General features: G+C 71.9%; 100 protein-coding genes and 1 tRNA gene (2 of these 101 cut by a window edge). 39 read left to right on the forward strand and 62 right to left on the reverse strand.

The features are described 5' to 3' along the window. The 7 genes from ispG to ABRP24_RS10060 form a co-directional block, all read right to left on the reverse strand. Window positions 1–927, reverse strand: the 5' portion of a protein-coding gene (gene ispG, locus ABRP24_RS10030; RefSeq protein WP_173034028.1) for a flavodoxin-dependent (E)-4-hydroxy-3-methylbut-2-enyl-diphosphate synthase. Its footprint begins 228 nt before the window's first position; the window shows 927 of its 1155 coding nt (coding positions 1–927); its start codon is at window positions 925–927; its stop codon lies off the left edge, out of view. Between the two features lie 56 nt (window positions 928–983). Further along, window positions 984–1544: a cysteine hydrolase gene (locus tag ABRP24_RS10035; protein WP_349848670.1), complete on the reverse strand. Its 561-nt coding sequence runs from the start codon at window positions 1542–1544 to the stop codon at window positions 984–986. Further along, on the reverse strand, window positions 1541–3019 hold the full coding sequence (locus tag ABRP24_RS10040; protein ID WP_214561459.1) for a cytosine permease: 1479 nt from the start codon (window positions 3017–3019) through the stop codon (window positions 1541–1543). Before ABRP24_RS10040 ends, ABRP24_RS10035 begins: the two co-directional genes overlap by 4 nt. 26 nt (window positions 3020–3045) lie before the next feature. Beyond that, window positions 3046–4380: a site-2 protease family protein gene (locus tag ABRP24_RS10045; RefSeq protein WP_349848672.1), complete on the reverse strand. Its 1335-nt coding sequence runs from the start codon at window positions 4378–4380 to the stop codon at window positions 3046–3048. A gap of 124 nt (window positions 4381–4504) precedes the next feature. Further along, complete coding sequence (gene dxr / locus ABRP24_RS10050; protein ID WP_349848674.1) at window positions 4505–5617, reverse strand: 1-deoxy-D-xylulose-5-phosphate reductoisomerase; 1113 nt, start codon at window positions 5615–5617, stop codon at window positions 4505–4507. Between the two features lie 2 nt (window positions 5618–5619). Next, window positions 5620–6591, reverse strand: coding sequence for an FKBP-type peptidyl-prolyl cis-trans isomerase (locus ABRP24_RS10055; protein ID WP_349848676.1), 972 nt, complete (start codon window positions 6589–6591; stop codon window positions 5620–5622). A gap of 6 nt (window positions 6592–6597) precedes the next feature. Next, the gene (locus tag ABRP24_RS10060; RefSeq protein WP_027465770.1) at window positions 6598–7107 is read right to left on the reverse strand and encodes an OsmC family protein; all 510 of its coding nucleotides are present in this window, start codon (window positions 7105–7107) and stop codon (window positions 6598–6600) included. Between the two features lie 34 nt (window positions 7108–7141). Here ABRP24_RS10060 and ABRP24_RS10065 point away from each other — a divergent pair, with 34 nt between their 5' ends. Further along, window positions 7142–8134, forward strand: a complete 993-nt coding sequence (locus tag ABRP24_RS10065) for an asparaginase (protein ID WP_214561454.1) — start codon at window positions 7142–7144, stop codon at window positions 8132–8134. A 64-nt stretch (window positions 8135–8198) separates the two neighbouring features. Here the strand turns inward: ABRP24_RS10065 and ABRP24_RS10070 are convergent, their stop codons facing one another. The 22 genes from ABRP24_RS10070 to ABRP24_RS10175 form a co-directional block, all read right to left on the reverse strand. Continuing rightward, window positions 8199–8960, reverse strand: a complete 762-nt coding sequence (locus ABRP24_RS10070; RefSeq protein ID WP_349848678.1) for a hypothetical protein — start codon at window positions 8958–8960, stop codon at window positions 8199–8201. A gap of 65 nt (window positions 8961–9025) precedes the next feature. After that, window positions 9026–11059, reverse strand: coding sequence for a zinc-ribbon domain-containing protein (locus tag ABRP24_RS10075; RefSeq protein WP_349848680.1), 2034 nt, complete (start codon window positions 11057–11059; stop codon window positions 9026–9028). After that, complete coding sequence (locus ABRP24_RS10080; RefSeq protein WP_349848682.1) at window positions 11056–13527, reverse strand: transglutaminaseTgpA domain-containing protein; 2472 nt, start codon at window positions 13525–13527, stop codon at window positions 11056–11058. Before ABRP24_RS10080 ends, ABRP24_RS10075 begins: the two co-directional genes overlap by 4 nt. After that, window positions 13524–14837 (reverse strand): DUF58 domain-containing protein, encoded by a 1314-nt coding sequence (locus ABRP24_RS10085; protein ID WP_051596797.1) that lies wholly within the window; start codon window positions 14835–14837, stop codon window positions 13524–13526. Before ABRP24_RS10085 ends, ABRP24_RS10080 begins: the two co-directional genes overlap by 4 nt. A 98-nt stretch (window positions 14838–14935) precedes the next feature. Continuing rightward, entirely contained in the window at window positions 14936–15907 is a 972-nt protein-coding gene (locus tag ABRP24_RS10090; RefSeq protein ID WP_027465773.1) for a MoxR family ATPase, read from the reverse strand. 58 nt (window positions 15908–15965) lie between these two features. Then, a complete protein-coding gene (locus tag ABRP24_RS10095; RefSeq protein ID WP_349848685.1) occupies window positions 15966–21815 on the reverse strand; it encodes an Ig-like domain-containing protein in 5850 nt (1949 codons plus the stop codon). Continuing rightward, window positions 21812–23224, reverse strand: a complete 1413-nt coding sequence (locus tag ABRP24_RS10100; protein ID WP_173034052.1) for a serine/threonine-protein kinase — start codon at window positions 23222–23224, stop codon at window positions 21812–21814. Before ABRP24_RS10100 ends, ABRP24_RS10095 begins: the two co-directional genes overlap by 4 nt. Before the next feature lie 130 nt (window positions 23225–23354). Beyond that, window positions 23355–24176, reverse strand: coding sequence for a PP2C family serine/threonine-protein phosphatase (locus ABRP24_RS10105; protein ID WP_017885739.1), 822 nt, complete (start codon window positions 24174–24176; stop codon window positions 23355–23357). A gap of 3 nt (window positions 24177–24179) precedes the next feature. Then, entirely contained in the window at window positions 24180–24995 is an 816-nt protein-coding gene (locus ABRP24_RS10110; protein WP_349848687.1) for an FHA domain-containing protein, read from the reverse strand. A 25-nt stretch (window positions 24996–25020) separates the two neighbouring features. Then, the gene (locus ABRP24_RS10115) at window positions 25021–25578 is read right to left on the reverse strand and encodes a hypothetical protein (RefSeq protein ID WP_349848689.1); all 558 of its coding nucleotides are present in this window, start codon (window positions 25576–25578) and stop codon (window positions 25021–25023) included. A gap of 107 nt (window positions 25579–25685) precedes the next feature. Then, the gene (locus ABRP24_RS10120; protein WP_331279969.1) at window positions 25686–26456 is read right to left on the reverse strand and encodes a peroxide stress protein YaaA; all 771 of its coding nucleotides are present in this window, start codon (window positions 26454–26456) and stop codon (window positions 25686–25688) included. Continuing rightward, a complete protein-coding gene (locus ABRP24_RS10125; protein ID WP_027465776.1) occupies window positions 26453–26716 on the reverse strand; it encodes a F0F1 ATP synthase subunit epsilon in 264 nt (87 codons plus the stop codon). Before ABRP24_RS10125 ends, ABRP24_RS10120 begins: the two co-directional genes overlap by 4 nt. A 1-nt stretch (window position 26717) precedes the next feature. Continuing rightward, window positions 26718–28172 carry a F0F1 ATP synthase subunit beta gene (gene atpD / locus ABRP24_RS10130; protein WP_017885744.1) on the reverse strand — a complete coding sequence of 485 codons (1455 nt, stop codon included), beginning with the start codon at window positions 28170–28172 and terminating at the stop codon, window positions 26718–26720. A gap of 47 nt (window positions 28173–28219) precedes the next feature. Further along, entirely contained in the window at window positions 28220–29122 is a 903-nt protein-coding gene (locus tag ABRP24_RS10135; RefSeq protein WP_027465777.1) for a F0F1 ATP synthase subunit gamma, read from the reverse strand. Further along, a complete protein-coding gene (gene atpA, locus ABRP24_RS10140) occupies window positions 29123–30751 on the reverse strand; it encodes a F0F1 ATP synthase subunit alpha (RefSeq protein WP_027465778.1) in 1629 nt (542 codons plus the stop codon). A 108-nt stretch (window positions 30752–30859) separates the two neighbouring features. Then, entirely contained in the window at window positions 30860–31654 is a 795-nt protein-coding gene (locus ABRP24_RS10145; RefSeq protein ID WP_027465779.1) for a F0F1 ATP synthase subunit delta, read from the reverse strand. A 2-nt stretch (window positions 31655–31656) separates the two neighbouring features. Beyond that, a complete protein-coding gene (locus tag ABRP24_RS10150; protein ID WP_027465780.1) occupies window positions 31657–32211 on the reverse strand; it encodes a F0F1 ATP synthase subunit B in 555 nt (184 codons plus the stop codon). Between the two features lie 9 nt (window positions 32212–32220). Beyond that, window positions 32221–32457, reverse strand: a complete 237-nt coding sequence (gene atpE, locus ABRP24_RS10155) for an ATP synthase F0 subunit C (RefSeq protein WP_027465781.1) — start codon at window positions 32455–32457, stop codon at window positions 32221–32223. 61 nt (window positions 32458–32518) lie between these two features. Beyond that, entirely contained in the window at window positions 32519–33379 is an 861-nt protein-coding gene (atpB, locus tag ABRP24_RS10160; protein ID WP_027465782.1) for a F0F1 ATP synthase subunit A, read from the reverse strand. 107 nt (window positions 33380–33486) lie between these two features. Further along, entirely contained in the window at window positions 33487–33978 is a 492-nt protein-coding gene (locus ABRP24_RS10165) for a hypothetical protein (RefSeq protein ID WP_035808335.1), read from the reverse strand. Then, a complete protein-coding gene (locus tag ABRP24_RS10170) occupies window positions 33975–35201 on the reverse strand; it encodes an MraY family glycosyltransferase (protein WP_027465783.1) in 1227 nt (408 codons plus the stop codon). The genes ABRP24_RS10165 and ABRP24_RS10170 overlap by 4 nt, the downstream gene beginning before the upstream one ends. Beyond that, complete coding sequence (locus ABRP24_RS10175) at window positions 35198–35872, reverse strand: L-threonylcarbamoyladenylate synthase (RefSeq protein ID WP_349848695.1); 675 nt, start codon at window positions 35870–35872, stop codon at window positions 35198–35200. The genes ABRP24_RS10170 and ABRP24_RS10175 overlap by 4 nt, the downstream gene beginning before the upstream one ends. Before the next feature lie 37 nt (window positions 35873–35909). Here ABRP24_RS10175 and ABRP24_RS10180 point away from each other — a divergent pair, with 37 nt between their 5' ends. Continuing rightward, on the forward strand, window positions 35910–36563 hold the full coding sequence (locus tag ABRP24_RS10180) for an HAD family phosphatase (protein WP_176708906.1): 654 nt from the start codon (window positions 35910–35912) through the stop codon (window positions 36561–36563). Window positions 36564–36884: 321 nt separating this feature from the next. On the opposite strand, the gene prmC is transcribed toward ABRP24_RS10180, so the two are convergent. From prmC to argS, 9 genes are all read right to left on the reverse strand, one after another. Then, window positions 36885–37829: a peptide chain release factor N(5)-glutamine methyltransferase gene (gene prmC / locus ABRP24_RS10185; protein WP_349848697.1), complete on the reverse strand. Its 945-nt coding sequence runs from the start codon at window positions 37827–37829 to the stop codon at window positions 36885–36887. Further along, window positions 37786–38868, reverse strand: a complete 1083-nt coding sequence (prfA, locus tag ABRP24_RS10190; protein WP_349848699.1) for a peptide chain release factor 1 — start codon at window positions 38866–38868, stop codon at window positions 37786–37788. Before prfA ends, prmC begins: the two co-directional genes overlap by 44 nt. A gap of 3 nt (window positions 38869–38871) precedes the next feature. Next, window positions 38872–41193 carry a transcription termination factor Rho gene (rho, locus tag ABRP24_RS10195; protein ID WP_349848701.1) on the reverse strand — a complete coding sequence of 774 codons (2322 nt, stop codon included), beginning with the start codon at window positions 41191–41193 and terminating at the stop codon, window positions 38872–38874. Window positions 41194–41373: 180 nt separating this feature from the next. Then, on the reverse strand, window positions 41374–42357 hold the full coding sequence (gene thrB, locus ABRP24_RS10200) for a homoserine kinase (protein ID WP_051596800.1): 984 nt from the start codon (window positions 42355–42357) through the stop codon (window positions 41374–41376). A gap of 32 nt (window positions 42358–42389) precedes the next feature. After that, entirely contained in the window at window positions 42390–43469 is a 1080-nt protein-coding gene (gene thrC, locus ABRP24_RS10205) for a threonine synthase (RefSeq protein ID WP_027465789.1), read from the reverse strand. 87 nt (window positions 43470–43556) lie between these two features. After that, entirely contained in the window at window positions 43557–44864 is a 1308-nt protein-coding gene (locus tag ABRP24_RS10210; RefSeq protein ID WP_027465790.1) for a homoserine dehydrogenase, read from the reverse strand. Window positions 44865–44929: 65 nt separating this feature from the next. Further along, window positions 44930–46351, reverse strand: coding sequence for a diaminopimelate decarboxylase (lysA, locus tag ABRP24_RS10215; protein ID WP_349848705.1), 1422 nt, complete (start codon window positions 46349–46351; stop codon window positions 44930–44932). Window positions 46352–46409: 58 nt separating this feature from the next. Continuing rightward, window positions 46410–47165, reverse strand: coding sequence for an LmeA family phospholipid-binding protein (locus tag ABRP24_RS10220; protein ID WP_027465792.1), 756 nt, complete (start codon window positions 47163–47165; stop codon window positions 46410–46412). A gap of 240 nt (window positions 47166–47405) precedes the next feature. Beyond that, complete coding sequence (argS, locus tag ABRP24_RS10225; protein ID WP_056068838.1) at window positions 47406–49076, reverse strand: arginine--tRNA ligase; 1671 nt, start codon at window positions 49074–49076, stop codon at window positions 47406–47408. A gap of 59 nt (window positions 49077–49135) precedes the next feature. Between argS and ABRP24_RS10230 the strand changes: the two genes are divergently transcribed. The 5 genes from ABRP24_RS10230 (at window position 49136) to ABRP24_RS10250 (ending at window position 56749) form a co-directional block, all read left to right on the forward strand. Then, window positions 49136–49711, forward strand: a complete 576-nt coding sequence (locus ABRP24_RS10230; RefSeq protein ID WP_027465794.1) for a hypothetical protein — start codon at window positions 49136–49138, stop codon at window positions 49709–49711. Between the two features lie 407 nt (window positions 49712–50118). Beyond that, window positions 50119–50190: transfer RNA gene (locus ABRP24_RS10235), tRNA-Arg, on the forward strand. A 222-nt stretch (window positions 50191–50412) separates the two neighbouring features. After that, the gene (locus ABRP24_RS10240; protein ID WP_349848708.1) at window positions 50413–51474 is read left to right on the forward strand and encodes a Gfo/Idh/MocA family oxidoreductase; all 1062 of its coding nucleotides are present in this window, start codon (window positions 50413–50415) and stop codon (window positions 51472–51474) included. A 44-nt stretch (window positions 51475–51518) separates the two neighbouring features. Then, on the forward strand, window positions 51519–55415 hold the full coding sequence (locus ABRP24_RS10245; protein ID WP_349848710.1) for a Pls/PosA family non-ribosomal peptide synthetase: 3897 nt from the start codon (window positions 51519–51521) through the stop codon (window positions 55413–55415). A 14-nt stretch (window positions 55416–55429) separates the two neighbouring features. Beyond that, entirely contained in the window at window positions 55430–56749 is a 1320-nt protein-coding gene (locus tag ABRP24_RS10250; RefSeq protein ID WP_349848712.1) for a M1 family metallopeptidase, read from the forward strand. 42 nt (window positions 56750–56791) lie between these two features. On the opposite strand, the gene ABRP24_RS10255 is transcribed toward ABRP24_RS10250, so the two are convergent. Continuing rightward, on the reverse strand, window positions 56792–57061 hold the full coding sequence (locus tag ABRP24_RS10255) for a helix-turn-helix domain-containing protein (protein ID WP_214522484.1): 270 nt from the start codon (window positions 57059–57061) through the stop codon (window positions 56792–56794). A gap of 32 nt (window positions 57062–57093) precedes the next feature. Between ABRP24_RS10255 and map the strand changes: the two genes are divergently transcribed. After that, the gene (map, locus tag ABRP24_RS10260; protein WP_027465797.1) at window positions 57094–57861 is read left to right on the forward strand and encodes a type I methionyl aminopeptidase; all 768 of its coding nucleotides are present in this window, start codon (window positions 57094–57096) and stop codon (window positions 57859–57861) included. Here map and ABRP24_RS10265 read toward each other — a convergent pair. Beyond that, window positions 57845–58399, reverse strand: a complete 555-nt coding sequence (locus tag ABRP24_RS10265; RefSeq protein WP_349848715.1) for a 4'-phosphopantetheinyl transferase superfamily protein — start codon at window positions 58397–58399, stop codon at window positions 57845–57847. The genes map and ABRP24_RS10265 overlap by 17 nt on opposite strands. A gap of 72 nt (window positions 58400–58471) precedes the next feature. Then, window positions 58472–58675: a hypothetical protein gene (locus tag ABRP24_RS10270; RefSeq protein WP_017885770.1), complete on the reverse strand. Its 204-nt coding sequence runs from the start codon at window positions 58673–58675 to the stop codon at window positions 58472–58474. A 283-nt stretch (window positions 58676–58958) separates the two neighbouring features. Here ABRP24_RS10270 and ABRP24_RS10275 point away from each other — a divergent pair, with 283 nt between their 5' ends. The 5 genes from ABRP24_RS10275 to ABRP24_RS10295 all read left to right on the forward strand — a co-directional run bounded on the left by ABRP24_RS10275 (window position 58959) and on the right by ABRP24_RS10295 (window position 64400). After that, complete coding sequence (locus ABRP24_RS10275) at window positions 58959–60869, forward strand: TPM domain-containing protein (RefSeq protein ID WP_349848717.1); 1911 nt, start codon at window positions 58959–58961, stop codon at window positions 60867–60869. Between the two features lie 121 nt (window positions 60870–60990). Next, window positions 60991–61716, forward strand: coding sequence for a PspA/IM30 family protein (locus ABRP24_RS10280; RefSeq protein WP_110859024.1), 726 nt, complete (start codon window positions 60991–60993; stop codon window positions 61714–61716). 44 nt (window positions 61717–61760) lie between these two features. Continuing rightward, the gene (locus ABRP24_RS10285; RefSeq protein WP_176708917.1) at window positions 61761–62582 is read left to right on the forward strand and encodes an arginase family protein; all 822 of its coding nucleotides are present in this window, start codon (window positions 61761–61763) and stop codon (window positions 62580–62582) included. Between the two features lie 55 nt (window positions 62583–62637). Next, on the forward strand, window positions 62638–64041 hold the full coding sequence (locus tag ABRP24_RS10290) for an NAD(P)/FAD-dependent oxidoreductase (protein WP_214522481.1): 1404 nt from the start codon (window positions 62638–62640) through the stop codon (window positions 64039–64041). Window positions 64042–64043: 2 nt separating this feature from the next. Next, window positions 64044–64400 carry a Fe-S oxidoreductase gene (locus ABRP24_RS10295; protein ID WP_175330772.1) on the forward strand — a complete coding sequence of 119 codons (357 nt, stop codon included), beginning with the start codon at window positions 64044–64046 and terminating at the stop codon, window positions 64398–64400. A gap of 785 nt (window positions 64401–65185) precedes the next feature. On the opposite strand, the gene ABRP24_RS10300 is transcribed toward ABRP24_RS10295, so the two are convergent. Together ABRP24_RS10300 and ABRP24_RS10305 are read right to left on the reverse strand one after the other, a co-directional pair. Continuing rightward, window positions 65186–66004, reverse strand: coding sequence for an ABC transporter ATP-binding protein (locus ABRP24_RS10300; RefSeq protein WP_111056362.1), 819 nt, complete (start codon window positions 66002–66004; stop codon window positions 65186–65188). After that, on the reverse strand, window positions 66004–66906 hold the full coding sequence (locus ABRP24_RS10305; protein ID WP_349848722.1) for a siderophore-interacting protein: 903 nt from the start codon (window positions 66904–66906) through the stop codon (window positions 66004–66006). Before ABRP24_RS10305 ends, ABRP24_RS10300 begins: the two co-directional genes overlap by 1 nt. A gap of 66 nt (window positions 66907–66972) precedes the next feature. Here ABRP24_RS10305 and ABRP24_RS10310 point away from each other — a divergent pair, with 66 nt between their 5' ends. The 6 genes from ABRP24_RS10310 to ABRP24_RS10335 are packed head-to-tail and all read left to right on the forward strand — an operon-like array spanning window position 66973 to window position 73029. Then, window positions 66973–67983 carry an alpha/beta fold hydrolase gene (locus ABRP24_RS10310; protein WP_181440071.1) on the forward strand — a complete coding sequence of 337 codons (1011 nt, stop codon included), beginning with the start codon at window positions 66973–66975 and terminating at the stop codon, window positions 67981–67983. Then, on the forward strand, window positions 67980–69524 hold the full coding sequence (locus ABRP24_RS10315) for an ABC transporter substrate-binding protein (protein WP_349848725.1): 1545 nt from the start codon (window positions 67980–67982) through the stop codon (window positions 69522–69524). Before ABRP24_RS10310 ends, ABRP24_RS10315 begins: the two co-directional genes overlap by 4 nt. A gap of 46 nt (window positions 69525–69570) precedes the next feature. Next, window positions 69571–70524: an ABC transporter permease gene (locus ABRP24_RS10320; RefSeq protein ID WP_214522794.1), complete on the forward strand. Its 954-nt coding sequence runs from the start codon at window positions 69571–69573 to the stop codon at window positions 70522–70524. Continuing rightward, complete coding sequence (locus ABRP24_RS10325; protein ID WP_214522793.1) at window positions 70521–71438, forward strand: ABC transporter permease; 918 nt, start codon at window positions 70521–70523, stop codon at window positions 71436–71438. The genes ABRP24_RS10320 and ABRP24_RS10325 overlap by 4 nt, the downstream gene beginning before the upstream one ends. Then, window positions 71435–72247, forward strand: coding sequence for an ABC transporter ATP-binding protein (locus ABRP24_RS10330; RefSeq protein ID WP_349848728.1), 813 nt, complete (start codon window positions 71435–71437; stop codon window positions 72245–72247). Before ABRP24_RS10325 ends, ABRP24_RS10330 begins: the two co-directional genes overlap by 4 nt. Continuing rightward, window positions 72244–73029 (forward strand): ABC transporter ATP-binding protein, encoded by a 786-nt coding sequence (locus ABRP24_RS10335; protein WP_301601111.1) that lies wholly within the window; start codon window positions 72244–72246, stop codon window positions 73027–73029. Before ABRP24_RS10330 ends, ABRP24_RS10335 begins: the two co-directional genes overlap by 4 nt. 225 nt (window positions 73030–73254) lie before the next feature. On the opposite strand, the gene ABRP24_RS10340 is transcribed toward ABRP24_RS10335, so the two are convergent. Continuing rightward, window positions 73255–74700, reverse strand: a complete 1446-nt coding sequence (locus tag ABRP24_RS10340) for an amidase (RefSeq protein ID WP_349848730.1) — start codon at window positions 74698–74700, stop codon at window positions 73255–73257. A gap of 40 nt (window positions 74701–74740) precedes the next feature. Here ABRP24_RS10340 and ABRP24_RS10345 point away from each other — a divergent pair, with 40 nt between their 5' ends. Further along, window positions 74741–75040 (forward strand): hypothetical protein, encoded by a 300-nt coding sequence (locus ABRP24_RS10345; RefSeq protein ID WP_027465808.1) that lies wholly within the window; start codon window positions 74741–74743, stop codon window positions 75038–75040. Window positions 75041–75076: 36 nt separating this feature from the next. On the opposite strand, the gene ABRP24_RS10350 is transcribed toward ABRP24_RS10345, so the two are convergent. Beyond that, window positions 75077–75493: an HIT domain-containing protein gene (locus ABRP24_RS10350; protein WP_349848732.1), complete on the reverse strand. Its 417-nt coding sequence runs from the start codon at window positions 75491–75493 to the stop codon at window positions 75077–75079. Between the two features lie 52 nt (window positions 75494–75545). Here ABRP24_RS10350 and ABRP24_RS10355 point away from each other — a divergent pair, with 52 nt between their 5' ends. Together ABRP24_RS10355 and ABRP24_RS10360 are read left to right on the forward strand one after the other, a co-directional pair. Next, on the forward strand, window positions 75546–77219 hold the full coding sequence (locus ABRP24_RS10355) for an ABC-F family ATP-binding cassette domain-containing protein (protein ID WP_349848734.1): 1674 nt from the start codon (window positions 75546–75548) through the stop codon (window positions 77217–77219). A 24-nt stretch (window positions 77220–77243) separates the two neighbouring features. Further along, window positions 77244–78155: a L,D-transpeptidase gene (locus ABRP24_RS10360; protein ID WP_349848736.1), complete on the forward strand. Its 912-nt coding sequence runs from the start codon at window positions 77244–77246 to the stop codon at window positions 78153–78155. A 7-nt stretch (window positions 78156–78162) separates the two neighbouring features. Here ABRP24_RS10360 and ABRP24_RS10365 read toward each other — a convergent pair whose 3' ends face one another. The 3 genes from ABRP24_RS10365 to ABRP24_RS10375 are packed head-to-tail and all read right to left on the reverse strand — an operon-like array spanning window position 78163 to window position 81627. Further along, on the reverse strand, window positions 78163–79482 hold the full coding sequence (locus ABRP24_RS10365; protein ID WP_371836750.1) for a cytochrome P450: 1320 nt from the start codon (window positions 79480–79482) through the stop codon (window positions 78163–78165). A gap of 19 nt (window positions 79483–79501) precedes the next feature. Beyond that, window positions 79502–80074: a gluconokinase gene (locus tag ABRP24_RS10370; protein WP_138803627.1), complete on the reverse strand. Its 573-nt coding sequence runs from the start codon at window positions 80072–80074 to the stop codon at window positions 79502–79504. Next, window positions 80071–81627, reverse strand: coding sequence for an SLC13 family permease (locus tag ABRP24_RS10375; protein WP_349848740.1), 1557 nt, complete (start codon window positions 81625–81627; stop codon window positions 80071–80073). The genes ABRP24_RS10370 and ABRP24_RS10375 overlap by 4 nt, the downstream gene beginning before the upstream one ends. A gap of 207 nt (window positions 81628–81834) precedes the next feature. Between ABRP24_RS10375 and ABRP24_RS10380 the strand changes: the two genes are divergently transcribed. Then, window positions 81835–82533, forward strand: a complete 699-nt coding sequence (locus tag ABRP24_RS10380; protein WP_071244817.1) for a FadR/GntR family transcriptional regulator — start codon at window positions 81835–81837, stop codon at window positions 82531–82533. 124 nt (window positions 82534–82657) lie between these two features. On the opposite strand, the gene ABRP24_RS10385 is transcribed toward ABRP24_RS10380, so the two are convergent. The 5 genes from ABRP24_RS10385 to ABRP24_RS10405 form a co-directional block, all read right to left on the reverse strand. Then, the gene (locus ABRP24_RS10385; RefSeq protein ID WP_027465815.1) at window positions 82658–83263 is read right to left on the reverse strand and encodes a GNAT family N-acetyltransferase; all 606 of its coding nucleotides are present in this window, start codon (window positions 83261–83263) and stop codon (window positions 82658–82660) included. A gap of 9 nt (window positions 83264–83272) precedes the next feature. Further along, on the reverse strand, window positions 83273–83956 hold the full coding sequence (locus ABRP24_RS10390) for a uracil-DNA glycosylase (RefSeq protein ID WP_349848743.1): 684 nt from the start codon (window positions 83954–83956) through the stop codon (window positions 83273–83275). A 5-nt stretch (window positions 83957–83961) separates the two neighbouring features. Beyond that, entirely contained in the window at window positions 83962–84681 is a 720-nt protein-coding gene (locus ABRP24_RS10395; protein WP_111056349.1) for a Type 1 glutamine amidotransferase-like domain-containing protein, read from the reverse strand. Then, window positions 84678–85205 (reverse strand): phosphoribosyltransferase, encoded by a 528-nt coding sequence (locus ABRP24_RS10400; protein WP_051596753.1) that lies wholly within the window; start codon window positions 85203–85205, stop codon window positions 84678–84680. Before ABRP24_RS10400 ends, ABRP24_RS10395 begins: the two co-directional genes overlap by 4 nt. Before the next feature lie 116 nt (window positions 85206–85321). Further along, window positions 85322–86095 (reverse strand): SDR family oxidoreductase, encoded by a 774-nt coding sequence (locus ABRP24_RS10405; protein ID WP_027465819.1) that lies wholly within the window; start codon window positions 86093–86095, stop codon window positions 85322–85324. 122 nt (window positions 86096–86217) lie between these two features. Between ABRP24_RS10405 and ABRP24_RS10410 the strand changes: the two genes are divergently transcribed. From ABRP24_RS10410 to ABRP24_RS10435, 6 genes are all read left to right on the forward strand, one after another. Next, window positions 86218–87306, forward strand: coding sequence for an acyltransferase family protein (locus ABRP24_RS10410; protein WP_349848746.1), 1089 nt, complete (start codon window positions 86218–86220; stop codon window positions 87304–87306). Between the two features lie 280 nt (window positions 87307–87586). After that, window positions 87587–88918 carry a bifunctional o-acetylhomoserine/o-acetylserine sulfhydrylase gene (locus ABRP24_RS10415; protein WP_027465821.1) on the forward strand — a complete coding sequence of 444 codons (1332 nt, stop codon included), beginning with the start codon at window positions 87587–87589 and terminating at the stop codon, window positions 88916–88918. A 244-nt stretch (window positions 88919–89162) separates the two neighbouring features. Continuing rightward, the gene (locus tag ABRP24_RS10420; RefSeq protein ID WP_138803632.1) at window positions 89163–90365 is read left to right on the forward strand and encodes a homoserine O-acetyltransferase; all 1203 of its coding nucleotides are present in this window, start codon (window positions 89163–89165) and stop codon (window positions 90363–90365) included. A 133-nt stretch (window positions 90366–90498) separates the two neighbouring features. Next, window positions 90499–91656 (forward strand): ATP-binding protein, encoded by a 1158-nt coding sequence (locus ABRP24_RS10425; protein ID WP_027465823.1) that lies wholly within the window; start codon window positions 90499–90501, stop codon window positions 91654–91656. Further along, window positions 91653–92975 carry a hypothetical protein gene (locus ABRP24_RS10430; protein WP_051596754.1) on the forward strand — a complete coding sequence of 441 codons (1323 nt, stop codon included), beginning with the start codon at window positions 91653–91655 and terminating at the stop codon, window positions 92973–92975. The genes ABRP24_RS10425 and ABRP24_RS10430 overlap by 4 nt, the downstream gene beginning before the upstream one ends. Window positions 92976–93062: 87 nt before the next feature. Continuing rightward, complete coding sequence (locus ABRP24_RS10435) at window positions 93063–93734, forward strand: response regulator transcription factor (protein WP_017888182.1); 672 nt, start codon at window positions 93063–93065, stop codon at window positions 93732–93734. Window positions 93735–93902: 168 nt separating this feature from the next. Here the strand turns inward: ABRP24_RS10435 and ABRP24_RS10440 are convergent, their stop codons facing one another. From ABRP24_RS10440 to ABRP24_RS10455, 4 genes are all read right to left on the reverse strand, one after another. Continuing rightward, entirely contained in the window at window positions 93903–95168 is a 1266-nt protein-coding gene (locus ABRP24_RS10440) for an MFS transporter (RefSeq protein WP_214560959.1), read from the reverse strand. Window positions 95169–95292: 124 nt separating this feature from the next. Beyond that, window positions 95293–95472, reverse strand: coding sequence for a hypothetical protein (locus ABRP24_RS10445; RefSeq protein WP_111056343.1), 180 nt, complete (start codon window positions 95470–95472; stop codon window positions 95293–95295). Window positions 95473–95586: 114 nt separating this feature from the next. Beyond that, window positions 95587–95895: a thiamine-binding protein gene (locus ABRP24_RS10450; protein ID WP_301581296.1), complete on the reverse strand. Its 309-nt coding sequence runs from the start codon at window positions 95893–95895 to the stop codon at window positions 95587–95589. Next, complete coding sequence (locus ABRP24_RS10455; protein WP_349848750.1) at window positions 95892–97205, reverse strand: hypothetical protein; 1314 nt, start codon at window positions 97203–97205, stop codon at window positions 95892–95894. Before ABRP24_RS10455 ends, ABRP24_RS10450 begins: the two co-directional genes overlap by 4 nt. 83 nt (window positions 97206–97288) lie before the next feature. Here ABRP24_RS10455 and ABRP24_RS10460 point away from each other — a divergent pair, with 83 nt between their 5' ends. Then, window positions 97289–97999, forward strand: coding sequence for a YceI family protein (locus ABRP24_RS10460; RefSeq protein WP_232750214.1), 711 nt, complete (start codon window positions 97289–97291; stop codon window positions 97997–97999). Window positions 98000–98359: 360 nt separating this feature from the next. On the opposite strand, the gene ABRP24_RS10465 is transcribed toward ABRP24_RS10460, so the two are convergent. Next, on the reverse strand, window positions 98360–99220 hold the full coding sequence (locus ABRP24_RS10465) for an ADP/ATP-dependent (S)-NAD(P)H-hydrate dehydratase (RefSeq protein ID WP_349848753.1): 861 nt from the start codon (window positions 99218–99220) through the stop codon (window positions 98360–98362). Window positions 99221–99244: 24 nt separating this feature from the next. On the opposite strand from ABRP24_RS10465, the gene ABRP24_RS10470 reads away from it, so the two are divergent. The 4 genes from ABRP24_RS10470 (at window position 99245) to ABRP24_RS10485 (ending at window position 103619) form a co-directional block, all read left to right on the forward strand. Beyond that, window positions 99245–99877 carry an HAD family phosphatase gene (locus ABRP24_RS10470; RefSeq protein ID WP_027465829.1) on the forward strand — a complete coding sequence of 211 codons (633 nt, stop codon included), beginning with the start codon at window positions 99245–99247 and terminating at the stop codon, window positions 99875–99877. 9 nt (window positions 99878–99886) lie between these two features. Further along, complete coding sequence (locus tag ABRP24_RS10475) at window positions 99887–100969, forward strand: NADH:flavin oxidoreductase/NADH oxidase (RefSeq protein WP_027465830.1); 1083 nt, start codon at window positions 99887–99889, stop codon at window positions 100967–100969. A 156-nt stretch (window positions 100970–101125) separates the two neighbouring features. Then, a complete protein-coding gene (locus ABRP24_RS10480) occupies window positions 101126–102526 on the forward strand; it encodes a hemolysin family protein (protein ID WP_111087819.1) in 1401 nt (466 codons plus the stop codon). 55 nt (window positions 102527–102581) lie between these two features. Further along, the gene (locus ABRP24_RS10485) at window positions 102582–103619 is read left to right on the forward strand and encodes a hemolysin family protein (RefSeq protein ID WP_027465832.1); all 1038 of its coding nucleotides are present in this window, start codon (window positions 102582–102584) and stop codon (window positions 103617–103619) included. A gap of 96 nt (window positions 103620–103715) precedes the next feature. Here the strand turns inward: ABRP24_RS10485 and ABRP24_RS10490 are convergent, their stop codons facing one another. Next, window positions 103716–105155: a GuaB1 family IMP dehydrogenase-related protein gene (locus ABRP24_RS10490; protein ID WP_349848756.1), complete on the reverse strand. Its 1440-nt coding sequence runs from the start codon at window positions 105153–105155 to the stop codon at window positions 103716–103718. Window positions 105156–105332: 177 nt separating this feature from the next. On the opposite strand from ABRP24_RS10490, the gene ABRP24_RS10495 reads away from it, so the two are divergent. Next, complete coding sequence (locus ABRP24_RS10495; RefSeq protein ID WP_027465834.1) at window positions 105333–109094, forward strand: multifunctional oxoglutarate decarboxylase/oxoglutarate dehydrogenase thiamine pyrophosphate-binding subunit/dihydrolipoyllysine-residue succinyltransferase subunit; 3762 nt, start codon at window positions 105333–105335, stop codon at window positions 109092–109094. Window positions 109095–109172: 78 nt separating this feature from the next. On the opposite strand, the gene ABRP24_RS10500 is transcribed toward ABRP24_RS10495, so the two are convergent. After that, window positions 109173–109613, reverse strand: a complete 441-nt coding sequence (locus ABRP24_RS10500; RefSeq protein ID WP_027465835.1) for a GNAT family N-acetyltransferase — start codon at window positions 109611–109613, stop codon at window positions 109173–109175. Window positions 109614–109727: 114 nt separating this feature from the next. Here ABRP24_RS10500 and ABRP24_RS10505 point away from each other — a divergent pair, with 114 nt between their 5' ends. Both ABRP24_RS10505 and ABRP24_RS10510 read left to right on the forward strand, forming a co-directional pair. Continuing rightward, complete coding sequence (locus ABRP24_RS10505; RefSeq protein ID WP_349848759.1) at window positions 109728–110309, forward strand: hypothetical protein; 582 nt, start codon at window positions 109728–109730, stop codon at window positions 110307–110309. 50 nt (window positions 110310–110359) lie between these two features. Further along, window positions 110360–111793 (forward strand): LamG-like jellyroll fold domain-containing protein, encoded by a 1434-nt coding sequence (locus ABRP24_RS10510; RefSeq protein ID WP_349848761.1) that lies wholly within the window; start codon window positions 110360–110362, stop codon window positions 111791–111793. Between the two features lie 28 nt (window positions 111794–111821). On the opposite strand, the gene ABRP24_RS10515 is transcribed toward ABRP24_RS10510, so the two are convergent. Together ABRP24_RS10515 and ABRP24_RS10520 are read right to left on the reverse strand one after the other, a co-directional pair. Continuing rightward, window positions 111822–112064, reverse strand: coding sequence for a zf-HC2 domain-containing protein (locus ABRP24_RS10515; protein ID WP_027465838.1), 243 nt, complete (start codon window positions 112062–112064; stop codon window positions 111822–111824). Then, window positions 112061–112912, reverse strand: a complete 852-nt coding sequence (locus ABRP24_RS10520; RefSeq protein WP_110864006.1) for a sigma-70 family RNA polymerase sigma factor — start codon at window positions 112910–112912, stop codon at window positions 112061–112063. The genes ABRP24_RS10515 and ABRP24_RS10520 overlap by 4 nt, the downstream gene beginning before the upstream one ends. A gap of 81 nt (window positions 112913–112993) precedes the next feature. Here ABRP24_RS10520 and aroA point away from each other — a divergent pair, with 81 nt between their 5' ends. Beyond that, window positions 112994–114379 (forward strand): 3-phosphoshikimate 1-carboxyvinyltransferase, encoded by a 1386-nt coding sequence (gene aroA / locus ABRP24_RS10525; protein WP_349848763.1) that lies wholly within the window; start codon window positions 112994–112996, stop codon window positions 114377–114379. 3 nt (window positions 114380–114382) lie between these two features. Then, a protein-coding gene (rsgA, locus tag ABRP24_RS10530) for a ribosome small subunit-dependent GTPase A (protein WP_232750222.1) crosses the window boundary here: on the forward strand, window positions 114383–115343 show its 5' portion. It continues 86 nt past the right edge of the window; the window shows 961 of its 1047 coding nt (coding positions 1–961); it begins with the start codon at window positions 114383–114385; its stop codon lies off the right edge, out of view.

Consider the following 115343-nt stretch of genomic DNA (forward strand, 5'->3'; position numbering starts at 1 on the left):
GCGGAGCGGGACGGTCATGCCCTCGAGCCCCTTCGTGACGTCGTTCGCGAGCTGGTAGACGTCGACCTGCGCGCGACCGCAGCTCGGGCAGGAGACGATCTCGAGCTTGCGCTCGCGCAGGTTGAGCGACTGCAGGATCTGCAGGCCGACCTTGACCTCTTGCGCGGGCGGGGCGGAGAGCGACACGCGGATGGTGTCGCCGATGCCCTCGGCCAGCAGGATGCCGAACGCGGTGGCGCTCTTGATCGTGCCCTGGAACTCCGGGCCGGCCTCGGTCACGCCGAGGTGCAGCGGCCAGTCACCGGCGGCGGCGAGCTGCCGGTAGGCCTTGACCATCACGATCGGGTCGTTGTGCTTGACCGAGATCTTGAAGTCGTGGAAGTCGTGCTCCTCGAACAGGGAGGCTTCCCACACGGCGGACTCGACGAGCGCCTCGGGGGTGGCCTTGCCGTACTTCTGCAGCAGGCTCGGCTCGAGCGACCCCGCGTTCACGCCGATGCGGAGCGAGACGCCGGCGTCCTTGGCGGCCTTGGCGATCGCGCCGACCTGGTCGTCGAACTTGCGGATGTTGCCCGGGTTGACGCGGACGGCTGCACAGCCGGCGTCGATCGCCTGGAAGACGTACTTCGGCTGGAAGTGGATGTCGGCGATCACGGGGATCTGCGACTTCTTCGCGATGATCGCCAGCGCGTCGGCGTCGTCCTGCGTGGGCACGGCGACCCGGACGATGTCGCAGCCCGACGCCGTGAGCTCGGCGATCTGCTGCAGCGTCGCGTTGATGTTGGTGGTCTGCGTCGTGGTCATCGACTGCACGGACACCGGGGCGTCGCCGCCCACGAGCACCTTGCCGACCCGGATCTGCCGCGACTTGCGACGCGGAGCGAGGGTTTCGGGGGACTTGGGCATACCGAGGTTGACTGCGGGCACGTGAGCACTCTACGCGCTCGGTCTGACCGTGCCGGGTCCGGTCCCCGTGCGTCCGTTCAGAGCTCCCTGACCGAGTCCACGACCGTGATGAGCGGGGCGTAGAGCCGCATCACCGCGAGCGCACGGTCGTGGTCCTCGTCGGTCCCGCCGGCGCAGGCATCCGCCACGACGGTCACCGTCGCACCGGCGTCGGCCGCCGCCAGCGCGGTCGACAGCACGCAGCAGTCGGACGAGACCCCCGTGAGCACCAGGTGCGGGTGGTCGCCGACGACGGCCTGGAGGCTCGTCCCCCACTTGCCGAAGGTCGGTTCCGTCACGACGGGGTCGTTCCGGTCCGCTGCCGCCGACGCGAACGGCTCGGTGAGCGCGTACAGCGGGTCGGCGTCCGGGACCAGTGCGAAGGGCCAGTCCCGGTAGTACGGCACCCACGCACCCTCGGGCTGCGCCGGAGCCACGAAGCGGGTGAAGACCGTGCGGCCGGTGAACCGCGGCAGGAGCCGCTCGATGCCGGCGCCGGCGTGGTCGTACCGCGGTGCGGCCCACGGGTTCTCGCCGGTGAAGACCTGCTGCATGTCGATCACGACGAGCCAGGCGTCGTCGGGGATCTCCGCGCTCATCGCAGGTCGTCCGGGGTGGCGAGTGCTTCCTGACGGCGGATCGACCCGCGCGCGAACAGCAGCGTGCCGAGGAACCCGACGACCAGGGCGACGAGGACACCGAGGTTCGCGTACGCCCAGGGCCCCTCGCGGCCACCGAGGCCGAACGGGCCGAGCAGATAGCCCTGCCAGTTGAGCCAGGCCGGGACGCCGTAGGTGTTCGTCACCAGGCCCCACCCGAGCACGGTACCGAGCACGACGAGCGCGATGGGCAGCCACCGGACGTCGCCGTAGCGCCCGCGGCGGTCGTCGAGCTCGGCTTCGGCGTAGGCGCGTCGACGGAGCAGGACGTCGGCGACGAATATCCCGGCCCACGCGGCGATCGGGACACCGAGGGTCACGAGGAAGGCCTGGAACGGCGAGATGAAGTCCTGCGCGAAGAAGGCGACGTAGACGGCACCGGCGACCATGATCACGCCGTCGACGCCCGCGGCGGCCGGACGCGAGATCTTCACACCGACGCTCAGCAGTGCGAGGCCCGACGAGTAGATGTCGAGGACGGCTCCCCCGACGAGCCCGAGGATCGCCACGATCGCGAACGGGATGAGGAACCAGACCGGCAGCACCGTCGTGAGCGCGCCGATCGGGTCGGCTCCGATCGCGTCGTTCAGGTCCGGTGACGACCCCGCCAGCATCACGCCGATCACCACGAGGACCGCCGGTGCGAGGGCACCGCCGAACGTCGTCCAGCCGACGACGCCGCCCGTCGAGGCGTTCCGTGGCAGGTACCGCGAGTAGTCAGCGGCGGCGTTCACCCAGCCGAGTCCGAACCCGGTCATCACGAGGACGAGCGCCCCGATGACGTTCTGCCCGCTGCCGGACGGCAGGGCACCGAGCGCTGCGAAGTCGATCGTCGGCGCGGCGAGCACGATGTAGACGACGGTCAACACGGCGGTGACGACGGTGATCACGGTCTGCAGGCGCATGATGACGTCGAACCCGGCGATGCCGGCTCCGACGATCAGTGCGGCGACCACGACGAGCGCGACGATCTTCGTCAGCACCCCGCCGTCCCAGCCGAGCTCGGTGAACACCGTCGAGGTCGCCAGGACCGCCAGCGCGGCGAGCGACGTCTCCCACCCGACGGTGAGGACCCAGCTGAGGAACGACGGCACCCGGTTGCCGCGGACCCCGAAGGCCGCGCGGCTGAGCACCATCGTCGGCGCGGACCCGCGTTTGCCGGCGATCGCGACGACGCCGCACAGCAGGAACGAGAACACCACCCCGATCACCGAGACGATCGTCGCCTGGGCCAGCGAGATGCCGAAGCCGAGGACGAAGGAGCCGTAGCTCAGGCCGAGGACGGAGATGTTGGCGGCGAACCACGGCCAGAACAGCCCCCTCGGCGTGCCCTTCCGGTCGGACTCGGCGATGACGTCGAGCCCCTGGCGTTCGACGGCGCGAACCTCGGGCGGGTTCGTGGCGGCTGTGCTCATGCGCTGAGCGTAGTGGCTCGGCAGGCCTACCCGAAGAGGTTCACCGGACGAACGATGTCGGCGTAGATGAGCAGGGCGCTCATGCCCGCCAGCAGAACCACGACCACCATCGTCAGCGGCATCGTCTTCGCCAGGTCGATGGGCCCCGGGTCCGCCTTGCCGACGAGCTTGAACGACCGTCGCTTGATCGCCTCCCAGAGCGCACCGGCGATGTGTCCGCCGTCGAGCGGCAGCAGCGGCACCATGTTCAGCACGAACAGGCCGATGTTGAGCGAGGCCAGCAGCCCGAGGATCGTGTACGCCTTGTCGACCACGGGGACACCGCTCATCGACGAGACCTCGCCGATCGCACGGCCGACGCCCACCACCGACACGGGGCTGTCCTGCGACCGCTCCTGGGCGCCGAACGCGGCGTTCCACACCGCGACCAGGCGCTGCGGCAGGTCGATGATCAGGTGCGCCGACGCCGCGATCTGGGTGCCGGTCGCGGGCAGCACCTCGGCCGGGGACTGCCGCACCAGGGACTGCCCGATGCTGACGCCGACCACGCCGACACGCTGGGTCTTCGTGGTGCCGTCGTCGTTCTTGACGACATTGCCCTCGGCGTCGTAGACGTCGCGGGTGGCGGTCGTCGGGGTGATCTCGAGGGTCTTCCGGGCACCGTCGCGCTCGACCACCACGGTGACCTGCTCACCGGCGGACTCCTGGAAGACCTCGGAGACGCGGGTGATCGTGGGGTCCTGCTCGCCGTTCACCGAGAGCACGACGTCGCCGGACTCGATGCCCGCCTGCTTCGCCGGGGACACGGCGTCGCCGGGCGAGCACTCGGTCGTCCGGCTGTTCGGCAGCACGCACCCGACGCTCGACGTGAAGGTCGTGGTCGGCGCCCCGAACCCGCACAGCAGGACACCGAACAGCACGATGCCGATCACCAGGTTCATGGCCGGACCCGCGACCATCACGATGATCCGCTTCCACGGCGTCAGGCGGTAGAAGGCACGGGAGTCGTCGCCACCGGAGTCCGCGATCTGCTCGGCGCTGGCCTGGCGGGCGTCCTGCACGAACGCGCCGTACATGCCGGTGTTCGTGATGGCGCTCGCCCGGCCCGAGGCGCGCGGCTTGAGCATGCCGACCATCGAGATGTACCCACCGAGCAGGATCGGACGGATCCCGTACTCGGTCTCACCCCGCTTGAACGACCACATCGCCTTGCCGAAGCCCAGCGAGTACTGCGTCACCTTGACGTTGAAGAGCTTCGCGAAGGACAGGTGTCCCAGCTCGTGGAGTCCGATCGAGACCAGCAGGCCGATGATGAAGACGACCACGCCGAGGACGAAGAGCAGGACGGATTCGACGGTCACCGGGAAAGAGTACGGGACTGATTCCATGACGGAGCCGAGCGCCGTCTGAGAGGTGATGTGGGCCTCCCCTCCGTCGCCGTCCGCGGTCTGCCGCCGCCGCGTCGGACGGGAGGCGCGACTCGCGTCAGCGGGTCAGCGCGCGGTCCGCAGCGGTGCGGGCCCACTGCTCCGCCGCGAGCACGCCGTCGAGTGACGGCTCCCCCGCGGTGTGCTCCTCGACGATGCGCTCGACCGTGTCGACGATGTCCAGGAAACCGATCGCGCCGGCGTGGAACGCGGCGACGGCCTGCTCGTTCGCGGCGTTGAACACGGCCGGGAACGTCCCACCCAGCTCGCCCACCCGCTTCGCGAGGGCGACGGCGCCGAAGGCGTCCTGGTCGAGAGGCTCGAACGTCCACGTGCTCGCGGTCGTCCAGTCGAGCGGCACGCCGACGCCGGGCACCCGGTCCGGCCAGGCCAGGCCGAGTGCGATCGGCAGCCGCATGTCCGGCGGCGACGCCTGGGCGATGGTGGAACCGTCGACGAACTCGACCATCGAGTGCACGATCGACTGCGCGTGCACGGTGACGTCGATGCGGTCGTACGGCACGTCGAAGAGCAGGTGGGCCTCGATGACCTCGAGCCCCTTGTTCACCAGGGTGGCGGAGTTCGTCGTGACGACGAGCCCCATGTCCCAGGTGGGGTGCGCCAGTGCCTGGGCAGAGGTGACGTCGTGGAGCTGCTCGCGGGTGCGCCCGCGGAACGGGCCCCCGCTCGCGGTGAGGACGAGCCGCTGCACCTCGGTGTCGACGCCGGAGCGGAGCGCCTGCGCGATCGCGGAGTGCTCGCTGTCGACGGGGACGATCTGCCCGGGTGCCGCGGCCTGCTGCACGAGGGAGCCGCCGACGATCAGGCTCTCCTTGTTCGCCAGGGCGAGGGTGGCACCGCTCTCGAGTGCGGCCAGCGTCGGACCGAGCCCGACCGAACCGGTGATGCCGTTGAGCACGACGTCGGCCTCGACACTCCGGACGAGCCGTTCCGAGTCGGCCGCGCCGAACGCGGTGTCGCGCACGCCGAAACGGGCGGCCTGCTCGGCGACGAGGTCGCGGTTGCTGCCCGCGGTGAGGCCGACGACCTCGAACCGGTCGGGGTTGCGGGCGACGACGTCGAGCGCCTGGGTGCCGATCGAACCGGTGCTGCCGAGGACGACGATGCGTCTGCGGGCCGGACCGGTGCTGCCGAGGCCGCCGTCCGTCACGATCAGCCCTTGGCGAGGATGTCGACCACGAAGACGAGCGTGGCGTTCTTCGGGATGCCCGAGCCCTCCTGCGGGTTGGCGCCGTAGGCGTCCTCCGGCGTGGCGACGATCAGGACCTGCGAGCCGACCTTCTGCCCGACGAGCCCGGTGACGAAGCCCTTGATGAGCGCGCTCTCCGACACGGTGAAGGTGGTGGGGACGCCCTTCGACCACGAGGAGTCGAACTCCTTGCCCGTGTCGTAGACGACGCCCTTGTACTGCACGAGTGCGGTGTCGCCGTCGGCGATCGCGGAGCCGTCGCCCTGCTTGAGCACCTCGACCGTGGTCTTCGTGGGCGCCTTCACGCCGTCGGGGATCGTGATCTCCGGCTCGCCGCTCGACTTGTCCTTGACCGTGGGCAGGGCCGGGTCTTGGTCCTTCGGGGTGCCGTTCGCCTTGGTGGGGGTCTGCGCGACGACGTCGGCGACGACCACGATCTCGCCGCCGGTGTTGAACCCGAGTGCCGAGGACTGTCCGACCGCGGCGATCCGGTCGCCCACCTTCGAGCAGGCGAGGAGTGCGCCGAAGCCCGACCCACCGACGGACAGGACCTGCGGGTTGCCCTCGTCGAAGCCGACGGTGCCGAGCTTCTTGGCGTCCGACGTCTTGTACACGCTGTAGGACACCTGCGCGTAGTCGCCCTCGTCGAGCGCCGCGCCCTTGCCCTTCACGAGCCGGGTGGCCTGCGGCGTCTTCGCGGACAGGCCAGAGGCGAACTTGACGGTCGGGGCCTTCGTCCCACCGAACGACCCGGTCGCCTGGACGGCGTCGGAGGCCTTGCCCGGGTCGGGGCAGGAGGTGATCGCCGAGGCCGTGGCGCTGGCCGACGGGGTCGGCGAGGCCGAGGACCCGTTCGAACCGGAGCCGGAGCAGGCGGCGAGTCCCAGCACGACGGCGGGGACGATGGCGATCGGGAGCAGGCGGAGACGCTTCACGAGGACCTAGTCTGCCCCACCAGTCGAAGAGTCCCCTGCCAATGACGCAGGTCGGACGACCAGCTGCGGCTCGTGGTGCACCGGGAACGCCACGGAGCGTGCGATGAAGCAGAGCTGGTTGGCGGTGACGTGTGCGGCTTCGGCGTCCGCGACGCGGTCGGCCTCGAGGATCGTGACGACCGGGTGCAGGGTCGCCTCGGTCAGTTCACCCGAACCGTCACGGTTCAGGCGGAGCGACGCGGTCGCGGTGTCCTGGTAGTCCACGACGGTGAAGCCCTTCGTGACCGCGACGTGCAGGTAACTGAGCATGTGGCACTGGGCCAGCGCCGCGACCACCATCTCCTCGGGGTTCCAGCGGTCACGGTCCCCGCGGAACGTCGGGTCGGCAGAGCCGGGGACGTCCGGCTTGCCCGTCGCCGAGACCACGTGTTCGCGGCCGTAGTCGCGGTACCCGGACGTGCCGGTCCCGCGGTCGCCGGTCCAGCTGACGGAGACCTCGTAGGAGTGGTCGTGCACGGGTGCGCCCCTTCGCCTTGGCTAGCATGGCGGCATGACGGTGAGCCCCGAAGTCCGCAGTGATCGCCATCCTCTCACCGCCGACGGTTCCGTCGAGCTGGCGGTGCTCGAACGCTCAGGGTTCGACGAGAGCCGACACGTCGGTGCCGGCGTCGTCGTCGACGCGACCGGCACGGTGATCGACTCCGTGGGTGACGTGACGGCGAGCATCTACCCGCGTTCCACCATGAAGCCGTTCCAGGCCCTGGCGGTCCGACGCGCCGGCGCGCTGTTCTCCGACGAGGAGCTCGTCCTCACCACCGCGAGCCATGCCGGGACCGCGGCGCACCAGGCGCTCGCCCTGCACATGCTCGAGTCCTTCGACCACGTCGAGGCCGACCTCGGTTGCCCGCCGGACATGCCGTTCGACCGCGGCACCGCCCGCACGATGGACGGACCCCGCCGACTGGCGATGAACTGCTCCGGCAAGCACGCCGGCATGCTCGCGGCCTGCCGGGTGAACGGGTGGGACGAGGCCACGTACCTCGACATCGAGCACCCGCTGCAGCAGCGGGTGCGTTCCGTGGTCGAGGAGTACACGCACGAGACCGTCGACCTGGTCGGCACGGACGGCTGCGGCGCCCCCGTGTTCCCGCTGACCCTGACGGGGTTGGCACGCGGGTTCGCCGGTGTCGTGGCACGGGCCGACGACGACTCCGCCGCGCTGACCGACGCGGTCCTTGCGCACCCGTGGGCGATCGACGGTGTCGGGCGTGCGAACACGGTCACCATCGAGCGGCTGCAGGTGCTGGCGAAGCTCGGTGCCGAGGGCGTCATGGTCATGGGGTTGCCCGGCGGCGCGGCGGTGGCGGTGAAGGTGCTCGACGGCTCGCAGCGGGCCGGCACCCTGGCGGCCCTTGCCCTGCTCGAGCGGAACGGGCTCGTCGCGTCCGACGGCGTGGCCGAGGTGCTCGAGGCGACCGGTGAGCGGGTGCTCGGCGGTGGCGTCCCCGTCGGTGCGGTGCGCGTCGGTGCCGGGCTGCGCTGATCCGTCGCGGGTGCTGATCCTCGGTCTGCGCTGATCCTCGGTCCGCGCTGCTCCTCGGCGCTGGTCATCGGTCCGCGCTGTCGGGGTCGGGGGCGAGGACCGGCAGCGCCGGGGACACACGGACGACCCCGTCGCCGTCGAGTCGACGGACGGAGCAGCCGTACCGCGAGACCTCGACGGTGACGTCCCGGTGTCGGGGCGCTGCTCCGAGTCCGGGCACGAGCACCACCGTGCCGAGAGGTCGGCCGTCGGTGCCCATCCACACCGCGACCGACGTCCCCGACGGGAGGGGCTCCACTGACGGCGCGCTCGAGGTGGTCAGGGCCGGATCGTCGCTGCCGGAGCCCGCGGCGTCGAGGAGTCCTGGCGCGACGGCCCACCGCAGGTCGTCGTCGGCGTGGACGGCAGCGGCGCGGAGCTGCTCGGCGAGCCCGCGGAACACCGCGACGGCGAGTGCTCCGGCCCCGACGACCACGATGTGGGAGCCGGCATCGACGCGGAGCAGGTTGCCGCCCGACCCGTGCCCGAGGACGAGTGCCGGGGTGCCGTCATCGTCCGCAGAGGTCGTGCCCGTCGCCTGCGCCGTCGAGCCGAGGGGATCGGCCGCGGCGGGCTGGTCCGGCGCACGCGGCGCAACGACCGGGGCCGGACGGGTTCCGGGATCCGGCGGCGCCGATCGGTGCAGCACGACGTCGACCAGGGCGCAGCACGCACCCGCGCCGAGCAGGACGCTCTGCCCGGCACCACTGATCGGCGCGAGGACACCGGCCACGACGAGCGCGACCGCTGCCCCCACGATCACACAGCGGGCGGTGAAGCGGGACATGTCCCCATCGCACCAGGTGCGAACGGCCCAGCGCTGGTCCGCGACGGGATCTGTGGAGAAGTCGCCTACTGCACGAGGAAGAACTGCTCACCGATGTCGACGCGCGCACCACGCTCGACGCGGTACCGCCGACCGGGCTCGCAGCGGCGGATCGATCCGTCGATGTGCCGGACCACCGTGCCGTTGCCGGAGAACCGGTCGGAGACCCACAGGTCGTCGCCGTCGCGGCCGAGCTCGAGGTGGGTCTTCGACACGGATTTGCCCGGATCGTGCACGGTCAGCAGGTCGTCGTACCGCTCCCCCGGCTGCGGTCGCGGCAGGCGGCCGAGCAGGCCCGTGCCGTGCACCCCGAGCCGTTCACCCGTGCTGAAGTGCAGGACGAACGGCGCCCGGGTCGGGGTCTTCGCGACGATGCGGGTCTCGTCGACGTCGTCGTCGGGGTCGTCGGACTCATCGGCTCCGGCGTTCGACTCGGACGGGCTCGCCGGCGGGAGCGGCAGCGCGGGTCCGGTCGCTCCCGAGATCGGGGGCAGCGGCGCAGCCAGTGGCGCACCGGGCGCGGTGGCGGACGGCGCGGAGGACGGGACGGTCGCGGAACCGGGCACCGGCGGGAGCGGGACGCGCGGTACGGCGGACGCCTCGGGCTCGCTGACCGGGGCAGCGTGCGCCCTCCGGGCGCGACGGCCCGAACCGGCCTGCTCGACCCCGGCGCGGACCGGCTCGTCGTCCACCGGGATCTCGTCGTGCGGCTCATCGCCCTGCTCGTCGTGCGCAGCGAGTTCGTCGGCGCTGTTCTCGTCGGACTCGTCCGAGCCCGCGGGGTCGGACGAGCCCGCGGGGTCGGACGAGCCCCCGGCCGGCTCGCCCACATCGTCGGCCGTTCCGGACGTCTCGGTGCCGTCAGGCCCCTGGGTGCCGTCAGACCCCTGGGCGCTGTCAGATCCCTGGGTCTCGTCGGAGCCTTCTGCTGCCCAGTCGGGTCGGGTCATCGGCAAGGGCATGACCGGGCCGGTGAAGGCCGCGGTGACCGCCGGGCGGACGGCTCCGCACTCGCCGCAGAAGATGTCGTCGGGCTCGAGCCGGTTGCCGCAGACGTGGCAGATGGTCGTCTCGTGCATGCCGGGGGTGACGAGCGGGGCCGGACGCGGCGGCCGTCGGTCGATGAGCGGCTCGACCACGGCGGTGTCCCCGGGCTGCGGGGGCGACACGACGGCGGGCTGGTCGTCGGCGGCACTCGTCTCCGACGCCGCCACGATCACCTCGTCGCGCTCCGGCTCGGAGCCGGCCTGGGCATCCTGTTCGCCCTGTGGGTCCGGTCCGTCCTGTGTGTCCTGTCCGTCCTGTGGGTCCGACGCAGGAGCCGCGGTGCCCTGCTCGGCGGCCGGGTCGGCAGGTGCTCCTGGCACCGGCGGAACGACCGGCTCGGACGGCGTCTCGGCAGCCGGGGTACCACGGCCCACCCACCAGGACGGACCGGCGGGTGCCGCTGGGGGTGCGGTGGCGGCCGGCGGTGCCCACACGGGCAGAGCGGGCTCCGCGGTGTGCGGGGGTGCGACGGGCTGCTGCGCCGTCTGCTCAGGACCGGGCGTCGCGGCATCGCGCACCGGGGCGGAGGATGTCGCCGCGCGACCCGGAGCCGGGGCGATGCGGGTGCGCTCGGGGTCGTCGGCGTCAAGGGGCTCGGACGGGTAGGCGTCGGGGTCGAGAGCCGGCTCCGGATCCGACTGGCCCGGCGCGCCCGACCAGTCCCCGAGTCCGGATCCGGCGCCGTGCACGTGGGAGGGCGCCTGGCGCGGCGCGAAGTCGTCGGGACGCTGCACCGGCACGGGTGCCGGCGGTTCGGTTCCACGGCGGTCGGCACCGGTGAGCCAGGCGCGGGTGGCGGGGTCGAGCGTGGCTTCGGGCAACCAGGCGTCGGAGGCCGGGTCGGACCGTCGGCCGTGGGCGTCGGGCTGCTGCAACGGTGGCGGCGGTGCCTGTTCGACGGGGGTCGGCGCGACCGGGCGACGGCTCGCCGCGGCGGTGACCGCGCGTCCGCACTCACCGCAGAAGATCGCCCCGTCCGGGAGCATCGATCCGCAGTGTTCGCATCTGATCACGTGGTGCCTCTGTCCTCACTCGGCCGTCCACGACGCTCGTCCGGCCTCTGGACATCGTAGTCGCCGTGCCCCGACGCAGCCTGGCCGTCGGTTCCACGACGGGACCGCGCCGTCGGACGACGCCCGGCTCCCCGCAGCGACCGGAGCGACACGGCGGTGCGGAACCGCTCCCGCCGGGTCCGCCCGGTCCGGAGCGAACCGATCGCGTCGTCCGTCGCCGCCCACATGCGATCGGCGGTGGACTGGTCGGCATCGCTCGGGCCGAACACCGCACGGTCGGCCAGCGCCGCGAGTCCGGTCCCGCCGTCGCCCGGTGCACCGACGACGGCTTCACGCCGGGTGGCGGATCGCCGTACGTCGTGCCCACGGTCGAGCAGCGCGTCGCGGTACTCGTCCCAGGCGCCGACGATGCGACCCCGGTGCGTGGTGGCGTTCCGCCGTCGTCGCCGTCGCAGTCGCTTCAGCAGCACGATCACGGCGAACGGCAGCAGGACGAGTGCGACGACGCCGAGGGTCCCGAGGGCCCAGGGCAGCACCGCGAGCAGGATCCGGAGCCAGAGCGGCTGCACCGGCGGCGTGTTCCGGTCACTCTCCGGAGGCGTCTGCTGGTCCTGGTCCTGCTGGTCCACCGGGGGCGGCGGCACGACCGTCTCCGGACGGGTCACCGGCTGCGGGGTCTGCTGCTGCTCGTCCGGGATCTCGCGCACCTCGGGGTTGGGGTTGAGCATCACCCACCCCCACTGCGCGGTGTCCACCTCGATGCGGGCCGTGACGTCGGACCCGCGGAAGGTCGTCGTCCCGCCACGCGCTGCGGTGTCGTCGCTGCCCGAGTCGCCCCCGGCCGTGAAGCCCATCACGACCCGCGCGGGGAACCCGATCTGGTCGGCCATCAGCGCGGCCGCCGCGGCGTACTGTTCCTGGTCCCCGATCATCAGGGGCGCGGTGAGGAGCTCCTGGACACGGTCGGCGCCGTGACCGGACCGGCTCATCCGGTCGTCACCGACACCGTGACTGACGTACCCCTTCCGCTGCAGTGCCTGCACCGCGGCGAGGAGCTTCGCACCGGGTGCCGAGACGTCCTTCGTCGTCGACTCCACGGTGTCGCGCACGGCGTCGGGGACGTCCCGTGCGGTGGGGACCGCTGCGCTCCCCGGCCGCGCGGTGGCCAGCTGCCGTTCCGTCGGCTGGTCGGGCAGCACCGCCGTCAGGTCGTAGGACGTGCCGTCCCCCACTCCGCCGACCACGGCGCCGGTGCGGGTCGATCCGTTGTAGAAGAACGCGCCGCGCTCGTCGTCGGCGTCCTGCCCGGTGAACTCCACGCGCTCCAAGTCGCCGACCGTCGGCAGCCACACACCGCGGTACCCGTCGACCGTCACACCGACGTCGACCGTGGTGCCCCGGACGCCACGGACGTCGACCGAGGTCGGCACGCGTTCGAAGGTGCCCGAGCCCGCCGAGCCGTCGGCGCCGCCGACCCGGTAGACCACGCCGTCGTAGGTGTCCAGCGTCGCGATGCGGACGAACCCACCCTCGGGCAGGCCGGTCACCCGGAGCTGGGTCGCGTCCGAGGCGGTGGATTCCTCGTAGGCGCGGAACCCGCTGAGCGGACTGACGTAGTCGCGGGGATCGAACGGCTTCACGACGTCGGTGCGAGCGACGGTGCGGTCACCGGAGGGCGGTGCGACCAGGCCGAGCCCGGTCGCGACGACCGCCGCGGCCACGATGGTGCCGGTGCCCACGAGCGCGGGTCGGACGATGGACCGTGCGACCGGCACACGGGAACCGATGGTGGTCGCCACGGCGACCGCGCGACGCGCGTGCCGGACCGTCAGCGCCCAGACGAGGGCGAGGCCGACCAGGACGACCGCCGTCAGGATCGACGTGTCGAGCCGGCTCGGCCCGACGACCACGCCCACCGCGAAGAGCACCAGTGCCGGGATGCTCGCGAGTTCCTGCCTGGAGGCGCGGGTCGCCACGCTCACGGCGGTCACCGTCGCCACGAGCAGCGTCACGAAGTAGGGCACGAGGAGCGCTTCGTAGGAACCCACCGGAAGGCTGATGGTCACCAGCTGCTTCCAGCCGAGGGCGACGCCGGCGAAGAGGTCGAGGAGTCCGTGTCCGGTGGGCAGCAGGCCGTTCGCCTGGCTCGGCACGGCGGCTGGGACGCCGGTCAGCGTGAACGCGGCGACGGTCGCGATCGCCACGACGGCCATCGGGAGCCGGAGCAGGGTGCCGAGGAGCGCGACGACCGTCCCGATCACGATCGCCGTGACCGCGGCGGTGATCATCGCGCCGTCCCGGTACACCGGCCACCAGGACGTGCTCGCGACGGCCAGCAACAGCCAGACCGCGAGCGTGCCGCCGGCGAGGCGGAACGGGACGAGCCGGCGGGCATCGCGACGGTCGGACCGTCGAGTCGAGCGTCTCGCCCGGTCCGGGGCCGGGGTCGTCACGGGTGCGGCGCTCATGCTGCCGACGCCGATCGGTGCAGGGCATGCCGGAGGTCGTCCAGGTAGCCGATGGTCATCACCGTCAGACCCGCGACACGCAGGAACCGCGGCTGGGCCTCGGGCTCGCAGATCACCGCGACGACCTCCACCCCGACGGGGAACCGCGTGGCGGCGAGTCGGAGCGCGGGCAGGCCGACGGTCGAACCCACGACGAGGAACGCGACGGAGATGCCGTCGGTGTCGCTCCCCACGATCCGGGAGACCTCGGCGATCGGCAGGCACGCGTCGGCCAGGCCGACCGAGGCGAAGTCGTCGAGCAGGCGCGTCGGCGTGACGGTGGGGAGCGTCCGGACGGCGTACACCGCACGCTTCGCGAACTCCGGCGTGCGCTGGGACACCACGACCGAGACCTCGCGGCCGTCACGGATCGCCCGCGCGCCGAGGGAGGCGGCCGCGCTCACCGCGAGTTCGAACTCCTCGTCGTCGGCGAACTCACCGCGGGCGATGCCGAGCGCGACGACGAGGTGCGAGCGACGGGTGTCCTCGAACTGCCGGACCATGAGCGCGCCGGACTTCGCGGTCGACTTCCAGTGGATGGTGCGCGGGTCGTCGCCGGGCATGTACTCGCGGATGGCGTGGAATGCGATGTCCGCGGGCGACAGGTCCGTCGTCGCCTGCCCCTCGAGGTCACGCACCAGCCCGGTACTCGTCGACGGGATCGCGATGGTGCGCGGGTGCACGATGACCTGCTCGCGGGCGGTCCAGACGAGTTCGCGGCGGACGAGTCCCACGGGGTCGGCGCGGACCCCCGTCACGGGCCCGACGTCGAGCACCCCGCGGCGGAGCGTCGGGACGGGGACCTGCCGCTCGAAGGTGCCGTGCGGCCCGATGGCCGGGATGGCGACGTCGACCAGACCGGACCCGACCGGCACCTCGACGGTGGTCGGCACCGACGGCAGGCGCGTGGGGTTCTCCGCCGTGATGATCACACCGGCGTCGTCGCCGACCGCCACACGGTGCTGCGGGAGCCGCATCCGGATCACCAGCCGTGACCGGCCGATCAACGCCACCGCAGCGACCACCGCGAGCACGGCGCCGGCGAAGCCGACGACGACGATCTCCCGCAGACCGAAGCGGTAGCCGGCCACGAACGCGACGAGCGTCAGCGCGGCGACCGTCCACCCGAGCCCGGTGACGACGGACGAGACCTCGCCCCAGAGACGCAGGACGAGCCTCCAGGCCGTTGCCCAGAGCCGGACGATCCCGATGACCGCATCCGCTGCGACGCCCTCGCGGTCACCGACGATCCGCGTCCGGACGTTGGTCATGCCGGTGACCGTCCCCGTGCGCTCGTACGCCGTCGTGCCACGACGCGACCGCGTCGAGGACGGACGGCGCGAGCGCGTGGAGACGGACCGGCGGTCCGTCACGTCGTGACTCGGTCGGCGGGCGGCGGGGTCTCCACCAGGAGCTGCGCGATGACGCTCGGTGCGCTGACGCCGTCGAACTCGGCCTCGGCGTCGAGCACCAGGCGGTGCGCGAGGACCGGGACGGCCAGCGCCTTCACGTCGTCCGGTGTGACGTAGTGGCGACCGCTCAGCGCCGCGAGGACACGTGAAGCGCGGATCAGGCCCATCGCCCCTCGAACGCTGACGCCCAGCCGGACCTCGCTCGCGGAGCGGGTCGCGTCCACCAGGCGGGCGACGTAGTCGGCGATCACGGCGTCGACGTGCACGGTGCGCGCCAGGGCGGCCATCTCGGTGATGGTCGCGGCGGGCACGACGCTCGCCAGCGGGACCGACGCCGACGGAGCCGACGAGGTCTCGAGGATCTTCACCGTCGCCGCGTGGTCGGGGTAGCCGATGGACGTCTTCATGAGGAAGCGGTCGAGCTGTGCCTCGGGCAGGCGGTAGGTGCCGGCCTGCTCGATCGGGTTCTGGGTCGCGATGACCATGAAGGGCGCGGCGAGACGGTGGTTGACGCCGTCGACCGTGATCGCGGACTCCTCCATCGCCTCGAGCAGCGCGGACTGGGTCTTCGGGCTCGCACGGTTGATCTCGTCAGCGAGCACGATGTTCGCGAACACGGGTCCGCGGTGGAAGTCGAACTCCTGCGTCCGCTGGTCGTAGACACTGATCCCGGTGATGTCGCCCGGCAGCAGGTCGGGGGTGAACTGGATGCGGTTCGTGGTGCCCTGCACGCTCTGCGCCATCGCTCGGGCGAGGCTCGTCTTGCCCGTTCCGGGAACGTCCTCGAGGAGCAGGTGCCCCTCACTGAGCATCGCCGTGACCGCGAGGCGGATCACGAACGTCTTCCCGAGGAGCACCTGCTCGACGTTGGTCACGATGCGGCCTGCGACGTCGGCGAACCAGGTGGCCTGCTCCGGGGTCATGCTCATGCGGGATGGTCCTTCGGTCGTGGCGGGAGGGCGGCGTTGGCGGGTCGGGCGGCGGGTGTCAGCCGCCGGGGGCTGGTTCCGGGGCAGGCTGCTCGGGAGCGGGGGCATCGGCAACCGGGAAGGCCTCGGTGGGCTCACCCTCCTGGGACAGCTCGGACCCGTCCGCTGTCCTGACGGTCGCGCGGACCTTCACGGAGCTGGCACCGACCGGAGGGGTCGGAGCGGTCTCCCCGGCGTTCCAGCTGTCGGTGCCGACGAACACGTTGCCGCCCTCGTCGAGGAACCAGTCGGCGGTGAACCGGACCGTGCCACCGCTGGGACCCGAGACCACCAGCGGCTTGCCCTGCTGCGCCGCGGTCACGGCCACACGGGTGTCGAAGGCGGCGGCGGCACCGGTCCAGGACTGGTCGTCCGTCGTGCAGAACGTGCTCCCTGGTCCGCCGCACGCGCGGAGGACCAGCTGCGAGGAGACGTTGCGACCGCCCGTCCCAGGAACACCCGTCCACGTCTGACCCGGCTGCAGCCTGACCGTCTGTCCGCCGGTGTCGAGCTGGTAGTGGTCCACGCTCCGCGACGGTGCCGTCACGGAGACGTTCCAGAGGTTGGTGCTCGTCTGGGTCGTCCCCACGTCCGGCCGGTTCGTCCCCGACGGACGCTCGTAGGTCACGGCGTCGACGTACTCGACGTTGCAGAAGAAGCCGTTGGAGACGGTGACGGCGTACCGCGTCGAGCCGCCACCGACGCCCGAGTCACGGGCCGGACTCGAGCTGCCGATCGAGTTCGAGGACGGGGCCGCGCAGTCCACGTTGCCGGATCGGAACACGGCGTACCGGAGACCGGAACCGCCAGCGGCATCGCCAGCGCTCCAGCTCACGGTCACGGTCGAGCGACCCGACGAATCCGCCTGGTCGCCGGCTACCGCCTGGAGGTTCGTCGGCTTGCCCGGCGTCCCGACCGCGCTTCCGGTGGCGGACGCGGAGTTCCACTGCACGACGGTGCCGTTGCGGTCGGCGGCGTTCCGGGCCGACACGGTGACCGTGTACTGGGCGGCACTCTGGGCGCCGGTGAACGAGGTGCTCGTGGCGGTGCCGGTGTTGCGGGTGTCGGACAACCCCGGACCCTCGATCGTCACGACGTAGTTGTCGACCGCGCTGCCGTTGTTCGGCGCGGACACCTTGCCCCAATTGACGTCGAGCTGGTTCGGCGTCGACCTGCTGGGTGTGACCGTGATGCCCTTCGGCGGTGCCGGCACGAAGTCCGCACTCATCGGACCCGAGCGGGCCGAGGGCTTCGAGTCACCGATCGCGTTGGTCGCCACGACCTGGAACCGGTAGGACTCCTTCGGGTCGAGGCCGGTGACCGTGCACACCGTCGCGGTCCCGCAGTTCTTCGAGACGCCGTTGGTCCCGACGACGCGGTAGCCCGTGATGGGCGAGTTGTTGCTCTGCGGGGTCGCCCAGGTCAGCGTGGCCTGACCACCGTCGTAGGAGCCGGTGCGGGTGGGCGCCCCCGGCGCGTCCGGGACGTCCTGCACCGAGATCGTGACGTCGCCCCAGACGTACCGGTCGGGGTCGTTCGTGGCGTCCGCCACCTGGTACTGCAGGTGCGCGTCGCCGGGCTTCGCGGTTCCGGCGACCGCGACCTGCAGACGCGAGCGATCACCGCTCGGTGTGACGGTGACACCCTTCGGGAGTCCGCCGGACAGACCGCGGATGTTCACGACGCGCAGCCGCTCGCCGGGGAACGGGTTGGTCGGCTGGTCGTTCGTCAGGACGTCGAGGGTGGTGGTCGCCCCGCGCTTCGTCACCGCGCGGTCGGCGCCCGGCTGGACCACCGGCCGGGTGGAGCCGACGACGCCCACGGCGACCGTGCCGGCACGACCGGCGTTGGCGTCGTCCGCGACGCCGATCCCGATCGATGCGGTGGTGTTCTTCTTCGCGGTGTCGGCGACCGCGATGGTGAGCTGCTGCTTCGCGATCGACGCGGTCGTCCCAGCGGCGGGCCGGCCGACGATCGAGTACCGGAGCTCCGGCAGGTCCTTCGGGTACGGGTAGTCGGTGAGCTTCCTCAGGTCGATCTTCCGCGTCTCGCCCGGCTGCATCTCGATCGAGGAACCCGCGAACGCCGGCGGCTGGTTCGACCGGGGCGTGACCGTGATCGGGAGCACGAGGGTGGCGACGCGGCCCTTGCCGCCGTTCGCCGACGAGCCGTCGGTGACCTCGAAGGAGATCGACGCCTTGCCGTAGTAGAGCTTCGACGACGTGAACTGCAGCGTCGACGAGTCCACCACCAGGCTCTGCCCGTTCGCGTGGGTGGCCTTGACCGTGCCGCGGTCGGTGATCTTCGCGGTCTCGCCGTTCGCCGTCACGACGAAGTCCTGCAGCGGGATGCGGACCGTGGCCTCGCTCTTCACCGTGACCGCGCCGGCGCTGCGGTTGATCTGGGGCAGGGCGTCGTCGAAGCCCGGCACGTTGATGAAGCCGTAGGAGACGATGTCCGGGTGGTCGAGCCGGGCGACCGAGAACGGGATCACCTGCGAATCGTCGGTCAACCGGACCGTGATGCGGCCGTCGCCGGTGGGCGTCGCCGTGTCGCCGTAGCCGGGGACGACCCCGACCCGGAGGTCGGCCGCGGTGCCCTCGGCGAAGAAGACGTTGTCGAGCACGTCGACGGTCACGCTCTTCCGGCGGAGGATGTCCTGCAGGTCGAGGGTCGTGTCGTCGACCTCGGGCCGGAGCGGCTGGGCGTCCGGGTCGACGGTCACCGTGAGGAAGGTCGTGCTCGATCCCCCGCTGCTGTTCGCGACGGTGTAGAGCACGGCGTAGTCACCGCGCTTCGCCGACTTCGGGGGCGTGACGCGGATCTGCTGCTTCCGGAGGATCTTCGCCGTGACGTCCTCGGCCGTCGGCTCGGCCTGCGCGACGGTGAGCTGCCCGCCCTCGGGGTCGGAGTCGTTCTGCAGGACACGCACCGTCACCGACCCACCGGGACGGATCGTGACGTGGTCGGCCTCGGCCACGGGCTTCGAGGCCTGCTCGGCGCGGGGTGCGATACCCACGCGCACGGTGCCGGACGCGCGGGCCCCGAGAGCGTCCACGACCGTGTAGGTGAACTCGTCGGTACCCGCCGAGTAGTCGCCGGCCTCGTAGGTCAGGGCGTCCGAGGCGACGTCGGCGACCGATCCCTTGTCGGGGTTGGAGCCCACTCCGACGAGCTGGACGGAGTCGCCGTCCGGGTCGATCCCGTTCAACGGCACGCTGATCCGCACCGACGACCCGGCGACCACGCGCGCGGTGACGGTCTGCGGGACCGGCGGGTTGTTGGTCGCGGCGTCACGCTCGCGCACCGAGATCGACACGGCGGCATCGGCGTACTGGCCGTCGGGGCCGGCCACTCGGTAGACGGCGGTGTAGTTGCCCGGCGTCTTCGGGGCGAGGTAGCGCAGGTGGTCACCGGAGACGAACAGCAGGCCGCCGTTGCCCGGCACGTTCTGCACCAGTTCGGGCTGGAGCGTCAACGGTTCGCCCTCGGGCTGGGTGTCGTTGCCGAGCACGTCGATGTTCGCGACGTCTCCGACGCGCACGGTGGCGGTGTCGGGCTGGGCGACAGGAGGCTGGATGCGGTCGGGCTTGGGGATCTCGACGACGGTGATCGTGCCGGGGGACGACGCCAACCCGTTCGTCTCCGTGTACCCGAACGAGACCGGACCGTCGAGCGGCGCCGTGAGCGTGACGCGGACCTTGTGCTGGTCGAGGATGGTCGCCTGCACCCCGCTGCCCCGTCCGGGTCCGTCGAGCGCCGTCACGAGCAGCACCCCGCCCGCCGGGTCGATGTCGGTCGCGGTGACGTCCGTGTCCTTGGTGGACAGGGTGTTGACGAACACCGTCTTCGGCGTGGTGATCGGCGCCGTCGAGGCGTCCGGTGGCGCGAGGACGGTCACCCGGACGATGCCGCTCGACGTCTTCACGCCGTCGGTCACCGTGTACTCGAGCTGGTGGTCGCCCGCCCGCTCCCCTTGCACCCGGAAGGTCCCGGCGTCGTAGCTCGGGGTGACGGTGAGCCCGGATGCCGACGACACGCTGGTCAGTGTCACGGTGCCGTTGCCACCACGCACGTGGTCGAGTGGCTCGACCGTGAAGGCCTTGCCGGCGTACCCGGACACGGGGAACGGGTCGGCGCGCAACGGGACGGTGCCCTGCTTGGCCACCCGCACCGTCACGGCGCCCCGGCCGTCAGCGCGTCCGTCGCTCACGACCAGCTGCACCGACCGCTCACCGGTGCGGCCGCTGTCGTTCCGGAAGTCGAGCAGGCCGTCCGGTGTGGTGGACACCCGGTCGCCGTTCGACGCGGTGGCCGACTCCAGGTACACCGGGTCGCCGTCCGGGTCGATCCAGTCACCGAGCACGTTCGAGACCACGTGCCCGTTCTGGACGACGTCGGCCGAGGTGTCACGGACCTGCCGCGGCGCCTCGTTCTCGCTGTCGGGGCGCACGCGGATCCGGACCGTCGCGGTGTCCGAACCGCCGTTGCCGTCGGTGATCGTGTAGGGGAACGTCACGGTCCCGGTGGCTCGCGGCGACAGCGTGACCTGCAGACGTTGTCCGTCGCCGACGATCGCGACGTGGCCGACGGACTTCGAGATGGTGCCGACCTCGCTCACGATGATCGGGTCACCGTTCGGGTCGTAGTCGTTCAGCAGGACCGGGAGGCTCGTGGTGCGTCCCGGACGAGCGCCAAGTTCGTCGTCCACCGCCACCGGCGGCTTCTGGTCCTTGTCGACCTCGGGGTCGTCGTCGGAGACCTGCTCCTGCTGCTGCTCGTCGTCCTGCTTGATCAGGTCGGCCCAGTTGTCGATGAGCTGACCACTCCGGTCGATCGCCCAGGATCGGCCGCTCGTCGGGTCGTTGGCGACGACGGTGTCGCCGTTGTGCAGGATCTGCAGTTCGCTCGTACCGCCGGTGCTCGCCAGCCGCTGCAACGCGCTGCCGTCGCACGTGTCGATCGCCTGTCCGCCCGCCCACGCGGCGTATGTGCAGGAGCCGTCGACGTAGGGCCGCGCGGCTCGACCGGACACCTCGAGCGCGGTGCCGTCCACGGTGCCGGAGGCACTGACGCGGACCAGGCCCGCCGTGCCGGCGACCGTGACCTGGGCCGTGGTGTCCGACGACCGCTGGAGGGCCGGCGACGACCCCACCCGGTCGCCGAGCTCGACGGTGCGCCCGTCGACCGACAGGGCACCGCTCGTGCGGTCGAGCACGGCGAGGTGCCCGTCGAACGTGGCGACCTGGAAGTCGTCGCCCCGGTCCATGTCGACCTTCCACCGTTCGGCGACGGTGAGTGTCGTGCCGACGTCGACCAGCGACGCCGTTCCGGTCTTCGCGGAGTAGACCGCGACGTGGCCGTCGGAGGCGTCGAAGACGGTGTCGGCGCCCAGGGTCAGGTCGGCCCTGGCCGACGCGTCGAACTCGGCGAGGTCGCTCGCGGGGGTCGACCAGAGCTCACCCGTGTCCGCGTTGCCGATGACCGCGGTGTCGCCCGCGAAGAAGACCTGCGGCGTCCCGGCAGGCAGCGTGATCGCATCACCCACGGTGGCGTCGGCGACGTCGACCCGGGCGACCGTGCCCTTGGTCTCGTCGACGCTGTAGACGGTGGAGCCGCGCTGCAGCACGGACAGGTCGTCGCTGGCCGTCTCGACCGCGGTGTTGAGCTGCAGGATGCCGGTGTTCGCCCGGCCGACCGCGCCGTACTCGGCCGAGGGCACCCAGACGGTGCCGTCACCGAGGTCGACGCGTTGCGTGTGGTACCCGGTGGAGACGATGGCCGTGGTCGCGACGACGGCGGCGACGAGCAGCGAGGCACCGGTGGTCACGGCTGCGGAGCGGTGCTTCGCGAGGAGGGCGCGGATCACCCGGCGCTCCCGATCGTCGCGCACTTCTGCGCGCTCGCAGCACCCGTCTTGCCGTCGCGGTTCACCGCGACGGCGATGCACTCCTCGTCGCCGCGTTCACCGGAGACGACGAACGTCGTGCCGGTCTGCTGGCTCGAGGACCCGTTGGACGAGATGACGTACGTGTCGCCGCTGCGCAGCCCCGGGTCGGTCCAGCTGAAGGACACGGACTGCGGCGACGGCTCGGCACGGACCTCGGCCACGACCGGGATCGCCCCGGCGCCGAGCCGACCGACGACGACGACCGTGGCGATCGCGAGGGCCGCGACCACGACGACGGCAAGGGACGTCGCCCAGACCAGGGTCGAACGGGTTCGGCGACGGGCACGGGTCACGGACCCGGTGCGGTGCACGGTGCCGACGCTGTGCGAACCGCCGGCCACGACCCCGCCCTGCACCGCGCGGCGGGTCCGACGACGCGCACCGACCCGGGTGGGTGGCTGCAGCTCACGGATCACGGTGCGGTCCCCGTGCGGGGTGGGCGTCGAGATCGCCCAGGCCTCGACCGCGACGTCGGCGGACGTCTGCGGGATGCCGAGCTCGGCCTCGACCTGCTGGAACCCGCGCACGAGTTCCATCACCGTCGCGGGGCGTCCCTGCGGCTTGCGGGACAGCGCCGAGGCGAGCAGACGCTCCAGCGAGGGCGGCACGTCGGTGCGACCGGTCGGCTTCACGCCGCCCTTGTCGATCCGGTGCATCAGGTCGTTGGCACCGTTCTTGCCACCGCGGACCTCGAACGGGCTGCGCCCGGCGAGGAGCGAGTACACCGTCGCAGCGAGTGAGTACACCTCGGACTGGATCGTGCCGCGCGACTCGTCGATCAGGACCTCGGGCGCGGACCACGGGATCGACATGCCGATCGGCTCGTCGGGGTCGGTGCCCCCGATCGTCGCGGCGATGCCGAAGTCGGAGAGCACGGGGTTGCCGTAGGCCGTCAGCAGGATGTTCGAGGGCTTGATGTCGCGGTGCAGCACGCCCTCACGGTGTGCGGTCTCGAGCGCCGAACCGATGCGGATGCCGATCGACAGCACCTCGGACACCGGGATCGGTTCGCGACGGTAGCGCTCGCTGAGGGACGACGAGCAGAGCTCCATGACCAGGTAGGGACGGCCGTCAGCGGCGACGCTGGCCTGGAAGACGGTGAGGATCGACGGGTGCGTGCTGAGCCGGGCCATCAGGTTGGCCTCGGCCTGGAACATCTGCCGGACGCGGTCGTCGACCACCTCGTCCAGCAGCACCTTCACCGCGACCTGTCGTCGGGGCATGTCCTGCTCGTAGAGGAAGACGTCGGCGAAGCCACCGGACCCGAGGACGTGGACGGGACTGAAACCGCCGATCACGGGCGGGTTGGACGGCAGGCGTCTCGCCATGGTCCTCTCCTCCCCCGGCCGAGCGGCCAGCTCTCTCGACGTGGCCATTTCATTGTACGAAGCGTGGGTGACGGACATTCCGCACGCCGATCCCCCACAGCTCGACGCGTTCCCCCAGTTCGGGGGCCAGTCAGTGCCTCGGCAGCGTGTCCTCGAGGTCGCCGTCGTCCGGTGCGGCATCGACCTGCAGCACCACCACGGTGACGTTGTCACGACCGCCGGCCACGACGGCGTCGCCCACCAGACGCTCCGCCAGGTCCTGCGCGCCCGGCTCACGTGCCGCGATGCGCGCGATGCCGGCGTCGCCGAGCTCCTTGGTCAGCCCGTCGGAGCAGACGATGTAGCGGTCACCGGCTCGCAGGGGCAGGGTCCACCAGTCCGGTGCCGGCGGTTCGCCGAAGCCGACCGCACGCGTGATGACGTTGCTGTCCGGGTGCTGCTCGGCGTCCTCGGCACGCAACAGACCGGCGTCCACCATCTCCTGCACCACCGAGTGGTCGACGGTGACGCGGCGGAGCACGCCGTCCTCGATGCGGTAGGTGCGGGAGTCACCGACGTTGAACACGAGCGCTGCGGGCTGCCCGAGCGAGGCCACGAGCGCGATCCCGGTGACGGTGGTGCCCGCGCCGATGGCGTTGCCGCCGGCTGCGCGCTCGATGTCGGCGGTCGCGAGGAGCAGTGCACGCTGGATGCCCTGGCGCGTGGTGAACGGTTCGGCCGTCACCTGTTCGAGCCGACGCACGACCGCGTCGCTGGCGCGGTCGCCCGCGAGGTGCCCGCCCATGCCGTCGGCGACGACGAAGAACGGCGCGCCCACGATGTAGCTGTCCTCGTTGTGGTCACGCCGTCGACCGACGTCGGTCGCGGCTCCCCACGAGAGCGTCAGGGTGGCGCCGTCGGCACCGGGGACGTCGATGGCGTGCGCAGTGGCTGCTCGGCCGAGTTCGGTCACGTGTCAGGATCGCTCTCTGGTGGGTCGGGGCGTGCCGTGTGCTGTCTGATCGGAGGGCCACGGGGGAACCGGAGGCAGCCCCTCTGCCGTCGGTGCGACCCGGAGGTACGGCGAGAGGACCTCGATGGCGTTGCCGTCACCGATCTCGACTACCGTACCCGTCAGCGCCACGATCGACGCACCCGACGCCATGCGGTAGGCGGGCGCACCGGCCGGGCGGACGACGGTGCCGTTCGTGGACCGGAGGTCCTGCACGACGACGGCTTCGCCCTCGGCGTGCATCCGGACGTGGGACGACGACACCTGCCCGTACGCCGACCGCACGGTCACGAGTTCGGGTTGCGGATCACGTGTGACCCGGGGCAGCGACGGCCGGCGGCCGATGACCACCGGGTGGTCGAGCCGGAAGGTGCGGTCGCCGATGCGGATCGAGGGCACGCGTGCCGCGGGTGCGGCGGGTACCGACGGGACGGCCGGGAGGCCCGGGGCAGCACCCACGAACGGGCCCGCTCCGGCGCCGGGTCGCGCCGGCACCCGGACGACGGTGTCCTCCGGATCGACGTCGTCCACCGCTGCCGGTGCCTCGGCGGGTGCACCGACCGGGGGCCGGATGACCGTGTCACCGAGGACCCCGTCGTCGGCCCCGGGGGCGGAGTCCGGACCCGCTCCGGGGAGGACGGGACCTGCGCCGCGGATGACGGTGTCACCGACGGCGTCCGCCGTCCGGTCTCCCGCCGGCGATCGTCGGGGTCGCCGGATCACGGTGTCCTCGATGTCGTCGTCGTACAACCGGAGCCCTCCCAGTGTGGTCTCCCCCACCGTAGACGATCCGGTCGACCCCACGTCATCGACGCTCCCACGACGGCCCGCTGCCCGCGACGACCGAGCGCAGGACGAGCCCCGCGAGCGGGTCGTCGGCGCGCGTCTCGAGGGCGTACCGGGCACGCGTCTCCGCCCGGGCCCAGGACCCCAGCGCCCACGCACACCAGGCACCGAGCGACAGGGCACCGGCGGCACCCGACGATCCGTCGAAGGGGCCGTCCTGCGCCCGCCACACTCGCCACGCGTCGGCGCACCGGTCACCGGCGAGCCGCACGCGGGCACGATCGGGAGCCGGGCCGAAACCGAGGAGCGCCGGTGGTGTCGGGTCGGCGAAGGGGTCGAACACCCGGATCGACCGCGGGTCCGGCGTGCCCTGCGCCGCGATGAACGGCACCAGGGCCATCCGGGGCGCGAGTGCGCCGCACGCGGTCACCACGGCCGTCGCAGCCGCCGTCGACAGGTCCGCACGGCCGGGCGCGACCAGCGCGGCCGCTGCGGCGGGGAGGGTGACCGCCGCGGCGATCTCGCGAGGAAAACGGACTGCGGAGCCGGGGCCGGACTGTGCCGTGAGAGGGATCATGCACGCCATCGAAGCGTGCTGCGGGCCTCCAGGCAGGGGCGCCCCGGCCATCTGTGGACCGGAGCTGCCCCACCCACGCCTGTGGAGGACGAGCCGGCGGAACCCGCTCAGGCGGCGACGGGCTCCAGGCTCTCGGCGACCAGGTCCCAGCCGCCCTCGTTGCGTTCGACCACCACGCCGTTCGCCGCCGCCCAGACGACCAGGTCGTCCATGCTGCCGATGCTCGCGCCGGTGCGGGCGAGCAACGCCACCAGGCGGCCCTTCGCGGTCTTGTTCCAGTGGTTCAGTGCACGACGACGACCGGAGCCGTCAACGCTCACCACCCGTGGTGTGACCGCTCCGGACAAGGGCCCGAGCTGCCGGTACCCCTCGGACCGCAGGTCGAGCACCAGGCCGTCCGCACGGGTCAGCAGCGAACGGGTCGACACCGTGGGCCAGTGCGCGGCCAACCGGATCGAACCGAGCCGCGAGTCGTGCGACAGCCGGTACGCCGGGATCGGGTCACCGGCGCCGATCGGGCCGAACATCGCGGACTGCACGATCACGTGCTCCGCCCACCACGCACGGGTCGCCGCGTCCGCGTCCTGCACGCCCAACGGGTCGTAGAGGACCCCCGTGTACCGCTCGATCGCGGGCATGGTGCCCGAGGTGTCGAGCTCGAGGTTCCGGAGGCGCTCGGCGATGGACTTCGGACCGAGCTTGAGTGCCGTCCTGGCCGAGGACTCCTCGGAACTGACGAAGCGGGCCGCGGTGATCACCGCGGCCCGCTCATCGGCCAGTTCCGGGAACGAGAGTGCACGCAGATCGAGCGTGCGGCTCGTGTCCCCGCCCTCCCGCTTCGTCTCCGAAGGCGGGAGCAGGACGGTCAGTCCGGTCAGGACGCCAGCGCGGCCTGCCGCGCGACGATCGTCACCGTGTCGTGCTCGACCGACAGGAAGCCGTCCTCGGCGTCGACCGCGACGGTCGACCCATCGGCCCGCGTGATGCGGACCTGACCCTGCGCCAGGATCGCGAGCATCGGCTCGTGTCCGGCGAGGATGCCGATCTGGCCCTCTGTCGTCCGTGCGACGACCATGGTGGTGTCGCCCGACCAGACCTCGCGGTCAGCCGAGACAACGCTCACGCTGAGACCCGCCATGTCAGCGGTTCTCCTTCTGGATCTGAGCCCACTTCTCTTCCACGTCGTTGATGCCACCGACGTTGAAGAACGCCTGGGTCGCAACGTGGTCGAACTCGCCGTCGGCGATGGCGCGGAAGGACTCGATGGTGTCCTTGAGCGGCACCGTGGAGCCCTCGACGCCCGTGAACTTCTTCGCCATGTAGGTGTTCTGCGAGAGGAACTGCTGGATACGACGAGCGCGCTCGACCGTGATCTTGTCCTCTTCGGAGAGCTCGTCGACACCGAGGATGGCGATGATCTCCTGCAGTTCCTTGTTCTTCTGGAGGATCTGCTTGACGCGCGTGGCCGTCTCGTAGTGGTCGGCACCCAGGTAGCGCGGGTCCATGATGCGCGACGTCGACGCCAGCGGGTCGATCGCGGGGTACAGACCCTGCGACGCGATCTCACGGGAGAGCTCGGTCGTCGCGTCGAGGTGCGCGAACGTGGTGGCCGGAGCCGGGTCGGTGTAGTCGTCAGCCGGCACGTAGATCGCCTGCAGCGAGGTGATCGAGTGACCACGCGTCGAGGTGATGCGCTCCTGGAGCACACCCATCTCGTCGGCGAGGTTGGGCTGGTAGCCCACGGCGGACGGCATGCGGCCGAGCAGCGTCGAGACCTCGGAGCCGGCCTGCGTGAAGCGGAAGATGTTGTCGATGAAGAGGAGCACGTCCTGCTTCTGGACATCGCGGAAGTACTCCGCCATCGTCAGCGCCGACAGGGCCACGCGGAGACGCGTTCCCGGCGGCTCGTCCATCTGGCCGAACACGAGGGCCGTCTTGTCGAAGACACCCGCCTCTTCCATCTCACCGATGAGGTCGTTGCCCTCACGGGTGCGCTCACCGACACCGGCGAACACCGACACACCGCCGTGGTCCTGCGCAACGCGCTGGATCATCTCCTGGATGAGGACGGTCTTGCCGACGCCCGCACCACCGAAGAGGCCGATCTTGCCACCCTGCACGTACGGGGTGAGGAGGTCGATGGACTTGATGCCGGTCTCGAACATCGAGGTCTTGGACTCGAGCTGGTCGAAGGCCGGGGCCTTGCGGTGGATCGGCCAGCGCTCGGTGATCTCGAGCTTCTCGTCCGTGTTGAGCACGTTGCCGAGGACGTCGAAGACCTTGCCCTTGGTGACGTCGCCGACGGGGACCGAGATCGGAGCGCCCGAGTCACGGACCTCCTGGCCACGGACCAGGCCGTCGGTCGGCTTCAGGGAGATGGCACGGACGAGGTCGTCGCCGAGGTGCTGGGCGACCTCGAGGCCGATCTCCTGCGACGAGTCACCGATGGTGATGGTCGTGAACAGGAGGTTGTACATCTCCGGGATTGCGTCGTGGGGGAACTCGATGTCGACGACGGGGCCCGTGACACGGGCGATCCGGCCGACACCGGGCGCCGACGACGTCTCGACCGCGGTGGTTGCGGTGTCGGTCATGGCTGGTGCCTTCCTGAGGGTGGGTATCTGTCCGCGAACGACGCGGACTACTTCTTCTTCGACGAGAGGGCGTCGGCGCCGCCGACGATCTCGGAGATCTGCTGGGTGATCTCCGCCTGACGCGCGTTGTTCGCGAGTCGGGTGAAGTCACGGATCAGCGAGTCGGCGTTGTCGCTGGCCGCCTTCATCGCCTTCTGACGCGCGGCGTGCTCGGAAGCAGCCGACTGCAGCATGGCGTTGAAGATGCGGCTCTCGATGTAGACCGGGAGCAGCGAGTCGAGCACCGCATCGGCGTCCGGCTCGAACTCGTAGAGCGGCAGGGGCTCGTTGCCCTCGGGCTCGTCGATGCCCTCGACGACCTCGAGGGGCAGCAGGCGAACGACCTGCGGCTCCTGGGTCGCCAGGCTGATGAACCGGTTGAACACGATGTGGATCTCGTCCACGCCGCCGTCAGCGGTGTCCTGGAGGAACTTCGCCACGACGGCGTCGCCGATCTCCTTGGCCGTCGAGAACTCCGGCTGGTCGGTGTTGCCGACCCACTGCTGCTCGGACGGACGCTCACGGAACGCGAAGTACCCGACGGACTTGCGGCCGACCAGGTAGTAGACGACGTCCTTGCCCTCGCTGCGGAGCAGGGAGGCGAGCTCCTCGCCCTGCTTGAGGACGTTCGTGCTGAACGCACCGTTCAGGCCGCGGTCCGAGGTGAAGAGCACGACGGCTGCACGGGTCGACGACTCCGGCTCGGTGGTCAGCACGTGATCGACGTTCGAGAACGTCGCCACGGCCGACACCGCACGCGTGACGGCCCGCGAGTACGGACCGGACGCAGCCATGCGGGCCTGCGCCTTCTGGATCCGCGACGCCGAGATCAGCTCCATGGCGCGGGTGACCTTCTTTGTGGTCTTCGCCGACTTGATCCGCTGGCGGTAGACCCGGACCTGCGCTGCCATCTAGCGACGACCCTTGACGATCTGCTCCTGGTCGACGTCCTCGGCGTCAGCCGCGTCGAACTGCTCGGAGCCGAGGGTCTTGCCGTCGCTCGTCTGGAAGCTCTTCGTGAACTCGTCGATCTGCTTGTCCATCTCGGCGACGGTCTCGTCGCTGAGCTGGTTCGTCTCGCGCAGGGTCGTGAGGACATCGGAGTTGCGACGCAGGTGGTCGAGCAGTTCGGACTCGAAGCGGAGCACGTCCGGCACCGGGACGGTGTCGAGCTTGCCGTTCGTGCCGGCCCAGATCGAGACGACCTGCTCCTCGACCGGGTACGGCGAGTACTGCGGCTGCTTGAGGAGCTCGGTCAGACGCGCACCGCGCTCCAGCTGACGACGCGACGCCTGGTCGAGGTCGGACGCGAACATCGCGAACGCCTCGAGCGAGCGGTACTGCGCCAGCTCGAGCTTCAGCGTGCCGGAGACCTTCTTGATCGACTTCACCTGGGCGTCACCACCGACGCGGGACACCGAGATGCCCACGTCGACGGCCGGACGCTGGTTCGCGTTGAAGAGGTCCGACTGCAGGAAGATCTGGCCGTCGGTGATGGAGATGACGTTCGTCGGGATGTACGCCGAGACGTCGTTCGCCTTGGTCTCGATGATCGGGAGACCCGTCATCGAACCGGCGCCGAGCTCGTCGGACAGCTTCGCGCAACGCTCCAGCAGACGGGAGTGCAGGTAGAAGACGTCACCCGGGTAGGCCTCGCGGCCCGGCGGACGACGCAGGAGGAGCGACACCGCGCGGTAGGCCTCGGCCTGCTTCGACAGGTCATCGAAGATGATGAGGACGTGCTTGCCCTGGTACATCCAGTGCTGGCCGATGGCCGAACCGGTGTACGGGGCGAGGTACTTGAAGCCGGCCGGGTCGGAGGCCGGAGCGGCGACGATGGTGGTGTACTCCATCGCACCGGCGTCCTCGAGCGCACCCTTGACGGAGGCGATCGTGGAGCCCTTCTGACCGATGGCGACGTAGATGCAGCGGACCTGCTTCTCCTCGTCGCCGGACTCCCAGTTGGCCTTCTGGTTGATGATCGTGTCGATCGCGATGGCCGTCTTGCCGGTCTGGCGGTCGCCGATGATCAGCTGACGCTGACCACGGCCAACGGGGATCATCGCGTCGATGGCCTTGATGCCGGTCTGCAGCGGCTGGTGGACCGACTTGCGGGCCATGACGCCGGGAGCCTGGAGCTCGAGGGCGCGACGGCCCTCTGCGGCGATCTCGCCGAGACCGTCGATCGGGGCGCCGAGCGGGTCGACGACGCGACCGAGGAAGGCGTCGCCGACGGGGGCGGAGAGGACCTCACCCGTGCGGGTGACCTCCATGCCCTCCTCGATGCCGCCGAACTCGCCGAGCACGATGGCGCCGATCTCGTCTTCGTCGAGGTTCTGCGCCAGGCCGAGCGTGCCGTCCGCGAAGCGGATGAGCTCGTTCGCCATGACGCCGGGGAGACCCTCGACGTGGGCGATGCCGTCACCGGCGTCGGTGACGTGCCCGACCTCGGCCGTGGAGGCCTTCGTCGGCTCGTAGTTCGAGACGAAGTCCTTCAGGGCATCACGGATCTCATCGGGGCTGATGGTGATGTCTGCCATGGGATTTTCCTTGTGGTTTTCCGGGGCCCTTCGGCTCCGAGAGGGTGACGCTGCCGGACTCGGCAGTTCCCGTTGTGGACTTGGGGAGGAGCGGCTTCGACCGTACGCCTAGCCGGCGAGCTGGAGCCGGAGCTCCGAGAGTCGCGTGGACACGGTGCCGTCGATGACGTCGCCGCCGATCTGCACCCGGACCCCGCCGACGACCGTGGGGTCGACGACCTGGTTGATGCTGATGTCCTTGCCGTACCGCTCGGAGAGACCGCGCGTGACGCGGGCCGACTGGGCGGGGGTCAGTGGCGTCGCCGTGACGACCGTCGCGACGAGCTTGCCGGCCTGCTCGGCCACGATGCGCGAGGCGTCGCGGACGATCTCACCGATGCGGCGGCCGCGGGGCTGCTGCACCAGGGCTGACACGATAGTGATCGTCTGCTCCGAGGCCTTGGCACCGAGGAGCCGCTCGACGAGCGCGCCCTTCTGCTCGGGGCTGCCGAGCTTGGTGCCGAGCGCCAGCTCGAGTCCGGCGTCCGAACGGACGGCGGTCTCGAAGGCGAACAGCTCCGACTCGATCGACGAGTCCGGACCCGCGGTGGCGGCGACGGCGCGGATGCCCGCGTCCTCGATGCCAGCGAGCAGGTCCTGCTGCGAGGACCAGCGCGAGCCGGCCACCGCGGTCAGGACCGCACGCGTCGCGTCCGACTGCCCGGCGAAGACACGGTCGATGAGGACCTTCTTGCCGGCCGCGTCGGCCGTGGGGTCGGACAGCAGCCCGAGCAGCTGCGGCGCACCGGCGATCGCACGCCCGGAGGCGAGGATCTCGGCACCCGCGGCCAGGCCGGCGCTCGGACCGAGGTCCGACAGCACCGCCCTGGTGGACGCGAGTGCTTCTCTGGTAGCGCTGCGCATGCTCAGTGCTCCCCCGTCTTCGTGGCCTGCGAGGCCTCGAGGTCGGCGAGGAAGCGGTCGACCACTGCGGTCGACTTGGCGTCGTCCTTGAGGGACTCACCGATCACACCGGACGCGAGGTCCAGCGCGAGGGTGCCCACTTCGGACCGGAGTGCCTGGACGGCGCTCTGGCGCTCGGCCTCGATCTGCGCCTGGGCGTTGGCCGTGATGCGTGCTGCATCGGCGGCCGCCTGCTCGCGGACCTCGTTGCCGATCGCCGTGGCGTCGGCGCGGGCCTGCTCACGGATGCGCGAAGCCTCGGCGCGTGCATCGGCGAGCTGCTTGTTGTACTCGTCGAGCGCAGCGGCGGCCTGCTCCTGAGCGGCCTCGGCCTTCTTGATGCCGCCCTCGATGGCCTCGGTGCGCTCATCGAGCATCTTCGTGATGCGCGGCGTGACGACACGCCACATCACCACGAAGATGATGACGAAGGCGAGCGCCGACCACACGATGTCGTACACCGGCGGGATCAGCGGATTGTGCGCTTCCTCCGCCGCGATGATGAGTGCGTTCTGCATCGAGGAACCTTAGTTGGTGAAGATGAAGTACGTGGCGATACCGATGAAGGCCAGGGCCTCGGTGAAGGCGATACCGATGTACATGAGGGTCGTCAGGCGGCCCTGGAGCTCGGGCTGGCGAGCGACGGACTCGATCGTCTTACCGACGACGATGCCGACACCGATGGCCGGGCCGATCGCTGCGAGGCCGTAGCCAACCGTCGCGATGTTGCCGTTGATCTCCGCGAGAACGGTCGTTGCGTCCACGTGTTTTCCTTTCGAGGTGCGGGTCCGACGGTCGCCGGTCCCGTAGGGGGTCAGTGAGGAATCAGTGCTCGTCGGCCAGCGCCAGCTGGATGTAGACGGCGGTGAGGAGCATGAAGACGTAGGCCTGCAGCAGCGCGACGAGGACCTCGAAGAAGCTGAACGCGATGCCGAACGCGATGGTCCCGACGCCGAAGGCCTTGAAGCCGAGCGAAGCGTCGAAGAAGAAGAACTGCGTGGCCGAGAAGAACAGCACGAGGAGCAGGTGCCCCACAACCATGTTCATCAGGAGTCGCAGCGTCAGGGTGACGGGACGGAGCACGAAGGTGGAGACGAGCTCGATCGGCGTCACGATGATGTACAGCGGCCACGGCACCCCGGGCGGGAAGAGCGAGTTCTTGAGGAACGTGCCCGGGTGCTTGCGGAGACCGGCGTAGATGAAGGCGAGGTACGCGACGATCGCCAGGATCATCGGCATCGCGATGCGGCTGGTGCCGGCGAGGTTCATGCCCGGGATCAGACCGGTCAGGTTCATGAACAGCACGCCGAAGAAGATCGTCGCCAGGAGCGGCAGGAAGCGCTTGCCGTCCTTCTCTCCGAGGTTGTCGAAGGTGTTGCGACGGACGACGTCGAACGCGTACTCGATGAACGCCTGACCGCGGTTCGGCACGAGCTTCAGTGCACGGGTACCCACGAACGCGAACACCAGCAGAACGGCGACGGCGAAGAAGCGGATGAGGACGACCCGATCGATCTCGAACGGCGTCCCGGCGAAGAAGATCGCATCCGGGAAGAACTCGTTGATCGACGGACCATGGAACTCGGCGGCCTTGCTGCTCCCCGCCGCGACGGTGTCAACCGCAGCGGAGAGGGACAGGGGAAGAGCGTGGGATAGCAGCGCTGTCTCCTGTGTCGGCGCGCGCACATCATGGCACGCGATGGTGGACGTTGTGGAGGCTCGTCCGCCCCGAGCGAAAGGCTCCGGTAGCGGACTTCGAGAAGCCTATCAGGTGCGAGAGGCTTCCCGGCTTCTCAGACGCGGGGGGTCGGGTTCCCAGCGTCCGCGGAGTCGTCGAGGCCGTCGCCCGGCAGCCGGACGCCGATCGGGATGCGGGCCTTCGCGACGGCGACGACGTCGATCACCAGGGAGCCGACGACCCCCGCGATGATCACGATCGCCAGCACCGGGAAGTCGACCCAGTCGCGGTCCTTGAGCAGGACCAGCAGCACGATGAAGACGATGAACTTGAGCAGCCAGGTGCCCATCACGATGCCGAAGAAGGCACCGGAGATCATCTGCCCCTTGGAGACGCGCAGCGCGACGAGGACACTGACGGCGGTGAGCCCGAGGAACACGACGCTCAGCACGGCGCCGAGCAGTCCCCCGACCAGCCCCGGGCCGTCCGCGACGAGGAACCCGATGAGCCCGCCGACCACCGCCAGGGCGACGGCGAGGACCGCGCCCCAGGTGATGATGCGGCGGAACACCGGCCGGACGTGGTCGAGCGCGTTCGGTGCGGTCACGTGATGTCTCCAGGGATCGTGCGGTCGTTGGCGGCCCGGTCGAGCGGGTCGAGGCTGGCATCCACCACGGCGGCGGAACGGTTGGCGGTCTGGGCGGCGATCTCGGTGCGTTTGCGGCCGAGCGGCGCGAACGTCGCGACGGCGCAGACGGTGAAGCCGACGGACACGAAGACGACGACCCAGTACCAGTCCACGAAGAGGAACAGCAGGCACCCGAAGGCGACGGTCGCGGTCCACGCGTAGAAGATCAGCACCGCGTGGAAGTGCGAGTGCCCCATGTCGAGCAGGCGGTGGTGCAGGTGCTTCCGGTCGGCCGAGAACGGCGACTTGCCCGCGCTGAGCCGTCGGGTGACCGCGAGCCCGAAGTCCAGGATCGGCACGATCAGGATCGCGAACGGCAGCAGGATCGGGATGAACGCCGGCAGCAGCGCCTGGCGTGTCTGCACCGCCGCCGGGTCGATGTTGCCCGTGACCGACACTGCGCTCGTGGCCATCAGGAACCCGACGAGCAGCGCGCCGGCGTCGCCCATGAAGAGCTTTGCGGGGTGCCAGTTCAGGATGAGGAAGCCGAAACAGGCCCCGACGAGCACCGCGGTGAGCAGCGACGGGAGGTTGAAGAAGAACTCGGTCTGCACGACCACGCGGTTGATGAAGAACGTGTAGAGGAAGAAGACCCCGCCGGCGATGATCGCGACGCCGGCCACCAGGCCGTCGAGCCCGTCGATGAAGTTCACCGCGTTCATCACGAGCACCACCGCCAGCACGGTGAAGATCAGGCTCATGTACGACGAGCCGACGCCCAGCGTGTTGCCGATGGGCAGCGAGACGATCGCGACGCCCTGCCAGGCCAGGATGCCCGCCGCGATGATCTGCCCGGCGAGCTTCGTCATCCAGTCGAGGTCCCAGATGTCGTCCGCGACACCGAGGACCACGATGATGGTCGCTCCCCCGAGCACCGCGAGCACGCGACCCGGTTCGGAGAACACGAGCCGGAAGTAGTCGGTCCCCGCTATCGACGGGAACAGGAACCAGGCCGCGAGCAGCGAGACGATGACGCCGATGTACATCGCGATGCCGCCGAGCCGCGGCGTCGGGGTGCGGTGCACGTCCCGCTCGCGGACCTGCGGGTACCACTTGTACTTCAGCCCGAGCTTCCAGACGATCAGGCTCATCACGAAGCTCACGACCGCGGCGATGGCCCCGGCGAGCAGGTAGTACTTCATGTGACGAGGTCGGCTCCGACGACCCGGATGATCTCCTCGTCGGGGATCACCCCGTGCCGGACGATGCGGAGCTTCCCGCCGTCCGACAACCCGGTGGCGTCGACGATCGTCGAGCCGGTGCTGGCTTCGAAGCCGCCGTGCACCTCGACGGGTCCGCCGTCCAGGTAGATCGCGACGCTGTCACCGAGCATGCGCTCGGCGGCGTCGACGTCCATCGCGGCCGGGTCGCCCGTGGAGTTCGCGGACGAGACCGCGAGCGGCCCGACCTCCTGCAGCAGCTCGAGGGCGATCCGCGAGTCCGGCATGCGCAGCGCGACGGTGCCGCGTGTCTCGCCGAGGTCCCAGTCGAGCGACGGCTGTGCGTGCAGGATGACGGTCAGCCCGCCCGGCCAGAACTCGGCCACCAGGTCGCGCACCGGCTGCGGGACCTCGCTGGCGAGGGCGTCGAGCGTGGGCGGTCCAGGGATGAGCACGGGCGGCGGCGACTGCCGCGTGCGGCCCTTCGCGTCGAGCAGCCGCTGCACGGCCGTCGCGCTGAAGGCGTCCGCGGCGAGGCCGTAGACGGTGTCGGTGGGGACCACGACGAGCTCTCCGCGTCCGAGGGCGGCACGTGCGAGCCGCATCCCGGTCAGGAGCCCGTCGGAGTCGGTGCAGTCGTATCGGGATGCCATGACTCGACGATGATAGTGCGACACAATGGTGGACATCGTGAACGAGACGCCCGCACCCCCGCTCCTGTTCCTCTTCGACATGGACGACGTCCTGGTCCGGTACGACTGGCAGGTGCGCATGGCCGCACTCTCCGAGTTCACCGGACACGAGTTCCAGGAGCTCCGTCGCCGCTGGTGGGACTGCGGACACGAGATGCGTGCCGAGGCCGGTGGGTTCGCCGACGGCGACGAGTACCTGGCCGCGTTCGAGCGCGCGATGGAGTGCGACGTCCCCGAGGCCGACTGGGCCCGGATCCGCGGATCCGCCATGACCGAGCTGCCGGAACGCATCGAGGCGGTCCGGATCGCGAGCGAGCACGGGCGTGTCGGACTGCTCACGAACAACGGTCCGCTGGCCGGCCGCTGGATCCACGAGTGGGCGCCGTCCCTGCCCGAGGTCTTCGGCGAACACCTGGACACGTCGAGCAACTTCGGTGCCCGGAAGCCCGAGCCCGAGGTCTTCCAGCGTGCGGTCGCGCACCACGGCGTCCCCGCGGAGCGCACGTTCTTCGCCGACGACATGCCCGAGAACGTCGCGGGAGCGCGGAGCATCGGCATCCACGCGGTCCTGGTCGAGCACGACACCGACCTGCGCGAGCACGTCCGCGCGTTCGTCGCGGCACAGCAGCGCGAGGCCTCCCCCGTCGCGTAGCCCGCCACGCCCGTTCCTTCCCATCGCGGTCGCGGTGGAAAGCAGGAACGGGCACACCTGGTCATTCCGGACGACCCGGTACGCCCGATCCCACCAAGTACGCCCGGACCCACCCGGCACACGCACGCACGAGTGAGGGACGGGAGGCCCGCCCCGCGCCCGCCACGCCCGTTCCTTCCCATCGCGGTCGCGCTGGAAAGCAGGAACGGGCACACCTGGTCATTCCGAACGACCCGGTACGCCCGATCCCACCAGGTACGCCCGGATCCACCCGGCACACGCACACACGGACGAGTGACGGGAGGCGCGGCCCGGCTCCGGCTAGCGCGTCGCGGTGGTCGTGCGGTTGCGCCCCGTCAGGTCGACGTGCGTCTCCGGCGTGCGGAACCCCCGGCGCGCCAGGACCTGCCGCACGCCGGCGCCCTGCGGCTCGGCGTGCTCGACGACCAGGACTCCCCCGGGCACCAGCAACCGCCAGGCCGTCTCGGCGAGAGCCCGGACGGCGTCGAGGCCGTCGGGACCGCCGTAGAGGGCCATCGCCGGGTCGTGGTCGCGGACCTCGGGGTCGATCGGGATCGCGTCGTCCGGCACGTACGGCGGGTTCGACACGACGACGGACACGGTGCCGTCGAGTTCCGGCAGCGCGTCGGCGAGATCGCCCTCGACGAGCCGGACGGTCCCACCGTGGGCGTCGACGTTCCGCCGGGTCCAGGGCAGGGCCTCGGCCGACCGCTCGACGGCGTAGACCACGGCGTTCGGCACCTCGGTGTCCATCGCGATCGCGATCGCACCGCTGCCGGAGCCCAGGTCCACGGCGATCGGTTCGGGGACCGCGTTCGCCCGCAGTGCGTCGATGCCGAACTGCACCACGCCCTCGGTCTCCGGACGGGGCACGAACACGCCCGGTCCGACGGCCAGGGTGAGCGCGCGGAAGTACGCCTGCCCGGTGATGTGCTGCAGCGGCTCACGGGTGGCTCGGCGCGCGACGGCGTGCCGGAAGCGCTCGACGTGCTCCGGCGCGATGCCGCCACCGATGAGTGCACGGGCCTGGACGGCACCGCGCGAGGTGTCGGTCGCCCACGCGAGCAGCAGCTCGGCGTCGACCCGGGGCGTCGGGACGCCGACGGCGACGAGCGCCGCGGTCGCCTGCTCGAGCAGGCGATCCGCGGCGTACGTGAGGGGCGTGTCGGCGGTGATCCGGGCCTCCAGGCTGGGTGTGCGGTTACGCGTCCTGGTCGCCGATGGCGGCCAGACGTGCCTCTTCATCCGCCTGGATGGCGGACTGGATGACGGGCTCGAGGGCACCGTTCATCACGCGGTCGAGGTCGTACGCCTTGTACCCGGTGCGGTGGTCCGCGATCCGGTTCTCCGGGAAGTTGTACGTGCGGATGCGCTCCGAACGGTCCATCCCGCGGATCTGGGACTTGCGCGCGTCCGAAGCGATCGCGTCGAGCTCCTCCTGCTGCCGCGCGAGGATGCGTGCGCGGAGCACACGCATGCCGGCCTCGCGGTTCTGCAGCTGCGACTTCTCGTTCTGCATCGCCACCGTGATGCCCGTGGGCAGGTGGGTGATGCGGACTGCGGAGTCCGTCGTGTTGACGGACTGCCCGCCCGGGCCGGAGGACCGGTAGACGTCGATCTTGAGGTCGTTCTGGTTGATCTGGACCTCTTCGGGCTCGTCCACCTCGGGGAACACCAGCACACCGGTGGTCGAGGTGTGGATGCGCCCCTGCGACTCGGTCTGCGGCACCCGCTGGACGCGGTGCACACCGCCCTCGTACTTCAGGTGCGCCCAGACGCCCTGGGACGGATCGGTCGTGTTCGACTTGATCGCGACCTGGACGTCCTTGTAGCCACCCAGGTCGGACTCGGTGCGCTCGAGGAGCTCGACCTTCCAGCCCTTGGTCTCGGCGTAGTGCGAGTACATGCGCAGCAGATCGGCCGCGAACAGCGCCGATTCCTCGCCGCCCTCGCCGCCCTTGATCTCCATGATGACGTCACGGCCGTCGTCAGGGTCGCGCGGGATGAGCAGCCGGCGGAGACGCTCCTGGCGCTCCGACAGCTGCTCCTCGAGCCCGGGGACCTCGTCCGCGAACGCCGCGTCTTCACGCGCGAGTTCCTGGGCGGCGGCGAGGTCGTCCCCCGCCGCCTGCCAGGCCTCGTACGCGGACTTGATCTGGTTGAGCTCGGCGTACCGCCGGTTCACCTTCTTCGCCCGGGCCGCATCGGCGTGGAGCGCGGGGTCCGACAGCTGCAGCGTCAGGTCCTCGTGTTCCGCCAGCAGCCCCGCTACCGACTCGAACACGCGTTACTCCTGGTGACCGTTGTGGTGGGCGCCGGTCGTGGGGACCGACTTCTGCACCTGCACCAGGAACTCGACGTTCGACTGCGTCTCCTTGAGGTTCCGCAGCACGATCTCGAGGGCCTGCTGCGGGTCGAGCCCGGCGAGGGCCCGGCGCAGACGCCAGGTGATCTTGACCTCGTCGGCGGAGAGCAGCTGCTCCTCGCGACGGGTACCGGAGGCGTTCACATCGACGGCGGGGAAGATCCGCTTGTCGGCGAGGTGACGGTTCAGGCGGAGCTCCATGTTGCCGGTGCCCTTGAACTCCTCGAAGATGACCTCGTCCATCTTGGAGCCGGTCTCGACGAGCGCGGTCGCGAGGATGGTCAGCGAGCCGCCGTCCTCGATGTTGCGCGCGGCACCGAAGAAGCGCTTCGGCGGGTACAGCGCCGCCGAGTCGACGCCACCGGAGAGCACGCGGCCCGACGGCGGGGTCGACAGGTTGTACGCACGGCCCAGGCGGGTGATCGAGTCGAGCAGGAGCACGACATCGTGGCCCAGCTCCACCAGGCGCTTCGCACGCTCGATGGCGAGCTCGGCGACGGTGGTGTGGTCCTCGGCGGGACGGTCGAAGGTCGAGGCGATGACCTCGCCCTTCACCGTGCGCTGCATGTCGGTGACCTCTTCGGGCCGCTCGTCGACGAGGACGACCATCAGGTGCGCCTCGGGGTTGTTCTTGGCGACGGCGTTCGCGATGGCCTGCAGCACGACGGTCTTGCCGGCCTTCGGCGGGGACACGATGAGACCGCGCTGGCCCTTGCCGATCGGCGACACGAGGTCGATGATGCGGGTCGACAGCTTGCCCGGCTCCGTCTCGAGACGCAGGCGCTCGTTCGGGTACAGCGGGGTGAGGTCGTTGAAGTCGACGCGGGCCGCGGCCTCGTCGGCGGACTGGCCGTTGATCGACTCGACGGCGACGAGCGCGTTGTACTTCTGGCGGCTCTGCTGCTCGCCGTCACGCGGCTGCTTGATCGAACCGACGACGGCGTCGCCCTTGCGCAGGTGGTACTTCTTCACCTGGCCGAGGGAGACGTAGACGTCGCTCGGGCCCGGCAGGTACCCGGTGGTGCGGACGAACGCGTAGTTGTCGAGGACGTCGAGGATGCCCGCGATCGGGATCAGGACGTCGTCCTCGGTGACCTCGGGCTCGAAGTCGTCGTTCTGGCCGCCACGGCCGCGCTTGCGGTCGCGCTGGCGACGGCTGCGGCCGCTCTCGGCCTCGTCAGCGTGCTGTTGCTGCTGCTGCTTCTGCTGGCCGCTGGTCTGCTGCTTCTGCTGACCGGCGTTCTGCTGCTGCTTCTGGTCGGCCTTGTCGTCCTGCTTGGCCTCGGCCTGCTTCGGCTGGTCGTTCTGCTTCTGGCCGCCGTTCTGCTGGCCGTTCTGCTGCTCGCCGCCGTTCTGCTTCGGCTGGTTCTGCTGGTCGGCGCCGTTCTGCTTCTGCTGGCCGGTGTTCTGGCCGCCGTTCTGGCCGCCGTTCTGCTGGTCGGCGCCGTTCTGCTGCTCGCCGTTCTCGGCGTTCTGCCCACGGCCACGACCGCGACCACGGCTGCGACGACCGCGACGCGAGCCGCCCTCGCCCTGCTCGGAGTTCTGGTCGCCCTGGTCGTTCTGGTCGCCGGACTCGTTCTGGTCCTGGTCGGCCTGGACGGCGGACGTCGGGGCCTGCTGGCCCTGCTGGGCCGCCTGGCTCGGCTGCTCGGCCTCGGCGGGTGTCGACGCCTGCTGGCCCTGCTCGGTGCCACGCTGGTCGGTGCCACGCTGCTCGGCGTTCCGCTGGCCACGGCCACGGCGCTGCGAGCCGGACTGCGCGGCTTCCTGGGCGTCCTTCTCGGCGCGGACCTGGTCGAGCCCGGCGAGGAGGTCCTCGGTGCCGGTCTGGCCGTGGTTGGTGTGCTCGGCGGCCGAGGTCGGCCCGGCGTTCACGGTGCCACCGGACGACGCGCGGCGCGAACGACGGGCACGGCTCGGGGCGGCCGACTCGGCGGGTGCCTCGGAGTCGGCGACGGGTGCCTCGGCAGCGGGCTGCGCGGGGGTCTCGGCGGGCTCCGGCAGGGTCGGCTGCTCGGTGGCGGCCGGCTCGGCGGGGGTCTCGGCGACGACGGCGGCGGCCGGGGCGGCCGGCGTCTCGTCGACGGGACGCTTGTCCTCGATGGAGGCGATCAGGTCGCCCTTGCGGAGCTTGGAGAGCCCGGTGATGCCGAGCGAGGAGGCGATGCGCTGGAGCTCCGGGAGACGGAGGGCACGCAGGTCGCTGGGGATCTCCACCTGGGCGGAGTTGTTGTCGGTCAAGGTCGGTGTTTCCTTTCGAACCGCAGAACGCGGAGAGTTTCCACCGTCCCGGATGCAGGGTGAGCATCGACCGCCGTTCAGACGACGGATCGGGATTCGGTGATCAGAAAGAGATGCACACTCGCGCACCGGACCCTGCGACGTCGCAGGAGCTGTCCTGAGGACGAGCGATCCGTACGGTTACGCGGGTTCGGCTTCGAGCGCCGAGTGCGCTGCCACTGTAGCACCACCGAGATCGACGGCCAGCATGAGCGGCCGCCAGTCGGATTCGGCGTGTCGCTGCACCAGTTCGGCGGCGGTCAGGCGCTGTGCCGGGTCGCTGCCGAGGACGAGCAGGCTCGGCCCGGCACCGGAGACCACCGCGGCGAGGCCGTGCTGCCGGAGCAACCGGATCAGGGCGTCGGTCTCGGGCATGGCGCTGGCGCGGTACGCCTGGTGCAGACGGTCCTCGGTCGCGGCGAGCAGCAGCTCGGGGCTCTGGATGAGCGCGGCGACGAGCAGCGCCGAGCGGGAGACGTTGAACGCGGCGTCGGCGTGCGGGACCTGCTCGGGCTGCAGGGAGCGCGCGAGCTTGGTCGAGAGCGTCGAGGTCGGCACGAACACCACCGGGGCGACACCGCGGTGCACCAGGAGCCGCTTGTAGGCCGGGCCCTCGGCGGTCATCCACGCGATCGTCAGGCCGCCGAAGAGCGCCGGCGCGACGTTGTCCGGGTGGCCCTCCATCTCGGTGGCCAGGGTCAGGAGCGTCGAGGCGTCCAGGTCGACGATGCCCTCGAGCAGACCACGGGCAGCCATCAGCCCGGCGACGATCGCCGCGGCGGAGGAACCGAGACCGCGGCCGTGCGGGATCGCGTTCGTGGCGTGCAGCTCGAGTCCGGGCTGGTCGACACCGGCGTGCTCCAGGCCCCGGCGGACCGCACGGACGACGAGGTTCGTGTCGTCCGTGGCGACCTCGCCGGCACCGACGCCCTCGACGGTGACGGTCGCGCCGGGTTCGCGGCGGACGCGCACCACGACCTCGTCGTAGAGCGAGAGCGCGAGGCCGAGCGAGTCGAAGCCGGGGCCGAGGTTCGCCGACGTGGCCGGCACCCGGACGCGCACCGCCGATCCGGTCGGCAGCGCACGGACCGCCCGTCCGGCCGGTACAGCACTGCGGGCGGTCATGCCCTCACCCGGTCCGGACGAGCGGTCGGAGATCACTGCTCGCTGACCAGACCGAGCACGTCGGCGATCGACTTCGTGTCGACCGGCACGCTCGTCGGGGTGACCTCGCCGCCGTCCGGCGTGCGGAGGGCCCACTGCGGGTCCTTCAGGCCGTGGCCCGTGACCGTGATGACGACCTTCGCGCCCTTCGGCACGACACCGGCGTCGGCACGCTCGAGCAGCCCGGCGACACCGATGGCCGATGCGGGCTCGACGAACACGCCGACCTCGGCCGACAGGATGCGGTGCGCCGCGAGGATGGCCTCGTCGGTGATGGCACCGAAGTAGCCGTCGGTCTCCTGCTGCGCCTCGAGCGCGAACTGCCACGAGGCCGGGTTGCCGATGCGGATCGCCGACGCGATGGTGTCGGGGTGCCGGACGACCTCGCCGTGCACGATCGGGGCGGAACCGGCGGCCTGGAACCCGAACATGCGGGGCAGCTTCGTGCTGCGGCCGGCGGCGACGTCCTCGCGGTAGCCGCGCGAGTACGCGGTGTAGTTGCCCGCGTTGCCGACGGGCAGGAAGTGGAAGTCCGGTGCGTCACCGAGGACGTCGACGACCTCGAACGCGGCGGTCTTCTGCCCCTCGATGCGGTCGTTGTTGACGGAGTTGACGAGGTGCACCGGGTAGTTCGCCGCCAGGTCGCGGGCGATGTCGAGGCAGTCGTCGAAGTTGCCCTGCACCTGCAGCAGCTGGGCGTCGTGGGCGACGGCCTGGCTGAGCTTGCCCATGGCGATCTTGCCCTCGGGCACGAGCACCGCAGCGGTGATGCCGGCGTGCGTGGCGTACGCGGCGGCCGAGGCGCTGGTGTTGCCGGTCGAGGCGCAGATGACGGCCTTCGCGCCGTGCTCGACGGCCTTCGAGATCGCCATCGTCATGCCGCGGTCCTTGAACGAACCCGTCGGGTTCATGCCCTCGAACTTCACGTAGACCTCGGCGCCGGTGCGCTCGGAGAGCCGACGAGCCGGGATGAGCGGCGTGCCGCCCTCTCCGAGCGTGACGATGGGCGTCGCCTCGGTCACGTCGAGTCGGTCGGCGTACTCGCGCAGGACTCCCTGCCACTGGTGGGCCATCAGGCTTCTCTCTCTGTCCGGTGGGGTGGATCTGGTGGTGGTTCGGCTCGGTGAGCCTGCTGGTCGGTCTGGAGGCCCGTGGTCGCGTCAGCGACCGACGACGCGCAGGACGCTGGTGACGTCCAGGACGACGTCCTCGCCACGGAGGGCGACGACGGTGTCCGCCAGGTCGGCCTCACGCGCCAGGTGGGTGCCGATGACGAGCGTCGCGGTCCCCTCGGCTGCGCCGGTGGTGGTCTGCTCGACCGTCTCGACGCTGACGCCGTGCTTCGCGAGCACGCCGGCGACCGTCGACAGCACGCCGGGGGCGTCCGTGACGTGCAGGGTGATCTGGTAGCTCGTGCGGACGGTGCCGATCGGGAACACCGGCAGCTCGGACTGCGTCGACTCGGCGACACCCGGGCCGCCGATGACGTGCCGGCGGGCCGCGGAGACCAGGTCGCCGAGGACCGCCGAGGCCGTCTCGACGCCACCGGCACCCGCGCCGTAGAACATCAGGTCGCCGGCAGCCTCGGCCTCGACGAACACCGCGTTCTTCGCACCGTGCACGCTCGCGAGCGGGTGCGACTCGGGCACGAGGGCCGGGTAGACGCGGGCGCTGACGCCCTCGCGGCCGTCCTCGTCGGTCAAACGCTCGGCGGTCGCCAGGATCTTCACGACGTAGCCGGCCTTGCGGGCGGCGCGGACCTGGTCGATCGTGACGTGGGTGATGCCCTCGCGGTGCACGGCGGCGAGCGGCACCGAGGTGTGGAACGCCAGCGAGGCCAGGATCGCGGCCTTCTGCGCGGCGTCGTAGCCCTCGACGTCGGCGGTCGGGTCGGCCTCGGCGTACCCGAGCTCCGTCGCGGTGGCCAGGGCGTCCTCGAACGTGGAGCCCTTGCGGTCCATCAGGTCGAGGATGAAGTTCGTGGTGCCGTTGACGATGCCCATGATCCGGACGATGCGGTCACCGGCGAGCGAGTCGTGCAGCGGACGGATGATCGGGATCGCCCCGGCCACGGCGGCTTCGTAGTAGAGCTGCGCGCCGACCTGCTCGGCCGCGGCGAAGAGCTCCGGGCCGTGGGTCGCGAGCAGCGCCTTGTTGCCGGTGACGACGTCCGCGCCGGACTGCAGGGCCTGGAGCACGAGGGTGCGCGCCGGCTCGATGCCGCCGATGAGCTCGACGACGATGTCCGCGCCGAGGATGAGCGATGCAGCGTCCGTGGTGAAGAGCTCCGCCGGCAGATCGACGTCGCGCTGCGCGTCCACGTCGCGCACGGCGATCCCGACCAGCTCCAGCCCAGCACCGGCGCGCGAGGCCAGCTCGTCGCCGTGCTCGAGGAGCAGTCGCGCGACCTGGGAACCGACCGAGCCGGCCCCGAGCAGCGCGACACGGACGTTGCGGTATTCGATCATCTGGTAGCGGTTCCTGTCGGTGGGGGTGCGCCCTGCGGGGTGGGCGGACCCGGTCGGGTCGGGGGTCAGCGGCCGGTGCCGTCGGCGGGCGCGGCGGCGACCCCGGTGTCACGGGCGAGGAGGTCGTCGATCGTCTCGCCCCGCACGAGGATACGGGCTGCGCCGTCCGCGACGGCGACGACCGGCGGGCGGCCCACGTGGTTGTAGTTGCTCGACAGCGCCCAGCAGTAGGCACCGGTGGCCGCGACGGCCAGCACGTCGCCGCGCTGCACGTCGCCGGGCAGGTACTCGTCGTCCACCACGACGTCGCCGCTCTCGCAGTGCTTGCCGACGACGCGGCTCAGCACCGGCGGGGCGTCGGAGGTGCGGGCGAGCCGGGCCGTGTAGTCGGCGCCGTACAGGGCGGGACGGATGTTGTCGCTCATCCCGCCGTCGACCGAGACGTACGTGCGGGTCGCGCTGCCGCCGTCGTCGGTCTCGAGCGTGACCGGCTTGACCGTGCCGACGCGGTAGAGCGTCACCCCGGGCGGGCCGATGATGTAGCGGCCCGGCTCGACGGCGATGTCCGGCACCGGGATGCCGCGCTCGGCGCAGGCCTCGCCGATGATCGTGGCCAGTGCGTCGGCGACGTCCTCGGGGGCGAAGGCCGAGTCGGCCTCCGTGTAGTCGATCCCCCAGCCGCCGCCGAGGTTCAGCTCGGGCACCGGACCGGAGGCCACGAGCGTCGCGTGCACGTCCATCAGTCGGCGTGCGGCCTCGCGGAAGCCGGCGTCGTCGAAGATCTGCGAACCGATGTGCGAGTGCAGCCCGACGAAGGCGAGCGAGGGCTCGGCGCGGACGGCTGCCGCGGCCTCGACGGCCTCGGACAGCGGGATGCCGAACTTCTGGTCCTCGCGAGCGGTCGCCAGGTACTCGTGGGTGGACGCGTGCACGCCGGTGTTGATCCGGATGCGGACGCGCTGCACGACCCCGGCGTCGGCGGCGGCACGGGCGACTCGCTGCACCTCTTCGTGGCTGTCGAGCACGATCGTGCCGATGCCGACCTCGACCGCGCGGGTGATCTCGGCGTCGGACTTGTCGTTGCCGTGGAAGCCGAGCCGGCCGGGGTCGATGCCGCCGGCCAGGGCGACCGCGAGCTCACCGGCGGTGCAGACGTCCACGCGCAGGTCGGCCTCGGCCATCCACGCGACGACCTGCGTCGTCAGGAAGGCCTTGCCGGCGTAGTAGACGTGCGCGTGGCTGCCGATGCGCTCGAACGCCTCGGCGAACGCGTTCCGCACGCGGACGGCGCGGGACTGGACGTCACGCTCGTCGACGACGTACAGGGGCGTGCCGAACTGCGCGACCAGGTCCGTCGCGCTGATGCCGCCGATCGCCAGGGTGCCGTCGTCGGTCCGCGTCGCGGACGCGGGCCAGATGCGGTCCACCAGTTCGGAGGCGTCCGTCGGGAACCGCAGCCGCGGCGGTGCAAGGGGGTTCTCGCTCACGGGACCCGATCCTACCGACGCGAGCCGTTTCTCCAGGCCGCGTTACGCACCCGTCCGCTCAGCCGCAGCTGCCGACGGTCCGCAGGCCGTCCTCGTTGAGCGGCAGCGCATCCGCGGTGATCCGGACCGTCGCGTCCGACTTCGACACGTCGAGCGAGCGCACCCGCAGCGCCTCGGGCAGGAACTGCGCGGTGCAGACCTGCACCGGGACACCGGTGACGCCCGGGATCGAGTCGACCTTGAGGCCGAGGTCGGAGTTCGTGATCCGGACGCTCTCCGGGGTGATGGTGATGCCGCGGCCGTCGTCCTGCGCGACGACGGCCCCCTTGGCGGCGTAGGTGATGTCGTAGCCGAGCACCGACGACGACCCCGTGAGTTCGACGCCGCCGTCGACCAGGTTCAGCCGGTCGAACAGCGGGCTGTACTTCGCCAGGTCCTTGACGCTCGACGACGCCAGGGTGACCGTGCCGTCGACGTCGCGGACGTCACCCTTGCCGTCCACCGGGACGTCCTGCGCGGTGACGTCGGCGGCGAGCGGGATGCCGTCGACCGTGAGCTTCGCCGAGGAGATCTCGACGCGGTCGAGGGTGCCGCTGATGAGCTGCGGGATGACGATGCCCTCGGCGTGGGCGTCGACCTCGCCGGTCGTGCCGTCCGGCAGCGACTGCTCGACCTGCTGGGCGATGATCCGGTCGACGACGCCGCGCAGCACGAACTCGGCGATCACGACGAGGGCGGCGAGCACGACGACGACCACGAGCAGGACGACGGGCCAGCGGCGGCGCGTGGTGGGGCGTTCGGTTGCTGCGGGCATGCGTCCTACCCTGCCAGTCCGTCCCGGCAGCCTGCCTGGAGCCCCGGTGCGCGTCCGGCGCAGCGGCTCCGTCGGATGGGCGGTCGCCGTGCACAACCGGCGGATGGGCGGTCGCCGTGCACGACCGGCGGATGGGCGGTCGCCGTGCACAACCAAAGTGAGCCCGAACTGCGCGACTGCGTGGTTCGGGCTCACTTTGGTTGTGCGGACAGCGGCGGCGCCGCTGCCGGCGTCACGCCGCTACATGCGGGACGGCGCCGACACGCCGAGCAGGCCGAGACCGTTCCGGACGACCTGCCCGGTGGCGTCGTTCAGCCACAGGCGCGTGCGGTGCAGGTCGGTCACGGGCTCGTCGCCGAGGGGCGTGACACGGCAGGAGTCGTACCAGCGGTGGTACAGGCCGGCCAGCTGCTCGATGTACCGCGCGATGCGGTGCGGCTCGCGCAGCTCGGCGGCGTGCCGGACCACCCGCGGGTACTCGGCGAGGGCTCCGAGGAGCGCGCTCTCGGACTCGTGGGTCAGCAGCGACGCGTCGAACACGGACCGGTCGACCCCGGCCGCCGCGGCGTTCCGGGCCACCGACTGCGTGCGGGCGTGGGCGTACTGCACGTAGAAGACGGGGTTGTCGTTCGTGCGCTTGGTGAGCAGGTCGAGGTCGATGTCGATCGCGGTGTCGCTGGCGAACCGGACCAGGGCGTACCGGCCGGCGTCGACACCCACGGCGTCGACGAGGTCCTCCATCGTGACGATGGTGCCGTTGCGCTTCGACATGCGCATCGGCTCGCCGTCCTTGAGCAGGTTGACCATCTGCCCGATCAGGATCTCGAGGTTCTTGCCCGGCTCGTCCCCGAACGCGGCGCACATCGCCATCATCCGGCCGACGTAGCCGTGGTGGTCGGCGCCGAGCATGATCAGGTTCCGCTCGAACCCGCGCTCGCGCTTGTCGAGGTAGTACGCCAGGTCGCCGGCGATGTACGCGGGCTCGCCGTCCGACTTGATGACGACGCGGTCGCGGTCGTCGCCGAAGTCGGTCGTGCGGAGCCACTCGGCCCCCTCGGCCTCGTACATCACGCCGGCCGACCGCAGTCGGGCGATGGCACGCTCGACGGCCTTCGACTCGTGCAGGGCGTTCTCGTGGAAGTAGACGTCGAAGTCGACGCCGAAGTCGTGCAGCGACGACTTGATGTCCGCGAACATGAAGTCGACGCCCTCGCGACGGAAGAGCTCCTGCGCCTCGTCGCGCGGCAGGTCGCGGACGTCGATGCCCGGCTCGAGGGTCGCGATGACCCGTGCGGCGATCTCGGCGATGTAGGCGCCGCCGTAGCCGTCCTCGGGCGTCGGCTCACCGAGTGCGCTGGCGACGAGGGAGCGGGCGAACCGGTCGATCTGCGCGCCGTGGTCGTTGAAGTAGTACTCGCGGGTGACGAGTCCGCCCTGCGCCTGGAACACGCGGGCCAGGCTGTCGCCGACTGCGGCCCAGCGGACGCCGCCCATGTGGATCGGGCCGGTGGGGTTGGCGGAGACGAACTCCAGGTTGATCCGGACGCCGTCGTACAGGTCGCCGGTGCCGAAGGACTCGCCACCGTCCACGATGGTGCGCGCGATCTCACCCGCGGCGGCGGCCTCGAGCGTGATGTTGATGAAGCCGGGGCCGGCGACGTCGACCGAGTCCACGCCGTCGAGCTCGGTCAGCTCGCCGGCGATCTCGGTCGCGAGCTCGCGCGGGTTCGTGCCGAGCCGCTTCGCGAGCTGCATGGCGGCGTTCGAGGCCCAGTCGCCGTGGGCGCGGTTCTTCGGACGCTCGAGCACCACGTGGGACTCCTCGATCGTCACGGTCTCGGACGCGCCTCGGCGCTCGACGATCCCGGTCAGGATCGACAGGTACGCGGCGGAGAGTTCGGCAGGAGTCACGAGGACCGATCCTACCGGGACGCCCAGGTCCGCACCGGTCGATGCAGCATCATGTCGGGATGACCCCCCGCAGCCGTGCCCGGGCGCTCACCGTCGCCACGCTCACCACCGCAGCAGCCGTCGTGCTCGCCGGCTGCTCGGGCGGCGGCGACAGCACCCCGTCGGCCACCGCCACCCCGGCGGGCAAGCCGGTGTCCGAGACCTGCGCGGAGCTCCTGCCGACCAGCGCGCTGTCGGTGTACGGGCAGACCTTCGAGCTCGACGACTCCTTCACCCCCGCGAAGGGCTCCCCCGCTGCGACCATCGCGAAGCAGCAGGGTCGCGTGTGCCGGTTCGTCAGCACCGACGCGGACGCCACGGCGATCACGCTCGCGGTCGCCGACCTGCCTGAGAAGTCGCTCACCAACCTGAAGGACGCCCTGTACGAGCGGGGCGGGTCCGTCCCCACCTACCGCGTGGAGGGGTACTTCGCCCTGAGCGGCGACGTCGGCCGCGCGGACGCCTTCGCTGACCCGTACTGGATCACCGCGCAGTCGACGCTGTTCACCGAACCGGGCGGGGCGCAGCCCGTCGTCGACGCGGTGCGGGCAGCGCTGCAGCCGTCCGCGTCGGCCACGGCCACGCCCGCGGGCTGACCCGTGGTGCGGCCGCGCACGGTGCGAGGCCGCCGTCCGGTGCGAGGTTGCGCACGTGGTGCGCGGCTCGCAACGCCGCACGGGACACGGAACCTCGCACCGGATCGCGACGCTCACACGGTGCGGACGGGAGGCCCGTGGCGGGCCCGCACCGCGCCTCCAGCCCGGCGGCGGCCACGCACGGTGCGAGGGCGCCGTCCGGTGCGAGGTTGCGCACGTGGAGCGCTGCTTGCAACGCCGCACGGGACACGGAACCTCGCACGGAAACGCGACCGACGCACGGTGCGGACGGGAGGCCCGTGGCGGGCCCGCACCGCGCCTCCAGGCCGCCCGTCGTGACGTCCACGGCGCGACACGCGCTGTCCAGGACCACCCGCCGGACCTGCTACGGTTGTTGACACCCCTCGGCCCCCATAGCTCAGGGGATAGAGCACTGCCCTCCGGAGGCAGGGGCGGAGGTTCGAATCCTCCTGGGGGCACAGTCACATTTCCGCGCAAGCAGCTGTCTTCGCTTCGCTCAGTCAGCTGCGCGCGATGTCGCCTGCGGCGACCTTTCCCCGTTGAGACTCCTCCGGGTTCGTCGCCGGTCTCGTGGCTGGGTGCCTCGACGGTGAGCAGCAGGACCGACCCCGTGCTCCTCGAGGGTGAGCAGCAGGACGGACCGCGCGGCGAGCAACGGGCCCGCCCGGTAGCGTTCGGGCATGACCATGACGTTCCCGGTGCCCGGAGTCCACGCACTGCGGGGCGGATCCGTGCTCCGGTGGGGTGTGATCGGCCCCGGGGAGATCGCGAACGACTTCACCGCGACGCTGCACGCAAACTCCGACCAGCGCGTGGTCGCCGTGGGGTCCCGCTCCCCCGAGCGTGCCGCGGCCTTCGCCACCCGCCACGGTGTGCCCGGTGTGCACGGGTCGTACGAGGCCCTCGTGGCGGACCCGTCCGTCGACGTGGTCTACGTCGCCTCGCCGCACCCGCAGCACCTCGGGCACGCACTGCTCGCGATCGCCGCCGGCAAGCACGTGCTCGTCGAGAAGCCGATGACGACCTCGGCGGCGGACACGCGCACCCTCGCCGACGCCGCCCGGGCCGCGGGCGTCCTCGCGATGGAGGCGATGTGGACCCGGTACCTGCCGGGCACGACCGTCGTCGCCCGTCTGCTCGCGGACGGGATCCTGGGCGACGTCCGGCTCGCGACGGTCGACGTCGGGTGGCCGCACGACCCGGACCCGGCGGACCGGATGTTCGACCCCGCCGCAGGTGGGGGTGCCCTCCTCGACGCCGGTGTGTACGGGCACTGGTTCGCACGGTTCGCCACCGGCGCCCCGGTGACCAGCAGCACGACGGGGGCGGTCTCGGATCGCGGGGTCGACCTCCAGTCCGTCACCGTGTCGACGGCGGGCGGTGGCGCGCAGGCGGTGGTGGCCACGTCGATGACGGCGTGGACGCCGGGGCTGGCGGTCGTCGCCGGCAGCCGGGCCACGGTTCGGTACACCGACCACTTCGTGTTCCCGGCGTCGTTCGCGGTGCACCACCCGGGCGGGGAGGACCACTGGGCGGAGCCGACCGGGCTGCAGGGGCGACAGGGGCTCGTGTGGCAGGCCGCGGCGCTCGCGCAGTACGTGGCGGACGGCCGCACGGAGTCGCCGCTGCACTCGCTCGACGACTCGATCGGGATCGCCACGGCGCTCGACGCGGCACGTGCGGCGCTCGAGGTGACCGGTGCGGCACCGTCCGTTCCCGAGCAGGACACCTCGACCCTCTAGGATCACGGGCCGGTCGTCCCGCACTCGACCGGGAAGAGGCCTCGATGACCATCGGCACCGGGAACGCGCAGCTCGAACTCGCCCGCGGCGGCGACGCGCCCGCCCCACGGACCCTGTTCGACGTCCTGGCGGCGACCGCGGCGACCCACCCGGACGCGACCGCCCTCGAGGACCCCGCCGGCAGTGTCGACTACGCCGCCCTGCTCGACCTCGTGCGCGCACAGGCCGACGACCTGGCGCGCCGCGGTGTCCGACGGGGTGACCGGGTCGGGGTGCGGATCCCCTCCGGCGGGCGCGACCTGTACCTGTCGATCCTCGCCGTCCTCGCCGCCGGAGCGGCGTACGTGCCGGTCGACGCCGACGACCCCGAGGAGCGCGCCACCCTGGTGTTCGGCGAAGCCGGTGTCGTCGGGGTGATCGGCGCGAGCGGTGTCCTGCGCGACCGTGCCGGCACGGAGCTGCCGGTGACGGACCCTGCGGCGAGCGCCGAGCTCCCGCGCGAGACCGACGACGCGTGGATCATCTTCACGTCCGGGTCGACCGGGGTGCCGAAGGGTGTGGCGGTCACGCACCGCAGTGCTGCGGCGTTCGTGGACGCCGAGGCGCGGATGTTCCTGCAGGCGGCGCCGATCGGTCCGGGTGACCGGGTGCTGGCGGGGCTGAGCGTGGCGTTCGACGCGTCGTGCGAGGAGATGTGGCTGGCGTGGGGGCACGGTGCCGCGTTGGTGCCGGCGCCCCGGTCGTTGGTGCGGACGGGGGTGGACCTGGGGCCGTGGCTCATCGCGCACACGATCACGGTGGTGTCGACGGTACCGACGCTGGCGGCGTTGTGGCCGGACGATGCGCTGGAGCAGGTGCGGCTGGTGATCTTCGGCGGTGAGGCGTGCCCGCCGGAGTTGGCGGCGCGCATCGCGAGTCGTGACCGTGAGGTGTGGAACACGTACGGGCCGACCGAGGCGACGGTGGTGGCGTGCGGGTCCCTGCTCGACGGGAGCCAGCCGATCCGGATCGGGTTGCCGCTGGACGGGTGGGACCTCGCCGTGGTGGACGGCGCCGGACGACGGGTGGAGCCGGGCGGCGTCGGTGAGCTCGTGATCGGCGGGGTCGGGCTGGGGCGCTACCTCGACCCGGCGAAGGACGCGGAGAAGTACGCGCCGTTCCCGGAGCTCGGGTGGGAGCGGGCGTACCGGAGCGGGGACCTGGTGCGGTACGAGCCCGAGGGGCTGGTGTTCCAGGGGCGTGCGGACGACCAGGTGAAGCTCGGTGGCCGGCGGATCGAGCTCGGGGAGATCGATGCGGCGTTGCAGGCCCTGGACGACGTGGCGGGTGGTGCCGCGGTGGTGCAGCGGACCCCGGCGGGCAACCAGGTGCTGGTCGGGTACGTGGCCCCGGTGGCCGGGGCGACGGTGGACGTGGCTGCGGCGAACGCCCGGTTGCGGCAGGAGCTGCCGGCGGCGCTGGTGCCGTTGGTGGCCGTGGTGGAGTCGCTGCCGACGCGGACGTCGGGCAAGGTCGACCGTGCGGCGCTGCCGTGGCCGTTGCCGGGCGCCTCGGACGCGGCGATGCTGCCGGACACGGTGGCGTGGATCGCCGAGCGGTGGTCGGCGATCCTGGGGGTGCCGGTGGCGAGCGTCGACGACGACTTCTTCGCGCACGGCGGTGGGTCGTTGACGGCGGCGCAGCTGGTGTCGGCCATCCGCGAGCGGTTCCCGACGACGACGGTGGCGGACGTGTACGACCACCCGCGGATCGGGGCGTTGGCGGCGGCGCTGGACGAGTCCGGCCCGGTCGAGGCGTCGTCGCGTGACGTCACGCCGGTGCCTCCGGCGACGGGGTTGCTGATGACGCTGCTCGGGCTGCCGGTGCAGGTGCTCCGGGGGTTGCGGGTGCTGACGTGGACGGCCCTGGTGGCTGCGGTGCTGCACGCGACGACGCTGCCGTTCCTGCCGGTGCTGCCCTGGCCGGTGCTGGTGCTGGCGCTCCTGGTGTTCGTGACGCCGATCGGCAAGATGGCGCTGACGGTGGTGCTGGCGCGGCTGCTGCTCGCCGGGGTCCGGCCGGGGTCGTACCCCCGCGGTGGTTCCGTGCACCTGCGGGTGTGGTTGGCCGAGCGCATCGCCGAGGCGGTCGACGGCCCGTCGACGGCGGGTGCCCCGTGGATCAGCTACTACGCCCGGGCACTCGGTGCGCGGATCGGCAGGGACGTCGACCTGCACACGCTGCCCCCGGTGACGGGGATGCTCACGATCGGCAAGCGTGCGTCGATCGAGCCCGAGGTCGACCTGGCCGGGCACTGGCTCGACGGCGACGTGTTCCACCTGGGGCACGTCCGTGTCGACGAGGACGCCGTGGTGCGCAGCCGGACGACGCTGCTGCCGGGGGCGCACGTCGGTGCGGGTGCCGAGATCACGGCGGGTTCCGCCGTCGGCAGCCCGGTGCCCGCGGGCGAACGCTGGGCGGGGGCGCCGGCGGAGCGCACCGGGTCGGCTCGTGACGACCGGGAGGCCCGTCCCGCGACCCGTCGACGCTGGCTGCTCGCGTACGGGGCCGGGTCCCTGGCGGTGGCCGGGTTGCCGGTGGTCGGTGTCGCGGTCGGCCTGCTGGTCGCCCTCGCCCTGGTCGGGCGGGCGTCGACCCTGGGCGACGCGGTGCTCCGTGCGCTGGTGACGGTCCCCCTGGCGACGGTCGTCGCCGGTGCGGTGTACGCGCTGCTGGTGGTGGTCGCGGTGCGGCTGCTCGGCATCGGGCTGCACGAGGGGCGGCACCCGGTGCGCTCCCGGATCGGCTGGCAGGTGTGGTCGACCGAGCGGGTGCTCGACGCGGCGCGCACCCTGCTGTTCCCGCTGTACGCCTCGCTCGTGACGCCGGTGTGGCTGCGGCTGCTCGGTGCCCGGGTCGGTCGGGACACCGAGATCTCGACGGTGCTGCTCATCCCGGCGTTGACGCAGATCGCGTCGGGGGCGTTCCTGGCCGACGACACGATGGTGGCGACGTACGAGCTCGGCGGCGGTCGGGTGCGGATCGGTCGCTCGAAGGTCGGCCGTCGGGCGTTCCTCGGCAACAGCGGGATGACGGGCGCCGGACGCTCGGTGCCGCGCGAGGCCCTGGTGGCGGTGCTGTCCGCGGTGCCGAAGAAGGCCAAGCGCGGGTCGTCGTGGCTCGGGTCGCCCCCGGTGCGGCTGCGGCGTGCGGCGACGGAGTTCGACGAGGCGCGCACGTTCCGTCCGTCCAGGCGGCTCAAGGTCGCCCGCGGCTGCTGGGAACTGCTGCGCCTGGTGGCCCCGATGGTCTCCGCCGCCATCGCGCTCGGCGTGGCCGGAGCCCTGCTGGCGCTGTGGTCGGCCGTCGGGATCGGGTGGACGGTGCTGCTCGCCGGGCCGGTGCTCATCGCCGCCGGTGCGGTCGCCGCCGTGGTGTCGACGATCGCGAAGTGGGCGTTCGTCGGCCGGATCACGGCCCGGGAGCACCCGCTGTGGTCGTCGTTCGTGTGGCGCAACGAGGTGCAGGACACCTTCGTCGAGACCGTCGCGCGCCCCTGGTTCGCCGAGCAAGCCACCGGCACCCCCGCGCTGGCCGTCTGGCTGCGGAGCCTCGGTGCGACGATCGGCCGCGGCACCTGGCTCGAGACGTACTGGCTGCCCGAGGCCGACCTGGTCACCATCGGCTCCGGGGCGTCGGTGGCGCGGGGCACGGTCGTGCAGACGCACCTGTTCCACGACCGCGTGATGCAGCTCGACACCGTCCGGATCGACGCGGGTGCGACCCTCGGGCCGCACAGCGTGGTCCTGCCGGCGGCCGGCATCGGTGCCGGGGCGACCGTCGGGCCGTCCTCGCTCGTGATGCGCGGTGAGCAGGTGCCGACGGGTTCCCGCTGGTCCGGCAACCCGATCGCTCCGTGGACATCGGCAGCACCGTCGGTGACCGCCCCACCGGCGCCATGAGGTTGACTGTCCCCGTGCCCTCCGATCCCGCCGCAGACCCGTACACCCCGCACAGCGGCGACCGACGGTGGAGCGCCGAGCACTACGAGCTCCGTCTCGACTACCGCGTCGCCACGAACCGCCTGGACGGCACCGCCACGATCACCGCGCGTGCCCTCGAGCCGCTCGAGAAGGTCGTGATCGACCTGCACGGGCTCACGGTCGACCGGGTCGACGTCGACGGACGCCGGGCGAAGAAGGTCTCGACCGCGGCGCACAAGGTGACCGTCACCCCGGCCGACCCCATCGCCGCCGACACCGTGTTCAGCGTGCACCTGCGGTACCGCGGCACCCCGCACCCCGTCCGGAGTGCGTGGGGGCAGCTCGGCTGGGAAGAACTGTCCGACGGCGTCATCGTCGCCGCGCAGCCCACGGGAGCGCCGTCGTGGTTCCCGTGCAACGACCGCCCCGACGACAAGGCCACGTACCGGATCGAGATCGCGGCCGAGGCGGCGTACGACGTCCTGGCGAACGGGGAGCTGCTCGCCAAGGAGCGCGACCGCGTCGGCACCCGCTGGACCTACGCCACCACCGAGCCGATGGCGACCTACCTGGCGACCGTCCAGATCGGCCGGTACCGCACCACGAAGCTGCGCACGAGCGGGGTCCCCGTCACGCTGCACCACCCCGCCGACCTCGCCGCCGCCGCGAAGACCGACTTCGGCCAGGTGCCGGAGATGCTCGCGCTGTTCGGTGACCGGTTCGGCCCGTACCCGTTCGTGGCGTACGGCGTCGTGGTGACCGACGATGACCTGGAGATCCCGCTCGAGGCCCACGGCCTGGCGGTGTTCGGCCGGAACCACGTCGACGGCGAGCACGGCACCGACCGCCTCATCGCCCACGAGCTCGCCCACCAGTGGTTCGGCAACTCCGTCACGGTCACCCGGTGGCAGGACATCTGGCTGCACGAGGGGTTCGCCTGCTACGCCGAGTGGCTGTGGTCCGAGGACCGCGGGGACGACACCGCCGACCAGCTGGCCGAGCGGTACCGGCAGGGACTGCTCGAGCAGCCGGAGGACCTGGTGGTCGGTGACCCGGGCGCGAAGGACATGTTCGACGACCGCGTCTACAAGCGCGGCGCCCTCGCCCTGCACGCCGTCCGCCGCACGATCGGCGACGACGCCTTCTTCACCGGGCTGCGGAGCATCACCGAGCGGCACCGGCACGGATCCGTCACCGTGCCCGACGTGCTCCGTGCGTTCGCGGACGCCACCGGCCGCTCCGTCGCGGACGTCCGGGCGGTGACCGGACCCTGGATCGACGAGGCGTCGGTGCCGACGCTGCCCGCTGGCTAGCTCCGCCGCCGCGTCGACCAGCTCGCGACGCCGCCGCGTCGACTAGCCGGCCAGCTCGCCGTCGGCCGGGTCGCAGCTGACCTCGGACCACACCGCGTCGAGCGACAGTCCGACCACGCCCGCGACCGACGCGATCGTCGAGAACGCCGGCGTCGCGATGCGGCCGGTCTCGATCTTCCGGAGCGTCTCCGGCGAGATCCCCGCGGCCAGGGCGGTGTCCACGATCGATCGCGGACCACGGGCACGACGGAGCAGCGCACCGAGGCGACGACCGCGCTCGACCTCGTCGGGGCGGAGTGGGAGACGGACCATGACCACATAGTAATACCGGTATGATCATCCGCGTGATCGAGATCCTGACCCCCGCCGAGGTCGACAAGGGCCGCGCCACCGGAGCCCTCGTCGGCACGATCCTGCAGACCCTGCGCGAACGCACCCGCGTCGGCACGAACCTGCTCGAGATCGACCGGTGGGCGAAGCAGATGATCGAGGCCGCCGGTGCCGACTCCTGCTACGTCGACTACGCGCCCTCGTTCGGCCGTGGTCCGTTCGGCCACCACATCTGCACGGCCGTGAACGACGCCGTGCTGCACGGGCTGCCGCACGACCGGGTGCTGCACGACGGGGACCTGCTCACCCTCGACCTCGCGGTGTCCCTGGACGGCATCGCCGCCGACGCCGCGATCAGCTTCGTCGTCGGCACCCCGCGCCCCGAGGACCTCGCCCTCATCGACGCCACCGAACGCGCGCTGGCCGCGGGCATCGCCGCCGCCGGACCGGGCGCCCGCATCGGTGACCTGTCCCACGCGATCGGCACCGTCCTCGAAGCCGCGGGCTACCCGGTGAACGTGGAGTTCGGCGGACACGGCATCGGCTCGACCATGCACCAGGACCCGCACGTGTCGAACACCGGGCGCCCCGGCCGCGGCTACACGCTGCGGCCCGGACTCCTGCTCGCGCTCGAACCGTGGGTGATGGCGGACACCGACGTCCTGGTCACCGACGCCGACGGGTGGACGCTGCGGAGTGCCACCGGAGCGCGGACCGCCCACACCGAGCACACCATCGCGATCACCGAGGACGGCGCCGAGGTGCTCACGCTCCCCCGCTGACCGTCCCGACGACCTTGACGGACAGGCCACCCGCCGCGACGACGAGCACCACGTCCGGCGCGGGGTACAGCAGGGTGAGCGGTTGTCCGACACCCTCGAAGCGGGCGGTGCCGGCGGCCACGTCGACCTCGACCGCGAGCGGGTCGACCCGCAGCCCGCGACCGTCGCGTTTCAGCACGGCCTCCTTGGCCGCCCACGCGGCGGCGAGGAGCGCCGGGTCCCCGTCGGCTCGACGGAGTTCATCCGGGGTGAAGGCGTCGAGCGGTGCGGCGGCGACCCGCGACACCCGTTCGACGTCGACGCCGAGCGCCGACGGTCCGACCGCGAGGGCGACGAACCCCGGTGCGCGCGCCAGGCTCACGCCGACCACTGTGCCCGCGACGCTCGCCCACGGACGACCGTGGTCGGTCCCCGCGCAGTGCGGGCAGACGCGCCCCGCGCGCACCGCGACCGGCTCGACGCCGGTCGCCGACGCGACGGCGGCGACCAGGGCCTCCCGGTCGTCCGCGCGGTCAGCAGCCGGCGTCCGGAGCGTCACCGTGACGGTCTGGAGGCGCGACCCACCGGCCGGGGCAGCGCCCGTCGGTCGTGTGGTCGCGCCCAGAGCGGATCAGGCGTGCGTCAGCGCGATGAGCGCGACGTTCATGGTGCTGTACTGCCCCTCGGAGCGGGTCGCCTGGCGAACTCGTCCGCGCAGGACCTCGTAACGGCCGTCGTGCTCGCGCACGAAACCGATCACACCCGTCGCCGGAGTCGACACCCGGTGGTAGCCGTCCTCGAGCGGGACGACCTCGGTGCTCGTGGTGCGTTCCATCGTTCTTCCCCTTCCGTTCATCCTCGAACAGTGGCGCCAGCATACCCCGGTACGGGGGACAAGACGTCCACAGGAAGCACGGTCCGGAGCGTTCCCCCAGAGTCTGGCGGTGCCCCTGCGTGGCCTGGATAGACTCCGGGCGACAGCGCCTCGTGGCGCGGTCCGGTGCGGTGCCACTGGGTACCGACCGGCAACGGACGGAGGACGGATGCGAGCGGTCCAGCACGGATCGGGCACGGACGGATCGAGCGGGCGAAGGGGGACAACGCGGCTGTGGAGCCGTGTGACGGCGGCCCTGGTCGCGATGCTCATCGTCCTGGCTCCGGCAGCGACCGCACACGCCACGGCGCCCGTCGACCTGGGCGGCGCATATGTCCTCGACGAGGCCGACGCGCTGACCGCATCTCAGCAGTCGAAGGTCGAGCAGGCCGTGCAGGACCTGTACTCCGAGACCCAGACGCAGCTCTTCGTCGTGTTCGTGCCGTCCTTCACCGACCCCACCGACCACACCGAGTGGGGCCGGGCCGTGATGGAGCAGAACCAGATCGACACCGACGGCATCCTGCTCTCGGTCGCGGTCGACGAGCGCAACTACGACGTCCAGCAGACGAACGAGACCGCGATCTCCTCGTCCGACGTGGAGAACGCCGTCAACGACGCGCTGCTCCCCGAGCTCAAGCAGGGCGACTGGTCGGGCGCCGCCGTGGCCTTCGCCGACGGGCTGACCCAGTCGCAGGCCCCGGTGGACCTCACCTGGCTGTGGATCCTGCTGCTCGTCGTGGTCGTCGGGCTCATCGTCGTGGTCCTGGTCATCCGGACCCGGAACAAGCGCCGCACCGCCGCAGCGACCGAGGCCCAGGAAGCCTCGCTCGCCGACCTCGAACGCACCGCCGGCGGCGCCCTCGTCACCATCGACGACGAACTCCGCACCGCCGAGCAAGAGGTCGGGTTCGCGAGCGCGCAGTTCGGCCCGGACGCCGCCAAGCCCTTCGCCGACGCCGTGCAGGCCGCCCAGCGCGAGGTCCGCAAGGCCTTCACGATCCGGCAGCAGCTCGACGACGAGATCCCCGACACCCCCCAGCAGCGCGCCGAGTGGGCGAACCAGATCATCGTGATCTGCGAACGGGCGCACGCCGCGATCGAGGAGCAGACCGAGGCGTTCGACCAGCTCCGGTCGCTCGAGGACGGCGTCGAGGACGCAGCCGCGTCGCTCGCCCAGGCCGTGGCCGCCGCACCGGCATCGGTCGGGGCCGCCGCCGCCGCACTCGACCGCGTCCGCGCCCGCTACACCGGCCGCACCCTCGCCACCGTGGCGAACAACGTCGACCAGGCCCACCAGGTGCTCGCCTTCGCCACCGAACGCTCGAACGCCGCCACCGCCTCCATCGCCGCCGGCGACAAGGGCGAGGCGGTCGTCGCCGTGCGCGACGCCCAGCACGCGCTCGCCCAGGTGCAGCAGCTCACCGACGGCGCACTCGCCGCCGAGCAGTCCTTCGACGAGGCCACCGCCCGCGCCGAGGCGATGCGCATCGACATCCAAGGCGACGTCGCCGCCGCCCGCAGCCTGCGCTCGGGCGGCCCGGACCTCGCCGCCGCGGTCACCCGCGCCGAGGCCGTGCTCCGCCAGGGGCTCGACCCGAAGGACCCCGTGGCCGCCGTCGACGCGCTGACCCGGGCGAACACCGAGATCGACCAGGCCATCGCCGCGGCACGGGGTGCCGAGGAACAGCGTCAGCGCGCCACCCAGGCACTCGACGCGGCCCTGCGCGACGCCCGGAACCGGATCAGCCAGGCTCGCGACTACGTGTCCCTGCACCGCGGCGGCATCGGCCCGACCGCCCGGACCCGGCTGTCCGAGGCCCAGCGCGCCTACGACGACGCCGTCGAGCTCGCCCCGAGCAACCCCGGCCAGGCACTCAACGCCGCCCGCGCGGCCGAGCAGTACGCCGCCGCAGCGATGGACGCCGCCAACGACGACCTCGGCGGCTGGGGTGGCGGCCAGGGCGGAGGCGGTGGTGGTGCCCAGCTCGGTGGCCTCGTCACCGGACTCGTCCTCGGCGGCCTGCTCGGCGGTCGCGGCGGCAGCTACGGCGGCGGCTCCTTCGGGGGCGGTGGCTTCGGCGGAGGCGGCGGGGGCTTCGGCGGCGGCGGCGGTGGGGGCGGCGGCGGCTTCTCCGGCGGCGGCCGCTTCTGACGGGCACGCTCCCCCGCTCCCGACACGACGGACCCGACCGGAGCTGACCCGGCCTCCGGCACCCAGAACCAGACACGACCCGACAACACCGTCCACAGGACTTCCACGAAAGGGAACAGCAATGGCCAAGCAGACCATCTTCGGACGCATCTCCACCCTCGTGCGCGCGAACATCAACCAGATCATCGACGACGCCGAGGACCCGCAGAAGATGCTGGACCAGCTCGTCCGCGACTACACGAACAACATCGCCGACGCGAAGACCGCGATCGCGCAGACCATCGGCAACGTGCGCCTGCTCGAGCAGGACCACGAGGAGGACAAGAAGGCCGCGGTCGAGTGGGGCCAGAAGGCCGCCAACGCCTCCGCCGCCGCCGACAAGTACCGCTCCGAGGGCAAGTCGGCCGAGGCGGACAAGTTCGACAACCTCGCCAAGATCGCGATCGGCAAGCAGATCGCCGCCGAGCAGGAGGTCAAGGACGCGGAGCCGAACCTGGCGTCGCAGAACGAGGCCGTCGAGAAGCTCAAGACCGGTCTCGCCGGCATGGAGCAGAAGCTCGAGCAGCTCCGCGCGAAGCGGGACAACCTCGTCGCCCGCTCGAAGACCGCCGAGGCGCAGTCCCGCGTCAACGACGCCCTCGGCAACATCGACGTGCTCGACCCGACGAGCGACCTCGGCCGCTTCGAGGAGAAGGTCCGCCGCGAAGAGGCGAAGGTGCTCGGCCAGCAGGAGCTGCAGTCGTCCAGCCTCGACGCCCAGTTCGAGAGCCTCGAGGACGTCGGCAAGGACGCCGAGGTCGAGGCACGGCTCGCCGCGCTGAAGTCCGGCGGATCCTCGAGCATCTGACGAACGCCCTGACGACGCCGGACCCCAGCTGACAGACTGAGACGATGCACTTCCTCGTGGTCGGTCAGTGGCAGGGTTCGGCGTCGTCGCGCGCGATGCGGCTCGGGGACGGCGCGTCGGCGATCGCGGCCGACCTCCCCCGGGCGTCCACCACCGTGGTCGACGTCCCGGCCGGAGCGGGTGACCGCCTCGAGACCGCCGTCGCCCGCTACACCTCGGTGCTCGCCGTCGCCGAACGCGTCGCCGAGGAAACCGCCGTCGCCACCGAACCGGTGCTCGTCGTCGGTGGCGACGGCGCCAGTGTCCTCGGCGCGACCGCCGCCCTCGCACCGGACACCGCGTTCGTCCGCATCTCCGGGTCGAGCGGGTACCGCGCGCTCAACCGAGCCCAGCCCGTCGCCGCCGAGACCGCCGCCCTGCGCCTGCTGGTCGACCGCCCCGACGACCTGTTCCCCGGCCTGCCGCTGGTGCCGGCGTCCTCGGTCGTCGTCGCCGGGGTCCGCGGGGTCGAGGACGCCGAACGGGCCGCCCTCGACAAGGCCGGGATCGTGCACCTCGACGTCGACGCCGCCACCCCGGACGCCCTCGCCGCAGCGGTCGAGCGGACCGGCGCCGCATCGGTCTTCGTGCACGTCGACCTCGACGTCCTCGACCCGTCCGAGGTCGACGGACTCCTCGAACCCGTCCCGTTCGGCCTCGACGGCGCAGCGCTCGTCGAGCGCATCCAGGCCGCGACGCGCGGCCGCCGCCTCGTCGGCGCCGCACTCACCGGATTCGCCCCCGTCGACCCGGACCGGGCGGTGGACGACCTCGGCGTGATCCTGCGCGTCGTCGGAGCGGTGACCAGCGCCTCCCGGGTGGGCTGACCACGGGCACGACGCGACCGGCGGACCCCCTGCCGGTCCGCGTACGCTCGGCAGCATGACGGACTACGACCTCATCGTGATCGGAGCCGGCGCTGTCGGCGAGAACGTGGCGGACTACGCCAGGAAGCGCGACCTTTCGGTCGCGATCGTGGAGGCCGAGCTCGTCGGCGGCGAGTGCTCCTACTGGGCGTGCATGCCCTCGAAGGCGCTCCTGCGCAGCGGACACGCCCTGGCCGCCGCCAAGCGGCTCGACGGTGCGAAGCAGGCCGTGACCGGCACGCTCGACGCCGCCCACGTCCTCGCCCGCCGCAACTCGTTCACCTCCGACTGGAAGGACGACAGCCAGGTCTCGTGGCTCGAGTCCGCCGGCATCGACCTGATCCGCGGGCACGCCCGCATCACCGGCCCGAAGACCATCGACGTCGACGGCGAGACGCACACCGCGCGCGCCGCCGTCGCGGTCGTCACCGGTTCCCTGCACACGCTGCCCCCGGTGCCCGGTCTCGCCGAGGCGAAGCCGTGGGGCACCCGCGAGGGCACCAGCGCCCAGCAGGTCCCCGAGAGCCTGCTCGTCATCGGCGGCGGCGTCTCCGGCTCCGAGCTCGCAACCGCGTGGGCGTCCCTCGGCGCGAAGGTCACCCTCGTCGCCCGGCACGGTCTGCTCGGCGGCATGGAGCCCTTCGCCGGGGAACTCGTCGCCGACTCCCTGCGCGAACTCGGCGTCGACGTCCGCACCGGCGTCAACCCGGTCCGGGTCGACCGCGACGAGCACGGTCTCGTCACCACGGTGCTCGACGACGGCACCACGGTCATCACGAGCGAGGTGCTCGCCGCCACCGGCCGCGCCGCCCACACGCGTGACCTCGGGCTCGAGACCGTCGGCCTGACCGCGGGCGACTGGCTCGACGTCGACGACACCATGCTCGTGCACGGCACCGACTGGCTGTACGCCGTGGGTGACGTCAACCACCGCGTCCTGCTCACCCACCAGGGCAAGTACCAGGCACGCGCCGCCGGCGAGGCGATCGCCGCCCGGTACCAGGGCACGCCGCTCCACACCGAGCCGTGGGGTGCACACGTCGCCACCGCCGACCACGCCGCCTCGCCGCAGGTCACCTTCACCGACCCCGAGGTCGCGAGCGTCGGCCTGACCGAGGCGAAGGCCCGCGAGCAGGGGCTGAACGTCCGCGCGGTCGAGTACGACCTCGGTGCGATCGCCGGGTCCTCCCTGCAGGCCGACGGTTACACGGGCCGCGCGAAGATGGTCGTCGACGAGGACCGCGGGGTCGTCGTGGGCGTCACGTTCGTCGGCCAGGACGTCGCCGAGATGCTGCACGGCGCGACCGTCGCCGTCGTGGGCGAGGTCCCGATCGACCGCCTGTGGCACGCGGTGCCTGCCTACCCGACGATGAACGAGATCTGGCTCCGCCTGCTCGAGACGTACGGCCGCCCGGCCTGAGCGTGCGCAACCCGCTGCTCGACTCGCCCGTGTCCCGTGCGGGGTGGGTGTTCGCGACCGCCGTCGGGCTCGCCGTGGGCGTCCCCCTGTCGACGGGGCGGATCCGGGTGGAGGACGGGCTCGTGGTCTGCACGGGGCTGCCGCGCTGGGTGTTCCGGCGCGGCGGCACCTGCGTCGGTTCGGTGTACCTGACCCGCGACAACGACGGCCCGCGGGTGCTCCGGCACGAGCGGGTGCACGTCGAGCAGTGGCGCCGGTACGGCATGCTCATGCCGCTGCTCTACGCCGTCGCCGGGCGGGATCCCCTGCGGAACCGGTTCGAGGTCGAGGCCGGCCTGGAGGACGGCGGCTACCGCTGACGGGTGCGGCGGGTGCGGTGCGGGTGCGGCGTGGGTGCGGGTGCGGGTGCGGGTGCGGGTGCGGCGTGGGTGCGGGTGCGGGTGCGGCGTGGGTGCGGGTGCGGGTGCGGCGTGGGTGCGGGTGCGGGTGCGACCTCGGCGGACGTGTCGGCCGGCGGCTCGGTCGGTCACAACACCCCGCCGGAAGCGCGGCGAGCGGTCGTAGACCGTCGCCTGCGGCGCCGCCAACCGACAGTTCGTGACCACACGACGCCCGGGCCACGACGTGTCGTGACCACTCGGCGGCAGGCCCGCCAGGCGACGAAACGCGACCAGTCGACGGCCGGGAGGCGGGTGGCGGGCCCGCCCCGAGCCTCCCGGCCGCCACGCCCCGCCCCCACTGCACCCGCCCGTCGGTCACAACACCCCGCCGGGAGCGCGGCGAGCGGCCGCAGACCGTCGCCTGCGGCGCCGCCAGCCGACAGTTCGTGACCAAACGACGCCCGGGCCACGACGTGTCGTGACCACTCGGCGGCAGGCCGGCCAGGCGACGAGACGCGACCAGTCGACGGCCTGGAGGCGCGTGGCGGGCCCTCCCCGAGCCTCCCGGCCGCCGCACCCCACCCCCACTGCACCCACCCGCCGGTCACAACACCCCGCCGGGAGCGCGGCGAGCGGTCGCAGACCGTCGCCTGCGGCGCCGCCAACCGACAGTTCGTGACCACACGGCGCCCGGCCCACGACGTGTCGTGACCACTCGGCGGCAGGGCCCAGCGCGGCAGCCAGGCGGCAGCGCCGCCCGCGCCTCAGGCCGCGCGCCGCCGCGGCACCACGAGCGGCGTGCCGGTCTCGGGGTCGGGGACGACGACGCACGGCAGGCCGAAGACGTCCTCGACGAGGTCCGCGGTGAGCACCGACGCCGGCTTCCCCGCCGAGACGATCGCCCCGTCGCGCATCGCGATGACGTGGGTGGCGTAGCGCGCAGCCTGGTTCAGGTCGTGCAGCACCGCGACGACCGTGCGACCGGCGGCGTGCAGCGTGGAGGCCAGTTCGAGCACGTCGTACTGGTGGGCGATGTCGAGGAACGTCGTCGGCTCGTCGAGCAGCACGATGTCGGTCTGCTGCGCGAGCACCATCGCGATCCACACCCGCTGCCGCTGCCCGCCGGAGAGCTCGTCGACGCTCCGGTCCGCCAGTTCCACCGTCTCGGTCTGCTCGAGTGCGGCCTGCACGGCCTGCCGGTCGGACCCGGAGGACGGGTGCAGCAGGTCCTGGTGCGGGAACCGGCCCCGGGACACGAGGTCACGCACGGTGATGCCGTCGGGGGCGATCGGGGTCTGCGGGAGCATCCCGACCCGCCGAGCGACGGCCTTCGGGCGGTACGAGTCGATCGGCGCCCCGTCGAGGAACACCGTGCCGGCTCGCGGCTTCAGGGTGCGGGCGAAGGACTTCAGCAGCGTCGACTTGCCGCAGGCGTTCGGCCCGACGATGACCGTCAGCTCGCCGTCGGGGATGTCGACGTCGAGCGTGTCCACCACGACCCGGTCGTCGTAGGCCAGGGTCAGCCCGCGGGCCCCGAGCGCGGTGGTCGGGACCGGACCGAGCGCGGTGCCCGCGTCCGACATCAGTGCTCGGCCTTGCCGTGCCGCCAGTACCCCATGAACGCGACCTGCTTGCGGTCGATGCCGACGCCGCGCACCAGGTGGCGGCGGAGTTCCTTGACGCAGCCGGCCTCACCGGCGATCCAGGCGTACACGGGGCGCTCGTCGACCGGGGCGGGGACGTCCCACAGCACCTGCTCGTCGACGTCGACGTCGGTGAGCTCGGCGGCCGGCTCGCACGCGGCGGTGGACGACGGCGCGACAGTGGAGGCCCAGGCGTGCACCTGGTCGGTCATCCGGACCCCGTGGGTGGCGCCGTTGCGGGCGATCCAGCGGACCTCGACCCCGGCGGGCGCGGTGACCGGCAACCGGTCGGCGTCGGTGGGCACCTCGATGAAGACGTGGCCGACGGTCGAGACGTCGAGGGCTTCGAGGATGGCGCAGATGGCCGGTGCGGCGGTCTCGTCCCCGGCGAGCAGGATCCGGTTCGCGTGCCCGGGAGCGAACTCGGCGGCCCCGGTCGGCAGGTCCTCCGGCGACTCGGGGACCCGCGGCCCGACGATGCGCAGCTCGTCACCGACGCGGCAGGCCGACACCCAGCGCGACGCCGGGCCGGTGTCGCCGTGCGCGACGAAGTCGATGTCGAGCTCGCGGGCGTCCGGGCGGAACGAGCGGACCGTGTACGTGCGGAGCGGGTTGCGGGTCTCGTCCGGCAGCGCGCGCCAGGCGGCGTACCAGTCCTCGTCCTCCGGCAGTTCGGAGAAGCCGATGCCGGGCAGGGGCAGCACGATCTTGATCCGCTGGTCGAGACCGACCGAGGAGAAGTCGGCGAGCGCGTCGCCCGTCAGTGTCACCCGGACGAAGTTCGGGGTGAGCGACGTGACGGCGGCCACGCGGACGGAGAAGACGCGATACCGGGTTGCCACGGAATCGAGTATGGCATGCCTTACCTAACGTCTCCAGGCCCCCGGAACGGTGCGAGGATCGTCCCCGTGTCCGAAGCCCCTGACGACGAATTCGCCGACCTGCCCGCCCTCGCCAGCGCGAGCGGCGTGCACGCGCCGCTCCGCGCCTCCAGGCAGGTGGTCCGCACCGCGGACGGGCAGGAGATCTCCGCCATCCGGTGGGGCGACGACGGCCAGGAGGCCCGGATCACCTACCTGCACGGGCTCGGCATCGACGCCCACAGCTTCGACACCACGGCACTCGCCGTGGGCGAGCCGGCGGTCGCCCTCGACCTGCCCGGCCACGGCCGGTCGTCGTGGCGGGAGGACGCGGACTACGCGGCGACAGCGACGGCGCCGAGCGTGCTCGCCGCGCTCGACGCGCTCGCGGTGCCGCCGGGCATCGTCGTCGGCCACTCGCTCGGCGCCATCCTGTCCGCCCGACTCGCGGCCACCGCGCCGGAGCGGGTGACCGGGCTCGTGCTCGTCGACATGTCGCCGGACTTCGCACAGCGTGCGGTGGACCGGATCGCCCGCGCGCTCGAGGCCGAGGAGCCGTTCGAGTCGCTCGAGCAGGTCGTCGACCGGGCGATCGAGGCGCGGGTCGGCGACGACCGGCAGGTGCTGCTGCGCGAGGCCCGGCACACCACGGCCCTCGGTGCGGACGGGCGGCTCGTGCGCCGTCACCACTTCCCGCACCTGCCCGCCGGGCGGACGTCGTCGGTGGGGCGCTTCGCCGATGCGTGGCCGGACCTCGAGGCACTGCGCGTTCCGATCCTGCTCGTCCGGGGTGACCGCGGGTACGTCTCCCCGAAGCTGCACGCCGGGTTCGCCGAACGCCTGCCGGACGCCGAGATCGTGACGGTCACCTCGCGGCACGCGGTGCAGAACCAGGCGCCCCTCGAACTGGCTTCGGCGATCCGGGCATGGGCCGAGCGGCACGGATTGTTGCACCCGATCGAAGAACCGTCGCCGGACGGCGCCAGCCGCCGGTACCCTCGTGCGAGCGCGAGGCCCGATCCCAGCCCTCGTGCCCGGAAGGAACCCACCACCCCATGAGTCCGCTCCTGCCCCGTCGCACCGCGCGCACCTCGCGCATCGGGCGCGCTGCCCTCGCCGCCACCGCGGTCGCCGTCGTCTCCGCCCTGGCGCTGGCCGGCTGCTCCGGCTCGTCCGACACCACCGGGGGCAAGGACGCCACGGTGCGCGTCGGGCTGGTGCTCGAGCCGACGAGTCTCGACATCCGCACCCAGTCCGGGGCGGCGCTCGACCAGGTGCTCATCGACAACGTGTACCAGGGGCTCGTCGGCCGGACCGCCGACGGCGAGATCCGTGACGTGCTGGCCTCGTCGCACGATGTCTCGGACGACGGCCTGACCTACACGTTCACGCTGCGGGACGGCACGACGTTCCAGGACGGCAAGCCGGTCACCGCGGCCGACGTCGTGTGGTCGCTCGAGCAGGTCAAGTCGAACGACTCGTACGTCGACTCCGCCAAGCTCGCGGGCGTCACGTCGATCACCTCGCCGTCGGACGACTCCGTCGTGCTGAAACTCGCGAAGCCGGACTCCGACCTGCTCTGGAACCTGACCGGCCGCTCCGGTCTGGTGCTCGAGAAGGCCGCGGACAACGACCTGTCCGACAGCGCGAACGGCACCGGTCCGTTCGAGGTGGCCGACTGGAAGCAGGGCGACTCGCTCACCTTCGACCGCAACGAGGACTACTGGGGCACGAAGGCGAAGGTCGCGAAGATCGTCTTCCGGTACATCACGGACCCGTCGACCGCCGTCAACGCGATGGCGAACGGTGACCTCGACGTCCTGAACCCGGTCGACGGCACGCTCAAGAGCCAGCTGCAGGGCAACGCCGACATCGCACTGCACAGCGGCAAGACGACCGACAAGTACACGCTGGCGTTCAACAACCGCAAGGAACCGTTCACGGACGAGCGCGTGCGCCGGGCCATCCGGCAGGCGATCGACGCGAAGGCGCTCATCAAGGCGATCGGCGGCACCGGCGTGGAGCAGGGCGGCCCGATCCCGGAGCTCGACCCCGGCTACGAGGACCTCACCGACATCGACGCGTACGACCCCGCGAACGCGAAGAAGCTGCTGGCCGCCGCCGGCCAGCAGGACCTGAAGCTGACGCTCACCTACGCGAACATCTACCCGACCACGATCGGCGACGTGCTGAAGTCGCAGCTCGCCGACGTCGGGATCACCCTGACGGTCAAGCGTGTCGACTTCGCCACCTGGCTGTCCTCGGTGTTCCAGGCACCGAAGTCCGGCGAGCGGGACTTCGACCTGTCGATGGTCGACCACGTCGAGGCCCGTGACTTCGGCAACTGGGCGAACCCGGACTACTACTTCGGGTACGACAACGCGAAGGTGCAGGCGCTCTACGCCCAGTCGATCGCGGCGACCGACGAGGCCACGAAGACCGAGGCACTCCGCAAGGCTGCACGCATCGTCAGCGAGGACGCGGCCGGCGAGTGGCTCTACACGGCGACCGAGATCACCGCGGTGCGCTCCGGCGTGACGGGCTTCCCGGTCGACGGCGGGAACTCCCGCCTCGACCTGGCGAAGCTCGCGGTCCAGTGAACCGGAGCGGCCGCGGCGGGGTGTCCGTCCCCGTAGCATCGGTGTCGTGACCCGGTTCCTCATCGGGCGGGTGCTCCTGCTCGTCGTCGGCCTGCTCGTGGCGAGCGTCATCATCTTCGCCACGCTCCGCGTGCTGCCCGGTGACGTCGCCCAGGTCGTCGCCGGCACGCAGTCGACCCCCGCGCAGGTGGAACAGCTCCGGCAGCAGCTCGGGCTCGACCGGCCCGTCGTGGTGCAGTACCTCGACTGGATCGGTGGGGTGTTCCGCGGTGACCTCGGCCGCTCCCTGGTGACGAACGGTGCCGTCGCGCCGGAGATCGGGCAGAAGCTCGCGATCACCCTGCCGCTCGCCGCGATGTCACTGGCGACCGCACTGGTGATCGGCGTCCCGCTCGGGGTGATCGCCGCGGTGCTCCGTCGCCGCCCGGGCGGTGCGGTCATCGGGTTCGCGGCGCAGGCGGTCGCCGCCGTGCCCGTCGTGTGGGCCGGCATGCTCCTCGTCGCCCTGTTCGCGGTGACGCTGCACTGGCTGCCGACGCAGGGCTTCCCGCTCGACGGCTGGTCGGAACCCGGGCGGGCGTTCGCGTCGCTCGTGCTGCCCGCGCTGACGATCGGTGCGGTCGAGGGCGCCGTGATCCTCCGGTTCACCCGGTCCGCCACGCTCTCCGTCCTCGACGCCGACCACCTGCGCACCGCCGCCGCCGTCGGACTCACCCGCACGCAGGCGCTGCTCCGCCACGGTCTGCCGAGCGTCGCCCTCACGGTGCTCGCCGTGCTCGGGGTCCAGATCGCCGGGCTGCTCGTCGGTGCCGTCGTCGTCGAGCAGCTGTTCTCCCTGCCCGGGGTGGGCCGGATGCTCGTGACCGACGTCGGCCGCCGCGACATCACGAAGGTGCAGTCGGAACTGCTCGTGCTCACCGGACTCGTGCTGCTCGTCGGGTTCGCCGTCGACGTCGTGCACCGCACCCTCGACCCCCGACAGCGCGAGGTGCAGGGATGATCCGCCGTCTGGTGTCCCGACCGACCGGGGTCTTCGCCGTCGTCGTGCTCGGCCTGCTGCTCGTGCTCGCCGCCGTGTCGCTCGTGTGGACACCGCAGAACCCGTTCCGCGCCGACCCGTTCCATCAGTGGGAGGGGCCGAGCGCCGCGCACTGGTTCGGAACCGACGCCGCCGGCCGCGACATCGCGAGCTACCTGCTCGCCGGCACCCGCACCACCGTGCTCGTCGCCGTCGGCTCCGGGGTGATCGCGAGCGTCGTCGGCATCGTCCTCACCGCGATCGGTTCGCTCACCGCCCGCTGGGTGCGCGAGGGCACCGCGGTCCTGCTCGACATCCTGGTGGCGTTCCCGACCCTGCTCACCGCGATGCTCCTGACCGCGGTGTTCGGCGGGTCGCTCGGCGTGGTGATCGTCAGCGTCGGGCTGTCCTTCGGCGTGACGATCGCCCGCGTGGCCCGCGGTGAGATCCGGCGGATCGCCCGCAGCGACTACGTGACCGCAGCGCGGGCGTCCGGCGTCGGCGGTGCCGGGGTGCTCTTCCGCCACCTGGTGCCGAACGCGGCGCCGCTGTTCACCGTGCAGCTGTCGCTCGCGATGGCCACGGCCGTGCTCGCCGAGGCCGGGCTGTCCTACCTGGGCTACGGCGCCGGGTCGGACACCGCGTCGTGGGGCAGCCTGCTGTCCGACCTGCAGACCTACATCGGGGTCCACCCCTGGAGTGCGACCTGGCCGGGAGCCGCCATCGCCCTCGTCGTCGCGGCACTGTCGTTGCTCGGCGACGCGGTGCGTGACGCCTCGGACCCGCGGCTGACGACGAGCGACCGCACGACGACGAGCGACCGCACGACGGCCGACGTCACCGCGAGCGACCGGAGCGCCGACCCGGCGACGACCACGCCGGGGGTGACCGCATGACCGACCACGCAGCCGGCCCCGCCCACGCCACCGCAGCCTCCGGGCTCGAGGTGCGCGGGTTGTCGGTCCGCATCACGGGGCGGACGATCCTCGACGACGTCAGCTTCACCGTGCCTCCCGGCCAGCGCGTCGGCGTGATCGGCGCGAGCGGATCCGGCAAGTCGATGACCTCGCTCGCCCTGATGGGCCTGGCGCCCACCGGTGCCGTCGTGACCGGCAGCGTCCGCCTCGACGGCACCGAACTCGTCGGCCTGCCCGACCGCGAGCGCGCGCGGCACCGCGGCACGGGCATCGCGATGGTGTTCCAGGAGCCGGGGACGGCGCTCGACCCGCTGCGCCGGGTCGGCGCGCAGATCGCGGAGCCGCTCCGGCTGCACCGCGGGCTCGACCGGCGTGCGGCCCGCGCGGCGGCCGTCGACCTGGCGGCGTCCGTGGGCCTGCCCGACCCGGAGTCGCTGCTGCGGCAGTACCCGCACCAGCTGTCCGGCGGGCAGCGGCAGCGGATCTGCATCGCGATGGCGATGGCGGGCGAGCCGTCGTACCTGGTGGCCGACGAACCGACCACGGCGCTCGACGTCACCACCGAGGCCCGCATCCTCGACCTCTTCGAGCACCTGCCGGCGGGCATGGTGTTCGTCACCCACGACCTCGCCGTGCTCGCGCGCATCGCCGACACCGCCGTGGTGCTCGACGCCGGCCGAGTGGTCGAGCAGGGCCGCGTCGCGGACCTGCTCGCCGCACCGCAGCACCCCGCCACCGCCGCGCTCGTCGACGCCGCACGTGCCACCGCCAGGAGGGCCGCCCCGTGACCCTCCCCGTCCTCGAGGCCACCGGTCTCCACCGCACCTACCGACTCCCCCGCCGCGGCCCGTTCGAGCCCGGTCCGGTCCGCACCGCCGTCGACGGTGTCGACCTGACGGTCGCCCCCGGCGCACGGCTCGGCATCGTCGGCGAATCGGGATCCGGCAAGTCCACGCTGGTCCGGCTGCTCGCCGGCCTGGAGGCCCCTTCCGCAGGCACCGTCGCCGCCTCCGGCCGTCCGGTGGTCGCGTCCCGGTCCGCGCGTGCGTTGCGCTGGTTCCGTCGCGAGACCGGGGTGGTGTTCCAGGACCCGTACGCGTCCCTCGACCCGCGGATGCGCGTCGGCGCGATCGTCGCCGAGCCGCTGCGGGCCCTGCGGGTCCCGGGCTCGCACGACGACCTGGTCCGTGCCGTGCTGGAGCGCGTCGACCTGCCCGCCGACACGGTCGACCGGTACCCGCACGAGTTCTCCGGCGGGCAGCGGCAGCGGATCGCGATCGCCCGGGCCGTGGTGCACTCGCCGCGGATCCTGTTCGGCGACGAGCCGATGAGCGCCCTCGACGTGGTCGTCCGCGCTCGGGTGATCGAGCTGTTCCGGTCGCTCGCCGACGACCTCGGGCTCACGCTCGTGCTGGTGTCGCACGACATCGGCGTCGTGCAGCGGCTGTGCGACACGGTCGCGGTGATGTCCGACGGCCGGATCGTCGAGCACGGGCCGGTGTCGCTCCTCGACGCGCCGAAGCACCCGGTGACGCGGGCGTTGGTGGCGGCGGCGCCGACGCTGCCGTAGGCGGGCTGCGCGGGGGTCGCGCGGGGACGGGTGCGGCGCCGGCTGCAGACGTGGAACGACACCGTCGACGTCGTACGACACCGACATCGTCGCCCGCCCGCGCGTGCAACCGTTGCGGACGCGCTGGTGCGACAGGGTCGCTGTCGTACGACGACGACTTCGTCGCACCGGCTCGACGCACCCGACGCACCTCGACGCACCTGACGCACGAGCACGCCGCGTGCGTCAGGCGGTCCAGGCAGCCGGGTGCCGCCGCTGCCAGCGCAACCGGCGCTCGAGCTGCGCGCCGATCGCGAGCAGGACGCGCTCGCCTCCGGGGCGTCCGATCAGCTGCACGCCCATCGGCAGCCCGCCACCGTCGGGGTGGTCATCGTCGGTCACGCCGACCGGCAGGGTGATCGCGGGGAGCCCGGACACGTTCGCCATCGACGTCCACGGTGAGTACGCGCACTGCCGGCGGAAGTCCTCGTCCGGGTCGTCGCCGTACCAGCCGAGGGGCCGCGGCGTCATCGCGAGGGTCGGCGTGAGCACCGCGTCGAACCGGTCGAACGCGCCGATGAGCGTCGTCGAGAAGGTGTCGAGCGTCGTCATCGCGTCGAGGACCTGCGTGCCGGACAGTGCCCGTCCGCGTGCCACGAGCCACGCCACGAGCGGGGTCAGCGACGACAGGTCGATGCCGGGCACCTGCGGCATGCGGGCGGCCGAGCTCTCCCACGCCACCCGGAACGCGTCCGCGTACGGCACGCGGGGCATCCGGACGTCCTCGACGCCGTGCCCGACCTCGCCGAGCACCCGCACGGCGGTCTCCACGGCGGCCCGGGCCGCGGGGTCGACGACCACGTCGACGGTGTCGTCCCACGGCGAATCGTCGAGCACCCCGACGACGAACCGGCCCTCGCCGCGGACGGCGGCCGCGGTGAACGGCCCCTCGCCGACGTCGGGGGTGACGAGCGCGTAGGGCGACGGCTCGGGCAGCCCGGTCGGCGCGACCAGCGCGTCGAGGAGCATGCCCGCATCGGCGACGGACCGGGTGAGCGGCCCGGCGACGGACAGACCGCCGACGCCGGAGCGGCCGGGCATCGACGGCACGCGGCCGCGGCTCGGCTTCAGCCCGACGAGTCCGGTCGCCGCGGCGGGGATCCGCACCGATCCGCCGCCGTCCGACCCGACCGCGGCCGGCACGAGTCCGGCGGCGACGGCGACGGCCGCACCGCTCGACGACCCGCCCGGAGCGCGCGTGGTGTCGTAGGGGTTCCGCGTCACGCCGAGCCGGGTCTCGGACGACGAGGACATGCCGAACTCCGGTGACGCGGTCTTGCCGAGGCTGACGGTGCCGGCCGCGTCGAGCGCGGCGACGAGCGGGTGGTCGGCCGACGCGGGACGCTCCGGCAGGCTCGCGGTGCCGTTCCGCGTGGGGACCCCGGCGCGGTCGTACAGGTCCTTGTCGGCGGACGGGAGGCCCCACAACGGTCTCGACGTCGGCACCAGGTGGCCGAGGCGATCGGCTCGGGCCCGGGCAGCGTCCGCGGTGACCGTCACGAAGGCGCCGAGTCCGGCGTCCAGGCGTTCCACGCGGGACAGGTAGTGCTCGGTGACCTCGAGGGCGGTCGCCTCGCCCCGGCGGATCCAGTCCCAGAGTTCCTGTGCGGAGAGGTGGTGGAGTTCGAACACGGCTCCGAGCCTAGGCGGCGGTGGCCCGTATCCTTCGACGGTGGACACCACTCTCCCCTCCGGCACGACGAAGCGCCGGATCGAACTCCGGCTCGTCCGGCCCCTGTTCGCCTGGTTCGCCCGGCCGACCGTCACCGTCGACGGGGTGGGGCACCCGGCCCAGTGGGGCACCGGCACGTGGGCGGTGCCGGACGACGGCGACACGGTGATCGGCGTGTACCTGTTCAACCGAGCGTGGCGGTTCGGGGCGGCCTCGGTGTCGGTCGGCGGCGCGACGGCGCTGGACTACCGGGGCGGGCTGCTGCCGGTGGGTGCGGGTCGGTTGACGCCGCGCGGCTGAGGGTCGCGCCGGGCCGGGCAGGGTCTGCTCGGGCGACTACTCGAACATCTCGGCGAGGAGCGCGTGCGGGTCACCGTCGACCACGTGCGCCGATCGTCGCTCCGGCCAGTGCGTCGTGGCGTCGTCCGGCCAGCACGGCACGACGTGGAGGTGCAGGTGCGGCACGCTCTGGCCGGCGTCTGCACCCGATGCCTGCAGCACGACGGTCCCGGTCGCGCCGAGGGCTCCCTTCATCGCACGGGCGACGCGCTGCGCCAGGGCCGTGGTGGCGGCGAGTGCCGTGGGTGCTGCACTGAGCAGGTCGGCGGTGTGCTCGACCGGCACGACCAGGGTGTGGCCGGGAGCCAGCGCCGAGTCGGGCAGGGGTGCGAAGGCGACGGCGTGCTCCTCGCGTTCGACCCACGTCGCGGGTTCGTCACCGGCGATCACGGCACAGAAGACGCAGGAGTCCATCGGCCCAGTCTGCTGCACGTGGGGTGCCCGCTTCGCGTGGGACGATGGGCGCATGACCGCCACGCTCGTCGCCAAGGGCCTGTCCGGCGGGTACGCCGCTCGCACGCTGTTCGACTCCCTCGACCTGACGGTGGCGCCGGGCGACGTGATCGGGGTCGTCGGCGTGAACGGTGCCGGCAAGTCCACGCTGCTCCGGCTGCTGGCCGGGGTCGACGAGCCGCTGGCGGGCACGGTGTCCCTGGCGCCGACGGATGCGTTCGTGGGGTGGCTCCCCCAGGAGCACGAGCGCATCGCTGGTGAGACCGTCGCGGCGTACCTCGGGCGGCGGACCGGCTGCACCGAGGCGACGGCGACGATGGACGCAGCGGCGGCGGCGCTCGGCGACCCCGATGCCGGCGACGCCGCGGCCGACCGGTACTCGGCGGCGCTCGACCGCTGGCTCGCCGCGGGGGCCGCGGACCTGGAGGACCGGATCCCGGCGGTGCTCGCCGACCTCGGCCTCGAACCCGGCACCGGCGACTCCGGTGCGGACGGCGTCGGCCCGGACTCCCTGATGACCGCGCTGTCCGGCGGGCAGGTCGCCCGCGTCGGGCTCGCCGCGCTGCTGCTCTCGCGGTTCGACATCGTCCTGCTCGACGAGCCGACCAACGACCTCGACCTGGACGGCCTCGACCGGCTCGAGGCGTTCGTGCGCGGGCTGCGCGGCGGGGTGGTGCTCGTCAGCCACGACCGTGAGTTCCTGGCGCGCTCGGTGACCTCGGTGCTCGAGCTCGACCTGGCGCAGTCGTCGAACCGGCTGTTCGGCGGCGGGTACGACTCGTTCCTCGAGGAGCGCGAGATCGCCCGGCAGCACAAGCGTGACGCGTACGACGAGTTCGCGTCGACGAAGGCCGACCTGGTCTCGCGGGCACGGACGCAGCGCGAGTGGTCGAGCCAGGGTGTCCGGAACGCCATGAAGAAGAGCCCGGACAACGACAAGATCCGCCGCCGTGCCGCGTCGGAGTCGAGCGAGAAGCAGGCGCAGAAGGTCCGGCAGATGGAGTCCCGCATCGCCCGGCTCGACGAGGTCGAGGAGCCGCGCAAGGAGTGGCAGCTCGAGTTCACGATCGGCAGTGCACCCCGGTCGTCGGCCGTCGTCGCGACGCTGTCGGACGCCACGTTCACCCAGGGCGACTTCACCCTCGGCCCGGTCTCGCTGCAGGTCGACGGCGGCGACCGGATCGGCATCACCGGTCCGAACGGCGCCGGCAAGTCGACCCTGCTGCGGGCGCTGCTCGGCAAGCAGGCACCGACGACGGGCACGGCCTCGCTCGGCTCGAGCGTGGCGGTCGGCGAGGTCGACCAGGCGCGTGCGGCGTTCACCGGCGACCAGCCCCTGGCAGCGGCGTTCGAGGCGATCGTGCCCGAGTACACCACCGCCGACGTCCGGACGCTGCTCGCGAAGTTCGGGCTGAAGGCCGACCACGTCGGCCGACCGGCCTCGGCGCTCTCCCCGGGCGAGCGCACCCGGGCCGGGCTCGCACTGCTGCAGGCCCGCGGGGTGAACGTGCTCGTGCTCGACGAGCCGACCAACCACCTCGACCTGACCGCGATCGAGCAGCTCGAGCAGGCGCTGGGGTCCTACGACGGGACCTTGCTGCTCGTCACACACGACCGGCGCATGCTGGAGACCGTCCGACTCGACCGGCAGTGGCGGGTCGAGGGCGGCACCGTCACCGAACGCTGACGGATCGACCGAGGGGGACGCAACATGCGACGCAGCACCTGGATCGCGACGACCGCGGGGGTGGTGGTGCTCGCCGTCGCCGCCGTCGTGGTGGGGGTGACCGTCGGGTCGCCGGCACCGGAGCCGACCCGGGCGGCGCGGGCGACGACGACTCCGACCCCGAGCGCCACGCCGACCCCGACGCTCGCGGCCGTCCCCGCTGCACCATCCGACGCGACCCTGGCCGCGCTGCCGTTGGCGTTCCACGACGCCGTCGTGCCGCAGTTGCTCGACGGCGGGGACGTGGAGCCCGAGGACACCTGGCAGATCGCGACCCCGCGCACGCCGCTCGTCGCCCTGTACGCGAGCCCGTCCGGCGGCGCCCGACCGGTGGCGACCCTGTCCCACCTGGTGTCGACGATCAACCGGCCCGCGGCGACCGCGGTGTGGGGTCGCTCCCCCGGCCGGGACGGCGGGATGCTCCTGGTGTCGACGCCGTCCCGCAACCGCACCCCCGGTGACGGCGGCGACCCGGACGCGCCGAGCGCGACGTTCGCCTGGGCCCGGGCGGCCGACTTCACCGTGACGGGGACCGACCGGATGATCCGGGTCGACGTCGCCGCCAGCACGGTGTCCGTCGTCACCAGGTCGGGCAAGGTCACCGCGACCGAGGCCGCCCGGCTCGGGACGCCGGAGGACCCCACACCGGCCGACACCGCCACCTACGTCGAGGCGGCGTACGTCGACACCCGCGTCGCGTACACGCAGGGCAACCCGATCATCCTGACCGGGGCGCACTCGTCCCGGATCCCGTCGTACGGCGGCAACGCTGCGCTGACCGCGTTGCACTACTACCCGGACCCGACCGGCAGCTCGCACGGCTGCGTCCGGATCTCGGCGGAGATGACCCGCACCCTGGCAGCGCTGCCCGTCGGCACCCCGATCCGGTTCGACTGAGACCGGGTCAGTGGAAGGGGCAGCGGCCCCGGACCTCGCCACCCGAGGCCGGCTTCGTCGGCAGCCGGCGGCGGTCCACCTGCAGCCCGTCGTCGAGGATCATCAGCCGCGGGTCGCTCAGCACCGAGACCGCGGCCGCGAGCGCGGCGACGGCGACCTTCTCGCCGGGGCACCGGTGTCCCGTGGCGACGTCGGCGCCACCGTGCGGGACGAACGTCGTGATCGCCTCGGAGTCCTCCACGCCGAGGAACCGCGACGGGTCGAAGTCGCTCGCACGGTCCCACGAGCGCTCGTCGGTGTCGGTCCCGGTGATGTCGAGCACCACGCGCCCGCCGGCGGGCAGGTGCTGGCCGTCCAGCTCGACGTCCGTGGTGGCCCAGGCAGGCAGCATCGGCACGAACGGCGCCGTCCGGCGGATCTCCTGCGCGAAGGCGACGGCGAGCGGGCCGTCGACGCGCGGACCATCGACGCGCGGCCCGTCGACGCGCGGCCCGTCAGCGGTGTCGGCCGCCGCGCTCTCGGCGGCGATCCGTGCCCGCCAGTCCGGCCGGTCGTGCAGCTCCTTCGCCGCGAACGCCACGAACCGGGCCACCGCGATGGCCGGCCGGATGCTGTTCTGCAGTTCGATGCCGGCCAGCCGCGCCGGCAGCAGCGCCCCGGAAGGGTCCCGGTGCCACGCCCACTCGTGCAGTGCGGTGTGCGGCTCGGGGGTCAGCCGGCCACCGCGCACGGCCTCGACCAGCCGCCGGGCATGCCGGTCCGACCAGTGCCGGTTCAGGACGGCCTGCAGGTACTCCGGTGAGTACGGCACCCCGAAGCCGTCGACGACCTGGGCGAGCCGTGCCGCCCACCGGGTCTTCGCCGCCGGCGTCCCCGGTAGTCCGGCCCACCGCATGACCGCGCGGCCGATCGCGCCGACGGCCGCGTCGTACGCCGACCGGGTGCCGCCGGCGAGCCACGCGTCGCGTTCGGTCGCCCACTCGTGGGTCAGCAGGGGCGCGAGCCGCCGGACCTGCTCGTCCTCGTACGCGACGTCGACGAAGGTCGTCTTGCGGTGGTGGTGCTCCGCCCCGTCGAGGCTGTGCACCGACCCGACGCCGAACAGCGTCCGCTGCACGATGGCCGGCATCGCGCCGTGGCGTGCCGTGCGGTCGCCGTCGTAGAACAGCGCGACCCCCTCGGCACCACGCACGAGCAGCGCCGGACGTCCGAGCAGTCGGAAGCCCACGGCCCGCGCCCCCGGCCGGGTCCGGCGCCACAGGTGGGCACCGAACCCGTAGCCACGGGTCAGGAGCGAGAGCGAGTCGTCGAGCGCCATGCAGCCCATGCTGCCGAGCGCCGCCCGATCAGGCTCTCGGGATCCGGACCAGTCCGAGCCGCGCCACGACCTCGGCGCTCTCCTCTTCGGGGGTGCGGTCGGCGGCGATCGTCAGGTGGGCCTCGTCGGGCTGCGGCGGCTCGAGCGTGGCGAGCTGCGACTGCAGCAGCGACGTCGGCATGAAGTGCCCGGAACGCTGCGACATCCGCTCCTCGATGAGCGCGCCGTCACCGGCCACGTGCACGAACACCACCCCGGGGGCCCGCAGCACGTCGCGGTACGAGCGCTTCAGGGCCGAGCAGGTCACGACGCCGTTCGTGCCGGCGTCCAGGTGTCCGCGGATCCAGCCGGCGACGACGTCGAGCCACGGCCAGCGGTCCTCGTCGGTGAGCGGGGTGCCGGCGTGCATCTTGTCGACGTTCGCCGGCGGGTGCATGGCGTCGCCCTCGGCGAACTCCCACCCGACCTGCTCCGCCACCATGGCGGCGACGGTCGACTTGCCGGACCCGGAGACCCCCATCACCACCAGGACACGTGCGTCCAGCCCGGTGTCGGCCGCCCCGGCAGCTGCGGCCGGACCGAGGTCTGCTGCGCCGCTCATCGGATGAACACCCCGGCCAGCAGGACCCCGAGCAGACCGAACACCGAGATGAGGCACTCGAGCACCGTCCACGTCTTGAACGTCTGCCCCACCGTGGTGCCGAGGTACCCCTTCACCAGCCAGAACCCGGCGTCGTTCACGTGCGACAGGAACACGGAGCCTGCACCGATCGCGAGCACGAGCAGCGACGTCATCGGCGTCGACAGGTCGGCGGCGATCGGCGCCATGATGCCGGCGGCGGTCACGGTGGCGACCGTGGCCGACCCGGTCGCCACGCGGACTAGTGCCGAGACGACCCAGGCGACGAGCAGCACCGAGACACCGGAGTCCTTGACGGCGTCGGCGATCACGCCGCCGATCCCGGTGTCGATGAGCACCTGCTTGAAGCCACCGCCGGCACCGACGATGAGCAGCACGCCGGCGATCGGGGGCAGGGCGCTCTCGAGCGACTTCGACACCGCCGAGCGGTCCATGCCACCGCCGATCGCGAAGAAGACCATCGCGTAGACGGCCGCGATGCCGATGGCGATCATCGGCGAACCGAGGAAGTCGAGCAGGCTCACCCACGAGCCGGCGGCGTCGGGGGCGGTGGCCTCACGGATCGCCTGGGCGAGCATGAGCACGACCGGCAGCAGGATGCCGATCAGGGCGACGGTGAACGACGGGCTGCGCGGCTCGCTGATGACGCGCGTGAAGTCGCTCTTGCCGTTGGGCAGGGACGCGGTGTCCTGCGTGGCGGGGCCGCGCCGGGCCTCCCGTCCGGGGTGTGCCGGGCCGTCGGCGAAGGAGGCGGACCCGGAACCCGACCCCGAACCCGGGCCGGCGGTGGCGACCGCCCCACGCGATCCGAACATGTCGGGGACGGGGATGTCGACCCAGCGGGCCGCGAACCGGGCGAAGAGCGGGCCGGCCAGGATGATCACCGGGATCGCCAGCACGATGCCGAAGGCGAGCGTGGTGCCGAGGTTCGCACCGACGGTGGAGATCGCGACGAGCGGCCCGGGGTGCGGCGGGACGAACGCGTGCATCGTCGACAGGCCGACCAGGGCGGGGACGGCGATCTTCATGATCGGCACCTCGCTCCGCTTGGCGACCAGCACGATGATCGGGATGAGCAGGACGAGCCCGACCTCGAAGAACATCGGCAGCCCGATGAGCGCCCCGATCAGGGCCATCGTCCACGGCAGCGCCGCCTTCGACGACTTCCGCACCAGGGTGTCCACCACGCGGTCCGCTGCGCCGGAGTCGACGAGCATCTTGCCGAACATCGCCCCGAGCCCGACCAGGATGCCGACACTCGTCATGGTCGCGCCGAAGCCGTCACCGAAGCTCGTGACCGCCTTGTCCGGCGCCAGGCCCGCGCCGATCCCGACGCCGAGCGCGCCGATCGTGAGCGCGATGAACGGGTGCACCTTGAGCCAGGTGATGAGCGCGATGATCACCACGATGCCGACGAGCGCCGCGATGATCAGCTGCGGGATCGAACCGGACGGGTCGACTGTCTCGGTGGTGCCACCCGCGGCGAGCAGGTGGTCCGGGAGAGCGTGAGGCATCAGCGCCCCTTCCTGGAGTCGCTGCTGCGCGGCTCCGTCGCCTTCGTGTCGAGGGTGGACTGGCGCGACGAACGCCGACCCTCAATAATCTGATTAATCAGACTATACGACGTCGTCCCGCGCGCCAACCGCCCGTCTCCGGAGTCTGCCGCTTCGATGGGACCGGCGTCACGACGACCGCGTGACCCGTACTGCACGGAGGAAACGATGCCCACCGCACGCGGACTGCACGCCCACGTGCTCGACACCCTGGGCCAGCGGATCGTCGACGGCGACCTGGCCACAGGTGCCGTCGTCCGACCCGAACTGGTGGCCGACGAGTTCGGGGTGTCCCGCTCGGTCGTCCGCGAGGCCCTGCGCGTCCTGCAGTCCCTCGGCCTGGTCGAGCCCCGGCAGCGCGTCGGCACGCTCGTCCGCGACATCACCGCGTGGGAGCTGCTCGCCCCGACCGTGATCCGGTGGCGCGGTACCTCACCGGCGTACTTCGTGCAGCAGCGGGAGCTCGTCGAACTCCGGCTCGGCGTCGAACCGGTCGCGGCGTCCCTGACCGCCGGCTGCGAGGGCGCGGACGCCGTGCTCGCCGCCGCCGAGGACATGCTCGACGCCTGCGGGCGCGAGGACAGCCGCGCCTACCTGGAGGCCGACGTCCGCTTCCACCGTGCACTGCTCACCGGGTCGGGGAACGCCGTGTTCGCGCACTTCGCCGGCACGGTCGAGGCCCTGCTCCGCACCCGCACGTCGGAGTCGCGCGACCCCATCACGCGCTGGACGCGCGAGGCGGCGCTCCGGCACCAGGCCGTCGGACGCGCAGCGGTCGACGGTGACGCGGACGCGGCGGCTGCGGCCGCCACCGCGCTGCTCCGCGTGACGCGCGACGAGTTCATCACCGAGGCGCCGGCGGGCTGACCCGGCCACGGCGGTCCGGCGCGACCAGGGGACGGCCTGGAGGCGCGTGCCGGGCCCGCCACGGGCCTCCCGTCCGCCCTGCCCACGTTCGCCTGCGTGACGCGCGTCGACCGCGTCGGCTCCGTCAGCGTCGTCGCGCGAACAGCCGCGGGCCGCGCAGGCGCAGCCGCATCGTGACGGTGCCGAGCCAGCGGTCGTACTTGTAGCCGACCTTGCCCATCCGGCCGACCTCCTCGAAGCCGAGCCGCTCGTGCAGCCGGATCGACGCCTCGGCCTGGCGGTCCGCGATGACGGCGACGACCTCGCGCACGCCGGCCGACCGGCACTCGTCGAGCAGCGCCTCCATCAGCGCGCGGCCGAGCCCCTTGCCGCCGGACGCGGCACCGAGGTAGATCGAGTCCTCGACCACGTGGTTCGAGCGGTCCCGGGGGTTCCACGCGTCGACCAGGGCGTACCCGAGGATCTGCCCGGCGGGGTTCTCCGCCACCAGGAACGGCAGGCGGCGCTTCCGGATGTCGTCGTAGCGCTTCTTCCACGCGGCGTACGTGAACGCCGCCGGGTCGAAGGTCACCGACGAGTTGCGGACGTAGTGCGTGTGGATCTCGCGCACGTGGGGCAGGTCCCCCACCTCGGCCGCACGGATGCGGTACTCGAAGGCGGTCTCGGTCGCCGCCGGGGCACGCAGGTGTCGCGGCAGGACCCGCCGTCGCTGGTATTCCTCCTCGAGCACGTGCCGAGCCTACTGAGCGGGCAGCGTCCAGTCGACGGGCGGTGCGCCCTGCGACTCGAGCAGCGCGTTCACCTGCGAGAACGGGCGGCTGCCGAAGAACCCGCGCGACGCACTGAGCGGGCTCGGGTGGGCCGAGGCGACGACCGGGGTGTCACCGAGGAGCGGTCGCACCGACCCGGCCTGTGCGCCCCAGAGCACGGCGACGAGCGGGGTGCCACGGGCGACCAGCGCGCGGACGGCCTGGTCGGTCACCGCCTCCCAGCCCTTGCCGCGGTGGCTGCCGGCCTCGCCCGCCTGCACGGTGAGCACCCGGTTGAGCAGCAGGACGCCCTGGTCGGACCAGGCCCGCAGGTCACCGTGCTGCGGCGGGGTCACCCCGAGGTCGTCGGCGAGCTCGCGGTAGATGTTCGCCAGGCTGCGCGGCACCGGACGGACGGCGGGGTCGACCGCGAACGACAGACCGATCGGGTGGCCCGGCGTCGGGTACGGGTCCTGCCCGACGACCAGCACCCTGACGGCGTCGAACGGGGTCGTGAACGCGCGCAGGACGTCGCCGCCGGCGGGCAGGTAGTGGCGACCGGCCGCGGTCTCGTCCCGCAGCCATGCGCCGAGCCGGTGCACGTCGGCTTCGACGGGTGCGAGCACCGACGCCCAACCGGGGTCGACCAGGTCGGCGAGCGGCCGGGGTTCCACGTCGGCTACGCGCCCATGGTGGCGACGGCCACCGACTCCTCGCCGGCCATCACGCGCCAGACGCTGCCGGTCCCCCGGACCTCGAGCGCGCCCTCGCCGACGACGAGCGTGGTGTCCTCGTCGATCGCGAGTCCGGCGGTGACGAACTCGGCCTCGGCACTGGCGATGAGCCGCGCGAGGGTGCCGGCCTGCACCGCGTGCACGTCGATGGTCAGGTCGACCAGGCCGAGGCCCTCGCGGAGCTCGACCTCGTCCAGCCCCTCGGACGCCGCCTCGGGGCAGATCTCGACGCCGCCGATGCGCCAGCCGCCCACCAGGGCACGGTCGGCGGCGATCATCGCACCGGCCGAGTAGCCGAGGTAGGGCAGACCGTCGGAGACGAGCAGCCGGAGCTGGTCGACGAGCGGGGCGATCGCCGCCAGGTAGTCGGGGGTGACGCCGCCACCGACCACCAGGGCATCGACGTCGCTCAGGACCGTGGTGTCGAAGACCTGACCGGCCGCGACCTCGGTGACGAGCACCTCGGCCGTGCGCGGGCCGCCGAGGACCTCGGCGATGTCGGCGGTCGATGACGGGCTGCCGCCGTCCGGGCCCGCCACGGAGAGCAGGGCGATGCGCGGGACGCTCCGGCCGACCGCTGCCGAACGGGCGGTGGCCTCGGCGAGGAACGGCGCTGCGGCGTCCGAGGCGGCGAACAGACCGCCGCCGACCAGGTGGATGCTCACGACTCGGCCGTCACGGGGGCGAGGGCGCTCCACGGGAACGTGATCCAGCCGTCGACCCGACGCCAGACGTGGTCGGGCTCGAGGACGGTGCCGGGCTTCGAGTACAGGCAGGCGCTCCGGACGTCGGCACCGGCGTTCCGGATGATGTCGACCACAAGGCGCAGGGTGCGGCCGGAGTCCGACACGTCGTCGACGACGAGGACCCGCTTGCCCGCCAGGCTCGGGGCGTCGAGGGCGGGGGCGAGCACGACGGGCTCCTCCAGCCGCTGCTCGACGTCGGTGTAGAACTCGACGTTGATCGAGCCGCACTCCTTGGTGCCGAGCGCGTACGCCACGGCGCCGGCGATGATCAGTCCGCCGCGGGCGACGGCGACGACGACCTCGGGCTCGAAGCCGCTGGACAGGACGTCCTTGGCGAGCAGGCGTGCGGCGTCACCGAACTCCAGCCAGCCGAGTACCTCGGGCCCGCTCGTCACGGTCACGGTGGACGGAGCCGCGGGCTCGGGTTCGCTGCTGATCGGCATCCGACCACGGTACCGGCAGGGAGCCCACGCCCGCGACCCGCGGCCGCCGCCCGGGCGCTGCGCGGGTCCGGCGTGGGCGCTGCGCGGGTCGGGCGCGGGTGCGGCGCGGGGGCTGCTCAGCGGGGCGTCAGCGGGCCGCGCGCGAGCTTGTGCTGCGCCGACTGCGCCACCGGCCGGATCGTCACGAGGTCGAGGTTCACGTGCGCCGGCAGCTCCACCGCGTGTACGATCGCCTCGGCGACGTCGTCGGCCACGAGCGGCTCCGGCACGTCGTCGTACACCGCGGCGGCCTTCTGCTCGTCCCCGCGGAACCGGGTGAGCGCGAACTCGTCGGTCTTCACCATGCCCGGGGCGATCTCGACGACGCGGATCGGCTCACCGTTCAGCTCGAGCCGGAGTGCACCGACCAGGGCGTGCTCGGCGAACTTCGCGGCGTTGTAGCCGCCACCGTTCTCGTACGCGACGAACCCGGCGGTGCTGGTCACCGTGACGATGTCCGCTCCCCCGGACACGCGAGCACGGTCGCGCAGGTGCGGCAGCAGCGCGGAGACGACGCGCTTCGTGCCGATCACGTTGACCTCGAACATGGCGCGCCAGTCGTCGACGTCGGACTCCTCGACACTCGCCGAACCGAACGCCCCACCGGCGTTGTTCACGAGCACGTCGGCACCGCCGAGGTCCGCGACCCGCGCGGCGAGCGCCGCCACGTCGTCGGCGTCCGTGATGTCGGCGACCAGGGTGTCGGCCCCGGTCTCCGCGGCGAGCGCCTCGAGCTTCGCGGCGCGGCGGGCCACGGCGAGCACGTCCCAGCCCCGTGACCGGAACAGCCGGACCGTGGCCGCCCCGATGCCCGAGCTCGCTCCGGTGACGACTGCGCGCCGTGCTGCCATGTGATCTGCCTCCTGCGTCGGTGACCGGGCGCGTGGTGGCCCGATCCGACCACCGTACCGAGCGGGACGGTTCCGGCACCGCACCGGGCCGTCCAGATCACGATCCGGTAACGTGACCGGCGATGACGACGGATGCCGCCCCTCCCGCCCCCTCGGCCCCGGCGACGCAGCTCGAGCCCGGTCGAGCCCCGCGCCGGATCCCGATGTGGGACACCGCGCGGTTCGTCGCGGTCACGCTCGTGGTCATCGGGCACGCGATCCAGCGGCAGACGCCGGCGAGCGAGCACGCCCTGGCGCTCTACACGTTCATCTACGCGTTCCACATGCCGGCGTTCGGCGTGATCAGCGGGTACTTCTCGTCGGCGGACACCCCGACGGCGAAGCGGATGCGCCGGACGATCACGGACATCGTGGTGCCGTACATCATCATGCAGACGATCTGGACCGTGGTGCAGGGCATCGTCGAGGGCGGCAAGGACTTCAACCCGACGAAGCCGACGTGGACCCTGTGGTTCCTGCTGGCCCTGGGCATCTTCAAGCTGATCCTGCCGTACCTGGCGCAGCTGCGGTGGCCGCTGTTCTGGGCGGTCGTGTTCAGCATCGGCGTCGGCTACTTCGACAACGTCGACTCCACGCTCTCGCTGTCCCGCGCGATCAGCCTGCTGCCGTTCTTCCTGCTCGGGTGGCAGGTCAAGCAGTGGGGCGTCTTCGACCGCTGGTACGAGGCGTCCCGTCGCACGGTCGTCCGGGTGCGGATCGCCGCCGTCGTGGTGTTCACCGCGTGGGCGGTGTCGTGCGCGGTCTGGATCCCGCAGTTCAAGGAGTTCGACCTGCACCACTGGTTCTTCTACGACGACTCCTACTCGGGGCTCGGCGAGGATGCCTGGTGGGCGGGTGCGGTGCGCTTCGGCCTGATGCTGCTCGCGACCCTGCTGACGGCGTCGTTCCTGGTGCTCGTCCCCCGTCGGAACGTCTGGATCACGCAGTTCGGCGCCGCGACGATGTACGTCTACCTGCTCCACACGTTCGTCCTCTACCCGATCCGGGAGTCCGGCGTCCTGGCCGGCGAGCACTCGGCCTGGCCGTTCGTGCTCCTCATGGTCGTCATCGCGTGCGTCGTGAGCCTGTTCCTGGCGCAGCCGTTCGTGCGGCGCGGGATGCGGTGGCTGCTCGAACCGAAGGTCGACTGGCTGTTCCGCCGCGACGCGTGACATCTCCGCGCAAGCAGTCGTCTTCGCTGCGCTCAGTCGGCAGCGCGCGATGTCGCGGCAGGCCGCGACGGATCCCCCGTGGTCGCCGCCGTCAGCCCCGGGCACCATCCTGGCCGGGAGGCGCGGGGCGGGCCGGGCGGGCGCGTTACGTCCCGAGGCGGGTGCGGTGGTGCGGGCCCGACCACCTGCGTACCGTGACACCCGACGCACAGCAGCGCCGAGCCTCCGGGCCGAGCGCAGGGCGACCCGACGACCAGCCGCACCGGACAGGAGCACCAAGATGACCGAGCACGACGCCGCGCAGTGGCAGTTCGAGACCACCCAGGTCCACGCCGGCGCACAGCCGGACCCGACCACGGGCGCCCGAGCGACGCCGATCTACAAGACGACCTCGTACGTCTTCGCGAACTCGGACGAAGCACGCGACCTGTTCGCGCTCGCCAAGCCGGGCAACATCTACTCCCGGATCATGAACCCGACGAACGACGTCGTCGAGCAGCGGATCGCCGCACTCGAGGGCGGGTCCGGGGCCCTGCTCGTCGCGTCCGGCCAGGCTGCCGAGACCTACGCGGTGCTCAACATCGCGGGGGCGGGTGACCACATCGTGTCGTCGTCGTCGATCTACGGCGGCACGTACAACCTGTTCAAGTACACGCTGGCGAAGCTCGGCATCGAGACGACGTTCGTCGAGGACCAGGACGACCTCGAGGAGTGGCGCCGCGCGGTCCGCCCGAACACGAAGCTGTTCTTCGCGGAGACCATCGGCAATCCGAAGATCAACGTCCTCGACATCACGGGCGTCAGCGACGTCGCCCACGAGTCCGGCGTCCCCCTGATCGTCGACAACACGATCGCGACGCCGTACCTGATCCGTCCGTTCGAGCACGGCGCCGACATCGTGGTGCACTCGGCCACGAAGTTCCTCGGTGGCCACGGCACGGTCATCGGCGGGATCATCGTCGACGGCGGGAAGTTCGCCTGGTCGCAGCACGCCGACCGGTTCCCGGAGTTCAACACGCCCGACCCGTCGTACCACGGTGCGGTCTTCGCCGAGGCGGTCGGCAACGAGCTCGCGTACATCGTGAAGGCCCGGGTGCAGCTGCTCCGCGACCTCGGTGCGTCGAACTCGGCGGACACGGCGTTCGCGCTGCTGCAGGGCATCGAGACCCTGTCGCTCCGCATCGAGCGGCACGTGTCCAACGCGCAGGAGATCGCGGAGTGGCTCGACCAGCACCCCGACGTCGCCACCGTCGCCTACGCCGGTCTGCCGACGTCGCCCTGGTACGCCGCCGCGAACCGGTACGCGCCGAAGGGCGTCGGCGCCGTGCTGTCGTTCGAGCTCAAGGGCGGGGTCACCGCGGGCAAGGCGTTCGTCGACAACCTGCGGCTCTTCTCGCACCTGGCGAACATCGGCGACGTCCGTTCGCTCGTCATCCACCCGGCGTCGACCACGCACTCGCAGCTCACCCCCGAGCAGCAGCTCACCACCGGGGTCACGCCCGGCCTGGTGCGCCTGTCGGTCGGCATCGAGAACATCGCCGACCTGAAGGCCGACCTCGAGGCCGGCCTCGCCGCGGCCCGGGTGATCGCGCAGGAGAGCCAGCGCGCGTAGGTCCCGCGCGGCCTGCCTGCCTGACTGCCTGGCTCCCTGCCTGCCTGCCGACGCAGAACGACAGGGTCGACGTCGTACGACATCGACCCTGTCGTTCTGCGTCGTTCCAACGCGCCCAACGCGCCCGACCCGCCCGACCCGCCCGACCCGCCCGGCGCGCCCGCGGCCCGGACACCCGGCCACGCGCCGGGCGTGACGTAACACGGCGGCGGCGACCCGTGCCTCCCGGCAGACTGGACGCACGATGGACTGGCAGACGACCCCCGAGGACTCCGTGCCGTCCACCCTGGTGCCCGGCACCGAGCTCGGCACCCTCGGCAAGCCGCCCGTGACCGGCGCCTGGCGTCCCGGTGACCACCCGGGTGCACGCCACTTCGAGTCCCTCGGCGAGCAGTGGGTGCGCGGCGGCCGCCTGCCGTCCGTGCGCGTGGCGTACGAGACGTGGGGCACGCTCAACGCCGCCCGCGACAACGCGGTGCTCGTCCTGCACGCGCTGACCGGGGACTCGCACGTCGCGGGTGCCGCCGGCCCGGGCCACCGCACCGCCGGCTGGTGGGGCGACGTCGTCGGGCCCGGGCGGGCGATCGACACCGACCGGTGGTTCGTGATCGCGCCGAACATGCTCGGCGGCTGCCAGGGCACCACCGGGCCGTCGTCGGTGTCGCCGTCGGGCGCGGAGTGGGGCGCACGGTTCCCGTTCGTGACGGTGCGCGACCAGGTCGAGGTGCAGGCGCAGCTCGCCGACCGGCTCGGCATCGAGACCTTCGCGGCCGTCGTCGGCGGGTCGATGGGCGGCATGCACGCCCTCGAGTTCGCGGTCTCGCACCCGGCGCGCGTGCAGCGGCTGGCGGTCCTCGCGTCGACGGCGCAGACCACCGCCGACCAGATCGCGGCGAACTCGCTGCAGCGGGCGGCGATCCAGATGGACCCGGCGTTCGCCGGCGGCGACTACTTCGAGGCCGAGGCCGGCGAGGGACCGCACCGGGGACTGTCGCTGGCCCGGCGGATGGCGCTCATGACGTACCGCGCGTCGGACGAGCTGAACAGCCGCTTTGCGCGGTCCTGGCAGAGCGACGTCTCCCCGCTCGGCGACGACGGCCGGTTCTCGGTGGAGAGCTACCTCGACTTCCACGGCAACAAGTTCACACGGCGGTTCGACGCCTCGAGCTACGTCACGCTGACGTACGCGATGGACTCGCACGACGTCGGTGCCGGTCGCGGCGGGGTGTCGGCCGCCCTCGGGCTGGTGACCGCCCGGACCCTGGTGGTGGGGATCTCGAGCGACCGGCTGTTCCCCGTCGAGGACCAGCACCGGATCGCCGCGGGCGTGCCGGACGCGCTCGACGGGGACACCGCAGCGGTGATCGAGAGCGAGTTCGGACACGACGGGTTCCTCATCGAGCACGAGCAGGTCGGGGCGCACCTGCGGCGGTTGCTGGAGTCCTGAGCGGGCCCTGCCGCCACCGCGGCGCGCCGAAGACCCCCCAACGGGTGGCGCGCGTGGAATGATGGCGTGGAGCCCGGCACTGACCGACGCTCGGTTTCCCGCACCACCCAGATCGTCACCAACCAGGACATCGATGGACTTCATCGCACAGGAACGCGACCGCTTGCTGCGGTCGGCGACCCGTGTCGTGGGCATCGTCTGCGCGCTCGTCAGCGTCGTGGGCATCCTCTCCGCCGCCGCCGTGCCCACGCCGCCCCTCATCGGCGCACTCCTCTGCATCGCCGCGATGATCACCGCCCTCGTGTGCTTCGGTCGCGGCGGCGAGGTGTGGTGGACCGCCGCCATCGTCGTCGCCGGGCTCGCCACGATGGTGCTGCTCTTCACCGGCGTCGAGGACTCGGCCAGGCCCCTCGTCGCCAGCGCCGTCATGCCCCTGGCCGCCGGCGGGCTCTCGGCACCGCTGATGGCACAGCGCGGGCACCCGGTCGGTCTCGGCATCACCATCGCCGGGGGCGGTGCCGTGGTGGTGCTCATGGTGTGGGGGTCGGGCTCGCTCCTGTCGACCCCGGTCAGCGGCGCACTGCTCGGGTGGATCCTGATGGCCGTCGTGGCGATCTGGATCTCGCGCAGCATCCCCCGCGTCGCCCGCCGCATCTACAGCATCGGCACCGCCCACCGCGCCGAACGGCAGGCCAGCGAGACCGAGGCGCAGCGCCGCCAGGGTGCCCGCCTGCTGCACGACACCGTGCTCGCGACCCTGACGCTGCTGGCGCACTCCGGCGTCGGCGTCTCCGAGCAGGCGATGCGCGAGCAGGCCGCCGAGGACGCCCGACTGCTGCGGCACCTGCGCCTCGGTGCGACCCCGCAGCCCTCGCAGTCCGGTGACTACTCGCTCACCCGCGAAGAGGAGTCACCGCTCGGGCAGACCCTCGAGTCGGTCAAGCAGCGCTTCGGCCGGATGGGGCTCGAGGTCAGCTGGCACGGCACCGGGCAGGTCCTGCTGCCGTCGAACGTGCTCGACGCGTTCCTGCTCGCGCTCGGCGAGTGCCTCGAGAACGTCCGTCGGCACGCCGGCGTCGGCGAGGCCCACGTCACGATCGTCCACGACAACGAGGTCGTCCGCGCGATGGTCACCGACTCCGGCGTCGGCTTCGACCTCACCACCGTCAGTGCCGAGCGACTCGGCTTCAAGGAGAGCGTCGTGAACCGCCTGCGCGAGGTCGGCGGCGACGCGAAGCTCTTCTCCGCGCCGGGCTCCGGCACCACCGTCGTCCTGGAGGCACCGCGATGACCCGGGTCCCCGAGGACACCATCGGCCGCCGTCTGCCCGGCGAGACCGCACCACCAGCACCCCGCACCCGCCGCGAGGCACGCGAGCGGTACCGGACGAGCGAACGTCGCCAGGCCCGAGGGCTCCCGTCGACGTCCACCGGTGCCCGGTCCCTGCGGCAGGCCGCGAAGCCCGGCGCCTCGCTCGGTGCCGGCTACCTCGGCCTCGGCGCCGCGGTCCTCACCGCGATCGAGGCCGTCGCCGGCATCGCGTTCTTCCTGGTGCGCTGGAACGAGTACTCCGACCCGTGGTTGCCCGCCGTCGCCTGGGGGCTCTACGTCGTCGCCGCCGTCGGGGTCGGACTCAGTGTCCTGACCTACGGCGAACGACTGACGGGTCCGGCCTTCGCGTTGATCTGCGTCGTGCTGGCCTGCGTCGTCACGCTCGACTTCATCGGCATCTGGCCCGAGCACGACATCGCGCACACCGCGACCGCCTCGATGGCTGCGGGCTTCGCGCTGCTGCCGATCGCCACGCTCCGACCCGCCCGCGAGGTCGCCGTCGCCATCGGCGTGCTCGGCATCGCGTTCATCGTCATGGCGGTCGCGTCGACGCCGATCACGAACGACACCATGCCCGGCATCGTGTCCCTGCTGTCGCTCGTCGTCGTGCCGCCGGCGCTCGCGCTGTACGTCGTGCAGCGGTTCCGACAGCTCGTGCAGCGCGAGCTCGACCGGGTGCTCGTGCAGAGCAACGTGCAGGCACCGCAGTTCGCCGTCGGCATGCTCGCCTCGGACGAGCTCGCCCGGCTCGACCTGGCCGCCGAGAAGCTGCTCGACGCCGTCGCCAACGGTACCGACCCGCTGCCGTTGTCCGACGCCTCGAGCTCGGTCGCCGCGTCGCTCGCCACCGAGCTCCGCCTGCACCTGATCGAGGGCCGTCGCGAGACCTGGCTGTACCACGCGATCACCGAGTCCGACCACCTCGGTCGCTCGGTGAGCGTCGCCGACCCGACGGCCCTGGCGGGGCACCTCTCCCCCACCCAGCGCGACGGGCTGCTGCAGGCGATCTGGCAGATGGTCGGCGACGGCCGAACCGCCCAGCCCGGCATGCCCGTCGTCTCCGTCACGCTCGGCCCGATCGGCTCCGACGGCCATCCGGTCAGCGACGACACCATGGACGTGCCCGTCGTCATCGAGTCCCGCGGGGTGCCCCGGCGCAGCCTCGGCCCGACGGCCTGGAGTGCCCTGCAGCGCATCGGCCCGTACACCGAGACCGTCCGCGACGGCGCGCTGCACATCGTCGCGCACTGCGTCGTGAACCGACATCCGTCGATGTAGCCGCCGGACACCCGCACGCCTGACCGACTTCCGGCCCGGATCCTCCTAGGATCGGCCGAGCAATCCGCACCGAGAAAGGACGCCAGCATGGCGACTCCAGAGGAACCGATCCGACTCGCACTGGTCGACGACCACAGGATGCTCCTCGGCGCGCTCACGGAGTGGATCCGGAACGCGGCCGACGACATCACCCTGGTGGCCGCCGTCACGACCTGGCCCGAGCTCCTGACGAGCCCGGCGTTCCCGGTCGACGTGGTGCTGCTGGACCTGGACCTCAAGGACTCCATCCCGGTGTCGCTGAAGATCTCGACGCTCAAGACCGCGGGCGTCAAGACCGTCGTGATGAGCACGTACTCGGAGCCGAACGTCGTGCGCGAGGCCCTCGGCGCCGGCGCCCTCGGGTACCTGGTCAAGAGCGAGGACGCCGACATGATCGTCGAGGCGATCCGCTCCGCCCAGCGCGGCGAGCAGTACGTCTCGGCCGAGCTCGACCTCGCCATCAACAGCGGCGACGTCGGCGGTGTGCCGAAGCTCAGCGCCCAGGAGCGTCGCGTGATGGCCCTCTACGGCGGTGGTGAGCCCGTCAAGAGCGTCGCCTACCAGCTCGGCATCTCCGAGGAGACGGCGAAGAGCTACCTCAAGCGCATCCGCGAGAAGTACCGCGTCGCCGGCTTCGACGTGGGTACGAAGGTTGCGCTCCGGAAGCGTGCGATCACCGACGGCATCATCGTGCAGGACGGCAGCCCCCTGGGGCTCTAGCGCGCGTCGCGCGTTCCGCTTCGTGAGCAGCAATGGTCGGGTCCCGTGACGGGACCCGACCATTGCTGCTCACCATGTGCGGTGGCCGCACCACGTGACGGACGGGAGGCCCGTGGCGGCGTCGCCACGGGCCTCCCGTCCGGTGGGTGCGTGCGCACACCCCGCGTGTCAGGCCGTCGGGACCGGTGCGGTGATCGGACCGGTGGACGGTGACGAGGAGCGGACCGCGGCACGACGGGTGCTCCGCCGCTCGACCGCGTAGCTGACCATCGTCACCAGGACGCCGAGCAGCGCCAGGCCGATGCCGAGCCAGCCCGGTGCGAGGAACCCGAAGCCGGCGGCGATGACCGCGCCGCCCAGGGCCGCACCGATCGAGTTGCCGATGTTGAACGCCGAGTGGTTCAGCGCCGCCGCGATCGTGCGGGCATCCCCGGCGACGTCCATCAGGCGCGACTGCACCGCCGGCGGGATCGCCGACGAGGTCGCCCCGAGCAGGAACGCGCCGAGCAGCATGCCCCAGAGCCACTGCGCCGTCAGGACGGTGATGAGGAGGGCGCCGATGAGCGCGAACATGCCGACGTAGATCGTGCGCTTCACACTGTGGTCGGCCAGGTGTCCGCCGAGCACCCCGCCGACGACCATGCCGATGCCCACGACGACGAGCACGATCGGCACGAACGACTCGGGCATCCCGGTGACGTTCTGCACGAGCGGCGAGATGTACGAGTAGACCGCGAAGAACCCGCCGAACCCGACGGCGCCGAGGCCCATGACGATCCACACCTGGGGCACGCGGAACGCCCGGAGCTCGCGGCCGATCGTGGCGTGCTCGTCGCGGGCGCTCTTCGGCACGAAGGCCGCGACGGCCAGGAACGTCAGGGCGAACAGCGCGGCGACGACGCCGTAGGCGACCCGCCACCCGGCCACCTGTCCGACCCACGTGATCGCCGGGACCCCGACGACGTTCGCGACCGACAGGCCGAGCAGCACCATCGCGATGCCCTTGCCGCGCTTGCCCGGGCCCATCATGTCGCCGGCGACGATCGACGCGATGCCGAAGTAGGCACCGTGCGGCAGACCCGCGACGAAGCGGGCGACGAGCACCAGACCGAACGAGGGCAGCAGCGCGCTCGCGATCGTCGCGACGACGAACCCGACGAGCAGCACGAGGATCAGGCCCTTGCGCGGGAACCGGGCGGACATCGCCGCGATGGTCGGCGCACCGACGACGACCCCGAGGGCGTACGCGCTGACGAGCCAGCCGGCGTGGGCGATCCCGGCGTCGGGATCCATGCCGTACTGCTCGGGGAGCAGGGCCTGCGCGATGTTCGGCAGCAGCCCCATCGCGACGAACTCGGTCGAGCCGATGGCGAACCCGCCGAGGGCGAGCGAGATGAGCGCGAGGGTGCGACGCGCAGGCGTGAGCTGTGACATGGGGCCTGTTCTCGTGCGGGCGGAGCGGGACGACGGTGCAGCACCCCACCGGACGGGGCGGCCGTGATGTCCTGGTCCATCGAGTGTAGACCGCTCCAACGGACCAGCGAAAGCCCGCCGGAGGTCAGGCCGCCTGGCGCTCCGGCGTGCGGGTCCGTGCCGAGGTCTGCTCGGGCAGCTCGTCGCGGTGCACCCATCCGGTGCCGCACTCCGCGCAGGTCGCCCAGGCGTTGTCGCCGTGTTCGTCCGTGTCGATGACGACCGTTCGCAGGTCGCAGTCGGGGCACCAGCCGTCGTGCATCATCACGCGCTCCTCGTCGTCTCGCAGGCCACCCGATGTGGCTCGATGCAGACCATGAGACACCCGACCACCGACATCCGAGGGACCGCTCCGGCGTGTCGTCCGTGCCGCCGCGGGCTACTCGCCGAGCGCGGCCTCGAGCCGTTCGAGCTTGCCGTCGATCTCGCCGGTGTGCCCGGGGCGGATGTCGGCCTTGAGCACGAGCGACACCCGCGTGCCGTACGCACCGACGGCCTCGGTGGCGTGCTTGACGACGTCCATGACCTCGTCCCACTCCCCCTCGATCTCGGTGAACATCGACGAGGTGCGGTTCGGCAGCCCGCTCTCGCGCACCACGCGCACGGCGGCCGCGACGGCGTCGTGCACGGACCCGTCGGACGTTGCAGCGGGACCACCGGACGGAGCGACGGAGAAGGCGACGATCATGCGTCCATCCTGCCCGGCTCGGGCTGGTCGTGCACGGACGGCGACGAGCGCGCCGACACCCGTCCGGACCCCGCGCGACGCCCCATCCGCACCAGCACGACGACGCTCCACACCAGGATCGCCACCTCGAGCACGTTCCGCACCGTGAGCACCACGAGGATCCACGGCTGCACGCCGAGCAACTGGTCGTAGTAGCCCGGGTAGACCACCTGCGTGAGCAGGGCCATCGGCAGCGCGAGCACCGCGATCGGCACGAACCGACGCGCACTCGGGGCGCTCGCGGCGAGCCCCCACACGATCGGCACCGCCAACCAGCCGATGTACTGCGGCGACCCCACCTTGTTCGTCGCGATGAGCGCCGCCACGAACAATAGCGCCAGGACCGGCGCGAGCTCGGCCCGACGGGCACCCCGGCGGGCGGCCCAGAGCGCGAGCACGACCCCGGCCACCACGACGACGGCCATCAGCGGCGTCGACACCGCGGCGGCGGCGGACGTGCCGGCACCGGACACCTCGAAGGTCAGGATCTCCTGGTCGTAGAACACCGCCGCTCCGGGGACACCGAACGCAGCGGCCCACATGAAGGGCGTCGCGAGCGGTGACTCGATCTGCAGCCCACGGCCGGTCTGCTCACCGACGAAGGACAGCAGGTACGGCGCACCGCCCCACAGCACGTCGACGAGCACGATCAGGGCGCTCAGCACCAGGGCTCCGGCGAGCACACCCCGGCGGTGTCCGCGACGCAGGAGCAGCAGCACCGCGACGAGCGCCGCGGGCCACACCTTCGTCCACGCGCCGGCGGTGAAGAGTGCGGAGGCGACGGCCGGCCTCGAGGCGACGAACGCCACGCCCACCAGCGCGAACACCGTCGCGACGGTGTCGATCCGACCGAGCGCGATCGGCCCGAGCGCGAGCAGGAACAGCAGCCACCACCAGACGACCCGCACGCCGTGCACGCCGAAGCGGTCGGACGACCCGACGCGGGCCCGGAACCGCCACAGGAACGCGCACGCCACGGCGTCGAGCACCACCATCAGCAGCAGCCAGCCGGTGCCGATGGACTCGACTCCCCCGAGCGCCGCGGCCGCCATCGGCACGATCGCCAGGATCGGGTACACCCAGGCGCCGTCGACGCCGACCCAGAAGTCCGCAGTCTGCCCGGTCTCGATCCAGCGGCTGTAGGTGATGGTCACGTCACCGAGCGGCAGGTTCGCCGACACGAGGGTCAGCCACCACAGGAACCCGTGCACGGCGACGAACGCCAGGACGAAGCCGGCGAGTTCGAGCCACCGGGTCGAGGTCCTCTGCACCGGACGAGCGTAGCGGCCGGACCGGGGGCGATCGCCGTCACGATCTCAGGCTCTCCCGAGCATGACGTGTCACCGTTCAGCTCGTGACCTCCGACACCCCGCGCAAGCGCCGCAAGGCCGTCATCTGGATCTCCGTCATCGCCGCCGTCGTCGTCCTCGGCGTCGTCGGCGCGGTGGTCTTCACGAACGTCTACACGAGCACCGAGAACGCGAAGGCCTCGGCCGCGCCGTCCGTCGCCGCCACCCGCGAGGCCTCCACCCTCGACGAGACGGACCTGTCCGGCGAGTGGACGGTCGGCGGCGACTCCGAGGCCGGGTACCGCGTCCACGAGGTCCTGAACGGCTCCGACGTCACCGTCACCGGCCGCACCGACAGCGTGGCCGGCACCGCGACCGTCGACGGCACGAGCATCACCGCCGCGAAGATCACGGTGCAGGTCGCCGACATCACCACCGACTCCGACCAGCGCGACGCCTACTTCCGCGACTCCGCGATGGACGCCGCGGCCTTCCCCGAGGCCACCTTCGAACTCACCACGCCGATCGCCGACGCGGTCCCGAGCGGCTCCGACACGACGACCGTGACGGCTCCGGGGAAGCTCACCCTGCACGGCGTCACGAAGGACGTCACCGCGAAGCTGCAGGTCGGCCTGAACGGCGACGGCGTCGACATCTCCGGTTCGGTCCCGATCACCTTCTCGGACTACGGCGTCCAGGCCCCGAGCCTGGGGTTCGTCAAGGTCGACGACGCCGGTTCCGTCGAGTTCCTGGTGCACGCGACCCCCGCGAGCTGACGTCCGCGACGCGCGTCGCGCCCGTGACGTGACCGCAATCGGACGGGAGGCCCGTGGCGACGCCGCCACGGGCCTCCCGTCCGTCCCACGCTCGCGTCGACAACAGGCGACACCACCGATGTCGTACGACACCGACACTGTCGTCACCCCGCGCCTGCAACGAACGACGAAGCCGATGTCGTACGACCTCGACGCTGTCGCTCCCACGCACCCGCAACAGTCAGCGCCTGCAACGAACGACGAAGCCGATGTCGTACGACCTCGACGCTGTCGCTCCCACGCACCCGCAACAGTCAGCGCCTGCAACGAACGACGAAGCCGATGTCGTACGACGTCGACACCGTCGTTCCACGTCGACGACTACCCGCGCGCGTCCCCGTCGACGACCAGGTCCCGCACGACCCCCGGCAGCTCGGCGATGAGCGTCGTCATCGGGAACGGTCCGCCGCCGGACGCCCGCCGCGCCGCGAGTCCGTGCACCACGGCGGCCGACACGGCCAGGTGGGCGAGGTCCGACGGGGTGAGCGACGACCCGGCCGTCTCGACGGAGCCCTGCCGCGCGGCGACGAGCGCTCCGAGCACGCCGCCCAGCACGTCCCCGGCACCGGCCGCCGCGAGCCACGGCGTCGCGGACGCAGCCACGAGCCGCACCGACCCGTCCGGGGTGACCACGTGGGTCCGCTCCCCCTTGAGCAGCACGACGCTGCCGGTCTGCTCGGCAGCACGGAGCGCCGCGGCGGCCGGGTCCTGCTCGATCTCGGCGCGATCGACCCCCAGGAACGAAGCGAGCTCACCGGCGTGCGGGGTGAGCACGGCGAGCGGCCCGAGGTCGACGAGCGGGATCGCCCCGGCGTCGACGACGACCGGGACGCCGTCGTCGGAAGCGTGCGAGAAGCCCGACGCCGTCGTCGCGTCCAGGTCACCGAGCGACGGCGCCGAGACACCGGAGCCGACCAGCCAGGCCTGCACGCGGCCGACGCCGGACACGACCTCGGGGCGCCGGGTGAGCACGTGGTCGGTGGCGCGTGACGGTCCGACGTACCGGACCATGCCGACGCCGGTGTGCACGGCGGCGTCGACCCCGAGCACCGCGGCGCCGGGGTACTGGTCGGAGCCGGTGGCGACACCGAGCACCCCGCGGCGGTACTTGGTGGACTCCCCCGTCGGCACGGTGACCCAAGGGGCGGCATCGGACGGTCGGACGGGCACGAAGTCGTTCACCGGTCCCACGTTACGGTGGAGCGCATGAGCCTGTTCCTGCCTGGTCGCGTGGTGGTCTTCGACTACGGCGAGGTGATCAGCCGGACGCCGCATGCCTCTCGGGACGCCCTCGTGGCCGCCACCGGGGTCCCGGCGGACGAGCTGTTCCCGGTGTACCAGGAGCTCCGGCACGACCTGGACCGCGGCGACCTGTCCGTCGTGGCGTACTGGCGTGCGATCGCGGAACGGACCGGACGGACCTGGAGCATCTCGGAGATCCACCGGTTCTGGGCGATCGACTTCACCGGGTGGTTCGAGGTCGAGCCGGAGACCCTCGAGATCGTCGAGGAGCTGCACGACGCCGGCACCCGTTTGGCCCTGCTCTCGAACGCGGGCTTCGACTTCGGTGACCCGTACCGCCGCTCCCCGATGGGCTCGCTGTTCGAGACCGTCGTGGTGAGCGCCGAGGAGCACGTCCTGAAGCCCGCGGCATCCATCTACCGCGACACCTGTGCGCGCTTGGGAATCGACCCGGGTCAGATGGTGTTCGTGGACAACAGGGCCGAGAACGCCACCGGTGCGGAAGCGATCGGGGCGGTCGGCCACCACTACACGTCGCCGGCGTCGCTGCGGTCGTTCCTGACGGAACTGGCCGAGGCGCCGGCACCCGTCCTCTGAGGAGCCCGCGTGACGCACGCCCTGTTCGACCCGATCACCGTCCGTGACCTGACCGTCCGCAACCGCATCTGGGTCTCCCCGATGTGCCAGTACTCGGTGGACCAGCAGGACGGCGTCCCGACGCCGTGGCACCTCGTGCACCTGGGCGGGTTCGCCAAGGGCGGCGCCGGCGCGGTCGTGGTCGAGGCGACGGGTGTCGTGCCCGAGGGACGGATCACCCCGCAGGACCTCGGGCTGTGGAACGACCAGCAGCGCGACGCGTTCAAGCCGATCGTCGACTTCCTGCACGAGCAGGGCGCCGCGGCGGGCATCCAGCTGGCGCACGCCGGTCGCAAGGCGTCGACCTACCGCCCCTGGGACACCACACACGGCACCGTCCCCGCCGACCAGGGCGGCTGGACCACGGTCGCTCCGTCGGCCGTGGCCTTCGACGGCTACGACGTCCCGCGCGAACTCGCGGTCGAGGACATCCGCGTCGTCGCCCTCGCCTTCGCGCAGTCCGCCCGCCGCGCGGTCGAGGCCGGGTTCGACCTGGTCGAGATCCACGCGGCCCACGGCTACCTGCTGCACCAGTTCCTCTCGCCGCTGAGCAACCAGCGCACCGACCAGTACGGCGGCTCGCTCGAGAACCGTGCCCGCGCACTACTCGAGGTCGTCGACGCCGTGCGCGCCGAGGTCGGCGAGGGCTTCCCGATCGTCGTCCGGTTCTCGGCCACCGACTGGGTCGACGGCGGGCTCACGCTCGACGAGACCACGGTCGTCGCCCGCTGGGCCGCGGAGCACGGTGCCGACCTGGCCGACGTGTCGACCGGCGGCAACGTCGCGAGCGCGCCGATCCCGGTCGGCCCCGGCTACCAGGTGCCGCACGCGGCGGCGATCAAGCGCGACGCCGGCATCCCGACGATCGCCGTGGGCATGATCTCCGAGGCGTTCCAGGCCGAGCAGATCGTCGCGACCGGCCTGGCCGACGTCGTGATGATCGGTCGCGAGATGCTCCGCGACCCGTCGTTCGCGCTCCGTGCCGCCGTCGAACTCCGCGTGCCGGTCGACTACGAGCCGCAGCAGTACCACCGCGCGCGGATCACGGCCTAGGCGCGGTCGGTTCTGTACGGATTCACGGTTCAGCGACCGCGCAGGCAGTACGATTGGCAGCACTGTGGACGATCCCCCGAATAGTTCTTCGCCTCACTCATCCGCCGCTCACTCGGTGAGCTGCACGTCATCCCTGTGCGCGAACGGGGGTGAATCATGAGTCCGATCGACATCGTCATGCTGATCGGCGGCATCCTGCTGACCCTCGGCACGGGTGTCTTCGTCGCGTCCGAGTTCGCACTGGTCAACCTCGACCGCGCGGACGTCGAAGCGCGGCGCGACCGCGGTGAAGCCGGCCTCGCACCGGTCATCGGCGCGCTGAAGGTCACCTCGACGCACCTGTCCAGCGCACAGCTCGGCATCACGCTGACCACGCTGCTGACCGGCTACCTGCTCGAACCCTCGATCGCGAAGCTGCTCGAGGCGCCGTTCCTGGCGATGAACCTGCCAGAAGGCATCGTCGAGACCGTCGGCTCGATCGTGGCGCTCGTCATCGCGACCCTGCTGTCGATGATCCTCGGCGAACTGGTGCCGAAGAACTTCGCGCTCGCGCTGCCCCTGCAGACCGCCAGGCTCGTGGTCCCGCTGCAGATCGCGTTCACGACGGTCTTCAAGCCCGCCGTCGCGCTGCTGAACGGCACCGCGAACGCCGTGCTCCGGTCGCTGGGCATCGAGCCGCAGGAGGAACTCTCCGGTGCCCGCAGCGCCGAGGAACTCACCTCGCTGCTGCGCCGCTCGGCCTCCGAGGGCTCGCTCGAACAGGACACCGCGACGCTCCTCGAGCGCACCATCTCGTTCTCCGAGCTGAGCGCCAGCGACGTGATGACCCCGCGCCCGAGGCTCTCCACCATCCGCGTGTCCGAGTCCGCCGAGGACGTCATCGCCCTCGCGCGCAAGACCGGCTTCAGCCGCTTCCCCGTCATCGAGGAGGACGCGGACGACGTCGTCGGCATCGTGCACGTCAAGCAGGCGGTCGCCGTGCCGCGTGAGAAGCGTCCGGAGGTCCCCGTCGGGGCCCTCATGACGGACGCCGAACGCGTGCCGGAGACCATGCCCGGCGACACCCTGCTCGCCGAGGTCCGCGGCCGCGGCTACCAGATGGTCATCGTCGTCGACGAGTACGGCGGCACGGCCGGGGTCGTCACGCTCGAGGACCTGATCGAGGAGATCGTCGGCGAGGTCTCCGACGAGCACGACCGCGCCCGCATCGACGTGGTCCGCTCCCGTGACTGGCTGACCTTCCCCGGTCTGCTGCGTCCCGACGAGCTCGAGGACCGCGCCGGCGTGAAGGTGCCCGAGGAGGGCCCGTACGAGACCGTCGGCGGGTTCGTCATGTCGACGCTGGGCCGTCTGCCCGTCGTCGGCGACGAGGTGCCCCTGGACGGCGGCGTGTTCCGCGTCGAGCGGCTGGACGGCCGTCGGATCGACCGCATCCGCTGGACCCCGACGCGGCCGTCGACCGACACGGCGGCGACCGCGATCATCATCCCGTCCACCAAGAGCACCCCGACCACCACGAAGGCCGCGGCCACCACGACGAAGGGCAGCACCCGATGAGCTCGGACTCGATGATGGGCGCAGCGGGATCTTCTGGCTGCAAGGAGGGACTGCGATGAGCTCCGATTGGTGGGGCATCTTCTGGCTCGTCGTCCTGTTGATGGGCAACGCGTACTTCGTCGCGGCGGAGTTCGCGGTCATCTCGGCTCGCCGCTCGCAGATCGAGCCCCGCGCCGAAGAGGGCTCGAAGGCCGCGCAGATGACGCTGTGGGCGATGGAGCACGCCACCCGCATGCTCGCGACGACCCAGCTCGGCATCACGGTCTGCTCGCTGCTCATCCTGAACGTGTCCGAGCCGGCGATCCACCACCTGCTCGAGGTCCCGCTGCACCTGACCGGCTGGAGCGCCGAGGTGATCGGCACCGTGGCCTTCGTGTTCACGCTGCTGCTCGTGTCGTTCCTGCACGTGGTGTTCGGCGAGATGGTGCCGAAGAACATCTCGTTCTCGATGCCGGACCGCGCCGCGCTGCTGCTGGTGCCGACGCTCTGGTACATCGGTCACGGCCTGCACTGGGTCATCGTCGGCCTGAACGAGGTCGCGAACGCCGTGCTGCGGCTGTTCCGCGTCGAGCCCAAGGACGAAGCGGTGAGCGCCTTCACGGTGGAAGAGGTGCAGACCATCGTGGAGCAGTCCCGCCGCGAGGGCACCCTGACCGACGACGGCAAGCTCGCCCTGGCGTTCGAGTTCACCGAGAAGAAGGTCCGTGACGTCGCCGTGCCGATGGCCGAGCTCGTCACCCTGCCCGACGACGCCACCCCGGCCGACGTCGAGCACGCCGTGGCGCAGCGCGGGTTCTCCCGCTACGTGCTCGTCGGCGAGGACGGCTCCCCCACGGGCTACGTGCACGTGAAGGACGTCATCGACCTGCGGCCGGACGAGTTCGACGACCCGGTGCCGCCGAAGCGCATCCGCCAGCTCATCTCGCTCTACACCGAGATGGACCTCGAGGACGCGCTCGCGACCATGCGGGCCGCCGGGCGCCACGTGGCCCGCGCCTTCGACGCGGACGGCCGCACGATCGGTGTGCTGTTCCTCGAGGACATCCTCGAAGAACTGGTGGGCGAGGTCGAGGACGCAACCCGACGCCGGTAGACGCACCGGCAGACGGACGGGAGGCCCGTGGCGACACCGCCACGGGCCTCCCGTCCGTTCGTGGTCGCGACCAGGGCGACGCGCGCCCCGTCCGCGCTACCAGCTGACGGGCAGGGGCTTGCCCTCCTCGTACCCGGCGGCGGACTGGATGCCGACCAGCGCGCGCTCGGAGAACTCGGCGAGGGACGACGCGCCCGCGTAGGTGGCGGAGCTGCGGACGCCGGTGGTGATCATGTCGAGCAGGTCCTCGACGCTCGGGCGCTCCGGGTCGAGGTAGATCGTCGACGACGAGATCCCCTCGGCGAAGAGCGCCTTGCGGGCCCGCTCGTACGGGTCGAGCCGCTCGAACCGCTCGCGCACGGCCTTGGCCGAGGCCATGCCCCAGCTCTCCTTGTACGCCTTGCCGGCGGCGTCACGACGCAGGACGCCGGGGGCCTCGAGCGTGCCGGCGAACCACGAGCCGATCATGACGGCGGACGCCCCGGCTGCCAGCGCGAGGGCGACGTCGCGCGGGTAGCGCACCCCGCCGTCCGCCCAGACGTGCGCGCCGAGCGAGCGGGCCGCCGCCGCGGTCTCGAGCACGGCGGAGAACTGCGGACGACCGACGGCCGTCATCATGCGGGTGGTGCACATGGCACCAGGGCCGACGCCGACCTTGATGATGTCCGCTCCGGCCCCGACCAGGTGCGCGACGGCGTCGGCGGTGACGACGTTGCCTGCGACGAGCGGGATGCCGAGCTGCAGCGACGCGACGGTGCGGAGTGCGCGGAGCATGCCGTCCTGGTGTCCGTGCGCGGTGTCGAGGACCAGGACGTCCACGCCCGCGGCTGCCAGCGCCTTCGCCTTGGCGGCGACGTCGCCGTTGATGCCGAGCGCCGCGGCGACCCGGAGCCGGCCGGAACCGTCGACGGCGGGCGTGTAGATGTCGGAGCGGATCGCGCTCGTCTGGCTCGTGGTGCCGACGACCCGGCCGTGCCGCACCACCGGCGCGAAGTCGACCTCGGCGGCCGCGAGCACGTCGTACACGTGGCGGGGCGTACCGGCGTCCTCGGCGTCGATCGCGGTCGAGGCGCCGTGCAGCAGGTCGCCGAGGACGGCGTCGGGGCCGGCGGTGCCGAGGCGGGTCGCGGGCACGCAGCCCAGGTACTCCCCGTCGGCGTCGCGGATGACCACACCACGGCCGGCCACCGGCAGGAGCTGCTCGAGGGCCTCGGCGACGGTGGTCTGCGCGCCCATGTCGTAGGCGGTGTCGAAGTCGACCGGCTGGTCCTTCACCCAGCGGATCGCGGCGTCGAGGTCCTGCAGGTGCATGTCCTGCGGCAGCACTCCCAGACCACCGCGGCGGGCCAGGGTGGCGGCGAGCCGGGGGCCGGTGACGGAGTTCATGTTGGCGCTGACGATCGGGATCGTGGCACCGCTACCGTCGTTCGCCGCGAGGTCGACGTCGAAGCGGCTCGTCACGCCGGAACGGCTCGGGACGAGGAAGACGTCGGAGTAGGTCAGGTCGTGCGTCGGCCGCGTCTCGTAGAACCTCATGCGCTCCACTGTACGGCTCCCGTCAGGGCCCCGACCGGGTGCTCGGGGGCTGCCGACTCGCGCCGCGGCTGACACGGAACGGACATGTCGGAGCGGCTAGGCTTGGCACCTGTGCGGCGCAGGGTTGCTCCGCACGACACACACGAGCATCTATCGACGGAGAGTGGGCGATCGGCTGTGTCGAGCCATCTGACCGGAACGGACGAGACCGCGGGCGAATTCGGGGCGAACGAGTGGCTCGTCGACGAGCTCTACGAGCAGTTCGTCGCGGACAAGGAGTCGGTCGACAAGTCCTGGTGGCCGGTCCTCGAGAGCTACCACCGCACGCAGGTCGCTGACGCTCCGGCTCCGGCGGGGGCCCCCGCACCGCAGGCACCGGCACAGCAGGCGCCGACCCAGCAGCAGTCCTCGACGCAGCAGCCGGCCACCGGGGACACCCCGGGCGAGGCGAAGTCGGGCCCGATCCAGGCGAAGACCACCTCGCGCCAGCCGGCACCGCAGCCGATCCCGGCCGAGGCGAACGACGCCGCCGACGACCACGAGGAGACCCACGAGGACGTGGCGACCCCGCTCCGGGGCATGGCGAAGACGCTGGCGTCGAACATGGACGCCTCGCTGACGGTCCCGACCGCCACGAGCGTCCGGACCATCCCGGCGAAGCTGATGATCGACAACCGGATCGTCATCAACAACCACCTACGACGCGCCCGCGGCGGCAAGATCTCCTTCACGCACCTGATCGGGTGGGCGATGGTGCAGGCGATCAAGGACTTCCCGAGCCAGAACGTCTTCTACGAGGAGCGCGACGGCAAGCCGTTCGTCGTCGCCCCGGCGCACGTGAACCTCGGCATCGCGATCGACGTCCCGAAGAAGGACGGCACCCGCTCGCTCCTGGTGCCGAGCATCAAGCGTGCGGAGACCCTGACGTTCGGGCAGTTCCTCTCCGCCTACGAAGACCTCGTCAAGCGTGCCCGCGACAACAAGCTCACCCCGGCGGACTTCCAGGGCACGACGATCTCGCTCACCAACCCGGGCGGCATCGGCACCGTGCACTCGGTCCCGCGTCTGACGAAGGGGCAGGGCTCGATCATCGGCGCCGGCGCCCTCGAGTACCCGGCGCAGTTCCAGGGTTCGGCGTCGAAGACCCTGATCGAGCTCGGCATCGGCAAGACCATCACCTTGACGAGCACCTACGACCACCGCGTCATCCAGGGCGCCGGTTCGGGCGAGTACCTCAAGCACGTGCACGAGCGCCTCATCGGCGAGCACGGCTTCTACGACGGCATCTTCGCGGCGCTCCGGATCCCCTACAAGCCGATCCAGTGGGCGAACGACATCAACGTCGACCTGGCACACCGGGTGAACAAGACCGCGCGCGTGCAGGAGCTCATCAACAGCTACCGCGTCCGTGGACACCTGATGGCCGACATCGACCCGCTCGAGTACCGCCAGCGCACGCACCCCGACCTCGAGATCGAGAGCCACGGGCTGACCTTCTGGGACCTCGACCGCGAGTTCGTCACCGGTGGGCTCGCCGGCACCACCTCGGCACCACTGCGCGACGTCCTCGGGATCCTGCGCGACGCTTACTGCCGCACGGTCGGCATCGAGTACATGCACATCCAGGACCCGGAACAGCGTCGCTGGGTGCAGGAGCGCATCGAGGTGCCGTACTCGAAGCCCTCGAAGGAAGAGCAGCTCCGGGTCCTCGGCAAGCTCAACGAGGCCGAGGCGTTCGAGACCTTCCTGCAGACCAAGTACGTCGGCCAGAAGCGCTTCTCGCTCGAGGGCGGCGAGTCCACCATCGCCTTCCTCGACACCCTGATCCAGCACGCCGCCGGAGCCGGACTGGCCGAGGTCGCGATCGGCATGGCCCACCGTGGCCGCCTGAACGTGCTGACGAACATCGCCGGCAAGACCTACGGGCAGATCTTCCGTGAGTTCGAGGGGTCCTCGCTGCCGGGCACGGTGTCCGGTCAGGGCTCCGGCGACGTGAAGTACCACGTCGGCACCGAGGGCGTGTTCCGCACGTCCGACGGCTCGAGCATCCCGGTGACGATCGCCGCGAACCCGTCCCACCTCGAAGCCGTCGACGGCGTGCTCGAGGGCATCGTCCGCGCCAAGCAGGACCGCGAGGCCCCCGGCAGCTTCGGTGTGCTCCCCGTGCTCGTGCACGGCGACGCGGCGATGGCCGGTCAGGGTGTGGTCGTCGAGACGCTGCAGATGTCGCAGCTCCGTGGCTACCGCACCGGCGGCACGGTCCACCTCGTCATCAACAACCAGGTCGGGTTCACCACCCCGCCCGAGTCTGCGCGCAGCTCGGTGTACTCCACCGACGTCGCGAAGACGATCCAGGCACCGATCTTCCACGTGAACGGTGACGACCCCGAGGCCGTCGCCCGCGTCGCCGAACTCGCCTTCGCGTACCGCGAGGAGTTCCACCGCGACGTCGTGATCGACCTGATCTGCTACCGCCGTCGTGGGCACAACGAGGGCGACGACCCCTCGATGACGCAGCCCCTGATGTACAACCTCATCGAGGCGAAGCGCTCCGTCCGCACGCTGTACACCGAGGCCCTCGTCGGCCGCGGTGACATCACGCAAGAGGAGTACGACGAGGCGCACCGCGACTTCCAGGACCGCCTGGAACGCGCCTTCGCCGAGACGCACGAGGCGCAGACCGGCACCATCCCGGTGATCGAGGTCGACGACGACGGCGCGGTGCAGGGGCTCGAACGCCCGGCCGCGCAGCGCGACGACTCCGAGGTCGAGGTGCACGAGACCGCCGTGTCCGAAGAGCTCGTCCGGGCGATCGGTGACGCACACAGCAACCCGCCCGCCGGGTTCTCCATCCACCCGAAGCTGCAGCAGCTGCTGACCAAGCGCACCGAGATGACGCGCAACGGTGGCATCGACTGGGCGATGGCCGAGCTCATGGCGATCGGGTCGATCCTGGTCGAGGGCAAGCCCGTCCGCCTCGCCGGGCAGGACGCCCGACGCGGCACGTTCGTCCAGCGCCAGTCGGTGTTCCACGACCGGGTGAACGGCCAGGAATGGCTGCCGCTGTCGAACCTCACCGAGGACCAGGCCCGGTTCTACGTGTACGACTCGCTGCTGAGCGAGTACGCGGCGATGGCGTTCGAGTACGGCTACTCGGTGGAGCGCCCCGAGTCCCTCGTGCTCTGGGAGGCACAGTTCGGCGACTTCGCGAACGGCGCCCAGATCGTCATCGACGAGTTCATCTCGTCCGCCGAGCAGAAGTGGGGTCAGCGCTCCGGCCTCGTCCTCCTGCTGCCGCACGGGTACGAGGGCCAGGGGCCGGACCACTCGTCGGCACGCATCGAGCGCTACCTGCAGCTGTGCGCCGAGGACAACATGATCGTCGCGCGCCCGTCGACCCCGGCGTCGTACTTCCACCTGCTCCGCCGTCAGGCGTGGGCCCGGCCGCAGAAGCCGCTCGTCGTGTTCTCCCCGAAGGCGATGCTCCGGCTCCGTCAGGCGACGAGCGCGGTCGAGGACTTCACGACCGGAACGTTCGAGCCCGTGCTCGACGACGCGCGGATCACCGACAAGGGTGCCGTGCGCCGCGTCGTGCTGCACTCCGGCAAGGTGCACCACGACCTGCGTGCCGAGGTCGACAAGCGCGGCATCACCGACGTCGCACTCGTCCGGCTCGAGCAGCTCGCCCCGCTCCCCCTCGACCGCCTGCTCGAGGTGCTGGCGGGCTACCCGGACGCCGACGTCGTGTGGGCGCAGGAAGAGCCGGAGAACCAGGGCGCCTGGCCGTTCGTCTGCATGAACCTGTCGCCGCACCTGGGCGGCCGCCCGTTGTCCGTGGCGGCCCGCTCGGCGAGTGCCGCACCGGCCACGGGTTCCTCGAAGCGCTCCGCACAAGAGGCCGCCGAGGTCATCAGCACCGCGTTGAGCGCGTCGGCCTAGCCACGAGGAAGCGCCCCGTGCGGGAGTCCGAGGGACTCCGGCACGGGGCGCTTCGATGTTCGCCGGGAAGCGGCGGCGCTACGCGATCTTCGTGTACCGCACCCCGGCGTCGTGATACCCGCGCTTCTGGTAGAAGCGGTGCGCGCTGTCCGTCGCGGCCGCACTGACGGCACTGAGGCGACGCGCGCCCTGCTCGACCGCCCATGCTTCGAACGTGCCGATGAGCGCCGAACCGGTGCCGAGCCTCCTGGCCGTGTCGTCGACGACCAGCAGCAGCAGCTGCGCCGTCGGCTCGTCGCTGGCGTACGCCCACGTGACCTGCGCGCCGGCGACGGCGACGACCCGTCCGTCGTCCCCCCGGACCACCCAGGTGCGGTGCCCGGCTTCGGGAGTGAGCCGGTCGAGGCGGGCGCGCATCGACGCGTCGTCGACGTCGTGACCGAGCAGGCGGACGAGGGCGGCGACGTCGGCGACGTCCGTGTCGGACCAGGTGGTGGTCGACTCGACGGAGAGGGTCATGTCGGCCAACCTACCCGGGCCGTCGGTCGTGTTGCGACGGGCTTCCATAACAACTGATATTCATATACGCTGCTGTCATATCACCCGCCGGGTGAACCGACCGACAGGACAGCCATGCACATCACCTCCCGCCACGGCCGCACCGCCGCCTGGATCGCCTTCCCGCTCGCCGTCGTCGCCAGTGGCGCACTCATCGCCACGGCCTCGTACGCCGCCTTCTCGAGCAGCACCGACAACGCCGCGAACAGCTGGCGCACCGGTGCCGTCTCCCTCACCGACGACGACCAGGGCGTCGCGATGTTCGACGTCGACGACCTGGTGCCCGGGTCCGCCGGATCGAACTGCATCACCGTGACGGCGAACACCACCAACGCCTCGACCGTGAAGCTCTTCACCGCCAACGCGGCCGACGACGACGCACTCGCCGAGCACGTCGGGCTGACGGTCGAGCGCGGCAGCCTCGGCACCCCCGACGACTGCAGCACGTTCACCACGACGACGACCGTGCACGACGGCACGCTCGCCGGCCTCATGGAGTCCGAGTCCTTCGGCGCCGGCGTCGACGCGTGGAAGCCGGCGACGGGTACGGCGAGCACGACCTACCGCGTCAGCTACGACCTGAGCGAGGGCGCCCCGAACACCGTGCAGTCGTCCGAGGCGGGCACCACGTTCGTGTGGGAAGCGCAGACCGACTGACCCCGTCCCGAACCCGACCCGTCCCACCCGCCCGACCCGAGGAGCAGCCGATGCCGAACGCCTCCACCCGCCGTCACGTCCGCTGCGCCGGCGACGTGCCCCGGCTGCTCCTCGCGGTCACGGCACGCACGGTCCTCTGGTCGGCCCTGCTGCTCGCGCTGTGGGCGTCGCTCCCCGCGGCCCTCGGGTGGCACGTCACGACGGTCGTCTCCGACTCGATGGCCCCCGGCATCCGGACCGGGGACGTCGTCGCCGCGATGCCCGTCGACCCGGACGACCTCGAAGCCGGACGGGTGCTGCTCGTCGAGGACCCGGACCACCGGGATCGTCTTCGTCTGCACCGGCTGGAGCGCATCGAACCGGACGGGGGCCTGCGTCTGCGCGGGGACGCGAACCCGACGGCCGACCGAACTGCCGTCGCCCCGGACGCCGTCCTCGGTGTCGGGGTGCTGCGGTTCCCGTGGATCGGGCTGCCGGGCGTCTGGATCCGCGGGGGCGACTGGACGTCCCTGCTGCTGGCCGGCGTCGTCACCGCCGTGCTCGTCGTCGCCGGGCGAGCCGATCGGGACATCGTCGCCGGTCGCCCGTGCGACACCTGCGGCACGCCGCGCCGTGACCTCCACTCACCCGTCGTCGCGGAGCCCCGGACGGCGACCGTCACCGCTCCGACGTCGACCACCGTGCCGGTCGCGGTGTTCACGGCAGCGGCCATCACCCTCACGCTGGTTGCAGGCGCGGGCGCGGGCGCCGGGTTCAGCGGTTCGACCGGCACCGCCTCGGCACTCGGCACCGGCGGGTTCGGGTGCTTCCACCAGCCCGCACCCGGCACGGCACTCGCGTGGGACTTCGCAGAGAAGAGCGGCCCCCGGGTCGTGGACTCGAGCGGGTCCGGGGCCGACGGCACCTTCACGCCCGCCGCTGCCCGGGTCGACGCCGACTGCGCCACGAACCCGTACGCGACGTTCCGGACCGAGGACGGGGCCGAAGGGTGGGCGGTCACCGACACCGCGGTCGCCGCTCCGAACGCCTTCACGATCGAGGTCTGGTTCCGCACCCAGGACACCGACGGCGGACGCGTGTTCGGCTTCGGCTCGGACCGCTCTGCGGCGTCCCAGTACCGCGACCGGCACCTGTACATCGGTGCCGACGGAGTCCTGCGGTTCGGCGTCGAGGGATCAGGGTCGCAGTTCAAGTTCACGCTGGGATCGACGGCGACGGTCACCGACGGCGAATGGCACCACGCGGTCGCGACGTTCCAGTCGCGATCGATGGCGCTCTGGGTCGACGGCCAGCTGCAGGGCACCCGTTCCGACGCCGTCACCCTGCGGCAGTACGCCGGACACTGGCGCGCCGGACGCCAGACGCTGGCCGGTTGGCCGAACGCCGGCGACTACGTCTACACCGGCGACGTGGACACGGTCCGGGTGCACGAGCGCGTCCTCGACGCAGCGGCGATCACCCGCGCGTTCCAGGCCGGCCGCTGACGCCCGGCCGTTCGACGGAGCCGTGCTGTCAGTGCGTCGCCTGCTCCACCCGGATGCGCGCGAGGATCTCGCTGCGCAGCTGGTCGGGAGCGGTCTCCTTGCAGGCGCGACGGACGGTCTCCATGAGCACGACGCCGACGCGGTGCTCGGTCTGGCAGTCCTCGCAGCCGTCCATGTGCTCGCGGATGTCCGCGGCGTCCTCGTGGCGGAGCTCGTCGTGCAGGAACTCCTCGAGTTCGGCCTTCGCCTTCGAGCAGTCGCAGCCGCTCATCGTGCGTCCTTCCGTCCGGTGCGACCCGTGGCCGCGGTTGCCTTCGTCGTCTGTGCCGCGCCTCGTCCCCGTCCACGCATCGTCGCCGTCGACGCTGCGTCCGGGACGATGCCGGTCTCACGGGCGTGGTCCGCCAGGAGCCCACGGAGGAGCCGGCGGCCACGGTGGAGGCGGCTCATGACCGTCCCCACTGGGGTCTTCATGATGTCGGCGATCTCCTGGTACGAGAAGCCTTCGACATCGGCGAAGTACACGGCCATCCGGAAGTCCTCCGGGATGGCCTGCAGTGCGTCCTTCACGGCGGAGGACGGCAGGTGGTCGATCGCGTCGGCCTCGGCGGACCGGGCGGAGATCGACTGGGTGACGCTCTCCGCGCCGCCGAGCTGCCAGTCCTCGAGCTCGTCGATCGTGCCCTGGTACGGGTTCCGCTGGTTCTTGCGGTACGTGTTGATGAACGTGTTCGTGAGGATCCGGTACAGCCAGGCCTTCAGGTTCGTGCCCTGCTTGAACTGGCGGAACGCGGCGAAGGCCTTGACGAACGTCTCCTGCACCAGGTCCGACGCGTCGGCCGGGTTGCGGGTCATCCGCATGGCCGCACCGTAGAGCTGGTCCATGAAGGGCAGCGCCTGGTCCTCGAAGAGGGACCGCAGCTCCCCTTCGGAGACGGTCTTCGCGTCCACCGGCTCGTCTGCGGCGTCGTCGAGGGCTTCGTGCTCCTCTTCGACGGCGTCGAGCTGCACCTCGGTCTCGTCGACCAGGTGGTGCGGAGCTGCCTGCGGTTCGTCGGTCGTCATCGCCGCCAAGTCTAGGCCGAGCGTGCCGAGGGTCGTCGGCACCGCGGTCAGCACGGTCGCCGTGCCGGTCCGCTCTCGTGCGAGTGTTGCTGTTGCCACTGATCCTCCCGGTGCGTTCAGTACCCTGGTGAACCGATGGCAGACACGACGCATTCCCACAGCGGGGCCCAGCCCGCCGACCCCTGGATCGCCCCGGTCGCAGGGGGTCCGCTGCGCGGCGACGTCGCGCTGCCCGGGTCGAAGTCGCTGACGAACCGGGAGCTCGTGCTCGCGGCCCTCGCGGACGGCCCCTCGACGATCCGGCTCCCGCTGCACTCCCGTGACTCGGCGCTGATGATCGCGGGCCTCCGTGCGCTCGGCGTCGGCATCGAGGAGCTCGAGCCGGCGGCCGGCACCGCCCCGAACCCCTACGGCCCGGACCTCCGGATCACGCCCGCCCCGATGCACGGCGACGTCCGCCTGGACTGCGGGCTGGCCGGCACCGTGATGCGCTTCCTGCCGCCGCTCGCTGCCCTGGCCGTCGGGCCCGTCACGGTCGACGGCGACCCCTACGCCCGCAAGCGACCGATGCACGCCATCGTGCAGGGACTGGTGGACCTCGGTGTGGACGTCACGGACGACGGCGGCGGTTCGATGCCGTTCTCGTTCACCGGCACCGGCTCGGTCCGCGGTGGCGCCCTGACGATCGACGCCTCGGCGTCCTCGCAGTTCGTCTCCGGGCTGCTCCTGTCGGCGCCCCGCTTCGACGAGGGCCTGCACCTCACCCACGTGGGCGAACGCCTGCCGAGCATGCCGCACATCGAGATGACCGTCGCGGCGCTCCGTGCCCGCGGCGTCCGCGTCGACGAGCCGTCGGTCGGCGAGTGGATCGTGCACCCGGGCCCGATCGGCGCGCGTGACGTCACGATCGAGCCCGACCTGTCGAACGCGGCGCCGTTCGCCGTCGCCGCGCTCGTCGCCGGCGGCACGGTGCGCATCCGCACCTGGCCCGCCGAGACGACGCAGGTCGGTGCCGACCTCGAGACGCTCCTGCCCCTGTGGGGGGCGAGCGTGGCTCGTGACGGTGACGACCTGGTCGTCGACGGCGGCCTCGGGATCCGGGGTGGGGCCTCCTTGCCGGGTCTCGAACTCGACCTGAGCCGCGGCGGCGAACTCGCCCCGGCGCTCGTCGCGCTGGCCGCGCTGGCCGACGGCCCGAGCGAGATCACCGGCATCGGTCACCTGCGGGGGCACGAGACGGACCGCCTGGCCGCGCTGGCGGCGGACCTCAACCGGTCTGGAGGCGCGGTGCACGAACTCGACGACGGCCTGCGGATCGAACCGGCGCCGCTCCACGGCAGCGCCTGGGGCGCGTACGACGACCACCGGATGGCGACCGCGGGGGCGATCGTGGGCCTCGTCGTCGACGGCGTCGCCGTCGACGACATCGGGTCGACCGCGAAGACGCTGCCGCAGTTCCCGGAGCTGTGGGCGGCGCTCGTGGCGTCCTCGGTGGCCGCTGCACCGGCGAGTGGGGACTGACGCATGAGCTGGTGGGACGACACCGACGGTGACGACTCCGACGGGGACGAGCCGTACGGGCAGTACGACGAGTCGAGCGTGCGGGTGCGCCCCAACCCGAAGGGCAACCGACCGCGCACGAAGACCCGTCCGACGTACGACGACGCCCCGGTCGGCTGGGTGACGAACGTCGACCGCGGGCGGTTCGGCGTGCTGATCGACGACCACGTCATCACGGCGACGAAGGCCCGCGAGCTCGGCAAGAAGTCCGTCGTCACGGGCGACCACGTGTCGCTCGTCGGGGACGTCTCCGGCGACCCGGGCTCGCTGGCACGCATCGTGAAGGTCGCCGAGCGCACCACACTGCTGCGGCGGAGTGCCGACGACTCCGACGAGGTCGAGCGCGTCATCGTGGCGAACGCCGACCAGATGCTCATCGTGGTGGCCGCCGCCGACCCCGAGCCGCGCACCCGTCTGATCGACCGGTACCTGGTGGCCGCGTTCGACGCCGGCCTCGACCCGATCCTCTGCATCACGAAGACCGACCTCGCCGACCCCGCTGCGTTCCTGGCGCACTTCGCGTGCCTCGACCTTCGGATCGTGACGAGCCGATCGGACGACGTCCCCTTCGAGGCCCTGCACGAACTGCTCGACGACAAGGTGACCGTGACCGTCGGGCACTCCGGTGTGGGCAAATCGACCCTGGTGAACGCCCTGACCGGGTCGACGCGCGCGATCGGCGTCGTGAACTCCGTGACCGGTCGCGGGCGGCACACGTCGTCGTCGTCGATCGCGCTGCGGGTCCGCGACGGCGGGTGGATCATCGACACGCCGGGTGTGCGGTCCTTCGGCCTGGGGCACGTCGACCCCGCGAACGTGTTCCGGGCGTTCGCGTCGCACGCCGTGCCGGTGCTGCCCGCGCGGGACGGCATCCCGCTGGCGCAGGCGCACGACTGGGAGATCGTCGACCGGGTGCAGGACGGGG

Origin of the sequence: Curtobacterium sp. WHRI 8282, from assembly GCF_040223925.2 — a bacterium.
Taxonomy (GTDB): domain Bacteria; phylum Actinomycetota; class Actinomycetes; order Actinomycetales; family Microbacteriaceae; genus Curtobacterium; species Curtobacterium flaccumfaciens.

Excerpts from the sequence above, each read along its gene's own strand:
- ABRP24_RS10280 (WP_110859024.1), top strand. The coding sequence starts at position 60,991 with ATGGCCAAGCAGACCATCTTCGGACGCATCTCCACCCTCGTGCGCGCG.
- ABRP24_RS10420 (WP_138803632.1), top strand. The coding sequence starts at position 89,163 with ATGGACTGGCAGACGACCCCCGAGGACTCCGTGCCGTCCACCCTGGTG.
- ABRP24_RS10285 (WP_176708917.1), top strand. The coding sequence starts at position 61,761 with ATGCACTTCCTCGTGGTCGGTCAGTGGCAGGGTTCGGCGTCGTCGCGC.
- atpA (WP_027465778.1), bottom strand. The coding sequence starts at position 30,751 with ATGGCAGACATCACCATCAGCCCCGATGAGATCCGTGATGCCCTGAAG.
- ABRP24_RS10485 (WP_027465832.1), top strand. The coding sequence starts at position 102,582 with ATGAGCTCCGATTGGTGGGGCATCTTCTGGCTCGTCGTCCTGTTGATG.
- ABRP24_RS10355 (WP_349848734.1), top strand. The coding sequence starts at position 75,546 with ATGACCGCCACGCTCGTCGCCAAGGGCCTGTCCGGCGGGTACGCCGCT.
- aroA (WP_349848763.1), top strand. The coding sequence starts at position 112,994 with ATGGCAGACACGACGCATTCCCACAGCGGGGCCCAGCCCGCCGACCCC.
- ABRP24_RS10410 (WP_349848746.1), top strand. The coding sequence starts at position 86,218 with ATGACGACGGATGCCGCCCCTCCCGCCCCCTCGGCCCCGGCGACGCAG.
- ABRP24_RS10510 (WP_349848761.1), top strand. The coding sequence starts at position 110,360 with ATGCCGAACGCCTCCACCCGCCGTCACGTCCGCTGCGCCGGCGACGTG.
- thrB (WP_051596800.1), bottom strand. The coding sequence starts at position 42,357 with ATGACCGCCCGCAGTGCTGTACCGGCCGGACGGGCGGTCCGTGCGCTG.
- ABRP24_RS10135 (WP_027465777.1), bottom strand. The coding sequence starts at position 29,122 with ATGGCAGCGCAGGTCCGGGTCTACCGCCAGCGGATCAAGTCGGCGAAG.
- ABRP24_RS10470 (WP_027465829.1), top strand. The coding sequence starts at position 99,245 with ATGAGCCTGTTCCTGCCTGGTCGCGTGGTGGTCTTCGACTACGGCGAG.
- ABRP24_RS10290 (WP_214522481.1), top strand. The coding sequence starts at position 62,638 with ATGACGGACTACGACCTCATCGTGATCGGAGCCGGCGCTGTCGGCGAG.
- ABRP24_RS10315 (WP_349848725.1), top strand. The coding sequence starts at position 67,980 with ATGAGTCCGCTCCTGCCCCGTCGCACCGCGCGCACCTCGCGCATCGGG.
- ABRP24_RS10210 (WP_027465790.1), bottom strand. The coding sequence starts at position 44,864 with ATGATCGAATACCGCAACGTCCGTGTCGCGCTGCTCGGGGCCGGCTCG.
- ABRP24_RS10035 (WP_349848670.1), bottom strand. The coding sequence starts at position 1,544 with ATGAGCGCGGAGATCCCCGACGACGCCTGGCTCGTCGTGATCGACATG.
- ABRP24_RS10445 (WP_111056343.1), bottom strand. The coding sequence starts at position 95,472 with ATGATGCACGACGGCTGGTGCCCCGACTGCGACCTGCGAACGGTCGTC.
- ABRP24_RS10430 (WP_051596754.1), top strand. The coding sequence starts at position 91,653 with ATGACCCGGGTCCCCGAGGACACCATCGGCCGCCGTCTGCCCGGCGAG.
- ABRP24_RS10350 (WP_349848732.1), bottom strand. The coding sequence starts at position 75,493 with ATGGACTCCTGCGTCTTCTGTGCCGTGATCGCCGGTGACGAACCCGCG.
- ABRP24_RS10040 (WP_214561459.1), bottom strand. The coding sequence starts at position 3,019 with ATGAGCACAGCCGCCACGAACCCGCCCGAGGTTCGCGCCGTCGAACGC.
- ABRP24_RS10080 (WP_349848682.1), bottom strand. The coding sequence starts at position 13,527 with ATGAGCGCCGCACCCGTGACGACCCCGGCCCCGGACCGGGCGAGACGC.
- ABRP24_RS10100 (WP_173034052.1), bottom strand. The coding sequence starts at position 23,224 with ATGGCGAGACGCCTGCCGTCCAACCCGCCCGTGATCGGCGGTTTCAGT.
- ABRP24_RS10220 (WP_027465792.1), bottom strand. The coding sequence starts at position 47,165 with ATGCCCGCAGCAACCGAACGCCCCACCACGCGCCGCCGCTGGCCCGTC.
- atpD (WP_017885744.1), bottom strand. The coding sequence starts at position 28,172 with ATGACCGACACCGCAACCACCGCGGTCGAGACGTCGTCGGCGCCCGGT.
- ABRP24_RS10330 (WP_349848728.1), top strand. The coding sequence starts at position 71,435 with ATGACCGACCACGCAGCCGGCCCCGCCCACGCCACCGCAGCCTCCGGG.
- ABRP24_RS10245 (WP_349848710.1), top strand. The coding sequence starts at position 51,519 with ATGACCATCGGCACCGGGAACGCGCAGCTCGAACTCGCCCGCGGCGGC.
- ABRP24_RS10480 (WP_111087819.1), top strand. The coding sequence starts at position 101,126 with ATGAGTCCGATCGACATCGTCATGCTGATCGGCGGCATCCTGCTGACC.
- ABRP24_RS10270 (WP_017885770.1), bottom strand. The coding sequence starts at position 58,675 with ATGGAACGCACCACGAGCACCGAGGTCGTCCCGCTCGAGGACGGCTAC.
- ABRP24_RS10380 (WP_071244817.1), top strand. The coding sequence starts at position 81,835 with ATGCCCACCGCACGCGGACTGCACGCCCACGTGCTCGACACCCTGGGC.
- ABRP24_RS10090 (WP_027465773.1), bottom strand. The coding sequence starts at position 15,907 with ATGAGCATGACCCCGGAGCAGGCCACCTGGTTCGCCGACGTCGCAGGC.
- ABRP24_RS10370 (WP_138803627.1), bottom strand. The coding sequence starts at position 80,074 with ATGAGCGGCGCAGCAGACCTCGGTCCGGCCGCAGCTGCCGGGGCGGCC.
- ABRP24_RS10500 (WP_027465835.1), bottom strand. The coding sequence starts at position 109,613 with ATGACCCTCTCCGTCGAGTCGACCACCACCTGGTCCGACACGGACGTC.
- ABRP24_RS10115 (WP_349848689.1), bottom strand. The coding sequence starts at position 25,578 with ATGATCCCTCTCACGGCACAGTCCGGCCCCGGCTCCGCAGTCCGTTTT.
- ABRP24_RS10085 (WP_051596797.1), bottom strand. The coding sequence starts at position 14,837 with ATGACCAACGTCCGGACGCGGATCGTCGGTGACCGCGAGGGCGTCGCA.
- ABRP24_RS10425 (WP_027465823.1), top strand. The coding sequence starts at position 90,499 with ATGGACTTCATCGCACAGGAACGCGACCGCTTGCTGCGGTCGGCGACC.
- ABRP24_RS10255 (WP_214522484.1), bottom strand. The coding sequence starts at position 57,061 with ATGGTCCGTCTCCCACTCCGCCCCGACGAGGTCGAGCGCGGTCGTCGC.
- ABRP24_RS10400 (WP_051596753.1), bottom strand. The coding sequence starts at position 85,205 with ATGCCGATCAGCAGCGAACCCGAGCCCGCGGCTCCGTCCACCGTGACC.
- ABRP24_RS10440 (WP_214560959.1), bottom strand. The coding sequence starts at position 95,168 with ATGTCACAGCTCACGCCTGCGCGTCGCACCCTCGCGCTCATCTCGCTC.
- ABRP24_RS10365 (WP_371836750.1), bottom strand. The coding sequence starts at position 79,482 with ATGGGCTGCATGGCGCTCGACGACTCGCTCTCGCTCCTGACCCGTGGC.
- thrC (WP_027465789.1), bottom strand. The coding sequence starts at position 43,469 with ATGGCCCACCAGTGGCAGGGAGTCCTGCGCGAGTACGCCGACCGACTC.
- ABRP24_RS10375 (WP_349848740.1), bottom strand. The coding sequence starts at position 81,627 with ATGCCTCACGCTCTCCCGGACCACCTGCTCGCCGCGGGTGGCACCACC.
- prmC (WP_349848697.1), bottom strand. The coding sequence starts at position 37,829 with ATGAAGAGGCACGTCTGGCCGCCATCGGCGACCAGGACGCGTAACCGC.
- ABRP24_RS10240 (WP_349848708.1), top strand. The coding sequence starts at position 50,413 with ATGACCATGACGTTCCCGGTGCCCGGAGTCCACGCACTGCGGGGCGGA.
- ABRP24_RS10175 (WP_349848695.1), bottom strand. The coding sequence starts at position 35,872 with ATGGCATCCCGATACGACTGCACCGACTCCGACGGGCTCCTGACCGGG.
- ABRP24_RS10300 (WP_111056362.1), bottom strand. The coding sequence starts at position 66,004 with ATGTCGGACGCGGGCACCGCGCTCGGTCCGGTCCCGACCACCGCGCTC.
- ABRP24_RS10150 (WP_027465780.1), bottom strand. The coding sequence starts at position 32,211 with ATGCAGAACGCACTCATCATCGCGGCGGAGGAAGCGCACAATCCGCTG.
- ABRP24_RS10125 (WP_027465776.1), bottom strand. The coding sequence starts at position 26,716 with ATGGCGGGTCTCAGCGTGAGCGTTGTCTCGGCTGACCGCGAGGTCTGG.
- ABRP24_RS10405 (WP_027465819.1), bottom strand. The coding sequence starts at position 86,095 with ATGGCAGCACGGCGCGCAGTCGTCACCGGAGCGAGCTCGGGCATCGGG.
- ABRP24_RS10515 (WP_027465838.1), bottom strand. The coding sequence starts at position 112,064 with ATGAGCGGCTGCGACTGCTCGAAGGCGAAGGCCGAACTCGAGGAGTTC.
- ABRP24_RS10230 (WP_027465794.1), top strand. The coding sequence starts at position 49,136 with ATGACCCCCCGCAGCCGTGCCCGGGCGCTCACCGTCGCCACGCTCACC.
- ABRP24_RS10070 (WP_349848678.1), bottom strand. The coding sequence starts at position 8,960 with ATGTCCCGCTTCACCGCCCGCTGTGTGATCGTGGGGGCAGCGGTCGCG.
- ABRP24_RS10435 (WP_017888182.1), top strand. The coding sequence starts at position 93,063 with ATGGCGACTCCAGAGGAACCGATCCGACTCGCACTGGTCGACGACCAC.
- ABRP24_RS10450 (WP_301581296.1), bottom strand. The coding sequence starts at position 95,895 with ATGATCGTCGCCTTCTCCGTCGCTCCGTCCGGTGGTCCCGCTGCAACG.
- ABRP24_RS10170 (WP_027465783.1), bottom strand. The coding sequence starts at position 35,201 with ATGAAGTACTACCTGCTCGCCGGGGCCATCGCCGCGGTCGTGAGCTTC.
- ABRP24_RS10415 (WP_027465821.1), top strand. The coding sequence starts at position 87,587 with ATGACCGAGCACGACGCCGCGCAGTGGCAGTTCGAGACCACCCAGGTC.
- ABRP24_RS10145 (WP_027465779.1), bottom strand. The coding sequence starts at position 31,654 with ATGCGCAGCGCTACCAGAGAAGCACTCGCGTCCACCAGGGCGGTGCTG.
- ABRP24_RS10360 (WP_349848736.1), top strand. The coding sequence starts at position 77,244 with ATGCGACGCAGCACCTGGATCGCGACGACCGCGGGGGTGGTGGTGCTC.
- ABRP24_RS10490 (WP_349848756.1), bottom strand. The coding sequence starts at position 105,155 with ATGAGGTTCTACGAGACGCGGCCGACGCACGACCTGACCTACTCCGAC.
- ABRP24_RS10505 (WP_349848759.1), top strand. The coding sequence starts at position 109,728 with ATGCACATCACCTCCCGCCACGGCCGCACCGCCGCCTGGATCGCCTTC.
- ABRP24_RS10065 (WP_214561454.1), top strand. The coding sequence starts at position 7,142 with ATGACGGTGAGCCCCGAAGTCCGCAGTGATCGCCATCCTCTCACCGCC.
- ABRP24_RS10325 (WP_214522793.1), top strand. The coding sequence starts at position 70,521 with ATGATCCGCCGTCTGGTGTCCCGACCGACCGGGGTCTTCGCCGTCGTC.